102 protein-coding genes and 1 riboswitch (1 of these 103 running past the window's edge) are annotated in these 115343 nt (G+C 50.2%); of the genes, 52 read left to right on the plus strand and 50 right to left on the minus strand.

From position 1 onward, the window contains the following. Positions 1 to 856: 856 nt before the first annotated feature. The gene (locus P9J64_12725) at positions 857 to 1339 is read right to left on the minus strand and encodes a tetratricopeptide repeat protein (protein ID MDG5469184.1); all 483 of its coding nucleotides are present in this window, start codon (positions 1337 to 1339) and stop codon (positions 857 to 859) included. Positions 1340 to 1915: 576 nt separating this feature from the next. Between P9J64_12725 and P9J64_12730 the strand changes: the two genes are divergently transcribed. Further along, on the plus strand, positions 1916 to 2395 hold the full coding sequence (locus P9J64_12730) for a ferritin family protein (GenBank protein ID MDG5469185.1): 480 nt from the start codon (positions 1916 to 1918) through the stop codon (positions 2393 to 2395). A gap of 356 nt (positions 2396 to 2751) precedes the next feature. Then, complete coding sequence (locus P9J64_12735) at positions 2752 to 3156, plus strand: hypothetical protein (GenBank protein ID MDG5469186.1); 405 nt, start codon at positions 2752 to 2754, stop codon at positions 3154 to 3156. A 97-nt stretch (positions 3157 to 3253) separates the two neighbouring features. On the opposite strand, the gene P9J64_12740 is transcribed toward P9J64_12735, so the two are convergent. Next, positions 3254 to 3475, minus strand: coding sequence for a hypothetical protein (locus P9J64_12740; protein MDG5469187.1), 222 nt, complete (start codon positions 3473 to 3475; stop codon positions 3254 to 3256). A 20-nt stretch (positions 3476 to 3495) separates the two neighbouring features. Between P9J64_12740 and P9J64_12745 the strand changes: the two genes are divergently transcribed. Then, positions 3496 to 3870 carry a hypothetical protein gene (locus P9J64_12745; GenBank protein MDG5469188.1) on the plus strand — a complete coding sequence of 125 codons (375 nt, stop codon included), beginning with the start codon at positions 3496 to 3498 and terminating at the stop codon, positions 3868 to 3870. An 804-nt stretch (positions 3871 to 4674) separates the two neighbouring features. On the opposite strand, the gene P9J64_12750 is transcribed toward P9J64_12745, so the two are convergent. Beyond that, on the minus strand, positions 4675 to 5322 hold the full coding sequence (locus tag P9J64_12750) for a putative metal-binding motif-containing protein (GenBank protein MDG5469189.1): 648 nt from the start codon (positions 5320 to 5322) through the stop codon (positions 4675 to 4677). Positions 5323 to 5454: 132 nt separating this feature from the next. Continuing rightward, a riboswitch (cyclic di-GMP riboswitch) is annotated at positions 5455 to 5532 on the minus strand. A gap of 655 nt (positions 5533 to 6187) precedes the next feature. On the opposite strand from P9J64_12750, the gene P9J64_12755 reads away from it, so the two are divergent. The 14 genes from P9J64_12755 to P9J64_12820 all read left to right on the plus strand — a co-directional run bounded on the left by P9J64_12755 (position 6188) and on the right by P9J64_12820 (position 25050). Continuing rightward, a complete protein-coding gene (locus P9J64_12755; GenBank protein MDG5469190.1) occupies positions 6188 to 7603 on the plus strand; it encodes a diguanylate cyclase in 1416 nt (471 codons plus the stop codon). Between the two features lie 529 nt (positions 7604 to 8132). After that, the gene (locus P9J64_12760) at positions 8133 to 9974 is read left to right on the plus strand and encodes an SLC13 family permease (protein MDG5469191.1); all 1842 of its coding nucleotides are present in this window, start codon (positions 8133 to 8135) and stop codon (positions 9972 to 9974) included. A gap of 514 nt (positions 9975 to 10488) precedes the next feature. Next, positions 10489 to 11220, plus strand: a complete 732-nt coding sequence (locus P9J64_12765; GenBank protein MDG5469192.1) for an ABC transporter ATP-binding protein — start codon at positions 10489 to 10491, stop codon at positions 11218 to 11220. Next, on the plus strand, positions 11217 to 11948 hold the full coding sequence (locus P9J64_12770; GenBank protein ID MDG5469193.1) for an ABC transporter permease: 732 nt from the start codon (positions 11217 to 11219) through the stop codon (positions 11946 to 11948). Before P9J64_12765 ends, P9J64_12770 begins: the two co-directional genes overlap by 4 nt. Before the next feature lie 14 nt (positions 11949 to 11962). Next, entirely contained in the window at positions 11963 to 13858 is a 1896-nt protein-coding gene (locus P9J64_12775; protein ID MDG5469194.1) for a Gldg family protein, read from the plus strand. 312 nt (positions 13859 to 14170) lie between these two features. Further along, positions 14171 to 14890: an outer membrane beta-barrel protein gene (locus P9J64_12780; protein ID MDG5469195.1), complete on the plus strand. Its 720-nt coding sequence runs from the start codon at positions 14171 to 14173 to the stop codon at positions 14888 to 14890. A 780-nt stretch (positions 14891 to 15670) separates the two neighbouring features. Further along, positions 15671 to 15904, plus strand: coding sequence for a FeoA family protein (locus P9J64_12785; protein MDG5469196.1), 234 nt, complete (start codon positions 15671 to 15673; stop codon positions 15902 to 15904). Beyond that, a complete protein-coding gene (gene feoB, locus P9J64_12790) occupies positions 15904 to 18240 on the plus strand; it encodes a Fe(2+) transporter permease subunit FeoB (protein MDG5469197.1) in 2337 nt (778 codons plus the stop codon). Before P9J64_12785 ends, feoB begins: the two co-directional genes overlap by 1 nt. Positions 18241 to 18277: 37 nt before the next feature. Next, positions 18278 to 18502 (plus strand): FeoC-like transcriptional regulator, encoded by a 225-nt coding sequence (locus tag P9J64_12795; protein ID MDG5469198.1) that lies wholly within the window; start codon positions 18278 to 18280, stop codon positions 18500 to 18502. A gap of 20 nt (positions 18503 to 18522) precedes the next feature. Continuing rightward, positions 18523 to 19482, plus strand: a complete 960-nt coding sequence (gene dmeF, locus P9J64_12800; protein ID MDG5469199.1) for a CDF family Co(II)/Ni(II) efflux transporter DmeF — start codon at positions 18523 to 18525, stop codon at positions 19480 to 19482. 391 nt (positions 19483 to 19873) lie between these two features. Next, on the plus strand, positions 19874 to 20827 hold the full coding sequence (locus P9J64_12805) for a HAMP domain-containing sensor histidine kinase (protein ID MDG5469200.1): 954 nt from the start codon (positions 19874 to 19876) through the stop codon (positions 20825 to 20827). A 404-nt stretch (positions 20828 to 21231) separates the two neighbouring features. Then, positions 21232 to 22239 carry an extracellular solute-binding protein gene (locus P9J64_12810; GenBank protein ID MDG5469201.1) on the plus strand — a complete coding sequence of 336 codons (1008 nt, stop codon included), beginning with the start codon at positions 21232 to 21234 and terminating at the stop codon, positions 22237 to 22239. A 10-nt stretch (positions 22240 to 22249) separates the two neighbouring features. Then, entirely contained in the window at positions 22250 to 23917 is a 1668-nt protein-coding gene (locus P9J64_12815; GenBank protein ID MDG5469202.1) for an iron ABC transporter permease, read from the plus strand. A gap of 62 nt (positions 23918 to 23979) precedes the next feature. After that, positions 23980 to 25050, plus strand: a complete 1071-nt coding sequence (locus tag P9J64_12820) for an ABC transporter ATP-binding protein (GenBank protein MDG5469203.1) — start codon at positions 23980 to 23982, stop codon at positions 25048 to 25050. A gap of 298 nt (positions 25051 to 25348) precedes the next feature. Here P9J64_12820 and P9J64_12825 read toward each other — a convergent pair whose 3' ends face one another. The 5 genes from P9J64_12825 to P9J64_12845 all read right to left on the minus strand — a co-directional run bounded on the left by P9J64_12825 (position 25349) and on the right by P9J64_12845 (position 33283). Next, on the minus strand, positions 25349 to 28006 hold the full coding sequence (locus tag P9J64_12825) for a cation-transporting P-type ATPase (GenBank protein MDG5469204.1): 2658 nt from the start codon (positions 28004 to 28006) through the stop codon (positions 25349 to 25351). 11 nt (positions 28007 to 28017) lie between these two features. Then, on the minus strand, positions 28018 to 28851 hold the full coding sequence (locus tag P9J64_12830; protein ID MDG5469205.1) for a universal stress protein: 834 nt from the start codon (positions 28849 to 28851) through the stop codon (positions 28018 to 28020). A 415-nt stretch (positions 28852 to 29266) separates the two neighbouring features. Beyond that, on the minus strand, positions 29267 to 31762 hold the full coding sequence (locus P9J64_12835; protein MDG5469206.1) for a mechanosensitive ion channel: 2496 nt from the start codon (positions 31760 to 31762) through the stop codon (positions 29267 to 29269). A gap of 649 nt (positions 31763 to 32411) precedes the next feature. Beyond that, on the minus strand, positions 32412 to 32801 hold the full coding sequence (locus P9J64_12840; protein MDG5469207.1) for an Hsp20/alpha crystallin family protein: 390 nt from the start codon (positions 32799 to 32801) through the stop codon (positions 32412 to 32414). Between the two features lie 38 nt (positions 32802 to 32839). After that, complete coding sequence (locus P9J64_12845) at positions 32840 to 33283, minus strand: Hsp20/alpha crystallin family protein (protein ID MDG5469208.1); 444 nt, start codon at positions 33281 to 33283, stop codon at positions 32840 to 32842. Positions 33284 to 33784: 501 nt separating this feature from the next. Between P9J64_12845 and P9J64_12850 the strand changes: the two genes are divergently transcribed. From P9J64_12850 to P9J64_12875, 6 genes are all read left to right on the plus strand, one after another. Beyond that, the gene (locus P9J64_12850; GenBank protein ID MDG5469209.1) at positions 33785 to 34789 is read left to right on the plus strand and encodes a YhdH/YhfP family quinone oxidoreductase; all 1005 of its coding nucleotides are present in this window, start codon (positions 33785 to 33787) and stop codon (positions 34787 to 34789) included. A gap of 383 nt (positions 34790 to 35172) precedes the next feature. After that, positions 35173 to 35673 (plus strand): GNAT family N-acetyltransferase, encoded by a 501-nt coding sequence (locus P9J64_12855; protein ID MDG5469210.1) that lies wholly within the window; start codon positions 35173 to 35175, stop codon positions 35671 to 35673. Between the two features lie 2 nt (positions 35674 to 35675). Then, the gene (locus tag P9J64_12860) at positions 35676 to 36797 is read left to right on the plus strand and encodes a M20/M25/M40 family metallo-hydrolase (GenBank protein MDG5469211.1); all 1122 of its coding nucleotides are present in this window, start codon (positions 35676 to 35678) and stop codon (positions 36795 to 36797) included. 36 nt (positions 36798 to 36833) lie between these two features. Then, positions 36834 to 38198: a magnesium transporter gene (gene mgtE / locus P9J64_12865; GenBank protein ID MDG5469212.1), complete on the plus strand. Its 1365-nt coding sequence runs from the start codon at positions 36834 to 36836 to the stop codon at positions 38196 to 38198. Between the two features lie 394 nt (positions 38199 to 38592). After that, positions 38593 to 39336, plus strand: a complete 744-nt coding sequence (locus P9J64_12870) for a rhodanese-like domain-containing protein (protein MDG5469213.1) — start codon at positions 38593 to 38595, stop codon at positions 39334 to 39336. Between the two features lie 365 nt (positions 39337 to 39701). Next, positions 39702 to 41174 carry a PAS domain-containing sensor histidine kinase gene (locus P9J64_12875; GenBank protein ID MDG5469214.1) on the plus strand — a complete coding sequence of 491 codons (1473 nt, stop codon included), beginning with the start codon at positions 39702 to 39704 and terminating at the stop codon, positions 41172 to 41174. 51 nt (positions 41175 to 41225) lie between these two features. On the opposite strand, the gene P9J64_12880 is transcribed toward P9J64_12875, so the two are convergent. Both P9J64_12880 and P9J64_12885 read right to left on the minus strand, forming a co-directional pair. Further along, on the minus strand, positions 41226 to 41402 hold the full coding sequence (locus tag P9J64_12880) for a MarR family transcriptional regulator (GenBank protein ID MDG5469215.1): 177 nt from the start codon (positions 41400 to 41402) through the stop codon (positions 41226 to 41228). Positions 41403 to 41488: 86 nt separating this feature from the next. Further along, a complete protein-coding gene (locus P9J64_12885; GenBank protein ID MDG5469216.1) occupies positions 41489 to 41668 on the minus strand; it encodes a hypothetical protein in 180 nt (59 codons plus the stop codon). A gap of 130 nt (positions 41669 to 41798) precedes the next feature. On the opposite strand from P9J64_12885, the gene P9J64_12890 reads away from it, so the two are divergent. Then, a complete protein-coding gene (locus P9J64_12890) occupies positions 41799 to 42623 on the plus strand; it encodes a mechanosensitive ion channel (protein ID MDG5469217.1) in 825 nt (274 codons plus the stop codon). A 78-nt stretch (positions 42624 to 42701) separates the two neighbouring features. Here the strand turns inward: P9J64_12890 and P9J64_12895 are convergent, their stop codons facing one another. Together P9J64_12895 and P9J64_12900 are read right to left on the minus strand one after the other, a co-directional pair. Continuing rightward, entirely contained in the window at positions 42702 to 43037 is a 336-nt protein-coding gene (locus P9J64_12895) for a YegP family protein (GenBank protein ID MDG5469218.1), read from the minus strand. Between the two features lie 90 nt (positions 43038 to 43127). Next, a complete protein-coding gene (locus tag P9J64_12900) occupies positions 43128 to 44579 on the minus strand; it encodes a DUF853 family protein (GenBank protein MDG5469219.1) in 1452 nt (483 codons plus the stop codon). 142 nt (positions 44580 to 44721) lie between these two features. Between P9J64_12900 and P9J64_12905 the strand changes: the two genes are divergently transcribed. The 4 genes from P9J64_12905 to P9J64_12920 all read left to right on the plus strand — a co-directional run bounded on the left by P9J64_12905 (position 44722) and on the right by P9J64_12920 (position 48556). After that, positions 44722 to 45087 carry a hypothetical protein gene (locus tag P9J64_12905; GenBank protein MDG5469220.1) on the plus strand — a complete coding sequence of 122 codons (366 nt, stop codon included), beginning with the start codon at positions 44722 to 44724 and terminating at the stop codon, positions 45085 to 45087. 391 nt (positions 45088 to 45478) lie between these two features. Further along, positions 45479 to 46744, plus strand: coding sequence for an SMP-30/gluconolactonase/LRE family protein (locus tag P9J64_12910; protein MDG5469221.1), 1266 nt, complete (start codon positions 45479 to 45481; stop codon positions 46742 to 46744). 144 nt (positions 46745 to 46888) lie between these two features. Then, the gene (locus P9J64_12915) at positions 46889 to 47428 is read left to right on the plus strand and encodes a cytochrome c3 family protein (GenBank protein MDG5469222.1); all 540 of its coding nucleotides are present in this window, start codon (positions 46889 to 46891) and stop codon (positions 47426 to 47428) included. A gap of 408 nt (positions 47429 to 47836) precedes the next feature. Beyond that, positions 47837 to 48556 carry a hypothetical protein gene (locus tag P9J64_12920; GenBank protein ID MDG5469223.1) on the plus strand — a complete coding sequence of 240 codons (720 nt, stop codon included), beginning with the start codon at positions 47837 to 47839 and terminating at the stop codon, positions 48554 to 48556. A 964-nt stretch (positions 48557 to 49520) separates the two neighbouring features. On the opposite strand, the gene P9J64_12925 is transcribed toward P9J64_12920, so the two are convergent. Continuing rightward, positions 49521 to 49721: a hypothetical protein gene (locus P9J64_12925; GenBank protein MDG5469224.1), complete on the minus strand. Its 201-nt coding sequence runs from the start codon at positions 49719 to 49721 to the stop codon at positions 49521 to 49523. Positions 49722 to 50022: 301 nt separating this feature from the next. Next, a complete protein-coding gene (locus P9J64_12930) occupies positions 50023 to 50436 on the minus strand; it encodes a hemerythrin family protein (GenBank protein ID MDG5469225.1) in 414 nt (137 codons plus the stop codon). Between the two features lie 296 nt (positions 50437 to 50732). On the opposite strand from P9J64_12930, the gene P9J64_12935 reads away from it, so the two are divergent. Then, positions 50733 to 51284 (plus strand): hypothetical protein, encoded by a 552-nt coding sequence (locus tag P9J64_12935; protein ID MDG5469226.1) that lies wholly within the window; start codon positions 50733 to 50735, stop codon positions 51282 to 51284. A 266-nt stretch (positions 51285 to 51550) separates the two neighbouring features. Here the strand turns inward: P9J64_12935 and P9J64_12940 are convergent, their stop codons facing one another. After that, positions 51551 to 52171 carry a heme-binding protein gene (locus tag P9J64_12940; protein ID MDG5469227.1) on the minus strand — a complete coding sequence of 207 codons (621 nt, stop codon included), beginning with the start codon at positions 52169 to 52171 and terminating at the stop codon, positions 51551 to 51553. Positions 52172 to 52448: 277 nt separating this feature from the next. Here P9J64_12940 and P9J64_12945 point away from each other — a divergent pair, with 277 nt between their 5' ends. Together P9J64_12945 and P9J64_12950 are read left to right on the plus strand one after the other, a co-directional pair. Then, complete coding sequence (locus tag P9J64_12945; protein MDG5469228.1) at positions 52449 to 52853, plus strand: bacteriohemerythrin; 405 nt, start codon at positions 52449 to 52451, stop codon at positions 52851 to 52853. Positions 52854 to 53152: 299 nt separating this feature from the next. Then, positions 53153 to 53839, plus strand: coding sequence for a DUF554 domain-containing protein (locus tag P9J64_12950; protein MDG5469229.1), 687 nt, complete (start codon positions 53153 to 53155; stop codon positions 53837 to 53839). Positions 53840 to 53863: 24 nt separating this feature from the next. Here the strand turns inward: P9J64_12950 and P9J64_12955 are convergent, their stop codons facing one another. From P9J64_12955 to P9J64_12980, 6 genes are all read right to left on the minus strand, one after another. Then, entirely contained in the window at positions 53864 to 56158 is a 2295-nt protein-coding gene (locus tag P9J64_12955) for an MASE3 domain-containing protein (GenBank protein MDG5469230.1), read from the minus strand. 35 nt (positions 56159 to 56193) lie between these two features. Beyond that, positions 56194 to 56550, minus strand: coding sequence for an RNA polymerase-binding protein DksA (dksA, locus tag P9J64_12960; GenBank protein ID MDG5469231.1), 357 nt, complete (start codon positions 56548 to 56550; stop codon positions 56194 to 56196). Positions 56551 to 56621: 71 nt separating this feature from the next. Beyond that, a complete protein-coding gene (locus tag P9J64_12965; protein MDG5469232.1) occupies positions 56622 to 57140 on the minus strand; it encodes a hypothetical protein in 519 nt (172 codons plus the stop codon). After that, positions 57137 to 57628, minus strand: coding sequence for a cyclic pyranopterin monophosphate synthase MoaC (gene moaC / locus P9J64_12970; protein MDG5469233.1), 492 nt, complete (start codon positions 57626 to 57628; stop codon positions 57137 to 57139). Before moaC ends, P9J64_12965 begins: the two co-directional genes overlap by 4 nt. 36 nt (positions 57629 to 57664) lie before the next feature. Then, positions 57665 to 59023, minus strand: coding sequence for a DNA repair protein RadA (gene radA, locus P9J64_12975; GenBank protein ID MDG5469234.1), 1359 nt, complete (start codon positions 59021 to 59023; stop codon positions 57665 to 57667). Between the two features lie 290 nt (positions 59024 to 59313). Further along, entirely contained in the window at positions 59314 to 60198 is an 885-nt protein-coding gene (locus P9J64_12980) for an ethylbenzene dehydrogenase-related protein (GenBank protein ID MDG5469235.1), read from the minus strand. Positions 60199 to 60601: 403 nt separating this feature from the next. On the opposite strand from P9J64_12980, the gene P9J64_12985 reads away from it, so the two are divergent. Continuing rightward, positions 60602 to 60829 (plus strand): hypothetical protein, encoded by a 228-nt coding sequence (locus tag P9J64_12985; protein ID MDG5469236.1) that lies wholly within the window; start codon positions 60602 to 60604, stop codon positions 60827 to 60829. A gap of 84 nt (positions 60830 to 60913) precedes the next feature. Here the strand turns inward: P9J64_12985 and recQ are convergent, their stop codons facing one another. From recQ to P9J64_13005, 4 genes are all read right to left on the minus strand, one after another. Further along, positions 60914 to 62719, minus strand: a complete 1806-nt coding sequence (gene recQ / locus P9J64_12990) for a DNA helicase RecQ (GenBank protein ID MDG5469237.1) — start codon at positions 62717 to 62719, stop codon at positions 60914 to 60916. A gap of 421 nt (positions 62720 to 63140) precedes the next feature. After that, entirely contained in the window at positions 63141 to 63428 is a 288-nt protein-coding gene (locus tag P9J64_12995; GenBank protein MDG5469238.1) for a PilZ domain-containing protein, read from the minus strand. 247 nt (positions 63429 to 63675) lie between these two features. Beyond that, entirely contained in the window at positions 63676 to 63885 is a 210-nt protein-coding gene (locus P9J64_13000; GenBank protein ID MDG5469239.1) for a hypothetical protein, read from the minus strand. A 420-nt stretch (positions 63886 to 64305) separates the two neighbouring features. Next, on the minus strand, positions 64306 to 64614 hold the full coding sequence (locus tag P9J64_13005; GenBank protein MDG5469240.1) for a hypothetical protein: 309 nt from the start codon (positions 64612 to 64614) through the stop codon (positions 64306 to 64308). Positions 64615 to 65259: 645 nt separating this feature from the next. Here P9J64_13005 and P9J64_13010 point away from each other — a divergent pair. Next, entirely contained in the window at positions 65260 to 65697 is a 438-nt protein-coding gene (locus tag P9J64_13010) for a BLUF domain-containing protein (protein ID MDG5469241.1), read from the plus strand. A 706-nt stretch (positions 65698 to 66403) separates the two neighbouring features. On the opposite strand, the gene aroC is transcribed toward P9J64_13010, so the two are convergent. Continuing rightward, positions 66404 to 67486: a chorismate synthase gene (gene aroC / locus P9J64_13015; GenBank protein ID MDG5469242.1), complete on the minus strand. Its 1083-nt coding sequence runs from the start codon at positions 67484 to 67486 to the stop codon at positions 66404 to 66406. Between the two features lie 166 nt (positions 67487 to 67652). Here aroC and P9J64_13020 point away from each other — a divergent pair, with 166 nt between their 5' ends. Then, on the plus strand, positions 67653 to 68393 hold the full coding sequence (locus tag P9J64_13020) for a methylenetetrahydrofolate reductase (protein MDG5469243.1): 741 nt from the start codon (positions 67653 to 67655) through the stop codon (positions 68391 to 68393). A 45-nt stretch (positions 68394 to 68438) separates the two neighbouring features. Here the strand turns inward: P9J64_13020 and P9J64_13025 are convergent, their stop codons facing one another. From P9J64_13025 to P9J64_13045, 5 genes are all read right to left on the minus strand, one after another. Next, complete coding sequence (locus tag P9J64_13025; GenBank protein ID MDG5469244.1) at positions 68439 to 68597, minus strand: rubredoxin; 159 nt, start codon at positions 68595 to 68597, stop codon at positions 68439 to 68441. 210 nt (positions 68598 to 68807) lie between these two features. Continuing rightward, positions 68808 to 71258: a dihydropteroate synthase gene (locus tag P9J64_13030; GenBank protein MDG5469245.1), complete on the minus strand. Its 2451-nt coding sequence runs from the start codon at positions 71256 to 71258 to the stop codon at positions 68808 to 68810. Further along, positions 71255 to 72178 carry a homocysteine S-methyltransferase family protein gene (locus P9J64_13035; GenBank protein MDG5469246.1) on the minus strand — a complete coding sequence of 308 codons (924 nt, stop codon included), beginning with the start codon at positions 72176 to 72178 and terminating at the stop codon, positions 71255 to 71257. The genes P9J64_13030 and P9J64_13035 overlap by 4 nt, the downstream gene beginning before the upstream one ends. A 147-nt stretch (positions 72179 to 72325) precedes the next feature. Continuing rightward, the gene (locus P9J64_13040; GenBank protein MDG5469247.1) at positions 72326 to 72529 is read right to left on the minus strand and encodes a hypothetical protein; all 204 of its coding nucleotides are present in this window, start codon (positions 72527 to 72529) and stop codon (positions 72326 to 72328) included. A 193-nt stretch (positions 72530 to 72722) separates the two neighbouring features. Then, positions 72723 to 72926: a hypothetical protein gene (locus P9J64_13045; GenBank protein MDG5469248.1), complete on the minus strand. Its 204-nt coding sequence runs from the start codon at positions 72924 to 72926 to the stop codon at positions 72723 to 72725. Positions 72927 to 73269: 343 nt separating this feature from the next. On the opposite strand from P9J64_13045, the gene P9J64_13050 reads away from it, so the two are divergent. Continuing rightward, positions 73270 to 74454 (plus strand): alanine--glyoxylate aminotransferase family protein, encoded by a 1185-nt coding sequence (locus P9J64_13050; protein MDG5469249.1) that lies wholly within the window; start codon positions 73270 to 73272, stop codon positions 74452 to 74454. A gap of 656 nt (positions 74455 to 75110) precedes the next feature. Here the strand turns inward: P9J64_13050 and P9J64_13055 are convergent. Then, positions 75111 to 76739 (minus strand): ABC-F family ATP-binding cassette domain-containing protein, encoded by a 1629-nt coding sequence (locus P9J64_13055; GenBank protein ID MDG5469250.1) that lies wholly within the window; start codon positions 76737 to 76739, stop codon positions 75111 to 75113. A gap of 490 nt (positions 76740 to 77229) precedes the next feature. Here P9J64_13055 and P9J64_13060 point away from each other — a divergent pair, with 490 nt between their 5' ends. Next, on the plus strand, positions 77230 to 79149 hold the full coding sequence (locus P9J64_13060) for a malate synthase (protein MDG5469251.1): 1920 nt from the start codon (positions 77230 to 77232) through the stop codon (positions 79147 to 79149). Continuing rightward, complete coding sequence (gene aceA / locus P9J64_13065) at positions 79146 to 81401, plus strand: isocitrate lyase ICL2 (GenBank protein ID MDG5469252.1); 2256 nt, start codon at positions 79146 to 79148, stop codon at positions 81399 to 81401. Before P9J64_13060 ends, aceA begins: the two co-directional genes overlap by 4 nt. Positions 81402 to 81524: 123 nt before the next feature. Here the strand turns inward: aceA and P9J64_13070 are convergent, their stop codons facing one another. The 7 genes from P9J64_13070 to P9J64_13100 form a co-directional block, all read right to left on the minus strand. Further along, positions 81525 to 82112: a hypothetical protein gene (locus P9J64_13070; protein MDG5469253.1), complete on the minus strand. Its 588-nt coding sequence runs from the start codon at positions 82110 to 82112 to the stop codon at positions 81525 to 81527. A 328-nt stretch (positions 82113 to 82440) separates the two neighbouring features. Next, entirely contained in the window at positions 82441 to 82632 is a 192-nt protein-coding gene (locus P9J64_13075; GenBank protein MDG5469254.1) for a hypothetical protein, read from the minus strand. Positions 82633 to 82840: 208 nt separating this feature from the next. Then, entirely contained in the window at positions 82841 to 85156 is a 2316-nt protein-coding gene (locus P9J64_13080) for an FAD-dependent oxidoreductase (protein MDG5469255.1), read from the minus strand. Positions 85157 to 85247: 91 nt separating this feature from the next. Then, positions 85248 to 86891, minus strand: coding sequence for a glutamate synthase-related protein (locus tag P9J64_13085; protein ID MDG5469256.1), 1644 nt, complete (start codon positions 86889 to 86891; stop codon positions 85248 to 85250). Then, on the minus strand, positions 86879 to 87985 hold the full coding sequence (locus tag P9J64_13090; GenBank protein ID MDG5469257.1) for a glutamine amidotransferase family protein: 1107 nt from the start codon (positions 87983 to 87985) through the stop codon (positions 86879 to 86881). Before P9J64_13090 ends, P9J64_13085 begins: the two co-directional genes overlap by 13 nt. A gap of 332 nt (positions 87986 to 88317) precedes the next feature. Beyond that, the gene (locus P9J64_13095; protein MDG5469258.1) at positions 88318 to 89385 is read right to left on the minus strand and encodes a branched-chain amino acid aminotransferase; all 1068 of its coding nucleotides are present in this window, start codon (positions 89383 to 89385) and stop codon (positions 88318 to 88320) included. A gap of 127 nt (positions 89386 to 89512) precedes the next feature. Further along, the gene (locus tag P9J64_13100; protein ID MDG5469259.1) at positions 89513 to 89683 is read right to left on the minus strand and encodes a hypothetical protein; all 171 of its coding nucleotides are present in this window, start codon (positions 89681 to 89683) and stop codon (positions 89513 to 89515) included. 208 nt (positions 89684 to 89891) lie between these two features. Here P9J64_13100 and P9J64_13105 point away from each other — a divergent pair, with 208 nt between their 5' ends. Then, positions 89892 to 90200 carry a J domain-containing protein gene (locus P9J64_13105; protein ID MDG5469260.1) on the plus strand — a complete coding sequence of 103 codons (309 nt, stop codon included), beginning with the start codon at positions 89892 to 89894 and terminating at the stop codon, positions 90198 to 90200. 164 nt (positions 90201 to 90364) lie between these two features. Here P9J64_13105 and P9J64_13110 read toward each other — a convergent pair whose 3' ends face one another. Beyond that, positions 90365 to 90994, minus strand: coding sequence for a carbonic anhydrase (locus P9J64_13110; protein MDG5469261.1), 630 nt, complete (start codon positions 90992 to 90994; stop codon positions 90365 to 90367). Between the two features lie 79 nt (positions 90995 to 91073). After that, positions 91074 to 92009 carry a LysR family transcriptional regulator gene (locus P9J64_13115; protein MDG5469262.1) on the minus strand — a complete coding sequence of 312 codons (936 nt, stop codon included), beginning with the start codon at positions 92007 to 92009 and terminating at the stop codon, positions 91074 to 91076. A gap of 234 nt (positions 92010 to 92243) precedes the next feature. On the opposite strand from P9J64_13115, the gene P9J64_13120 reads away from it, so the two are divergent. Both P9J64_13120 and P9J64_13125 read left to right on the plus strand, forming a co-directional pair. After that, positions 92244 to 93263: a GSU2203 family decaheme c-type cytochrome gene (locus P9J64_13120; protein ID MDG5469263.1), complete on the plus strand. Its 1020-nt coding sequence runs from the start codon at positions 92244 to 92246 to the stop codon at positions 93261 to 93263. A gap of 16 nt (positions 93264 to 93279) precedes the next feature. Continuing rightward, positions 93280 to 95559, plus strand: coding sequence for a GSU2204 family CXXCH-containing (seleno)protein (locus P9J64_13125; GenBank protein MDG5469264.1), 2280 nt, complete (start codon positions 93280 to 93282; stop codon positions 95557 to 95559). 293 nt (positions 95560 to 95852) lie between these two features. On the opposite strand, the gene P9J64_13130 is transcribed toward P9J64_13125, so the two are convergent. The 4 genes from P9J64_13130 to P9J64_13145 form a co-directional block, all read right to left on the minus strand. Further along, a complete protein-coding gene (locus tag P9J64_13130) occupies positions 95853 to 97250 on the minus strand; it encodes a DegQ family serine endoprotease (GenBank protein MDG5469265.1) in 1398 nt (465 codons plus the stop codon). Between the two features lie 175 nt (positions 97251 to 97425). Further along, positions 97426 to 98886 (minus strand): heavy metal sensor histidine kinase, encoded by a 1461-nt coding sequence (locus tag P9J64_13135; GenBank protein ID MDG5469266.1) that lies wholly within the window; start codon positions 98884 to 98886, stop codon positions 97426 to 97428. A gap of 2 nt (positions 98887 to 98888) precedes the next feature. Next, complete coding sequence (locus tag P9J64_13140; protein ID MDG5469267.1) at positions 98889 to 99560, minus strand: response regulator transcription factor; 672 nt, start codon at positions 99558 to 99560, stop codon at positions 98889 to 98891. A gap of 108 nt (positions 99561 to 99668) precedes the next feature. Further along, a complete protein-coding gene (locus P9J64_13145) occupies positions 99669 to 100478 on the minus strand; it encodes a kinase/pyrophosphorylase (protein ID MDG5469268.1) in 810 nt (269 codons plus the stop codon). A gap of 248 nt (positions 100479 to 100726) precedes the next feature. Here P9J64_13145 and prmA point away from each other — a divergent pair, with 248 nt between their 5' ends. The 7 genes from prmA to P9J64_13180 all read left to right on the plus strand — a co-directional run bounded on the left by prmA (position 100727) and on the right by P9J64_13180 (position 109078). Further along, positions 100727 to 101644: a 50S ribosomal protein L11 methyltransferase gene (gene prmA, locus P9J64_13150; protein MDG5469269.1), complete on the plus strand. Its 918-nt coding sequence runs from the start codon at positions 100727 to 100729 to the stop codon at positions 101642 to 101644. Beyond that, complete coding sequence (locus P9J64_13155) at positions 101641 to 102423, plus strand: 16S rRNA (uracil(1498)-N(3))-methyltransferase (GenBank protein MDG5469270.1); 783 nt, start codon at positions 101641 to 101643, stop codon at positions 102421 to 102423. The genes prmA and P9J64_13155 overlap by 4 nt, the downstream gene beginning before the upstream one ends. Next, entirely contained in the window at positions 102420 to 102815 is a 396-nt protein-coding gene (locus P9J64_13160; protein ID MDG5469271.1) for a hypothetical protein, read from the plus strand. Before P9J64_13155 ends, P9J64_13160 begins: the two co-directional genes overlap by 4 nt. Positions 102816 to 102964: 149 nt before the next feature. After that, on the plus strand, positions 102965 to 103609 hold the full coding sequence (locus P9J64_13165) for a TetR/AcrR family transcriptional regulator (protein MDG5469272.1): 645 nt from the start codon (positions 102965 to 102967) through the stop codon (positions 103607 to 103609). Continuing rightward, the gene (locus P9J64_13170) at positions 103602 to 104666 is read left to right on the plus strand and encodes an efflux RND transporter periplasmic adaptor subunit (protein MDG5469273.1); all 1065 of its coding nucleotides are present in this window, start codon (positions 103602 to 103604) and stop codon (positions 104664 to 104666) included. The genes P9J64_13165 and P9J64_13170 overlap by 8 nt, the downstream gene beginning before the upstream one ends. 6 nt (positions 104667 to 104672) lie before the next feature. Then, complete coding sequence (locus tag P9J64_13175; GenBank protein ID MDG5469274.1) at positions 104673 to 107807, plus strand: efflux RND transporter permease subunit; 3135 nt, start codon at positions 104673 to 104675, stop codon at positions 107805 to 107807. Further along, complete coding sequence (locus P9J64_13180; protein ID MDG5469275.1) at positions 107804 to 109078, plus strand: TolC family protein; 1275 nt, start codon at positions 107804 to 107806, stop codon at positions 109076 to 109078. Before P9J64_13175 ends, P9J64_13180 begins: the two co-directional genes overlap by 4 nt. Before the next feature lie 140 nt (positions 109079 to 109218). On the opposite strand, the gene P9J64_13185 is transcribed toward P9J64_13180, so the two are convergent. From P9J64_13185 to P9J64_13195, 3 genes are all read right to left on the minus strand, one after another. Then, on the minus strand, positions 109219 to 109842 hold the full coding sequence (locus P9J64_13185; GenBank protein ID MDG5469276.1) for a hydroxyacylglutathione hydrolase family protein: 624 nt from the start codon (positions 109840 to 109842) through the stop codon (positions 109219 to 109221). Further along, positions 109818 to 110054: a hypothetical protein gene (locus P9J64_13190; GenBank protein ID MDG5469277.1), complete on the minus strand. Its 237-nt coding sequence runs from the start codon at positions 110052 to 110054 to the stop codon at positions 109818 to 109820. The genes P9J64_13185 and P9J64_13190 overlap by 25 nt, the downstream gene beginning before the upstream one ends. Before the next feature lie 213 nt (positions 110055 to 110267). Next, entirely contained in the window at positions 110268 to 110663 is a 396-nt protein-coding gene (locus P9J64_13195; GenBank protein ID MDG5469278.1) for a tautomerase, read from the minus strand. 130 nt (positions 110664 to 110793) lie between these two features. On the opposite strand from P9J64_13195, the gene dapF reads away from it, so the two are divergent. From dapF to yjgA, 5 genes are all read left to right on the plus strand, one after another. After that, complete coding sequence (gene dapF, locus P9J64_13200) at positions 110794 to 111633, plus strand: diaminopimelate epimerase (GenBank protein ID MDG5469279.1); 840 nt, start codon at positions 110794 to 110796, stop codon at positions 111631 to 111633. Positions 111634 to 111816: 183 nt separating this feature from the next. Further along, positions 111817 to 112455: a pyrimidine 5'-nucleotidase gene (locus tag P9J64_13205; GenBank protein MDG5469280.1), complete on the plus strand. Its 639-nt coding sequence runs from the start codon at positions 111817 to 111819 to the stop codon at positions 112453 to 112455. Further along, positions 112452 to 113306 carry a deoxyribonuclease IV gene (locus P9J64_13210; GenBank protein MDG5469281.1) on the plus strand — a complete coding sequence of 285 codons (855 nt, stop codon included), beginning with the start codon at positions 112452 to 112454 and terminating at the stop codon, positions 113304 to 113306. The genes P9J64_13205 and P9J64_13210 overlap by 4 nt, the downstream gene beginning before the upstream one ends. After that, positions 113303 to 113752: a D-aminoacyl-tRNA deacylase gene (gene dtd, locus P9J64_13215; protein ID MDG5469282.1), complete on the plus strand. Its 450-nt coding sequence runs from the start codon at positions 113303 to 113305 to the stop codon at positions 113750 to 113752. The genes P9J64_13210 and dtd overlap by 4 nt, the downstream gene beginning before the upstream one ends. Then, positions 113752 to 114270 (plus strand): ribosome biogenesis factor YjgA, encoded by a 519-nt coding sequence (gene yjgA / locus P9J64_13220; protein MDG5469283.1) that lies wholly within the window; start codon positions 113752 to 113754, stop codon positions 114268 to 114270. Before dtd ends, yjgA begins: the two co-directional genes overlap by 1 nt. 255 nt (positions 114271 to 114525) lie before the next feature. On the opposite strand, the gene fsa is transcribed toward yjgA, so the two are convergent. Then, positions 114526 to 115176: a fructose-6-phosphate aldolase gene (fsa, locus tag P9J64_13225; protein ID MDG5469284.1), complete on the minus strand. Its 651-nt coding sequence runs from the start codon at positions 115174 to 115176 to the stop codon at positions 114526 to 114528. Positions 115177 to 115215: 39 nt separating this feature from the next. Further along, positions 115216 to 115343 carry the 3' portion of a hypothetical protein gene (locus P9J64_13230; protein MDG5469285.1) on the minus strand. Its footprint extends 124 nt past the window's final position, so the window shows 128 of its 252 coding nt (coding positions 125-252); its start codon lies off the right edge, out of view; it ends in the stop codon at positions 115216 to 115218.

Consider the following 115343-nt stretch of genomic DNA (forward strand, 5'->3'; position numbering starts at 1 on the left):
AAAACCCATAGAACCCTTTGCCCTACAGATCACCTCCTGACTGTGGGGCTTTTTTTGTGTAGCTTCTCTGGTCACACCAATATGGTCACACCGCCAGCTATATATTTATGAAAGGACTTCCGCTGACGTCCTCTAAGAAACGTCCCTGGATGACGTACTTTCTGGTACGTTGGCGCACAGTGAGTGAAACGAACGCTTCTGCTTCGGGAACAGGTGCGCTATAAGGATGCGCTATGGATTTTTAAGAACGCTCAAAATAGCATCAAGATACTGCAATCATTGAAGTATAGCGATAGCGCAGCTTGGTAGCGCACCTGCCTCATACAGACTTCAATTAATGAGGTCTTTTTTCTCTTGACATACCTGACCAAAAAGGTAAGATATCAACCAGAAGATACTTCTTCATCTTCTACCTCCTAAAAACCCATAGAACCCTTTGCCCTACAGATCACCTCCTGACTGTGGGGCTTTTTTTGTGTAGCTTCTCTGGTCACACCAATATGGTCACACCGCCAGCTATATATTTATGAAAGGACTTCCGCTGACATCCTCTAAGAAACGTCCCTGGATGACGTACTTTCTGGTACGTTGGCGCACAGTGAGTGAAACGAACGCTTCTGCTTCGGGAGCAGGGGGTCGCAAGTTCAAATCTTGTCATCCCGACCAGTATTTACAAGGAGCGACCTCCCCGGGGTCGCTCTTTCTTTTTGTTCTCCGGTCCATGTCCGGTCCGAATCACATCTGTAGATGACAATTTGAGCGTTCAGGGAGTGAGTGTTTGCAAGCTCCGGGGCGGGGTTTCTAATCCGGGGCTCCTCTGGGGCGGAGGGGAAGTCTGAACGAGAGGCGCAGATTTCTAGTTTGACAGGTCTTGCAGGATTTCAAAAACCAATTGCTTCGCCAACTCAATATCTTCTGGTGTTAATTGACCTTTTATCTCCTTTAGCATTTTTTTGGCACCAGTATTCCCTTCAGCACTAGAGACCAACCACCATGCGTATGAATGTACAAAACTTTTCTCAACCCCGAGCCCCGCATAGTATAACTTTCCAAGGCTGTACTGGGAGTTTGCACTCCCCTTTTTAGCGGCCATCTTTAACCATTTAGCAGCTCTAGCATAATCTTGGATATCACTTTTACCGTATGCATATAAGGACCCAAGGATTTCCATAGCACTCACTTCACCATTTTCAGCCTCTTCTGACCAAAATTGAATTGCGGTTTGATAGTCTCCAGCATTAAATGCTTTCTCCGCCTTAACGTATCCATCAGAGTGTTCTGCATAGGCCATTGGAAGCCCACCCATTAGCAGTACCAATAAGAGAGCAATCTTTTTCATATATTAACTTGCCTTCTGAAAGTTATAGTGAAAGTCGAATTTCCTTGCACCGAAGCCTCCAAATTCAAGATATGCATCGACACCCTTTTTGCTGTCCCTATAAATACCAGTTGTAGCATTAGATCTTTATTGGGTAGCATCATGATTGTGTGAATGCTGACCACTCCCTGAAGCAAAAAGCACCCCTGTGTAAAGATAAGGTCCCGCACAGACAAAAAACCGTAAAAAAACAACCTTCTCGATTCCGAGATCCTTAGTTAAGCATGCTAAATACTAACCCAACTTTTTTTGCTTTAATAGTTAGAATTTGATTAGCGAAGACCTCACAAAGCACCCCCCTCCCCACCCCCAAATTTTCACCTCAGGACCGAATTACATCTCTAAGTGACCATTTGAAGTATCAGGAATGAAGCGTTGGTGTGTTCCGGGGCGGGGTTTTGACTCCGGGGCATCTCTGGGGCGGTGGGGGAATGTTTCTCTGGAGCGTATCACTTACTTCAGTACGCTCCTCAAGACATAGACTTATGCTCTTTACATGTAATAATGGCATTGAGAACGATTTATAAGGAGCACAAAATGGACTCTGCCAGAACAAGCATAAAAACTCTTGAGGCCGTAATAGATCTTGCAATAGCAATGGAAAGTCATGGCCGAAAGTATTACGCAAATGAACGTGACAAAGCTACAGATCCTAAATGTAAAGAGTTCTTCGCCTGGCTGGTTGAACAGGAAGATGACCACCACCAAACCTATCTACATTTAATTGAAAACAGCTCCTTTGCTGAAATATCACCAGAGGAACTATCCGGAGGGTATGGCCACTTCATACAACAGTTGGTCAAAGAGGTAACTGAATCACTCAAAGAAAGCGAAAATCTATCTATAGATAAGACCATTGAAAAGTCTATCTTTTTTGAAGAAAGCGTCATTGAGTACTTCGAAAAAGTGATGTCTTTATTCCCAGAAGAGCAAGCTAAGGTTATTCAGATAATCTGTGACGAAGAGCAAGAGCATATAGAAGCACTAAATCAATATAAAACCGATAAGATCATCTAGCTCTCAAGCTACCTAGCCCCAGCCATCCCCGGTTGGGTCTTTTTCATTTCCACAATTCTGCCTCCCCCCCTCATACCCGAATTTTCATCTCAGGACCGAATTACATCTCTAAATGACAATTTGAAGTATCAGGAATGTAGTGTTTGTGTGTTCCGGGGCGGGGTTTCGACTCCGGGGCAATGGGGCAAGCACTCGGAATCCTTGTAGCCATATCACGACAACCTAGCCTTATAACACAACTTTTAGTGATTCCCCCCCTCATAAGCGCTAATAACTGCGGCACATATAATGCATACAAAACATCATATACTGTGTGTTTGTTGACCAAACAACTTGTTTTTATTGTTGGGGGATTAGTGAAGATATACATATTCGAAGAAGACCCAGCTCTACTGGATCTCTTGATGCTATACCTGAGAAACAAAGGGCATCAAGTCCAAGGATTCCTGGAAGACTACAAATGCCCGCTATACCTACTAGATGAATGTGTTTGTCCAGCGTCAAAACCTTGCGCCGAGGCTGTGATAGTCAACACAAACATGCCAAACGAACAAAACATTCAGATACTGCTCGATCAAGAACAAAAGGGTTGCAAACTCCCCCAAAAAAATAAAGCGGTTATGAGCGCCGGTTTCACACCTGAATTCCTGAAACTAATCGAAGAACATGGCTTTAGCGTCATCGAAAAACCTTTCAGGCTTGAAACTCTAACTGAATGGCTTTATGAATGTAAAAACAGGTTACATATAACAAACGATTGAACCCTCTAACCTCTACTTGCATCTTTTTAGCCCCAGCCATCCCCGGTTGGGGCTTTTTCATTTCCTCAACTCTGTCCCTCTACCCACCCCCGAAGTTTCACCTCAGGACCGGACATCCCCACTGACCTCTCGCAACACCATTAAACAGCTGAACCCACCCCAGTTCACAACCCAAAGAATACCCAAATCCGTGCAGCAATATTTTCCCGTTGACATACCTGACCATTTTAGCATGACTTAAGCCAATAGAACGTACTTCTTCGCGTTCTACGCCTAAGGAAAAATCATAAAAACCGTCGCCCTTATAAAGCTTACTCATAGAGGGTTAAAGAATCTCCCATGACAGAAGAACAAGTTCTCAAAACCATACTGTCTGCTGTAGAAAAGAATTTCCCCAAGGATTGCACTAGCTGTAAACATCGTTTTTACACGTACGAAGAATATCTACAAAAAACTTATCCTCTTGGTGCACCAGTTTCAAATGATGCAGTAATCAATGATTGGCATCCCCAAAGGCCCTTGGGATTCCTTGCTTATTGGAAATGTAAGTTCTGTTCTAACACTTTGACAACAAATCTTAACTCACTTGAAAAGGATACTGTTTGGCAATTACTGTCATGGCTTAAAGAGGAAATGAAATCCAGGGGAGTTTCGAACAGTGCCATCTTGAATGACATTAGGCTAAAAATGAGACAACAGGTTTTAGGTGAGTAGCGGAGAACTTACTCAACCTATCTTTGACGCTTTATAGAACTCAGCCCCAGTTCTCCCGGTTGGGGCTTTTTCATTTCTATCAAACTTGCATCCCCTCCCCACCCCCAAATTTTCACCTCAGGACCGAATCACATCTCTAAATGACAATTTGAAGTATCAGGAATGTAGCGCTGGTGTGTTCCGGGGCGGGGTTTTCTCTCCTGGGCAGATCCGGGACTTTTCGGAGGGGCCTCTTTGGAGAGTTCATATAAAACAACAAAGCCGCGTCCTTTTCAGGCAACGGCTTTTAAAAATCTATGGATTTGGGTGGCGATTGGCTCAAGCAGCCAATCTTCGCTCAACACCATCATAAACGCATCTTTTACTGGGATCTCTCAAAGGATCTACACCTACAACAACCCAACCATCAGAACGTCTAAATCGAGAGACACCATCTCGAACAAGAAACATATCCAATGCTTTAGGAGCCATCCGACAGAGCGTACCGTCGCTCAATTCCACCTCGATCAACTTTCCCACTGCTCCCCCCGTACATATCAAGCCTTAATAGATTTTAGAGAACATATTAAACCACAGGACATTAGTAAAGATAAATTAATCCGCACACATAACTCACAATCCTGCGGATTTGACTTATAAAAATCCATTCTCTTTTCCAATGACACTTTGAGGTCTCAACGAATATAGCGTTGGTATGCTCAAACGCGGTCGGTCTCTCCTTGCTATCTCTGGGGAAAGCCTAAAAAGAAGAGGAGAAAGCCGCAGCTTTCCCCTCTTCATCATGAAACTATTTTTCACAGAAAGTTATCCGCAAGCGCGGCTGGAAGCGCAGTCCGAGTCTGCACAGTCGACAGCGCCGTCACCGTCGTTGTCCTGGCCATCAGAGCAGGTTTTACCCTTGCCTTCGGAACCGCCCGTGCTCCCACCGTCGGTGCAAGCCGGATCCTTGCGGCAGTCACGATCGCCGCAATCAACTTTACGATCGCCATCGTTGTCTACGCCGTCATTGCAGACTTCAGGAGAGGTAGAGGGGCATTGCGCATCACACTCATTGTCAGCACAATCACTCTTGCCGTCACAGTCATTATCGATTCCATCATCACAGACTTCGATTGCACCTGGATTGATAGCGGAATTAGAATCAACACAATCAACGCTCGTTCCGCAGTTACTTTCCGCAAAGTAATTATCAGCATCAGCGTCGGTACAGCTACCACCACCGCACACATCAGGACAGAAATAACAAGAGTCATTACCTGAGGTAAAATAACCATCACCACCAGAAGTCAACGGACCGCCACCCTTGGGGTCAACGTGACAAAGACCGCAATTATAGCTTGCGCCGCAAGTATCATTGACACCACTTAGCATACTTCTGCGAGCCTGTGCGATAGTAACCATGAACGTAACGCAGAGAAAAACTGTTAAGGTAATCGTCAGCATCTTCTTCATTCTGTGTCTCCTCCTGATGAATGGTTGTTGGGAGTAAAAATCTGAAATGATTTTCGTTATCTCCCTTTGCTTGCCTCCCCCAATGAAGGCGCTTAAATCCCGTTGGCAAAAACAAAAAGCCAGGCACCCTGAGAGGGTAACCCGGCTGTCTTAAATTGAAGACCCGTGGCTTTCCGTCCCCATCTTTCGATGGGTTTGGTATTTTCCTTGATTGGCAAAAATTAAATAAATTTCCTTCACAGAAAAGCAATTAATGTGCCCAAATCTCATAAAGAAGTTAACTGTCTGTAATTGCGCCCCAAATAGGATTAACAGTACTCAACCAAAATGCTAGGACAATATATACATTGTGTTCCTCGGCATATGACTAGTACTTATCTAGCCTTCTGACCTGTCAAAACTGAGTATAATTTGTGATGTTCGCAACTTACTAGATTTGTTATACATTTACCCTTCCCTGAAGTGAAAACCTCTCAATGACAGCCCTTTATTAGCTCTAAGCTAAAACCAAAGCCTAACACTCAAGCCCCAGCCATCCCCGGTTGGGGCTTTTTCATTTCCACAATTCTGCCGCCCCTCCCCACCCCCGAAGTTACACCTCAGGATCGGCACAGACTTCATAAGGAAAATTTGAGTGTTCAGGAATGTAGCGCTGGTGTATTCCGGGGCGGGGTTTTCTCCTGGGCAGATCCGCTACGGAGCTTCATCTTTGGGCCTTCTCAAGCATTCTTGTTACTCGGGGGCGATAAAAATTTTCATATCATCCGATTTCACATCCACCAGACAATGAAATAGAATCTGTGAGAAATTAGTGAGATGCGTATGCTATAGTTTTCTCTTACTTGATTTATCCTATGGAGGCACTATGAGGTCAGATACAATTTTAATCGCTACGGCGAATGATGTCGTTCGCCAAGGGATTAAAGAGGCATTGGGGGGAAATTACGCTTTGGTCTATGCAAAACATGGCTTCGAAGCGGTAAGGATTACGGATTCCACAAGACCAACACTCATAATAATTGATATTGAGATTCCTGGGCTTAGCGGTATCGACTTTTGTAGAAGGATGAAAGCAACTAAGCATACCAAAGACATCCCGGTTATTCTTCTTTCCTCTCATACTGACAAAGAGGATGTGATCTTTGGCCTGCAAGCTGGTGCTGACGATTACCTTACCAAACCAATCAACCCCGCTGAAGTTTTAGTCAGAGTTGATGCACACCTCAATCACACAAAATTTTTGGACGATCTGGAACCGAGAGACTTAAAACTTCTTCTTGAACTATCTAACTCCATATCTGTTTTGCGTAACCCAATGAAAATCTTGCAGCAAGTCGTTGAAAACGTTGCTGATATCGTAGGTGTAGAACGTTGCTCAATTGTGAGCATTAACAATGCCAATGAGTTTACGGTGAAGGCAAGCAATGATTTGGATGGGCATGAGGAAATCAAACTGCAACTGGATGGTTACCCTGAGATACGCAAAGCATATGAAACGCGTAGTGCCGTCGTCGTGAATGACACCACCATTGACCCACTCATGGACACGGTTCGTTCTCAAATCAAAAAGCGTGGTCTCAACTCAATTTTCGTTGTTCCTATTATAAAAAAAGAGAGTGTGATTGGATCATTGTTTCTGGGAACAGCAACAAAGCTTCAGGATGGCATTTCTGACCGTGTCTACAAACTCTGTCACTTGATTGCCAATATTTCCGCAAATGCTCTGGAGAATGCAGTTCTCTTCGAGTCAATGACTACGGCTAAAGACGTTTTCGAAGAGGTTGTGACTCGTGATGACTTGACCAGACTCTACACGCATAAGCACTTTTATGCTCAACTTGAAAAAGAGTTTTCTCGAACTATGCGCTATAAATTGGCTCTGTCATTAATAGTATTCAATATTGACGCTTTCAGTAGGATCAACAGTAAATATGGACACATGATCGGTGACGAAGTACTTAAGCAGGTTGGGCGACTGATAAGAAGTGTCGTTCGTGACATTGATGTTGCAGCACGCTACAGTGGTGACGAGTTTGCCCTGTTGTTACCCAACACTGACAAGGATGGCGCTGCAATACTAGCGCAGCGCATCAGCGACCTCATCAGTGAATTTGATTATGACGTACTTACAAAAGAAAACGTTACGGTCAGTATTGGTGTTTCAACATGCATAGGCAACAGCGCACAAACCTTCGACCAACTAGTCGAATGGGCCAAGCAGTCTATGGCCAAGGCAAAATCAAACGGAGTCGGGAAAATTGTGGTTCATGACCAAATTTAACCAGAGGCTCTAACCCCAGTCATCCCGACCAGTACTTACAAGGAGCGGCCTTCCCGAGGGCGCTCTTTCTTTTTGTCCTCCGGGCCTATTCCGGTTCGGAATTAATTCCTATTTGACAACATAGGTCTCACGAAATGAACGTTGTTGTGTTCCGTGGCGAGGGATTAGCCATCAGCAGGGTGAGTACCGTATCAACGAGCGACTGATCAGTATACACTTCGTAGAGGACACTGAGCTGGTCGAAAGTTCAAGAGAGATGTTGCGATTGGAGGAACTTCTTGGTCTGAAGATTCTCACTACCTGGCGATCAGGCCGATATTCTGGCAATGGCCACCGGCGGTGACCGCTTTCGCGCCTATATCATCGTCGGCTTACCATTGACCTTGTCACCTTTGTCATTATTATGATTTTGGTTGCATGATTAAACTGTTTATCTAGTGGCTTAACTTGGTTTTCGCCATTTTTGTGGCACATTTATATTCAACCGCCAATTGTGCGGGTTTTTATTGCACAGCTTATGGAGCCCCTGATGTACAACCTTCCTCTTCCTCCTAGCCCGCATGCCACGGCAGTGCTTGCCCTGGCAGTTTTCGCCTTGTTCCTGTTTACCCGGAAAAACCTTCCGCTGGAGACGGCAAGCTTTATCATCCTGATTTCCCTGGCCTTGGGTTTTGAGCTTATCCCGTTTCAGGTCAATGGAGAAACTCTGCATGCTGACATTTTTTTCCACGGCTTCGGTCACGAAGCTCTGGTGGCGGTTTGTGCCCTGATGATTGCCGGTCAGGGCGTTGTTCGAACCGGAGCCCTGGAGCCGGTAGGCCGAGGCCTTGCCAGTTTGTGGAAAATCAGCCCGGCCGCCTCTTTACTGCTCACCCTTCTGGTCGCTGCTTTCATCAGCGCCTTTATCAATAACGTTCCCGTCGTTGTCCTGCTTCTGCCGATTCTGATCAGTGTCTCCATCCGCACCAAGATCAAGTCCTCAACGGTGCTCATGCCTATGGGGTTTGCAACCATGCTGGGCGGAACCTGTACGACCATCGGTACCTCGACCAATCTTCTGGTGGTATCCGTTGCCGCCGACATGGGTCTAAACCGAATGGAAATGTTTGACTTTCTGATCCCGGCGGCTATCTCCGGTGGAATCGGGATCCTCTACCTCTGGCTGATCGTTCCACGGATCATGCCGGAGCGGAAACTGACCCTGGCAGACGCGTCACCACGGATTTTTTCTGCACACCTGGCGATTCGTGAAGAGAGCTCAATCATTGGAAAAACTCTTGCGGAGGCCATAAAGAAGGTCGGCGGAGGAATGAAGGTTAAGGGCATCAGGCGCCGCAACGACAATCTCATCATGCCGCTTCCCAGCGTAATCCTGAAGGTCGGGGATCAACTGATTATTCGCGACACTCCGGAACGGCTAAAAGAGATCGAAGCTGTGCTGGAGGGGGCCCTTTACCAGGATGAAGTCCTTGACAACCCCGTGGATGCTGATCATCCGCTTAAGGCAGAGGATCAACAGATTGCCGAAATTGCGGTCATTCAAGGTTCACATTTGCGGGGAAAAACCTTCAGTGAGATACGATTTGCAGACCGTTACGGGACTATCATTCTTGCTATCCACAGAGCAGGCAAGCGCCTGCAGAAGGGGCTCGACTCGATCAGCGATATCCGCCTGCAGTCAGGCGATATCCTCTTGGTCCAGGGACCACGCGAACAGATTACCAAGCTGAAACAAGAAAAAGACCTCTTGGTCCTTGATGCGACCATGGACCTTCCCTACACGCAGAAAGCGCCTCTGGCGCTGCTGATCATGCTGGCGATTATTTTCACTGCGGCCTTCGGCTGGTTACCGATCGCGACCAGCGCATCGTGCGGCGCCCTGCTCATGATTATCTTCGGTTGTCTGAGCTGGAACGACGCGACCAAAGCCCTGAGCACACAGGTGATCATGATTGTTGTATCGAGTCTGGCGCTTGGCTCAGCGCTACTGAAAACAGGGGGCGCTGATTATCTGGCGCAATTGTTTCTGAGCCTTTCGGGAGATGCATCACCCACTTTCATGCTCAGCGGCTTGATGCTGCTGATGGCCATCCTGACCAACGCCGTCTCCAATAACGCAACGGCCGTCATGGGCACGCCCATTGCCATTTCCATTGCCACCCAGATGGGGCAACCGGCCGAACCTTTTGTACTCGCAGTGCTTTTCGGGGCCAACATGAGTTTTGCCACGCCAATGGCCTACAAGACGAATCTTCTGGTTATGAACGCAGGTGAATATACCTTCAATGATTTTCTTCGTATCGGTATCCCCTTGGTTCTGATTCTCTGGGGAGCCTTGTCCTGGCTTTTGCCAACCCTGTACGGATTTTGACTGCCTGGAACACTTCACCCCAGCCCATCAATCAGCAGGGGGAAATGGGTCAAGCCTCCGTTTGACACAGTTAGAGATAGCAGGTGTGCTACAAGCCTATTTTGATGATTTACCCTGGTGCGCTATCGGTGACGCACCAGCTTCACGTTACTTCAAAGGATTTGGAAGCAGAGGGTCGCAAGTTCAAAGCTTGTCATCCCGACCAGTAGTTACAAAAAGCGCCCTTCCCGGGGTCGCTCTTTCTTTTTGCACTCCGGTCCATAACTGGTCAGAACCACATCTCTAAACGACAATTTGGGGTCTCAGTTATGTAGCGTTTGTGTTTTGCGGGCCGGGGTTTGGCCTCCTGGGCAGGTCCGGTATGGAGCGACATCTCTAGGGGCAAGCGCCTAGAAGTCTCAGTTGTATTTTTTCATTTCACCCACCCTTGACAGTCAAATAATCGATGATTATTCTGTGCTGTAAATCTCATATTTAACCTGTAACAAAACAAAAAACCACATGGAGGACTGCTATGTCGACTCTGATCGAAGCGGTACAGCTATGCAAAGAATTTGCTGGCTTTACTGCAGTTGATGACCTCTCCTTCACCGTTTCAAGGGGAGAGGTCCTGGGTTTTCTCGGGCCAAACGGGGCGGGGAAATCGACAACGATGAAAATGCTAACTGGCTTTTTACCGCCGACTTCCGGTGCCGCTGCCATTTGTGGCATTGACGTTGCCAAAAACCCTGTAGAAGCCAAATCCAGAATTGGCTATCTCCCTGAAGGGGCTCCCCTCTACCCTGAAATGACGCCGGCAACCTTACTCGGCTTTATTGCAGACATTCGTGGGCTGAAGAATCAAGAGAAAAGCAAGCGCCTTGAAGAGCTCGCTGAAGTTGTGCAACTCAAAGACGTTTGGCGTCAGCCGATTGAAACTCTCTCTAAAGGTTTCAAGCGAAGAGTCGGATTAGCACAGGCCATACTGCATGATCCAGAAGTCCTGATCCTGGACGAACCAACTGATGGCCTGGACCCGAATCAAAAAAAAGAAGTTCGTAGTCTCGTCAAGCAGATGTCAGAGGAAAAGGCCATTATTATTTCCACCCATATTCTTGAAGAAGTTGATGCTATCTGTACAAGAGCATTGATTATCAATCGAGGGCACCTAATCATTGATGACAGCCCAGAGAGAATTCGTGGCAATTATCAAAACATGGAACAGGCCTTCCATGCTCTGACCAATCCTCAAGGAGTAGCAGCATGAAACAGGTCAAACATATATTCCTAAGAGAACTTCGAGCATACTTTGCCACACCCTTGGCATACGTTTTTGTAGTCATCTTTCTGGCCCTGATGGGTGCCTTCACCTTTTACCTCGGCGGCTTCTTCGAGCGGGGCCAGGCAGACCTGCAGTCATTCTTCGTATGGCACCCTTGGCTCTACCTCTTCCTGGTGCCGGCACTCGGCATGCGTCTTTGGGCAGAAGAAAACAAAACGGGAACGATAGAGCTGTTACTGACTCAACCCGTTTCTATCGTTGAAGTCATGTCAGGAAAATTTTTCGCCGCCTGGACAATGATCGCTTTGTCTTTGGGGCTAACGTTTCCGATATGGCTCACAGTCAACATCCTTGGATCGCCAGACAACGGCGTGATTTTTTCCGCATATCTTGGAAGTTTACTGATGGCGGCGGCTTTTCTTGCTGTATCCACCGCTTTTTCTGCAATAACTAGCAACCAAGTCATTGCTTTTATTCTTTCCATAGTCTGCTGCTTCGTCTTTCTACTTTCAGGTTATCCGCTCGTCCTCGATTCTTTCCGAGGCTGGCTGCCAGATGTGGCTGTGTCAGCAATTTCCTACCTCAGCTTCTTGAGGCATTTTGATTCCAGCCTCAAAGGAATGCTTGATCTGCGCAGTATTGTCTTCTTCATAACATTCTCGTTCTTATGGCTTTGGATCGGCACGCGCATAGTTGCCTGTAAACGCGCTTAGGAGGCAATAGTTCGATGAGCTACAATAAATTCACAAACAAATACAGTGTCCTAACAATAACCTCACTATTTATCGGCATTAACCTTCTAGCCGCCCTTGCATTGAGCCATGTCCGTATCGACTTGACCGAGAACAAGCTCAACACCCTCTCGAAAGGGACACATAACATCCTTGAAAGTCTGGAAACACCCGTCACTCTGAAATACTACGTTGCCACAGAAGCCATGGAAGCCGCTCCCGGACTTACTGGTTATGCGAAACAAGTAGAGAGTCTTCTGGATGAGTACCAACTGTTAAGCAAAGGACAACTGAAGGTAGAAAAAATCAACCCTCTACCCTTTTCGGAAGAAGAAGACGATGCCGTTTCAGCCGGGCTCCAAGGTGTTTTAGCAGGTCAAGGGGAGACCCTCTATTTTGGCCTGGTTGCTCAAGCAAATGGCCCTCGCCAAGTCATCTCTTTTTTCCAGCCAGAACGCGAACAGTTTCTCGAATATGATTTGAGTCAGCTCATATACAACGTGACTCATCCAGAGAAAAAGATCGTGGGTGTATTATCGTCTTTACCTCTTCAGGGAAGCTTTATTCCAGGCCAGGGAATGGGCAGCCCAGTCATGCTTTTTGAACAGCTACGCAGCCAATTTTCCGTCAAACATCTGCCAACGAGTGATCTGACAATCCCCAAAGACATTGACATCCTGATGGTGGTTAATCCCCATGGTCTAGGTGAGCAAGCTTTGTATGCAGTCGACCAGTATGTCCTACAAGGCGGACAGACTATGGTTTTCGCCGACCCATTGAGCGAGGATGAGTCTCAGTCCTTCGGGCAACCAAACACTGAGACACCAGCGGCTGACGACTTACTTGCACAATGGGGTGTTCGCCTCAGGAAGGACAAGCTCGTCGGTGATCCGAACCTGGCACTTCAAGTCAGCTACAGAGATGCTTTCAACAGGATGCAAACCGTCCGTTACCTACCATGGCTCTCACTCGGCAAGCAGCAATACAATACTGATGAAATCCTGGTGAATCAACTTGGCAACATCAACCTTGCCTCCGCAGGATCAATTGAGCAGGTGGAAGGCATTTCCTCCACTTTTGTTCCTTTGATTACAAGCACTTCTAAGGCGGGCTTGATCGAGAAGGCGCAAGTTGCCTCCAATGTTGACCCAGGAAGGCTTCTAACTCAATTCAAACCAAGTAACAACCCATTGGTTCTGGCGGCTCGGGTGAAAGGGACCTTCAATACTGCTTTTCCTGATGGCCCACCAGAAGAACCTAAAAAAGAGACAGAAACCGCACCCGATGGAGAGACTGACTCAGAGGAACTTAAACCGAAACACATCAGTCAAGGCACTCAACTCGCCAATCTCATCATTATTGCCGATAGTGACCTCTTGCAAGACCGGTTCTGGGTCCAGGTTAACAACTTCTTCGGGCAACAACTGGTAGTACCAAAAGCGGCGAACCTCGACCTGGTAACAAATGCACTCGAAATTCTGGGTGGGAGCCCCGACCTGATTAGCGTACGAAGCCGTGGTACATACAATAGGCCTTTTGAACTTGTCGCAGAAATTCAACAAAATGCAGAGATGCAATATCGTGCAAAAGAACAAGCCTTGAGACAAAAACTTGAGGAAACAGAGCAGAAGCTGAATGAGCTACAACATCAGAGGCAGGATGCTTCCTCTGCCCAGCTGACAGCTGAGCAACAGCAGGAAGTTGATAAGTTTGTACAGGAGAAAGTCAATACTCGGAAGAAGCTCAGAGATGTTCGATATGATCTTCGTGCCGACATAGACGACCTGGAGAAGACGCTGAAAATCGTCAACATTGGCTTGGTTCCCTTCATGATTTTCGTTGGCGCTTTTATTGGCTGGGTCATCAGGCGACAAAGAGAACGTGAATTTTGAGATCTAACAACATACAAGAATTCCAAGCCCCAGCCCTCCCCGGTTGGGGCTTTTTCATTTCCACCATTCTGCGTCCCCTCCCCACCCCCAAATTTTCATCTCAGAACCGGAACAGGACCGGACTCGCCTGCCAGCGTTCCAGAATCCCGGCGAAACAGACCACTCCCGTTCACAACCCCAAGAGCACCTAAATCTGTGCGCCAATGTCTATCAACATTGCTAGATAAATAATGACATTTAGATAAAGTGGCACTATAAACTGAAGAAGCTTTAATCTTGGTTAGTCATCTAATGTCACTAAGGAGGCTCTTAATGTTTTCCACACCTGTTACTTGGAGACAAATAACAATCCCTTTGATCTGCTCTGCCGTTTTTTTGCTTTCAACACAAACGGCTTACTCCGACGAAAGTTTCCAGACCATTTATTTTCAAGCTTATGTCGGTGCCGCTAGCTTTGATGAAAATTCCATGACGTTCATTGAGTCTTCGGACTCTGATCCAGACACAATAGCCACAACAGACCTTTCTTCTATGCCATATCTAGGGTTTGCCGCTCAGTTCCCCCTCACCCCTGAAGAAACACATTTTGGTATAGATGCTTCTCTTCTATTTGGCTGGAGATCTGATGACAGTTCCGTAACAGCAGGGAACGGTCAAGCCAGGGTCGAAATTGACACGAATCTTTGGCTTCTCGATTTATCTATGGGCCTCTATGCCCAAACGGCTTTCGGTGAACGTTGGCGTCTTTACGGTGCAGTTGGCCCCTTGTTGTTGTTCGGGAGTTACTCAGATGACAGCAAAGAGGAGAATCCTGCTGTATCGCCAGTCGATGTAAAAAAAGAAAGCAGTAGCGATTCGGCATTTGGTTTCGGCGGGTATGCCAAGCTTGGGCTGGAGTACGCTTTATCTTCTGACAATTACGTAGGTATAGCGGTGCGCGGGATAACAACCAATCTAGACTTCGATAGCGCTCTTGACGAAGATGGATTAAATGGTCTACAGGGCTTCCTTACCTTCACACACGTATATTGAACAATTCCATTCTTGCATCATCTGCTTTCAAATGACGTCCCTGGATGAAATACTCTATGGGGCGTTTCGAGGCACGTTCGGCGTCAGAACTCTTAAACAGTTGTTTGGGAGAGTCTCCTGTGGCGGGAATGGACGGTTTGGGCAGATATTGCCAGGGATGAGGCGACCAAGAGGTATTGATATAACTTTATCTTAGATGACCCAGGGCTTACGATGTCGCCTAATTTACTTTATTCCATGTGGGTGAAATTATGCAGGCACACAAGACAAGAAATAATATGCTTCATTGTTCGCTGTTGTTGGCTTCACCCTGATCGAAAAAGGCCCCCCCGAAGAGGGCTTATGTTCAAAAGCAGCATAATGAGACAAAGGCGACAACTATCTTGACACCCACCGCAAGTCCCAGATACTCGGGGAGGTAAGAAGTACCCAAATTTGACTGAATATGAACATCTCCAGCATGTGAGAGAATAAACAGTAAATCCAAGTTTTCCTCTACACATACACTCCCCTAGCCATTTAACACTTCTTAAATATCGAGGCAAAAAGTACGTTGAAGAGTTCTTGTTTCATCCCGACTGTCCTTTTGCAAAATACAAAATGAATTTTCATTGCCACACGCGCATTTTTTTCTTGACAGGTGACACCATTCTCATTATTTTGAAAACGAATTTCAATATCGCACAAAACATCCTTATCATTCGATTCTATCCATCAAGACACAAACTGATTCAAACATGGCGGGTTGGCCATTTCTCAGGCCAGCAAGGGAGCATGACTATGCAGTACCATCTTGGGCAATTGTCGGTTGGTGAAAAAGCCATTATTACAGGCTTTGTAGAAGGGCAGAAAGAGTATCGTGCAAAGCTTCTAGCCATGGGCCTGACCAAAGGAATCGAACTGGAACTGACTCGCGTTGCGCCGTTGGGAGATCCTCTGGAAATAAGCATCCGAGGGTTTTCGTTGAGCCTTCGCAAAGCAGAAGCCTCTGTTGTCTTGGTGGAGAAGGACTAATGTCATTACAAAAGAAACGCCTCAGAATAGCAGTCGCTGGCAACCCTAATTGCGGCAAGACCACTCTATTTAATGAACTGACTGGTTCAAGACAAATGGTTGGTAACTGGCCGGGTGTCACTGTTGACCGAAAGACTGGTTTCTATGCCTTTGAAGGCCACGATTTTGAGCTTGTCGACATTCCCGGCATCTATGCACTTTCCGCCCATTCCAGCGATGAAAAAGTTGCCCGAGACTACTTGCTGTCCGAAGATTACGACCTGATCGTGAATATCGTGGACGCAGCCAATATTGAGAGGAACCTTTATCTGACCACTCAGTTGTTGGAAATGCGTGTGCCGATGATTGTTGTCCTTAACAAGATGGATGTTGCCAAGTCACGACAAATCCTCATTAATACTGAAGAGCTGTCCGACCGCCTGGGAATACCAGTCGTTCCGATTGCCGCCTCAAAACGTAGCGGCTTAACACAGCTCAAGAAGGCCGTTCACCAGTGTGCTGAGCATAATCCGATTTCGGAAGCAGATATCATTTACCCGGTTGAAATTCAGGAAGCAGCCATGTCATTGACTGCACAGCTTGGCAAAATTGCCGCGGAGAACAATCTCAAGGCAGATTGGTTGGCAATGAAACTTCTTGAAGATGATCATGAGTATGTTGCCTTGCTTGACAGCAAAACTGCCGAAGACTTAGTGTCGCGACAGCAGAAGCTTGTTAATCAACTAGAAGAAGATGCCGATATTTCCATTGCAGACGCCCGTTATGGTTTTATCAACTGGCTCACGGCAAATGCTGTGACGCACGCCAGCAAGCTGGGCAAGACGTTGACCGACAAGATTGACAAAATTGTTCTCAACCGAGTTCTTGGCCTGCCGATCTTTCTGTTGATGATGTATCTGACTTTTATGTTTACGATCAATGTTGGCGGAGCATTTATCGATTTCTTTGACATTGCTGTAGGAGCTGTTTTTGTTGATGGCATGACCGCACTGCTGAATGGTCTCAATGCTCCGGCCTGGTTGATCGGGGTTTTGGCGACCGGTGTTGGCGGCGGCATTCAAACGGTAGCGACCTTTATCCCGCCGATTGGGTTTATGTTTCTGGCTCTTGCTGTTCTTGAAGGCTCGGGTTACATGGCACGTGCCGCTTTCGTTATGGATCGCTTCATGCGGATGCTTGGTCTTCCGGGCAAGTCTTTTGTGCCGCTGCTGGTCGGTTTTGGCTGTAACGTTCCGGCGATCATGGCGACCAGAACCTTGGAGAACCAACGTGACCGCACCCTGACCATCATGATGAATCCCTTCATGAGTTGCGGTGCGAGGCTTCCGGTCTATGCGCTATTTGCCGCAGCCTTTTTCCCGGTCGGCGGTCAAAATGTGGTTTTCCTGCTCTATCTGGCTGGAATCGGTTTTGCCGTATTAACGGGCCTGATTCTCAAGTACACACTGCTCAAGGGAAGCATTACCCCCTTTGTTATGGAATTACCGCCCTATCATGTACCGACCGTCAAATCCGTTCTTCTACGTACATGGGATCGGCTGAAGTCCTTCCTGCTTAAAGCAACGCGTATCCTGGTTCCGATGGTGGCGCTGCTGGCACTTCTTAATACCATGTCGATGGATGGATCAATCGGTCATGACGACAGTAAAGATTCACTTCTCGCCTCACTCAGCCGTACGGTCACTCCGATCTTTGCACCGATGGGGATTGAACAGGACAATTGGCCAGCAACCGTTGGCATCTTCACAGGGGTGTTCGCCAAAGAGGCAGTTGTCGGAACTCTTGATGCCATCTACTTGCAGAATGAAACACAGGAAAATCTGGCCGCAGGTAAAGAGGAAGAAGCTTTCAGCCTGAGTGCTGCGTTGCGGGAAGCAGTGCAAACGATACCGGATAACCTGTCCGGAGTTGCTGATACCCTGACGGACCCTCTCGGCTTAAGTATCGGCGACACCAGCTCCATTGATGCAGCCGCTGAAGGATTGGCAGTCAGCGCCGGAACCTTTGGCGCTATGGGCAAGCTGTTTGACGGTAAGGTTGGCGCCATTGCCTACATGCTGTTTATTCTCATGTATTTCCCATGTGTTGCCGCGATGGCCGCTGTGTATCGTGAAACCAACCTGCGTTGGACACTCTTTATTGCCGCCTGGACCACCGGTCTGGCTTATGTGTCGGCGACCGGATTTTACCAGGTTGCAACCTTTGCCCGTCATCCGGCTTTTTCTGCGGCATGGCTGGCAGGCTGTTCGTTCATCTTTATTGGCGTTTTCCTGGTGATGCGCTTCCTCGGTAAAGAGTCGGATGGTTCAGGAATCATTGTTCCGGTTAAAGGCTAATTTTTAATTCGCAAAGAGTGGACAAGAAGGAGGAGTCATGACTCCCAGTGAGGTAAAACGTTACCTGGCAGAACGCAAGGTCGCCCCTTTGATTGATATTGCCTTGCACTTTGACATGGAACCAGATGCCGTACGTGGTCTGCTTGGCCATTGGATCAGAAAAGGCAGGGTACGACTTCATCAGGACGAGAGCTGCAACAGTGGCGGATGCTGCGGCGACTGCGGTACGCACGCCAAAGAAATTTACGAGTGGCTGCAATAGGCTGTTGATACAGGACTCTTATGCATATTCATAAACTCAAACAATGGCAACATGGACACAATTTCTTTGTGCATCGTGAGCAGAACGAGAAGAATACTCAAAAGGTAATGGGTTTGACGGCGGTCACTATGGTCGTCGAGATTGTCGCCGGGGTTGCTTTCGGTTCGATGGCGTTGCTAGCTGATGGCTGGCATATGGGCACCCATGTAGCAGCCTTCCTGATCACACTGTTTGCCTATAGCTATTCACGAAAGAACGCCAACAATCCCGATTTTACCTTTGGCCCGGGCAAGATCAACGTGCTCGGTGGTTTTGCCAGTGCGGTTGCTCTTGCTGTGGTTGCCTTGATCATGGCCGTCGAGTCGATTGGACGTTTCTTCTCACCTGTGGAAATCCATTACGGGCAGTCGATATTGGTTGCCGTGGTCGGGCTTGCGGTCAATGTCGTCAGCGCTTTTTTACTTCATGGCAGCCATGGACACGACCATCACCATGGGCATAGTCACGGCCATGAGAATCATCATGAAGACCATAACCTTAAGGCTGCCTACTTTCATGTCCTCGCCGATGCGTTGACGTCAGTTCTTGCGATCGTTGCGTTGCTATTTGGCAGCCTGTTCGGCTGGTGGGCATTGGACCCGGCGATGGGAATTGTTGGTGCCTTAGTGATTACCCGCTGGGCATGGGGCCTACTCAAGGAAAGCAGCGCAATACTCCTTGACGCGGGCGTTAAAAGAGAGGTTCGGGAAGAGATTAAAGATGTTATCGAAGCAGAGGCAGACAACCGGGTTACGGATATCCATGTCTGGAAAGTGGGCCCACATCACCTCGCGGTGCTATTGACGATTGTCACCCACTATCCACGATCTTCAGGTGAGTACAAGCAGTTACTGGCTGGTTTCGATCAACTCAAACATATCACCATTGAAGTGATTAAGTGCGAGGACGAACCATGCATTGCGCTGGAGGAAGCAGTTTGAAGCTGGCAAGCTTTCTCTTTCTCGTAAATCACGACTTATGAAACATAAAGCTGCTTATTATTGATAGAGGCATTCAAGAGGAGCTTTAATCTGAAATTTACGACATTGCCACTTCTTGACTTCTCTGTGGCCACGTATATAAAATTTAATTGAGGCAAGGTAGTGAACTTGCCGTAGCTACAACGTTGCCCCACAGGCTTTCTCCCTCCTGGCCTGTGGGGCTTTTTTATTTGTCAGGATCTGTAAGATACTCATATTTCAATCAATTTTGCATCATTCAGATAATGCAACAGGATAGATAAGAAGCTTCTCCCTTTGACCCATGTTCAAAACTGATGTACTTTGCCAAATATCTTGAATTGCACGGCTTATGATAATCAAGGGAGTTTTAATGGTTGAGAAGAAGCTACCTAATTACCCAATAAATCCACGCGTTCTTTTTTTAAAAATTCTAGGGGCTGTTTTCCTCGCAGAGTTTTTTGTTATGTTTTTTATGTCCTTATTGCCGGAGCTTTCTCTTGCGCTGGAGGCCTTTCTTGATGCATTGACTTTGTCTATCCTTGTTGTCCCTTTTCTCTACTTCTTCCTTCTTCAGCCTATCCAAAAAACTATTATAGACCATGAGAGAACAGAAGCTGAACGCTCTGAGCTTAAAAAAATGGACATAGTCAAAAGCGAGTTCATCTCTATTGCAGCTCATGAATTGCGAACCCCTGTTGCTACCATCATGGGGTATACAGAACTACTTTCTGACCAAAACATGATCGATACTTTAAACGAGAACCAAAAGAAAAACTTCCTCTCCACAATCTATGAAAGCAGTGAACAGCTTGACAAAATTGTCGATGACATACTCGATGTTAGCCGCATTGAATCCGGCCAAAGAATCCCCCTTAACAAAAAGCCCTTATCCATAAAGATTCTTTTAGAGAAGGTTCTCAATCGCTTAAGGTTGAAATCAAAACAAAATTTGATATTGGAGGTCAGCACCGAGGTCCCCGAAATTTTGGAATTCGATGAACATCGTATCGACCAAGTCATAGAGAATCTGCTTAGCAACGCAATTAAATATTCCCCAAAACAGAGCACAATTACTATCGTTGTTAATGCAGATAACCGCGGATGCAGTGTTACGGTTACTGATCAAGGCATCGGCATGACCAAAGAACAGATAGATCGTGTCTATGATAAATTTTACAGAGCAGACTCTTCAGACACAGCGGTACGTGGCCTTGGACTTGGGATGAGCATTGTTAAACAGATTATCGATGACCATGGTGGTACGATTTTGATTGATAGTAAGCTTAGTCAGGGAACCAGCGTTTGTTTTACTTTGCCCTTATAAAAAAAATTCCCATGAACCATCAATATAAATACTGTTCAATGAGTGATTGATTCTCCCAAAATGACGTAATTTAGAGCGTTACTTTTAAAGACCTTAATTTTTTCCTGATTATTGAAATCGGACGGGCAGAGTCACGGCCGAAGTTCCGGTTCTTCTCAAACGAATAAACTCTCGTTGATAATCTCTCCGCAACAATTCAAAAATCACACAATCCGCTACAATTTTTGATAAATGTCAGTAGAGATCATTGGCACTAAGCTTTCCATCTGATTGCTGGGCTTCTGGATTCTACGGCCACCAGGTCATGTTTTGGACAGTTCCTCCAATTCATACTTGACAGGCTAGATAGTTTTCTCTATCTTGAAAACGCTTTTCATAATCATGTTCAACAAGGAGCTTCACAGATGAAACAAATTCACAACATTCTTACCGTGCTTCTTTTAACCCTACTTACAGTTGGAGCCACCCAGGTTTGCGCTGAAGAAATCGTTGTTTATTCAGCCCGCAATGAACAACTGATCAAACCGTTGTTCGATGCCTACACAAAAGAGACCGGCACAAAAATAACTTTCATTACTGACAAGGCCGGCCCTCTCCTGCAACGGCTCAAAGCCGAAGGTAAGAACACTCGTGCGGACCTCCTGATTACCGTCGATGCGGGGAATCTCTGGCATGCAGCCCGTGAAGGTGTTTTACAGCCCGTAGATTCAAACATCCTACAAGAAAACATTCCTGCCCATTTACGCGATCCCGGCAACCAATGGTTTGGTTTATCATTACGTTCAAGAACAATCGTTTACAGCACGGAGCGCGTCAAACCCGAGGAGTTGAGCACCTATGAAGCTCTCGGCGAACCGCAGTGGAAAGATCGTCTTCTGTTGCGGACCTCAAAGAAAGTTTACAACCAGTCTCTGATAGCCATGCTGATTGCCGAGCACGGAGAAATGGAAGCAGAAAAGATCGTTCGTTCCTGGGTTAACAATCTCGCTGCCAAACCCTTCTCAAATGACACCAAGGTGATGGAAGGGATTCTGGCCGGCCAAGGAGATGTGGGTATCGTCAACACATACTACTTCGGTCGCCTGCTGAAGAAAAACCCGGACCTGAAACTAGCCCTTTACTGGCCCAACCAGAACAGCACCGGTGTCCATGTTAATGTCTCCGGCGCGGGCGTCACCAGATATGCCAAAAATGCGCAAGCCGCAATCAAACTTCTGGAGTGGCTCTCTTCGGAAAAGGCCCAAAACTTGTTTGCCGATGCCAACATGGAATACCCGGTTAACAAGAGCGTAAAGACTCATCCTTACGTGGCCGCCTGGGGTGAATTCAAAGCAAGTGAACAGAACCTTGCCAACGCTGGAATGCTCCAAAATCAAGCGATCCAACTCATGGACCGCGCGGACTACCGTTAAGCAACGACCCTTGAAACAGCAAACAGAGCACATAACATCTGAAGCCTCTTTACGGGGCTTCAGTCGTTTCATACCACGTCCAAGCGGGTGGCAGTGCTTCGCGCTGCTCATCGCCTTTCTGGTTCTTGTCCCTTTATCAGTCCTTGCCTTTACGTGGCTTGAACCTGCGTGGGACATCTGGAAGCACCTGCAGGAAACTTTACTGAACCGCCTTTTGCTGAACACCTTGATTCTGGTCATCGGCGTTTCTACGGGAACCCTTCTGCTCGGTGTCAGCCTGGCATGGCTAACCGGTGCCTGTGATTTCCCCGGGAGAAAACATTTTTCCTGGTCGCTGTTGCTGCCACTGGCCATGCCAACCTATGTATTGGCGTTTGTCTCTTTAGGAATTTTCGACTTTTCCGGTCCAGTGCAAACGCAAATGCGCGAATGGTTCGGTCGCGGAGTCTGGCTCCCTGATATGCGCTCTGCAGGGGGTGTGGTGCTGGTCATGTCATTGGCACTCTACCCTTACGTTTATCTTCTGGCACGCAACGCTTTTCGTACTCAGGGTAAACGTGCTCTGGAAGCTGCAGAGAGTCTAGGCTGCACACCAGTTCAAGGCTTCTTCAGAGTGGTCCTGCCCATGGCCAGGCCCTGGATCGCTGGTGGCGCAACGCTGGTCCTGATGGAGGCCTTAGCCGATTTTGGTGCTGTCTCTATATTCAACTACGACACATTTACAACCGCGATCTACAAAACCTGGTTTGGTTTCTTCTCATTGCCAGCGGCAGCACAGCTATCATCATTACTCGTCGCCATAGTCTTTCTCCTGGTCGCCTTAGAACAACGTCTGCGTAAACGCATGCGCTTTGCCCAGAGTCGTCTGGCACCCCAGGCAGAACGAATCGAACTGACGGGTTCACGTCGTTGGCTGGCAACAAGCTATTGTTCTCTGGTCTTGTTAATCGCCTTCTTGTTGCCGGCGCTGCAACTCCTCGTCTGGTCGCTAGAAGTTTTTCACGAAGAATTCGACAGGCGCTATTTAAGTTTACTCGGGCATTCACTCATCCTAGGACTGATCGCTGCAATAGTAATAACAGCAGTTGCACTCCTGCTTGCTTATGCAGGACGACGTCATCAGGACCGATTGACCCATGGCCTGATACGCACTGCGACACTTGGCTATGCTCTACCAGGCACAGTCCTGGCTGTAGGCATATTCATTCCACTGGCATGGCTCGACAACTTCATAATAGATCTTGCTCGAAACTTGTTCGGCTTAGAAATTCCACAACTGCTGCAAGGCACAATTATGATCATGCTGTTGGCTTACACAATCCGATTCATGGCCGCCGGCTTCAAATCGATCGACAGCTCTATGCATCGCGTCACAACCAACATCGATGAAGCTTCCCGGTTGATGGGATTACGCGGCATCAAACTCCTCGCCCGAGTTCATCTGCCGATGTTGCGTGGTGGGATTTTTACAGCACTGACGTTGGCCTTCGTTGATGTCATGAAGGAAATGCCCATCACCCTGATGACCCGTCCTTTCGGCTGGGACACCTTGGCCGTGAAGATTTTTGAACTAACCTCTGAAGGGGAATGGGAACGAGCGGCCTTACCGGCACTGACCCTTCTCTTAAGCGGCCTTATCCCTATCGTTTTATTGATGCGGGAAACTGACAGGGATTAGATCATACAAGTTGATGGCTAGTCGCATACTGGCAATATTTTTGTATAAAATGTGGAGTCAAAATGGTTGACAACAATGTCGTTCTCGAACTGAAACAAGTTACCCAGGCCTACGGCCAGCAACTGGTCGTCAAGGATCTCTCCTTAACTCTCCAGAGTGGAGAGATCGGTTGTCTTTTGGGTGCCAGCGGTTGCGGCAAAACGACGGTTTTGAGAACCATTGCCGGCTTCGAGACCTTACTAGATGGCGAAATTTTTCTTAACGGTGAATGTGTCAGCAGAAGCGGCTACCTGCTTCCGCCTGCCAAGCGCAAGATCGGCATGGTCTTTCAGGACTACGCCCTCTTCCCACACCTGACCATCTTCGACAACGTGGCTTTTGGACTTAAAGGGATGGAGAAGGCCTTACTGATTCGACGGGTCAACGAAGCGCTTGAGCTGGTTGGCCTCCACAGCGAACACGACAAGTATCCCCATGAGATCTCCGGTGGGCAGCAGCAGCGTGTGGCTCTCGCCCGCGCGCTGGCTCCCAAGCCGCATCTACTTCTGATGGATGAGCCATTTTCCAACCTGGATGTCACCTTGAGAGAGCGGCTCTCCATGGAGGTTCGCGACATTCTCAAGGAATATGGTACGACAGCTCTTTTTGTTACCCACAATCAGAACGAAGCCTTTGCGGTCGCAGATCAGATCGGAGTGATGTACAACGGTGAAATCCTACAATGGGACTGTGCCCATAACCTCTACCACCAACCGGTCAGTCCACGCATTGCTGAGTTTGTCGGTGAAGGGAGTTTGATCAAGGGCGTGGTCAACGCTGACAATCGGGTTGAAACAGGACTCGGGCTGTTGGACGGCATCATGGGTTCTCCCACGCCCGCAGAGACAGCAGTGCAGCTTCTTGTGCGCCCGGAAGATATTGTCCACAATGATGATAGTCCCGTGAAAGCCGAGGTCCTGCGCCGTCATTTCAGAGGGGCAAACATCCTTTACACATTACTGTTGGCCAGTGGTGATAAAGTTCAGGCGCTGGTGCCAAGCCACTGTGATCACCAGCCCGGCGAAAAGATCGGGATAATTCCCGATGTCCGTCATCTCGTAATCTTTCCAGTTGGCGTGCAGAGGAGAAAGTGAAATGTAAACAGAATTTATAAACCCAGGGCCTCGACTTTCCCAGACACCCCGACTTCTGAGAAGGAAACGGCTTCTTATTGATAGAGGTTTTCAGTAAGCTCTTTCATCCATAAAATGATGGCCACTGGATTCGATCTTTGGTAGCCTTTTCTATAATACAGTAAGAATTTTGCCTTTCTGTAAGTTTGACTGCACCAAATCAAAATGAGAGGATTCCTGAGAATGAAATAAAAACAATGAGAATATTTTTCATAGAAAATCTTCCAACATAGAGCCCAATACAAGGCACATCTTCATGCTATCGAGAGGATAACTGCTTACGAAAATAATCTACACCGAAAATAAGGGGAACTCCCAACCAGGCCAGCAGATAAAGGGTCCAATGAACCGGACCGGTCCCAAGGACTTTCTGTAGCCACGGGACATAAAGCAACGCCCATGAAAAAACGACTTGAATAACGATTCCCGCTAGCATCAGGCGATTCTTGTAAATCCCCCTATCGAGACCCGAGCGAGAGGTATAACGTCGACCGATCAGGTTGCCGATCTGCATAAGCAGGATGGTCGCCAAGGCAATTCCGGTCGCCGAGCGATAGAGAGGGTCATCGCTCGCCAAATCAGCGCCATAATGCCATCCACCTTGATAAAGCACCAAGAAGAACAGGCCGAGTGACCAGGCCGCCTCCAGCAGCCCAAGGAACAGGTAGCTATGTATCACCAACCCTCGGCTGAGCAATTTAAAATCGTGACTCCGGGGCGGGTGTTGCATGGCCTCGGGATCAGGTGGCTCCTGGCCGAGAGCCATCGAGGGAACGATGTCGGTGCCGAGATCTATCGACAGAATCTGGATCACGGTCAGAGCAAGAGGGACCGGTAGCAAAACATAGAGCAGGTAGGGAAGAATCTCCGGGCCATTGCTGACAAGGACATAATTGGTAAACTTGCGGATGTTGAGAAAAACGGTGCGCCCTTCCTCAATGCCGGCCACAATCGAAGCAAAATTGTCATCCAGAAGAATGATCTGAGCCGAGGCGCGGGCCACATCGGTGCCACTCTTTCCCATGGCAATCCCAATATTTGCAGCCTTGAGCGCTGGCGCATCATTTACGCCATCTCCGGTCATAGCAACCACCCGCTCCATGCTCTTGAGCGCCATAACAATTTTCATCTTCTGGGCCGGGCTAGTCCGTGCAAAGATTCGCACCCCTCGGGAAAGCTTCTCTTCGAGCTCAGACTCACTTAACGTCTCTAGCTCCTGGCCGGTCAAGACCACCTCTCTGGACATGTCATGACCGACAATGCCGCAGCGTTTGGCAACGGACAAGGCCGTATCCGGGTGATCTCCGGTGATGAGAATTACGTCAATGCCCGCCGTTTGGCAGCACTTAAGGGCATCCGGAACCTCAGGACGTAGCGGATCTTCTATGCAAAGGAACCCGTATAGAGTGAGCTCCTGTTCCAACTCATCCTGGGATATTTTTGCCGACGGCTTGTTCGCAAGGGGGCGTCCTGCGACCGCGACAACCCGATAACCGGCTTCAGCCATTCGGGCCATGACAGTCTCAGCGTCATCAAGCAATTTCACCGTTACCGGCACGGGCGTTTGATCGAGAGACCCAATCTTTGTCAACATCGGCCTGATCATCTCCCAGGCGCCTTTGACCGCAAAGACCTGCTGATTTCCAACGGTTCCGATCCCGGCAGCCCTTTTCTTGCTGAAATCAAAGGCAAAATGTCTCCGCTCTTTCTCGAGAACCTCTTCAGGGCCACATTCCTCTGCGACCCTCTGGGCGACCGCTACATCCAGCGGGTCACCGCTGTAATGCTGATCCACCAGATGCACATCAGAAGCACATAGCGCCATCCCGAGAAGTCGCTCACGATCCTCAGCGATCGTCATGTCTTCGATTGAGGTAGGAGGCAACAGCCGGCTGACAGAAAGCTTGTTTTGGGTGAGAGTGCCGGTTTTGTCGGTACAGATAACTTGGGTTGCGCCAAGTGCTTCGACAGCATTCAAACTGGTGACCAGTACATTCTTGCGAGCCATGCGAAGGCTTCCCATCGCCAGTGCCAAAGTAAACGTCGGCAACAGGCCCTCCGGGACATTGGCAACGATGATCCCCATCATAAAGACCAGATTAACCGAAAGTGGTCGCCCACTGAATACCCCGTAAAGAAAGAAAGCCATTCCGAGGCTGATTGCAATGACGGTCAACACCCGTACCATATGCGCAGTCTGCCGCTCCAGCGGCGAGGCCGTGCGCCGAATCGCCTGGGAGAGATGCGCGAGCTTGCCAAACTCCGTGCGCAGTCCGGTGGCAAAAACAACCGCCAGACCACGACCGCGCATCACCAGGCAACCGGCAAAGGCAATGTTATTGCTCTCCACCAACCTGCTCTTGACCGGTTCAGCCGTGAGGGTTATCGGGTTGGCTTCACCGGTCAGGGGGGCATTATTGACCACGAGCTCTTCGGTCTCGACCATACGTGCATCGGCAGGAACCCGAACGCCTTCACTGAGCAGCAGCAAATCACCCGGCACCAAAAGTTCTGCCAATATTGTCCTGGTCTTTCCATCACGGATCACTTCTACTTTTGGCGGCAGGAAGCCACGCAGGGCCTGCATGGCTTTCTCTGCTCGGTATTCCTGGATAAAACTGAACAGGGCATTGAGCAAAGCAACGCCGGCCAGAGCCCAGCCGAGGAGAACCATGCTTTGGCCGGTCTGAAGTGTTTCAGCGACAAAACAAATCGCAGCCGAGACAAACAACAACAACGTGAAAAAGTTGGTAAACTGCCTTAGCAGGCTCCGGGCCAAGCGCCCCGGGTCGCGAACCTCAACACTGTTCCGCCCGACCTCACTCAGACGTTCAGCAGCTTCAGCGCTGTTCAGTCCTTGCCTTTGACTGCCGAGAGTTCTGAAAACCCGCTCAGTCGGAATATTCTGTATTTGCAAAGAATCGTTCATTAGCCCCGATATATACCAATATCACACGGCGTTTCATGGAGGATCTTCTCTATGGCCGCGCTATGCAAGACACGGTAGGCAAGACTGCGCTCACTCAGGCCAAGCAACAGGAGTTGCGCTTTTAAACGATTGGCCTGCATAAGAACTTCGTGTGCCCAATCTGGGGAGATTATGACCTTTTGATCGCATCGGAAAGGAACAGGATCAAGGGTTGCTTCCATTTCAAATCGAAACTTGCTCAGGTACGAGCTGCCTTTTCGCTTCAGGATATGTTCCATGGCTGGGGACAGATGTGGGTGCCGCAAAGAATTGACCTGCATGATGCGACACACGTGTACTGATCGAAGTTGGGTTGCCAACCTCCGCAATATAGGCTCGACCCGTGAAAACCCTTGAAGATGACCAGCGAGAGGTAGCAGAAGATCGTGTGGACTTCCGAGCAGACCTGGCTGCACGACCCTTAGAGCCAAAATCGGACATTCGTGCATACGCAACAGCTTCTCAGCGACAGACCCGGCAAGATAATGATTTTTACGTGATTTTACCCGTGTGCCGCAGATAAACAGGGCATCCGGACTTGGTGGAATCGCTTGTCTTAAACTTCGGTAGACTGATGAGCCAAGAGACAAGTGCTCCGGCAGGAATTCAACATCAAAGGAGTCGCATTCACTTGCTATCATGCTTAAACGGGACTCAACGACTTCAGGGCAGATCTTGCCATCCTGGACATGAAGTAAAAGTAACTTCCGATCCTGTTCTGATGCAGCAATGCGTATAGCGTAACGTGCGACCCAGTCGCTATAGATCGAACCATCATGGGCCAGAATAATCATGGGCCCTCCTAAAGTCAGCCTAGATTGCCCAAGGAAATGCTCTTGGTCTCCTCTTAACCAGAACTATTGGCGAGGTTCGTTTCTCTCATGGATATATTCTAACCGTTTTAAGGGGTTTAACAATCATCGTCAAACATCAGGCAATTGACGGCTTTTAAAAGGCTTACGTCACTCAATTGATGGGGGAGGGGCTATGGCGACGACCGTTATTTAGTCCAACGAATTCGGGGGCAGGGGTCGCAGGCCTCTAGCATTGACATCTTCCGGGGCGGGGGCTTGACTCCGGGGCAGATCCGGTACGGAGGGGCGTCGAGGGGTCTTATTCTGTGTGGAAACCTCCCTGCCCTGGTACCAACTATGATGAGATAAATCTAGCTTTAATACTCTTCCTTTACGTAGCTTTCAATCCTATCGTTCAAACGGGGTCACCCTCAGGAGAAAGTCCTTTGTCAAGATTCTTTGGGCTTTCGATCCCAGAACGACCCACTCCGTACAGGTGCAGATCTCTCTGCGGAAACGGTATCGCGATCCCCTTTTCGCGGAATCTCTTTAAGATCTCATGATAAAGCTGACTCTTCACTGTCAAGAGATCATCAGCATCCGCGAGCCAGACACGCAATTTAAAGTCAAGAGAACTTTCGCCGAGGTTTAAGAACAACACCTCCGGGGCTGGTGACTTCATCACAAAACTATTATCATGTGCACAGGCCAGAAGGGTTCCTCCCACGAGGGGCACATCGGAACCGTAGTCCACACCGACAGGAATGGACAGACGCACCTGGCGATTGCTCAAGGTCCAGTTCGTGACATGGTTGTTGATCATATCCGCATTGGGAATAACCATTTCCGACTTATCAAAGGTCTCGATAATCGTCGCCCGCATGCCGATTTGTTTGACTTGTGCCCATTGCTCGCCCAGTACGATCGTATCGCCTTCCCGAATGGGCCGCTCAAAGAGCAATATCAATCCGCTTAAGAAGTTGTTGACAATTCCTTGTAGGCCGAAGCCGATACCGACACCGAGAGCACTCAGGATGATCGTGACGTTCGTCAGGTTGAAGCCGAGCAGCGCAAACGTCAGCAGCAGCCCGACAAAAATAATCAGATACCGGATTAGATGGCCGATGGACCCTCTCGCTCCGCGATCAACATGTCGCCCCAGAATTTGCTCGTCGAGCAATATTTTCGGTGCAACCTGGGAAACATAAAATGAGCCGTAAAGGCCGGCAATTGCAGCGATGATCAGGCCGAGCGTAATCCTTTGTCCGCCCAAATCAAAACCCGGCGAGAACAGTCCGCTCAATGCTTCCGGATAGCTGTCGAACAGGTTCCAGATGTATAGAATTGCTGGCAAGATCAGAAATAGAGTAATGACCGTTTCTACAATGACCTGAACTTTCCGTTCATTCTTCTGAGCATCGCTGCGTAATAGTTTGATTTGCCACAAAGGAGATGAAAAGAAGACCCAATGGATGCCTCCGCGGAGCAGGTAGATAAACAAGACGAAGAGTGCAGTAAACGCCATGCTTGTTACCGAATTGACGAACATTGAGTAAGCAAACCCGGTATCACCCAGGATCTGCGCAATCAGGATGACGGCAAACCACACGGCGAGCATCCGTGCCCCCCAAAGTGGATAAGGGCCACTCTCCGAAAGACGGCATTCAGCGGCCAATTTGAGGGCGAATACCAGGACCACAACCGAGGTCACCAAGATGAAGAGATTGAAAATCGGAGAAGGCGGGTCCAACATATTCAAGACCGCGGAGGCGGCAAATAGGGACATCACACCACAAGAAACCTTCTTTGCCCAGCGACTTTGCAGCACTTTGAGCAGTAGACGAAGGCAGGACATGCAGCCGATGACCAAGAAGAATGTTCTCACCATGTTTGGTGTAGATGTCCAGAATTGCATCTGGACTATGGCAATCAGGGTCGTCACGAATAAGGCGACCGCAAAAGGTCGACCCGCCACGAAAGCCCAGTTTTCTGATTCTGCGATGGCCTGGCGTTTGCGATAAATTACAGCGAAGACTATTAAAAGGATAAAGACAAGAACTCCCAATTCAAGGGCGTGCAGTTTAAAAAACTCTTCACCCGGTCGAGGTGTGAACTTCAGACTTCCCAATGCTACGGCCCACAAATTTCGATTGAATTGAGCGTAATAATCCAGCGAGTACATCGGTGGAGTCTTGCCAAACAGAGGTTCCCGCTGGATCGTTTCTCCCTGCAGGGCAATCATTTCTACATCCAGGCCGTCGATTTTTGCTTTGAGTCCGGCGCCTACTGTCTGAGTTGCCAACAGGGGTTCCATCTGCCGCGAAATAAATCCGAGGGCGGCGTCTATGGTCGCATCGGTTTTTTCGAAAGTCGTCCGGATTTGACTGTAGGAACGATCCTTGAATAAGGATGAAGACTGCCAATCCTTCCAGCGCTGTTTTTCAGCCTGCCATTCTCTGCCCCACGCATCAAGGCGTTCGATGGCCATCTCAAGGGGTAGGTTGATTTTGTTGAGACGCACCTTTTCATATGCAAAACTCATATTGAGACTGAGGCCTCTGACGTTTTGGCTTGCTCGCATTGCCCTTAAGCTTTCAAGCTTTTTCGAAACAGCATTAATCCGCTCATCGATTTCGGAATAATCTTTTTTGATCGCGGCCAAATCAGGGAGACCCAATTTTATGTTTTCGAGCTTGGCTAAACGCGCTGACAACTCCGCAGAGAGTGGAATAAGCGCGGAAAGTTTCGGTTCTTCAGGAGTGCTTTGTGAAACGGCAGGCGGCGTTTTTACTTCCGGACCGTTCTGCGCTGCGGACAGGTCCTCGGACAGGCCCAACAGGATCAAAGGGGCAATAACGGCCAACTTGACATATGAGAGCCACTCGAATTTGCAAGTTTGTTTTAATCCCATATGTTTAGAATATCCTTTGTCGTTCGCCGCAGAAATTCACTTTTGCAGCAATTTTTGGTTCTCATATTGGACACCGGTCCAGACACGATTTTCAAATTCCGCCTGGCGTGCAAAAAGAAACGGCCTGCCATCCAGAGCCCTATGCTGTCACTGGCAAAGTCATACCAAAAGTGCACACCAAAAGTTTCTGTATTTAACGAAAAGGTTCAAATCAAATGACAGTGTAACGTAATAATTTGTATTTCCAATGCAGTTACCTGCCCTTACATCATGCATGGTTAACTCTATTGGGGATTGTCCTCAACGGTCTTTTCTTATTTATTACGATTTGCCGTTACCTTGGGAATCCGACAGGAGAGTATTCTTATTCATTGTGATGCAGCTCTTTCTCGGCAGGTGTTAAGATAGTTGTCGCCTCTTCGCCCTGCAACTATATCTATGCTATCAAGGCAAACGGACCAGAGCTTATGGCAATGGTCCGTTTGCGCACCCGGAACCAAGTGATGCCACATTGACAGTTCAATCAGGTCACTCATTCAAAAGACTGGTTATAGCCGTTTTTAATTCGCTGTGAGACACCCAATTTATGCCAAAGGAAAGCCCCACGACCCGGAGGGTGGTGGGGCTGAATTCAAGATTCTAAAGCGGCCTAAGTTGTTTTGATTTCGATACGCCGAGGTCTGGCGGCTTCTGACTTGGGCAAGAGCAGGGTCAGAACTCCGTTCTTCATTTCTGCAGCAATGTTTTCCGAATCTATTTCATCTGAAAGTTGGAATTGTCGATAAAAGCTGCCATGTAGAAATTCACGTCTGATCGAATCGCCACTCATAAGTGATTTGCCTTTGGCCTGCACGGTCAAAAGTCCCTGGTCAAGGTCAATCTTCAGTTCGTCCTTATCAACTCCCGGCAAATCGGCCACCAGAGTCAGGCCTTGTTCGGTTTCAAAAATATCAACAGCGGGCCGAATGAAAACTTCATCTGATTGTTGCCTTTTCTCTACCTTATGGTCACCACTCACGGAGATATCTTTCTGTCCCATAACGTCACCTCCTCTATGATCTGTTATTCTTCATCATCCTAATTGGCCTTGACGCTGATTCTCCTCGGCTTGGCTTTTTCCTGAATCGGCAGTGTCACCAGCAGAACTCCATTCTCGAAACTGGCGACAACTCTGTCGGAATCAATCTCGTTGGGCAAGTCAATGGTACGCATAAATTTACCCATCCCGCGCTCACGACGCAGCCAGGTTTTCTCAGTATTCGTAACGTCCTTACGCTCTCCCGAAAGGGTCAAAGTACCTTGCATTACTGTCAACTCCAGATCTTTGGCATCGACACCGGGGACGAGAACTTCCACATAGACGTTGTCCTTGTCCTGTGCCAGGTTGACTTGCGGGAATCTTTGCAGACCAACTCCGGGAAGAAAGGATGGCTCCAAAAACGCTCCCGTTCCAAACCCTTTGAAAGCACCATCAATTTCTCGCCGAAGATTTTCCATCTCTCTCAAAATATCCATTGCCATTTTCAAGACCTCCTTTCGTTTTTTTCCGTGTTGATATTGAGAATTTTCTCTCCTTAAAACGAGTAACTGCCAATCCGCTTGCAACCGCAAAAGAAGCACAAAAACAACCGGTTGGGAAGACACTCGGATGTAAAAGGCTACCGCAGCCCCTCTTAAGGGTGAAGTTAATTATCAATTTTTTATTGTCAAGGGTCAGGAAAGAAATTTGCACTTTTATTGCCAGGAATAACTGTTCATTTTGTTCATCTCTTTCGCTTGCTGTCTTTACTGTCCATAAATAAGCTTCCTAGTTGTAAACTTATTTCAGGACGGGACACATGAGACAAATAGGCCCCTGGAGATCCCAAGGGCCTTTCAATTTTAGCGTTACGACATCAATCCTCTTAGACCTGCCTGGACTCTGAACGACAAATGGCGCTGAACATAATCCATGTTAGGATTGGAATGTCGTGTTAAACGTGGGAATGACTTGGGCTTTCCCCATCTTCTAAGGAGATATCAATGGAAAACATTAGCTTCAAGGCCATGGTCGTAACGGAAGTCAAAGACAAACAATTTGTCCGTGAGATCAAGCAAAAGCATATTGATGATTTACCCGCGGGAGAAGTAATCATCAACGTTCAATACTCATCCCTCAACTATAAAGATGCCCTCTCGGCCTCAGGCAACAAAGGCGTTACGAAAAGTTATCCCCATACACCAGGCATTGATGCCGCCGGTGTTGTCGCAGAAAGTAGCAGCCCTGAATTTAAGCCTGGAGAGCAGGTTCTGGTTACTGGTTACGATTTGGGAATGAACACCTCTGGAGGATACGCCGAATACATCCGCGTACCAGCGGTCTGGGTTGTAAAATTACCGAAGAACCTGACTTTACGTGAAAGTATGATCTATGGGACCGCCGGGTTTACTGCTGCCCTCTCCTGTTTCAAATTAATGAATAGCGGTGTCACCCCGGATAAGGGACCCGTCCTTGTGACAGGAGCTACGGGTGGCGTGGGCAGTATCGCCCTGTCGATCTTGGTGAAAAGCGGATACGATGTCGTTGCTGTTAACGGCATCATTGATGAAGCGGATTATCTTGTTGAGCTTGGCGCCAAAGAAGTCATTAGCATTGAAGAGGCCGATGATCAGAGTGGTCGGCCACTCCTCAGACCGCGCTGGGCCGGGGCCATAGATACAGTTGCCGGGAACATCCTCTCAACGGCGATCAAAACGACCCAGTACGGTGGTTCAGTAACCTGCTGCGGCAATGTCGGATCGGCCGAACTCCACTCCTCGATCTTCCCTTTCATCATAAATGGGATCACTCTACTTGGCGTCGACTCAGTGAACTGCCCGGTCGATATGCGCATGAAGGTCTGGAACAAGGTCGCCTCCGATTGGAAGCTTGACCGTCTTGAGAAGATTACGACTGAACTACCTTCCCTGGAAGCACTCGAAGAACGTATCGGGCTTATCCTGGAAGGGAAAAGTAGAGGCAGAGCAATTGTCAAGGTTTCAGGATAAAAACGACTGCCCCCTTACACGGCTCAGAAGCCTGGACGCAGAGAGAACGAAGCGCGTAGCCGAGCGAACGCTCCTGCTCCGAGAGCAGGGAGCCGCTGGCTCGAGTCTTATCGTCCTAGCCAGTGTTGACATGGAGTGGTCTTCTAAGGGGGCGCTCTTTCTTTTTGTTCTCAGGTATATATCCGAGGCCCTATAGCTTCAGAGTAAAGCCGCCTTACATCCTAAAAAACAACTGTTTGGACAGTTATTTTTTGGCTATGTTTTTTAAAGAATTTGAGTGATGATAAGTTGTTGTCCCCCGCTAATCCAGAGGAATATCCGCGGCCCTGAGTTTTTAAAACAACCATGCACATGCGTGTGCCTTGCCCAGCTGATGGTGACATATGAGTAAAATACTTTCCCCCGAAGAACTTGTTATTCGCATCATGACCATTGACGACCTGGCTGACGTTTTCCATCTCGGAGAACAGCTCTTCACGTCGGAATATTCTTCCAGCATGTACCGGACCTGGGACGAATATGAAATCACCACCCTGTTTAATTCGGACAGTGAACTCTGCATTGTTGCAGAGTTGAATGAGGAGGTTGTGGGCTTTGCCCTCGGCACCACCGTGGAGAAACACAACTCGGCCTGGAAATACGGTTATCTGGTCTGGATCGGAACCCGTCCCGGTTTGCAGAAATGCGGAGCAGGAAAAGCCCTGTTTGAAGAGATCAAGGATCGGATGATTGAGCAAGGGGTGCGCATGATCATCATCGACACAGACGCCGACAACGAGGCCGGCATCCATTTCTTTAAAAAACAGGGTTTTGACAACATCCAGCAACACGTTTACATGACCCTGAATCTTTCCAAGAAGCGGAAAAGACGGACAAAGGCTTGATAATGAACAACTTACTAGAGCAGGTCTGGAAAGAGATCGACCCGCAGCGCCTGCGAAAGACGCTGATGGACATGATCGATATCTACTCCCCTTCAGGGAAAGAAGAGGACATCCAGCTTTACCTCGAAGATCGATTGACCATAGATGGAATTCAATTACGCCGCCAGGAGGTTGAGGAGGAGCGTTACAACCTGGTGGCCACTATGGGGCCCGGTGAGCCCTCTCTTTACCTGGTCGGACATGTCGATACGGTCGCTGCCTGGGATATCGACGAGTACGCTGCCGTCGAAGAATGGGGTGTTGTGCGCGGCCTGGGCAGTGCCGACATGAAAGGCGGCTGCGCGGCGATGGTGGAGGCCTGGCTGGCGCTGGCGACCTTGCCTGAGGCCCAGCGCCCTTCGCTCGGATTACTGCTGGCGGTCGGCGAAGAGGAAAACGGTGATGGCAGCATGCGGTTTCTGCAGGAGCATTGTCCCGAGCGGGTGATTATCGGCGAACCGACGTCGATGTTGCCGGCCTTCAGCCATTTTGGTTATATGGAAATATCCCTGGTCACCCAGGGTCGCCGTATCCACTCTTCGTTGCCAGAGCTCGGCCACAACGCAATCGAGTCGATGCTGCGGGTCTTATTGCTACTGGAGCGCTCGCCGTTGCTGGACCAGACCCCATCGAAACTGGTTTATTCGATCCGCGAGATGAGCTCATCGCGAGCGGGCTTCGTGGTGCCCGACCGCTGCGAGGCGATGATCGACCTGCACCTTTCTCCCGATACTGACCCGGCTGCTGTACGCCGTGACCTAGAAGCGCTTCTTGCCAAATCTCGACGAGCGATCAAGGGGCTGGAACTTGAGTTCGATTGCGCGTTCGAATCCGGGGGCTATCAACTGGGGCCTGATAAACAATTGTCAACGATTCTCGAAGAGGTTTATCCACTACTCAACCTGCCTCTGGAATTTGTGCCGTTCCGCTCCCACTCCGATGGCAACCTCTTCTACCAGGCTGGCAGCAAACCGTTCATTCTTGGGCCGGGGTCACTGGAAACAGCACATACCGCCGATGAGCAGACCAGCCTGGCCGAGGTTGAAGCCGCTGCCCGTGTCTATGCGGCTCTGGCTCTCGGTTGAAAGTCAAATCAACCCCTCACTCATATTGGATGTGTTATGCAGACTCCGGAGCTTAAAAAGCCATGGGAAGAGTTATCGGAACTGGTCGGGAGAGACGACCCGGAGCAGATTAACGATTTTCTGAACAGTATCAATCCCGCCGATACGGCGCTCGCGGTCTCTCGCCTGACGGCAACTGAGCAGAGTCGATTGTTGACCCTGCTTGAACCTGAAGACGCGGCCGAAGTCATTGAAGACATTTCCGATACCCAGGCTGCCGATCTCATTGAAGACCTCCCGCCGGAACAGGCGGCTGCCATCCTGGAAGAGCTGGACAGCGACCATATTGCCGACCTGCTCGGCGAACTTGATGAAGAGGATGCTCAAGCGATCATCGACCAGATGGATCCTGAGGAGGCCGAAGAAGCGCGGCAGTTTCTGACTTATTCTCCTGATACTGCAGGCGGTCTGATGCTCTCCGAATACCTCGACTTCCGTGCTGACCAGCGCGTCCAGGATGTCCTCGATGACCTGCAGGCCAACCGTGAGGAATACTCCGATTACAACGTCCAGTATCTCTATGTGACTGATGAAGACAACCGGCTGCAGGGTGTGTTGCGCATGCGCGATCTGCTCTTTCCCAGCCGCGATGCCAGGCTCAGCAGCCTGATGATCGGCAACCCCTACAAGGTGAGTGTCGACGCCTCGCTGGATGATTTACGCAATTTTTTTGAAGAACACAACCTGTTTGGTGTTCCGGTCATTGATGCCGAGGCAAAACTGCTCGGCATCGTTCTGCCCGAGGCGGTAGAAGAAGCGCATCAGAAGCAGAGCACAAAGCAGTTCCTCGGTCTGTCCGGTATCGTAGGTGGCGAGGAGTTCCGTTCCATGCCCCTCTTGTCCCGGTCGGGACGCAGACTCTCCTGGCTGTCCCTGAATATCCTGCTGAACATCATCGCCGCCAGTGTCATCGCTCTCTATCAGGACACCCTCACGGCTGTCATAGCCTTGGCTGTTTTTCTGCCGATGGTCAGTGACATGAGCGGCTGCTCGGGAAACCAGGCGGTGGCTGTCAGTATGCGCGAGTTGTCTCTGGGGCTGGTGCGCCCTACGGAAATCATGCGGGTTCTTGGCAAGGAAATCAGTCTTGGCATCCTCAACGGCCTGGCTCTCGGGATTCTGCTCGGTGGCATTGCCTATCTCTGGAAAGGCAATCCATTTCTGGGTCTGGTGGTCGGCGGCGCTTTGGCCGTTAATACCGTCGTTGCCGTTTGCCTCGGCGGCTTGATCCCCCTGTTGCTGAAACGGATCAAGCTCGATCCGGCACTGGTTTCAAGCCCGCTGTTAACAACAGTTACCGATATGTGCGGTTTCTTCTTTGTCCTCAGTTTTGCTTCACTGCTACTTAACAGACTCCAGTAACCGCTCGGCAAGAGAATAGACCGACCCGGGCATGGTCTCTATCAAACAATGGTCTCAAGCGCTTCAGTGTTCCTTACCCAGCCGGCTAACTTCGACGGCTCTTTCACTGCAACAACCTTGAATTCGTGAACCGGTCGCAAGTTCAAATCTTGTCACCCCGACCGGTATGTACATGGAGCGACCTTTTCGGGGTCGCTCTTAATTTTTGTCTCCGGGGCTTCTCTGGGGCATTTACGACAATCGTACGAACAATGACATCGTAACAGCCTGCACACCCACCAAAACATTTGACTGAACACACTAAAATGTATTAATTTATTCAGGGTCCGAGTTTGTCCTTAGATGTACGCCTAAAGATTTGTGGCGATTAGATTATTCAATCCAGGGGGTGAAAATGAAAAATATTTTGCTGTTTCTTTCGGCAAGTATTTTATTTGTCTTGGTGACTTCAGGCCTTTCCGTTGCGAAAAACGGCTATCACGATATCGATGCAACCGGCGTGAAAGCAATGATGGACAAAGACGAGGCGCTTGTTATCTTTCCGTTGAGTCCAATGGAATATGAGCACAAACATATCAAGGGCTCTATCAACATCATTCCGGCAATGATGGAATATGAGCTGCCTGTCGACAAAAGAAAACCGCTTATATTCTATTGTCTTGGCGTTAAATGCGTTGCTTCCTGGCGAGCGGCTGAGAAAGCTGTGGAGCTTGGATATGAAAATGTTTACGCCTTCCGAGAGGGTCTCCCCAGTTGGGAGAAAGCTGGCTATCCTTTGGAAAGCACGAATACTTTACCCGAGGTCGAAGTAAAGAAGATCTCAACTGAAGAGCTATCAAAGCTACTGGATACAGAGGATGTACTCCTGCTTGACATCAACCTCGAAGAAGACGCAAACAAGTTTCATATCAATCATGCGAAGCGAAAGCATATTCCTCTCGACAATCTTAATGTCAATCTATCGCAACTCCCTAAAAACAAAAAAATTGCGATTATGTGTTTAAAAGGAAAACGCTCAGAAACCGCAGCAAGATATTTGGTTGGTAAAGGGTATATGCATGTTGTGGTGGTAGAGGGTGGTCTCCAGCAATGGATTCTTGAAGGACGACCTGTCCAACAGGAGGTTGCGTCCAACTGAGAAGCAACTCGCTTAACGATAAGGGCTTGCTTTAAACATTCCCATTGATTGAATTACAGCAACAATCACATAACTTCAATCCTGCCCCAGCCCTCCCGGCAAGCCGGTTGCTTAACCTGTTGACGTTTTTCTAATTAAACTCAGGCGGCAATATCGCAAACTAAAGCCCTCAGGATTTTTCTGGGGGCTTTTTCAATTCCACAATTCTGTCTCCCCTCCCGCTCCCAAGTTTTCCGCCAGTTGCTAGTATGAAAATGGCTGTACATAAATACAGCACTAAACTATATTGGCAAGCATTAATTGTTTTTTACTAACATTAATCTCTAGAAGCTAAGATCAGGCCGGTTTCCAACGAGAGGCTTTCCATGGGTTTCAGTAAAGATCAACTCTTAGCAGCTCTGTCTAAAAAACAGATCATGGGAACAATCCCTAGTGGGTTCTTTATTGTCGATGACAAACGCAATGTTGTCTATTGGAACAAGGAAGCAGAAAGGATAACCGGATACCCTTCAGCAGAGATCGTCGGTCAGCGCTGTTCTATCCTTGAAGGGATTGAATGTGGACGTGGCTGCGGTCTTTATGACGCCGACACCCCGGAGAAACCGATTATTGGCGCTGAATGTCATATCCGTACCAGGGAAGGAAATAAGATTGTCATCAGCAAAAACATTGATTTCCTACACCTGGATGGTGAGATGGTTGGCGGCATCGAAACCTTTATTGATATTACGTCTCAAAAAGTAATGGAGAGCCAGCTTCGTGTTCATAGTGAGCAACTCGAAGAGGCGGTTGAACGTCGTACTTCGGCACTGCAGGAGGAAAGAGCTGCATTACTCTCAATCCTCGATGGCATGACTGATTTGGCTTACATCGTCACTGCCGACTTGCGTATTGATTTCTTTAACAAGGCCATGGAAAAAGTCTTTGGCTCAAAAAAAGGGGCAAGATGTTATGACGTTATTCATGGTCGTGAAAAACCTTGTGAGGATTGCCCCTGGGAAAAGATTATTTCCGGCAACGTTGTAGAAGAACGTGATTTCAATCAGGACAGCCATACCTATGAAGTCATCCATTCGCCCGTTTATGGGTATCGGGGTGAAATCCAGAAACTCGCAGTCTGTCGGGATGTTACCGGGCGCAAAGAGGCCGCAGAAAAGTTGATGAATGTGAATAAGCAGCTTGAATCTTTTGCCCACACCGTGTCGCACGATCTGCGGTCACCTCTTACTGGAGTCACATGTTATACCGAGCTCATCAAGGATAAATATGGAGACGTGCTCAAAGGTGACGGGCTTTTCATGTTGAAAGAGGTCGAAACTCAAGCTGCTCGCATGTTGAGCATCATCGAGGACATGTTGTGTTTTTCGACAGCTGAACACATCGAGCCAACAAACACGCCTGTCAACACGAACGAAATAGTAAAGCAAGTACTGCTCGACAATAGGTTCGAGATTGATGCAAAGAAAGTGCTTGTCTCTGCTGGTGAACTGCCTAAGTTGAAAATCCCTGAAACCCTGCTGTATGAGTTGATCAGCAATGTACTATTGAATGCGGTACGTTATGGCTGTAAAGAGGGTGGTCTGATAGAAATTTTGGGCGAAACGAACAGTAGACACCAGGCTCTCATTGTCCTTGATCACGGACCGGGTATTCCGGAACAGGAACGAAAGTCTGTCTTTGAGGTCTTTGTTCGCGGGTCGACTTCTCGCGACACTGTAGGCACAGGCATTGGGTTGGCCACGGTTAACAAGATCACAGACAGGTTCAAGGGAGAGGTCCGGTTAGAAGAAACTCCAGGGGGCGGATGTACGGTAAAACTTCTGTTCCCTGCTGATTGAAACTGTAGAGAAAGAGAAGAGTTTTCGAGCTTTATCAGAAATGAGCTCTCTCTATGCCGGTGTCCAGTAACAGCGCTTTGGCGAAACAATCTTTTCTTCTTTTTTCAGCTTAGTCATTGCTTTGTCGACATCCTCACGGTCAAGGCCTCCAAGTTCAGCTATTTTCCCGGCATTGAGAGGTTCACCTTCTGAACGCATGACTTCTGGAACTTTTTCTGTAACATCCATGACAGATTTCCTATATTTAAGTCTAAACTACCTGCAAGCCACAAGGCATACCCCCCTTTACGGCCCATTACTACTTCAAAGAATTGTCAAACCAATGCAAACCAGAACTGAGCTAAGAAATTTCCCAAAGGATTCGGCAGCAGGGTGTCGTTGGTTCGAATCCAGTCATTCCGACCAGCATTTACGAGGAGACCGACCCGGGGGCGCTCTTTCTTTTTGCTCTCAGGCATTTTCATGGACAGAACGTTACCGGGAAGAACCTTCAAGAGAAGCACTCCCACTCCCCTGATTATCTTTGGTTAAATTGATTTTTCTAACCCCGGTAGTATCCTTCACGAGTAGTCAAAAGATAACGTTTGATGGCGAAAACACTCAATAAAACTTTTAGGAGGTCAAATGGAAAACAAATTACAGGACAGCGGGCAGTATGTTGATACGTTGATCAACATGTTTGTGGTCTGGGGACCTAAGTTGGTTGGCGCGATTCTGGCGCTGCTCATCGGACTCTGGCTGGCAAATATGATTGCAGGCGGATTGAGCCGGAGGATGGAAAAGAGCGCAGTTGACCCATCTCTCAGGCCATTCCTCACGAGCCTTGTGTCTACACTGCTCAAAATATTGGTTGTAGTGAGTGTCTTGGGGATGGTTGGCATTCAGATGACCTCATTCATTGCTATCCTTGGTGCAGCCGGCCTGGCTGTCGGAATGGCACTCTCGGGGACTCTGCAGAATTTCGCTGGCGGCGTCATGATTCTTATATTCAAGCCATTCAAGGTCGGCGACGTCATTGAGGCTCAAGGTTATACCGGTGCTGTTAATGCCATCCAGATATTCAACACAATTCTCAAAACTCCTGACAACAAAACCGTTATAATTCCTAACGGAGGGCTTTCAACATCCTCTATGGTAAATTATTCCACGGAGCCGACCAGAAGGGTGGACTGGACCTTCGGCATTGCTTACGGCGATGACATCGACAAAGCAAAACAGGTCTTAAGCGAGCTGCTCACCTCCAACGAGAAGGTGTTACAGGATCCGGCACCATTTATTGAATTGGGAGAACTGGCCGACAGTTCAGTGAATTTTACTGTCAGAGCCTGGGTTAACGCAGCCGATTACTGGGCTGTACATTTTTACATGTTGGAGAAAGTCTATCGGGGATTCGGTGAAGCAGGTTTGAACATTCCTTTTCCACAAATGGATGTTCACCTGGACAAATAGAATTGAATCACGAGGAAGAGTATATTCAAGGCCGGGTTATAACCCGGCCCTTTTGTTTTGCTCTGAAGCTATCTCTACCTAGGCGGTTGTGTCATCCACCTTGGCATCAGGTGCATTAGTTTTGACAGAAGCAATTCCGTTCTCCATAGCAGAGTTACCGGAATAATATTCGCTCCGGCCAATTTCCTGCCCGTTGGTTGCTTTCAGGATGAAATATGGTTCTCCCTTGGAGTTCGCCTTAACTTCAAAAGCCCCCTCGCGGCTGGCATTTTTGCGCACCGATTCAATGCCGTTTTCGGCACTCGACTTCTGTTTGTAGAGCTCACTGGTTAGAATAACCTGGCCATTTGCCGCCTTCAGGTTGAACATGAATTGACCGTCTTTTGCTTTTTTTAACTCAAATTTAGCTGCCATCAGACTGTCTCCTTTCTTGTTCTGCCTTCGTTAACCCCTTTGGTCACAAATGTGAATTTCAAATAGCACCAATTTGCCTCTCGCCTGCTTTTATCGTCGACCACCAAACAAAGAACCCAGCACACCTCTAATGAGCTGGCGCCCAAGCTGCGTGCCGATGGACCTTGCAGCACTTTTCGCCGCAGCACCAAAGATATCTTCAACAGAATTGCTCTTTTTTGATCTGCGGCTACTCGTCTTCGGCAACTCAACGTCCTTTTTCTCTGCCCTGGCCGTTAATTGCTCATATGCCGATTCACGGTCAATTTCTTTGTCATAGCAATCACCAACAATTGACCCCGCCCGGACCTTATCCCGCTCTTTAAAGTCCAGTGGCCGCAAGCGACTGGACGGAGGACAAATCAATGCACGCTCCACGGGCGAGGGAATTCCCTTGCGGTCGAGAAACGAAACCAAGGCTTCTCCAACACCGACCTCGGTGATCACCTGTTCAACATCCAAGGCTGGATTAGGTCTGAAGGTCTGGGCAGCCGCCCGCACCGCTTTCTGATCACGAGGTGTAAATGCGCGTAGAGCATGCTGTATCCTGTTGCCGAGTTGACCAAGGATTGCATCGGGCACATCGAGCGGATTCTGGGAGACAAAATAGATACCAACGCCTTTAGAACGAATCAGTCTTACCACCTGCTCAATTTTATCAAGCAGAGCTTCTGGTGGATCATCGAAAAGCAGGTGGGCTTCGTCAAAGAAGAAGACAATGCGAGGTTTGTCCGGGTCCCCAACCTCAGGTAACTGTTCAAAGAGTTCCGAAATCAGCCAGAGCAGGAAAGTGGCATACACTTTGGGTGTCTGAATCAGCTTGTCTGCAGCAAGGATATTGATGACACCAAAGCCTTCCGGATCGGTTCGCATAAAATCATCCAGATTCAGAGCCGGCTCGCCAAAAAAAACCTCTGCACCTTGATGTTCAAGGGTAAGCAACGAGCGTTGAATGGTACCGATACTCGCTGAGGAGATGTTTCCATATGTCGTACGGAACTCCTTTGCGTTATCGCCCACAAAGCAAATCATGGCCTGAAGATCCTTTAGATCGAGCAAGAGCATGCCCTGATCATCGGCAACCTTAAAAACCAGGGTGAGAATACCGGTCTGGGTGGCATTGAGATCAAGCAGGCGCGCGAGCAACAATGGACCCATCTCAGAAACAGTCGTTCGGATCGGATGACCCTGCTCTCCAAAAAGATCCCAGAAAACAACCGGGAAACTGTGCGGTTTAAAATCAGAAAGCTCTAGAGTCTCTACACGCTCCATAACCTTAGGGTGGTCACCACCGGCGTTCGCCAACCCGGACAAATCACCTTTCACATCAGCCATAAAAACGGGGACGCCAATGCGACTGAAATGCTCTGCGAGCACTCTCAAGGTTACTGTCTTGCCGGTTCCAGTAGCGCCAGCAATGAGGCCATGCCGATTGGCCATTCGAGGAAGGATGCCGAGGAATTCATTCGTTTTGGCAATGTGTAGAGGGGGTAATTGGGTCATATTTACCTCTCATTTTGATAGCGGGGAATTAAACATTACCAGCTAAGTTGTTATTGAAAAGTCTAATGGCCATTTTTAGGAGTGGTATACTACTTTGCCCACTTTAAAGCAGAAACGTTAGTTCTAGAGAGCTAGAGGTATTATGAATTACAAATTATTTCTCGGCATTTCCTTTTTCCTGATTATTATGTTCGGATGCGAATCTAAAGCCCTGGAGCCTCAGGGTGTATATCAATCTACAAGCTACAACACTGGCAAAAAAGTCATATTAGATTTCAGAGGCAATGACGATGTTTACGTCCAGGTTTCGCATGTGAATGTTTCAAATAAGCTGGTTGATGACTCATTTTTCCCATTTTTTGCAGATGGGAACAGTAAGTACCGCTGGAAAATGGTGGAGAATGGTCGCTTAGTCATCATTCACAATGAAAGTGGCTTCGAAATTGTCCGATTAGAATTCACAGGTAAATACTTATCATGGGACAAAACAAAGTTTACCAAGAGATAGTTGACCGAGATTCATCTGCTGCACGGCCCACGAAGACGACATACGGGGTGCACCACATTTCAGCTAATCAGGCTACATCAAAACAAAATAAAGGATTAGGACAAATAGAAGGGTCGGCAGGGCCAACCACATAGATGCCTTGACAGTTCATGTCTTAATGATAATTTTTAACATAGTAATGAACTACCACAGGCTCTCGCAGGTGGTAGTACGGGGCAAATATAAAAATTTTGAAAGGGTCAAACCTTCTGTGAAGATGGGACAGAAAACTACGGGTCCTTAACTTGCTTATATCTCAAAAAAAGATAACCGGCCTCGCAGTGTTTAGAATTATCTGTGGATAAAATCGTTAAGGCGATTCTAGCTTCTCCTTATAGATCGAGGTCTTCTAATGAATTCGTCAATTCATATTGTTTTTATTATAATTATAACCCAATTATTTTTAACAATCTCTTACGCCGCAGATCACGACCAAGTCAGAAGACTGTGGCCAACGCCCCCCAATCAGCCACGACTTGAGTTTGTCGGCGTATTTACTTCCGAAGACGATTTAGCAAATCCGAAAGAAAAAGAATTGCTTGTAACTTTACTAGGTGAAGGCTTTAGGCAACCCCTAAGCAGACCTACAAGTGTAGCGACTCTGGATACCAACACTGTGTTGGTGTCTGAAAGTGGAAGTGGGGATCTTAAGGTTTTTGATTTTGCAAAGGGAGAAACCAGAGACCTTTTTCAAAAGCCATTTCCTCTTTTCGAGGAGCCTGTTGATGTCACAATCGATGCGGAAAAAAACATCTTTGTCATAGATCAAAAAAAAGGCTTCATAGCAGTTTTTGATAATGCTTTAAATCCAACACATCGAATAGGTCTAAATGTTGAATTCGGAAAACTTGAGAAGCTCGCCATAGACTCTTCTAAACAGACGCTCTATGTCTCAGACTCTACTCTCAACAAAGTTTTCGCCTTTGACCCGGCCGGCCAGTTGCTTTTTGAAGTCGGTGATAATGAAGACCCTGATAGTCAATTGAAGGCACCCCATGGTTTAGCTGTAGACAGTGAAGGCCGCTTATATGTGGCCGACACAGGTTCCTCGAGAATCAAGATTTTTGACAGTGCCGGAAACTTTATCAAGGTATTTAAGTTTAAGAACAACTCTGGCTCCTCGGTTTTGGAACAGCCTTGGGATTTGGCCTTCGACAGCCAGGGACTTCTTCATATCATTGACCAGAAAATGGCGGCGCTAATTACATGCACACAGAATGGGGAAGTACTTTACGCCACTATGGCAAGCAGTCGAACCAATCATTCAATGGGCTTTAATCGCCCGGCTGACATTCATATTGATAGTAAAGATCGAATAATTATAACGGATGATATGAACAATCGGTTTAGCATATGGCAAGTACTAACAAAGCCTTACTTGGCCGAGCACCCTATTACAGATAACGATATTGAAACGCTTAAAAGATACATCGCAAAATTAAAATCTGAGCAGGCCAAAACAGACAAATTGACTAAAACCATCGGCACGCAAAGGGGGGCAGAAAAGAAAAATCTTGAAGAAGGCTGGAACGAACCAAAAAGAAAAAGGCAAAGAGTCGTCTGCCCGAAATGCCAGGCTCAATATGATCTGGTTTTTATTGGAATCAATAGTAAATGATTAAACTGGTCAATTAAGTTCTAGAAAAAACTAAATCTACCGAGAAGCTGATACAGAAGATTGCTGGCATTCAATGAAACATTTGTCGCTTTGTTTTGTTTGCAACTTTAGTGTTTGTTTGATGATTCAATACAGGGGGTTAACGTGACAAAAAGAGTTTACCTGATAGCTGTATCAATTGTCAGCCTCCTTTTCTTAATAAAGGGAGGGATAGTCCTGTCGCAGGAAGTCACAGCGCCACAAAGTATCCATCAAAAAGCATCAATATGCTGGGATAACTTCGAGGCCACGTTTTCAGATGAGCCCTTAATCTGTCAGGATGTTTGTGATCGTTGCCATACCTACGCAACAGTAATTCCAGATCAGTCTGGAAACCCTGAGGCGGTCACAACTGACAAAGAATACCCAGAAGAACTTGGCGATGGTGTCAACTGGGAGACCATAGGTTTGCTTCAACAATCTTGCAAGAGTTGTCACAACGAAGAAATAAAACCAGAGACAAACCACCCAATATTTGTAGAACATGATGCCAATTATTTGGATGATTTCAAGGAAACAGAGTTGAAACTGTTTGATGGGCACATACTATGTACGACGTGTCATTCCCCGCACCGTGAAAATGCTGCCCTTTTAAGGGTTCCTAACCTGGGTTCAGGACTCTGTATTGACTGTCATATCAAATAATTGTTTTAATTCTAGTCTCGAAGGCTTGCTGTGACAGGAGGGTCTGAGAGGACCTTCACATCAACCTCCTAAAATTAGAAGAGTTTGCCCCACAGTCTCTACCTCTTGAGTTGTGGGGCTTTTTCTTAAGTCAGGATAAATTTAAACCTTGATTCATCTTTCGCCGAATCTATCCAAACATCATGTATCAACATAATAAAAAGGTAATAATGAACATTTTGAGACAAAATAGAATTGTACTATTGAGCTCTCACTTCTCCATGAAACATCTCTAACAAAGCAACAGAAAACCGTATGTTACGTAATTCTAATACTTGAAGAATGATTTTTTTCGTGCATAGTTAAACTATACTGACGTTAATTATGTCTAGGGGTTGCTTTTAAAGTAGCAGAACATCAGGTGGCACGATGAAGTTTTCAAACGTTTTATTGAAAACATCCTTTCTCGACCGTTGGCTACTCATTAAACATTCAAAGAATTTTGTTCAGCCTGACTCCTTGGCTCAATTTTTAAAACTTTATACTGCACGATTTGTAGCGACCCTTTTAACGGCAACTATTTGGGTCGCTTTTACTTTGACAACTGGCATTTTTACAGTAGGTATTGTGATCCTATTAGGGGTGGCTATCGGAGTTGCACATTTCCCGCTACGGCAAAAGCCACATCGATTTCATCTTCTGGGGGCACTGCTTTTAACGATTGCTGGCGGGATGCTTTGTAACGTTTTGGCTGGGTTAGCGTTTTTTAGTTCTAAAATGGGCGTCAGCTATTGGCAAGTTTTAGTTACCAATCTCTCTATGGAAAATATGCAAATGCTTGGTGGGATTTTTGTCCAATCTGTTCGGCCTGAAGACCTTCTCTATTATATGGCTGCGACAACAGCAGTCCTCTTCTTCGCACAATATAGCTACTTCTACGGGTTGAAGCCATCACAAAGCATTGAGGTGCAGTTAAGAAATGGCAAAGAGTATCACGTGTGCTTATCCGCCCTTGATGCTCTTCTTTCTCTGGGTAGAGTTGCTCGTTTCAAACGTTCTGATGGTTGGGCTGTTGTTGGTCGAGATCCACTAAGAACGGGAGGCAACACTACATCAAAGAATGGCATCGATCGAAGACTTTCCATTTGATAAGAAGTGGTTTGGCTAAGATTGTTAAGGGATAGCAACTATTTACAAGAAATTAAAACTGAAATGAATCTTATCTCTTTGCAACGAAAGCACTCAAACTAAACCGTTGGCTTTCCTTGTATGTCACAACATTTAGGGAAGGAATCCGCGCTCGACAACAGCTTCATACAAAGCCTCTCGCAACTCATTTTCGTATGACCTAAGGATATCCTGGTCACTCACGACCAAGCTCCAGCCACCTCGGTTGGGGCTTCTTCATTTCCACAAACCGGCCCCCCCCACCCCAAATTTTCACCCCAGGACCAGAACAGGACCGGACCAGAGAGTCAGCTTTCCAAAATCCCAGCAAATCAGAGCATTCACGTTCGGAACCCAAAAAACACCAAAAGCGGTGCAGCAATAATTTTTCTTCTTGACATACATGACCAAAAAGGTAATATATCAACCAACAGAACATCAGTTCTTCATTTTTACCTCCTAAAAACCCATAGAACCCGTTGCCCCACTCTCCCCCTCCTGGAAAGTGGGGCTTTTTTTGGGCATATGTTAGATCCGCCCGGAAGAAACATGCCATCAGAAAGTAAGTTATACGCAACATCCGCTGAGGGCTTTCAGAAACAACTCAGGATGTTCCGCAGCCTGGACGCACAGTGATCAAAGTGAACGCTTGTGCTTCGGGAGCAGGGGGTCGCAAGCTCAAAGCGTGTAATCCCGAGGAGTATTTACAAGGAGCGCCCTTCTAACTATGTCGCTCTTGCTTTTGTCCTCCGGTGCGAATCACATCACTTAAGTGACAATTTGATGTCTCAGAAATGTAGACGTGGTGTTCCGGGGCGGGATTTAGTTCCGGGACTTCTCTGGGGCGTTCTTGTGGGGTTTTTTTGAGGTGTATCAAAAATCAAAAAAGCCGCAACCTTTCCAGGCAACGACTATAAAACACTCTAGATTTAGATGGGAGATCAACTCAGGCGGCCACCCTACGCTCAGCACCATCAAAAGCAAGTCTCTTCTTGGGGTCTCTCAACGGGTCTACTCCGACCACAACCCAACCATCAGAACGTCTGAATCGAGAGACTTCATCTCGAGCAAGAAACATATCCAAAGCTTTTGGTGCCATTCGACACAAGACGCCATCATTCATTTCAACCTTAATCAACCTAGTCAAAATGCCCCCCTCTATTGGTTACTTTACCCAAGACTTGTGGAATTATACATACCCTACAGGATTAATCAAGACAAATTAATCACAGCAAACAATGCTTAACTGTTTCACTAATATTAATGACTTAGGAGCCATAGGAATGTAGCTTTCGTGTAGTCCGGGGCGGGTGTTCTTTCAGAGGTGTTCATGGGCCTCCCTGGGAGGCTAAAGGCCTCGAGAACTTGCGTGCCAGGCCATTAAATGATGATTTAAGCAGGTGCGCCACTGTGCCGTAACTCAGGCTTGTTCCCTCGCAAGCCAAAAACTATTCTCCACCGCCAGTTTCCCGTAGATACTCACCAAACTTCTGATCAACATCTTGAACGTGGTTTACCAACCAATTAACCAGAAGTTTATTCATCTGAACCAACTCGATCAAAGTTACGCCCTGTCTGGAGATTGTAGTGCCTAGTTCCGAAACTTGTCTCTGGAATTTTTGATGCTCGCGCTTCTGTTTTTCAAGCCCGGGATAGCCCGAATTTGCCATCAGAGCCTCTTCATCACGGAAATGTTTCTCTACGTACTCTTTAAGACTTTGATACAACTCAACGACAGAGACCTTGCCCCGGCCCTTCGCACAACCCTCCACGAATTCATCAAAAAGGCTAAATAGTTCTACGTGTTGACTGTCAATTACGTCATGACCAATCTTGAGAGCAGGGGTCCATTTTATTTCCATAAGTGTTCTCCTCGGGAGCTACAATTAGACCATATCTTTAAGGGTAAACAGCGAAGCTACAGATAAATATCAAAACAATCGACATCAACCTGGCAAATGGCCTCAGTTTGATTATGACATATCGGCACAAACAACACACCACTGCTCTTGGAGATTGATGGTGGAATCGGGGGACATAATGCCGGTATTAATGACGAGAATACGTATTATGTTCCCCCTCCCTCGTTGAATTCATCATTCCTGTTATACTTTTGAAACGTCCCCAAACCCTTTTTTCAACTTACAGGAGTCAAGTCATGCCGTTGCAAAAACGAACGTCCTTGATCATCGTTGCCATCCTCTTCTGTCTCCCCCAGTTTGTTGTAGCTGCCAGTCATGAGCATCATGAACAGCACGCGAAACCGGATACCGAACAAGCCCACCCGATGAAAGCCCAGACCTCTCGAACTGTTCAACTTTCCCCCGGACTGCTTGCCCTGCTCAACCAGGAAATGGGCTTGATCCAACAGGGGATGATGGAGATGGTTCCGGCAATTTCGGCCGGAGAATGGGACAAGGTTTCGTCCGTCGGCCAGAAGATCAAGGCGAGCTTTATTCTCAAGCAGAAACTGACCGATGCGCAGAAAGAGGAATTGCACCGGGTGCTGCCGCAGCAGTTCATCGAGATGGACATGGACTTTCACAAATCAGCGGGGATGCTGGCCCATGCCGCAGAGATGAAGAATGCGGATGTGGTCAATTTCTACTTTTTCAAAATGAACACCGCCTGTGTTTCCTGCCATGGCAAGTATGCGACAGAGCGCTTCCCCGGCTTGGTCAAGGGAGGAGACGAAGAGCACCACCACTAGTCTTTTCAGGCTCTCAAAGCTTCGGTGGTTGCACATCTGGACGTTGGTGAATTCCAGTCATCTTTTGACAAAAAAACACTCTTTCCACTTCGGCATCATATCAGCCTCCTGTTGTTTCAAAGGATTCGGGTGCAGGGGCTCTGGTTCGAACCCAGTCATGCCGACCATTAGCTCTATGAGAGCGCCCTTCCTGGGGCGGGTTTTCTTTACTGGGCCTCTCCGGTGCGAAACTGTGAGTTCTTACCCTGCAATTTGACAAACACCTCTTATTTAGAGACCGGAACAAGAATTTCATTCCTACGCATAAACCAAGGGACAAACGGTGCATTGTATCGTGCCCAGATAGGCTCTCCACGAATCATCAGGCCTTCTTTTTGAATCCAGAGATCCAACTTTAACTTGTTCTTCTGATAGTTCTTTTCACTCCAGAAACCAGAGTATTGAATTGTTGCCATGCGTCTTGTAGGAACTTGCCGCAGCGTCACCAGAGGATTGTCAGGAACAGGGAGGGTTCCCATGTCGTAGGATGCGGGCATCATAAAACTGACCACCCATTGATCTCCAGACTTCTGTTGCCCAACCGGAGCAGTCATATCAATCTTCTCACCTGACTGCTGAGAAACCGGCGCAGTCATGGAGATTTTTGTTTGCGACTGATTGTCCCCGGAAATGTAACGAAACAGTCGCTTGAAAGCGCGACTCCCAGCGTCTTCAAAGTCTCCTTCAACAAAAGTCTCGGCGAGGAGATGGGGAGCATAATCGCGAACTTCAAAATCGCCTTCGACTTTAACGACTTCGTATGGGGCCTCTTCGATAGCCATGGCGCTATATGCTCCTGAGAATATGATGACCAACGTGAGAATGATCAGTGGGCTTCGTTGCCTCATTGTCTGCCTCCCATAACCTTTGATGTTAAATACAGAAAATACAAGAGGGTTATGTTTATAAGCTTAGCAGTTTTTTAAATGTCAGCACGTTTGTGTGTGATCAGGTTGTTTCGCTGAACACCTTCAAGAAGAATTCTTAAACACTGACCCTCTTCACTACAAACGCTTCGGGAGCGGGGGCCCTTTGCTTTGACATAGGATAAAAGCCACTATAGGATGTTCATATATAACTATTTCGGTTATTTGCCGTTTTCGGACATTAATGAGAGGGTCTTTTATGCCGCTATTTCTCTGGAAGAAAAGTTATGAGATTGGTCTTACTGAGATTGATACTCAACACCGCAACCTGGTGGGTATCATTAATGAGCTGTCAGATGCGATGATGAACCAAAAAGGCTACACAGTCGTACCGCACATCCTTGAAAAGCTGGTGGATTACATCCAATTTCATTTTACAACTGAAGAAGAAATCATGCGAGATACAAAGTATCCGGCCCTTGATGAACATTGTCAGGAGCATCTTGCGATGACCACGAAAGTGATTGAGTTCAAAAGGGCCTATGCAAAGAATCACGAAATCAATGTCGTTGAAGTGCTTAACTTTCTGTGCGACTGGCTGAAAGAACACATTGTCGTGAGTGACAAGAAATTGAAAGCACACATTCAAACGATGGACGCCTAACACCTTAAAGTAACAGCATAATATAATCCACACATCATCAAACCCCAGCCACCCCGGTTGGGGCTTTTTCATTTCCACTCAAAACAGCCGATCATCCATCCCCTTAAAAGACTTGCCGGTTCTCACTTTCCTCAGCCATCCGCCAGTTTCACATCAGGACCGAACCTGGAACGGACTTCCGGTAGCATTTTTCACAAAGTCACACAAACACAGCGGCCCAAAGGATCAACCTTGAGTATTGACAATTATCCATGTTAAATTTCGACGCCTGTTCAACATCCGAGTTTTAAGGAATCCACATGCTTTTGCAGGGGACTTTTGTCAACATAGGCGCAGTGATTGCCGGCTGCCTGATCGGCCGGCTGGCTGGTCGCTACCTCTCAACCAGGATGCGTCAAACCCTGATGATCGGGCTGGGTCTGGCGGTGCTGCTGATCGGCCTGCAACTAGCCCTGCAAAGCAAGCAACTCATGATCGTTATCGGCGGGCTGATCTTTGGTGGTCTGATCGGCGAGATGATAGGCATAGAAAAACGGCTGGAAGAATTCGGTGAGCGCCTGCAGAAACGTTTCTCAGGAATGGGCAAGATCGCAGAAGGCTTTGTGACCGCGAGCCTGCTTTATTGCGTCGGAGCCATGGCAATCATGGGTGCACTGCAGGACGGTTTGGGTGGGCCACCGACAATCCTCTATGCGAAAGCAGCTCTCGACGGTGTAGCCTCCATCGCCCTGACTTCCACTCTCGGCATCGGGGTCATCTTTTCCGTAATCCCACTCTTGCTCTATCAGGGCGGCATTACCCTGGTCGCAGAGCTTGCTGAAACCATTCTGACCGAACCGGTTATTACCGAAATGAATGCTGTCGGTGGTTTACTGATTGTCGCCATCGCTATCGACCTGATGGGCATCAAGCGTTTGCCTGTGGGAAATCTGCTGCCTGCGGTGTTTGTGGTGGTGGCCCTTGTTTGGGGCTTCGGGATGGCTTAATTGACGATTGCAAAATATCCGAGTTCAGCCCGCTTTTTCTTTCTCGGCAGAACCAGGCGAAGCCCCGGCCGGCGGCACCACCGGCAATGAAACAATAAAACGCGCACCTTTTTCGCTGTTGACGACCTCAATCTGACCGTGATGATGCTCAATAATCCGGTGAGAGATTGAAAGCCCCAGCCCGGTTCCCTTGGCAAATGTCGAAAAAAACGGATTGAAGATATTGCGCATCACTTCAGGCTTGATTCCTCCCCCGGTATCCCTGACTTCGACCACCACAGCCTTTTCACCACGTAAAGAACCGGTCCTCGCACTAACAGTTAGAACACCACCCTCGTTCATCACCTGACGGGCGTTGATTGTCAAGTTCAGAAAGACCTGCCGTAATTGACGATAGTCACCAAGGATCACGGGAAGTTTATGGGCCAGGGCAAAATCGAACTTGATTCCTTGACGATGACAATGGTCATATTCGAGATCAAAGATCTCTTGTAGAACATTCTTCAGGTTGCACTCTTCAAAACAAACCAGCTGCTTTTTACTGAAAGAGAGAATGTTGCCGAGCATCTCCTCCATACGCTTGACCTCGCGCGCTATGATCGCTGCGTATTCGTTAGCTTTCGGCTCTTGCAGCTCTTGTTTGGTGAGGCGCTGAGCAAAACCGCCGATGGAAACCAGTGGGTTTCGCAGTTCATGAGCGACTTGTGCGGCCATTTCGCCAAGAACGGCCATTTTTTCACCATGGATCAGCTGTTCCTGGATATCCTGCAGATTAGCGTGAGCCATCTCCAGCCGCTTTACCAGGCTGGCATTACCCAGAGCCGACCCCGCCTGGCTGGCAAAAAGTTCCAGAAAACGCTTCCGCGTCGGCGGGATTTCCTGCAGGCTAAAAGGGTTATCAACAAGCAGGACGCCGATGATCTGGTCACGTCCGGCTAACGGGGCACAGGCGTAGGGACCCAGCTCAAGGGCTTCTGATAGCTGGCGACCGCCAGCTGGTTCTCCGTCAGGGTCGGCCACCAGAACGACTTCTTCAGAAAGAAAAGCCTTGGCCAGGGCATTATCTTCAGCCTCAAGATGAAGACGTTGTTTGACCACTTTTTGGTTAAATTTATCTCTTCGTTGCGCTTCACGAGACTCCTCGTCCAGATGCAGCTGATCCCACGCCAGGTGATCCTCTCCTGCCGGCAGGACCAAAGAAGCCATATCTAGTGAAACCCCCAGCATCCCTTGCAGCATGCCGGTGCGCTTGTTGACCGTAAAAAGCGTTGCCCTTTCAAAACCACCGGCTTCGACGCCCGTTGCCGCTGAAAGTGTAAGATGGGCCAATTCGTCCAGGTTGAGTGTACTGTGCATGGCCCTGGACATGCGGTAGAGCAACGACGCTTCCTGATGAGCGACTTCCTGCTTCTTTTCAGCAATCACACGTCGCTGCAGTTCCTGATTCAACTCTTCATAAGACTGCTCGACATCTTTGAAAAGACTCGCAAAAGGAGAGCGGAGTGTTCCTTCAACCATGACGTAATAAACAAGTACAGCACTGCCCAGTTTGCAATAGTGACCGAGTAAATGTAAGCGGCCATAGACACCCGCATCAAGAATGACTATCAACTCCGACAGGGTCGTCATGAAGATCGCGAGTGAGAACAAAACAGTAAGATGTTGAGTCAGGTATCGACTACGGAACACAAGCAAAAAAGCCGAAAGACAGAATAAGCCGATGATGGCATATTCAAAATTCTCCTTGAAGCGAGAGAAGCCTTGCCCTTCTACAATACAGCTCGGGAAGATTTCAATCGGCCACACCAGCGCCAGGCAACCAATGCCGCCTAGCAGGAAGCCAAACAGCCATTCCTTGTCGGTAAAATAATCTCTACGCCCCAGGCTGAAGATCGCGCAGAGGAAAGCAAAAGCACCCAGAGTTCTGCTGATCAACCACAATTGAGTAGCCATATCGGGGCTGAGAGCAGAGGCAATCGGCACGCTTAGTGAGGCTAACAGCAGCAGGAGATCAACCAACCCTGTAACAAACAATCCGACCCCTAAGATCAGAAAGAACTGCCTGCGCACCAGTTGCCGGGTATTCCACCCGATCAGGAAGACTGCTACCAACAATATAATACTGGAGATTTCTACCAGGGCATGAACCAGCGGGAGACTAAAACGACTGAGCAAAACAAGAAAAAGGCCGACAGACATAAAAGATGTCAGCCCGGCCTTGAGAGATAAGCGAGGGAGAATTGAAGAAAAGTCTATAACAGAGGGGTACTGTTGCGAGGCCTCTGTGTCGTTGAGTGGTCCCGATTGATCGACCGGCATGACCACCTCCTGTCTGCCGGTGAAGACTGGTTGGATCAGCCGATTTTTTCCTGGCGCTCCTGCTCAGTCTTGCACTCGATGCACAAGGTAGTGACCGGTCGTGCCTTCAGGCGCGCTTCACCGATCTGGTCGCCGCAATCTTCACATTCGCCAAAGTCTCCGGCCTCAATACGATCGAGCGCCTCGCGGATTTTGCCTATCAAGCGGCGCTCGCGATCACGGATTCGCAGCTCGAAATTGCGATCAGACTCCAACGATGCACGATCAGTAGGATCAGGGAAGTTGGTCTTTTCGTCAGTCATCTCTGAAACCGTCTTACCGGCATCGTGTAACAACTGATCCATCTGTTCCTGAAGGAGCTCTTGGAACTCCTCCAACTTCTTTTTATTCATAAAAAACTCCTTGACTGAACGGGCACAAATTAAATGAATTTGATCAACAAGTCAACTTAAATGCCCACCCATCATCTGAACTGAGCAATCAGAACATAGACCAGAGCAACAACGGCAAACCAAACCGTAAAAACATCAGCATGCCTGAGAGGCGGTTGCTTCGCCAACTGTCGAGTTGCTTCGGTCACGCAGCCTTCGGGAACAGCAGCAATCAGACCCTCTAGCAAAGCGGAAAAGTCCTGGTAGGAGTTGGAAATAATCAAAAAAACGTCAGGGCCTGCCATCAGCGTCATGAACACCCGACTGCGAACCCGAACCGTATCCAGTTCAGTCACGTCGGAAAACAACACCCGTCGCTGCCGAAAAGGCCGAAAGGCGGTCACACCCTCCTGATCAACGACCACACGACGGAACGCAGTTTCTACAAAAATCACCACCAGGGGCATGATCAGGCCAGCCAGAATAACCACCTTGGCAATCGCCTGACCCTGAACGAGGCAGATGACCAGCAAAACGGCTGTTAAAACAATCACCAACGCCATCGGAAAAACAAAGGTTCGGCGAATTATAAAGGTCCGGGTCGGATTCACTTGGCCGACTCCCCGGAATTAACAAAGTGACCGCTGCGACCACCTTTTTTTTCCGCCAAACGCACATGATCAATCGTCATAGCTTTATCAACGGCCTTGCACATATCATAAATCGTCAAGGCTGCGGCCGAAACAGCCGTCAAGGCTTCCATCTCCACACCTGTCTGACCATTCACCTTGACCGTTGCTTCGATGCCGACACTTGCATTGTCCCGATCTGGAGTAAACTCAACAGTCACGCTGTTAATCAGCAGAGGATGACAAAGAGGAATCAACTCAGAAGTTTTCTTGGCCGCCATAATACCCGCCAGGCGGGCCACAGCCAAGACGTCACCCTTCTCTACCTTGTTCTCAAGAATACGCGCCAGGGTTTCCGGCTGCATCCTTACTTCACCACGGGCAACAGCGACCCTGCGGGTGTTCTCTTTTTCACCCACGTCCACCATGATGGCCTTGCCTTCGCTATCGAAATGAGTCAACTCACTCATCGCTCGTTCCTCGCTTTTGTAGCGCTAAGCGCTACGTTAGTTAAACAGATATTCCATTGCCTCAGCGGCACTGCGTACCCCGATCAATTTGATTCCTTTTGGCTTCTCGAGGTTTTTCAGGTTGCCTGCCGGCAGCAGACAACAGTTGAAACCGAGCCGGGCCGCTTCATTCACCCGCATCTCCGGACGGGAGACGGCACGCACCTCCCCGGTCAAGCCAACTTCGCCAAACAACACGGTGCGCTCATCAATCGGCCGATTAAGATGGCTCGAAGCCAGGGCAGCAACCACACCAAGATCGACAGCAGGCTCGGCAAGTCGCACCCCTCCGGCAACATTAACAAAAATATCCTGAGCCAACAGAGAGTAACCAACCTTCTTTTCCAGCACCGCCACCAACAGCGACACCCGGTTGGAATCTATGCCCATCGTCGTACGCCGTGGATTACCTTGGGCAGTACCAGAGACCAGCGCCTGCAACTCCACCAGGATCGGCCGTGTCCCTTCAATGGCAGAAACAACGACACTTCCGGCGGCATCTTCCGGGCGTTCCGCCAGGAACAGCTCCGAAGGATTCGGCACCTCGCTCAAGCCGGCGTCCTTCATTTCAAAAACACCGATCTCGTTGGTTGAGCCAAAGCGGTTTTTCACCGCACGCAGGATCCGGTAAGGGTGTCCGGCATCACCTTCGAAATAAAGCACCGTATCGACCATATGTTCGAGCATACGCGGTCCTGCAATCGAACCGTCTTTGGTCACATGTCCAACAATGAAGGTCGGGATATCTTCCCCTTTGGCCAGATGCATCAGCCGAGCAGCGCACTCGCGGACCTGACTGACGCTGCCCGGAGCCGATTCCAGGGCCGCCGTAAAAACCGTCTGGATCGAATCGACCACCAGAAAAGCCGGTTTAAGCTCTCTGACCCGTTCAAGCACGCCTTCCAGTGAAGTCTCTGCAAGCAGGTAGAGGTCTTCCGCCACCACGCCAAGACGCCCCGCACGTAGCTTGACCTGGCGGGTCGACTCTTCTGCGGTCACGTAAAGAACAGGGCCTGCCTTGGTCCAGCGTCCGGCCGCCTGCAGCAGCAAGGTTGACTTGCCGATACCGGGGTCGCCACCGATCAGGGTGAATGAGCCGGGCACAACACCGCCACCGAGGACGCGGTCAAATTCAGCAATGCCGCAATGCAAACGATCTTCGTCAGTCGAAGAGACCTCGGCAAGACGTACCGGGTTGCTTTCTGAGCGCAGAGGAACGATCTTGCCGCCCTTTTTGGCGACGGTCACAGTCTCTTCAACCAGGGAGTTCCATTGGCCGCAATCGGGGCATTTACCGAGCCACTTGGGGCTTTGTAACCCGCACTGCTGACAGCTGTAGATGGTCTTCTGTTTCAAGGAGAACCTCATTGTTTGCAAAAGATCTCATTTTAGGCGTCCCGGTTATGAGTGTCAACGAAAGTTGCCATTGCTTTAGAAGTGTTCCATCAATATAAACTCTACTTTCGGGTGGCTTTTTGTTTGCTGTTTCGTGCGGACAAAAGCTAAAGCACCATCCGGGAGCGCAACACTTGAATTAAGGGCAGACCGGGACTAGGAGGGGAAGCTTTGCTATAAAGTGTGGGGGCCCAACAAAAAAGGGGCCGAAGCATTACTGCCCCGGCCCTTTCCCAATGCAACAATTCCTGTTACTGAAACTTCAAACGCAAAGGCTCTGAAATTCTGCCACGGCCATAGAAGTTAGGGCTGTTCTCAACATGAGGCCTGCCGTAGAGACTGAAAATCGAAACACCGAACAGGTAATCTTTGCCCGAGGCTGGCTCAAACTGCAAGTCATCGTCATGACCAGTATTCAAAGCACGGGCATATTCAACCGTACGAAAACCACCCTTCCAGGTACCCTTGGCATGCACATCAGCCCGGCTTCCTTCAGGCGTGGAGGCTGGATAACGATCCACCAGGTCACCTTGGTACTCGGTGAGCGTTTTAAGTTCTTTGTAGGCAGCCTTGCCGGCATCGCTGTAACGACCCAGATGGCGTGCTTTGCCACTCGTGCTGGTTAATTCAGTCGATTTCTTGATGGGCTGTGATGCTAGAACCTGGGACTTATCGTCAGCATAACCGGCAGGATTGGTTCGATTCGCTTTCCAATACCAGATATCTGCTCGATAATCGTCATCAGAAAAATTGGACAAATTTACATCATGATCCATCATATTCCACTTGAATACGAAGGTATCCTCACGATGTAAACCTGATTCATATTTTTTCTCGACAGCGTTCCAAACCCAGGGCTTGTGCAAAAAATTCTCTGCTGAATCGGGGAATTGCACCAGAAAAAAAACCTGGTCTTCAGTATAAACAGAACGAATCAAAATATTTGTTCCCGAGGCGGAATCTTTAACTGTTACCGGCTTCACCATTGCCCATACAGCATCCTGGCCAGCGCCATCAACCTCAGGAGCTGTTTGAACCTTCACTGATGGAATTTCAAGTTCGGCAGCAGCCACTCCCAACAGAGGGAAGAGGCAAACCATAACAGAACAAACCAGAAGCTTTCCGAAACACCACATTTTCAAACCTCCCCTTATTTAAGATTGGTGACTTTGCAACGCCTTAATTTTTTACACAAGTCTTTACAAATCAACTCCTACTAAACTGAAATTCAATAAACCAAGAGTTACTTCAATGCATAGACCTAAAGCAAGTTTTTCATGCAAAAACTAGCGAATACACTGAAGACAGTGTCTCAAAAACCAACAAAGGGGATTTTTTTACATTTTTTTTAGAAAAAACCTCACACCCAAAACCCTTTACCTTTCTGGACTTCCGAGGCTCTTTCTCTTTTAAAAACAGTATTTTACAAAAAACACCCTATTGACGAGAACAACAAGTGGTCTTACCATTACATCACAACCTACCCACAGTCTTCGTGAACCTTCGAATTCTGTGAACTTTAAAGAATGAGGCAAAACCATGACTATCCTACCACTAATGATGACCAAAGCTGCAAAAGCCCTTTTCCAGAGTCTCCGCGAAACCACCTATGATGACATGGCTCATCAGGCTTCTGACTGGATTCCAGAAGAAGCCCGGACAGAATCGACTGCTCGCGAAAGGCAGCCCATCAAGCTTGATTTTGCAGTGCCTAAGAAGAATCGTCTGGCCTGGATTCGCCGGTCCATCCAGCACCTGCCTCACTAAGTAAAGATGATTTTCGTACAAAAAAGGCGATGCCGTGCGGCATCGCCTTTTTTAATCAAGCCTGCTTATCAAAACGCCTGAAAATTAACGGCACATATAACCGATAATCTCGTCAATGAATTCATTACCGAAGCGTTTCAACTTATGCTTGCCGACTCCATTGATCTCCAGCAAGGCAGCTTCATCGGTCGGCATTTTAGTCGCCATCTCGGCAAGGGTCGCGTCACCAAAGATCACATAGGGCGGCACGCCAGCTTCATCGGCCAGACGTTTGCGACGAATTCGCAAGACGTCGAAGAGCTCATCATCGTAATCAAAGTCACCGACCTGCGCTCGCCCTTTCTTCTGCAGAGTCTTGACCCGAATGCGCGGTTTGGCCAGGACTAACTGTTCTTCGCCGCGCAGTAACGGTCGTGCCGCTTCGGTTAATTTCAACACAGAGTAACTGGCTACATCCTGCACCAGGTAACCGCGGTGAATCAGTTGACGAATCAGGCTGCTCCAGGCATCAGCGACTTTCTCCGCACCTATACCGTAGGTAGAGAGTTTCTCGTGCCCCAGATCAAGAACCCTCTGGGTCTGGGCTCCTCGCAACACATCGACCACGTGACCGACACCGAACCTCTGGCCGACCCGGAAGACACAGGAGAGCGCTTTCTGTGCATCGACCGTGGCGTCGTAGGTTTCCGGTGGGTTAAGGCAAACATCACAGTTTCCGCAATCCTCTGCAAGCCGCTCACCAAAATAACCGAGTAGCACCTTGCGCCGGCAGGTCTGGGCTTCACCGAAGCCGACCATCGCCTGCAACTTATGCAGTTCGATACGTTTCTGCTCCGTGTTGTTGCTCTTCTCAATCAAGCCGCGACTAATGGCGATATCGCCATAACCAAACAGTAGCAAGGCCTCTGCGGGCAGGCTGTCACGCCCGGAGCGGCCGGTTTCCTGGTAATAGCTTTCGATATTTTTCGGCAGGTCATAATGCACGACAAAGCGCACATTCGGCTTGTCGATTCCCATGCCGAAAGCGACCGTCGCCACGACAATCTGGATATCATCACGCAAGAACATCTCCTGGACTTTCTTGCGCTCCTTGTCACCCAGACCGGCATGATAGGCACGCGCCTGGAGACCGGTCGCCGCCAGACGCTCGGCCACCTCTTCAACCCGTTTGCGCGAGAGAGCATAGATAATGCCGGCTTCCTGCTGATGGTCTGCAAGAAACTCTAACAGCTGATCAAAAGGTTTCTTCTTTTCGACCACCGTGTAACGGATATTCGGCCGATCAAAACCGCTGATAAAACACTGCGCATGCACTAGGCCCAGTCGCTGCAAGACATCCTTGCGGGTTTGCGGATCAGCCGTCGCGGTCAGACCGATCATCGGCACTTCGGGGAAGTGTTTGCGCAATTGACCCAGCTGAACATATTCAGGCCGGAAATCGTGCCCCCACTGGGAGACACAGTGGGCTTCATCAATGGCAAAGAGAGCGACTGTCATACTTCTGAGCCGATCGAGGAAACCGTCACTGAGAAGGCGCTCCGGTGCCACGTAAAGCAGATCAAGCTCTCCGGCGTGCAGCTGAGCCAGCACCTGGCGCGACTCTTCCGCCTTGAGTGAAGAGTTGTAAAAGGCGGCACGCACACCGTTGGCAACCAGGGCGTCAACCTGGTCTTTCATCAAAGAAATCAGGGGAGAGACGACAATGGCGACGCCATCGCGATGCAGGGCAGGAATCTGGTAGCAGAGTGACTTGCCGCCACCGGTCGGCATCAGGACAAAAGCATCCTGACCGGCGATCAGAGCTTCGACAATCTCGCCCTGCTGGGGCCGGAATTCACTGTAGCCGAAGACCTCGTGCAGGGTCTGGCCAGAACTTACTTGAGATGACATGGGAAGTAGAGCCTCGCGAAATGATGCGGTGTCTGCACACCGATAACATAACAATAAATATAATGAATCGTTACAATACCGCCATGTTCATTGTGGATCAAGGGACTTCTCTTGTCATGGTCCAAAGACATCTCCGCCTGGAAGAACCCACCGAACCAGCCAAAGACAAAATAGATGTGTTTTTTTTGCTTCGTTGAGGAGACAGCCAGGGACTGCGAACAGAAGGACAGAAACGGGAGTAAAGTAACAGCACTGTAGACCAGAAAAGGGTATTGAAGATATTTTTAAAGCTTGCGCCCCAACGCCAGCGGGCCAAGTTCATAATGTCATTGCCCATATCAAGAAGTTCAACAAGAAGAGCAAGGAAGAGGACTACAAGCCATGGTGCAAGAGACCCAAGGGACTTATGATGATGCTCTTACTAATTGATAAACTTAAGGTCCTTTATCTTTGCAGCAATCCCGTATTTCCTGTTATGCGGTTCAACACGCACAACCTCCCCCAGACAACTCAACCGGATTGGCGCTCCCGGTAAGGTGTAATCGAAAGACAGTGAAAATTGCAGTATCTTCCCCTTAGCAAAGAGACCCTCAGACAAGAAATAAATACCTGCCCGGCTGACATCGCGAGTGACCAACTCCTCCTGACCGATGTGAAGTGGAATTTCAACATGGACGCGCTCTGCAACCCTTTTTTCATCAGGACCCATAGTCTTCACCTCATGGTGAGTTATGACAGATAAAAATGCAGACCTTGAAACTTGTCTATTTAATAAGTGTAAGGACCAGACGACTTACATATGGATTTGCTTCATTCCTATTGAAAAACCCAATTGGCCGCTTTAAACAAGACGACTATTTACGACGCGACAACAAGACTCTCTTTATCTCTACAATATGCAGAGAGGGGTCTCTCCACAAGTCAAAGATGTTACCTGACCAACAGGCTCTAATCCTTCAACTCCAACGCCTTTCTTTTCCGCGGAGTTGACCGTGGTCCATGCCACGGATAGAATCACTGCCGACGACGACCCAACCCTCTTTACGTTTAAACTCAATGGTTTTATGGGTCTCAATCAGGGTATTGAGCAACGGTGAAGGGATCTTGTCAACGTGGCCGTCAGCATACCGAACCGGAATCAACTTTCTGAGCCTGAAAACTCCCATATATTGCCTCCCGTTAACTTGCTCACGCCAGTTTACATGGAAACATATGCGATGAATTTTACAATCGACAGCTCAAGAAATCATTCTTTTGCCCCCAATATTGTCAAGCTTTAGTTTGCTTGAGCCTACCCCTTCAGGAGCAAAAAACCTGCTTCAAAAAAATACGGATGGGTTTCATTAATTCGTGTGAGGACAAAGCTCTCTTGTGTTAGTTCCAGACGGTTCAAAGAGAGAGAAAGTCTATCGGCTTGCTTTTGGAGGGGCAGTCTAAAAAGCCTTAGGTCATCTGAATACGAGTTGCGAAGGGATTAAGACTAAATGACTGCAGTAGCGATAAGGCTTTTCTGTCAGTCGTGACTTATGAGAAACAAGAAGGGCCCGACCATACCTGGGGAGCCCTGTTTTTTTTCAAGGTTAAACCTACATTTCTCTGTTTCTTGATCTGGTCACTGAATGAAAAACTACAATTTGTGAGAGAACTAAAGCACTAGCAAGTGCGGTTATAAAAATCGTGACATGATCTTCAAAAAAGTGACTGTATAATATCACAAAACCAAAGCAAAACATTGCAAGACACAGAGGATAAGATCCTCTCAGTATTTGGCTATCTATTTTATATTTTCTTTTGTAATAAAACTTTTCACCACTAAAAAGGCCAAGGAGTGTTCCGTAAATAAAACTTACTGAAACTGTCACAAAGCATACAATTTTTCCCAAAACTTCAATCATTTTATCCAACCCTTACAAAAGCATTACACAGAGCCATGAGTTTCAGCTTACCTGAAAAATAGAAAATGGCTACTCGAAGTAGAGCCAGATGGTCATCATTTTGTCGCCTTAAATGTCTCTCAAAAACACGCCCGCTTTCGGCTCAGAAGTCGTGAAATTTGTGAATAACGTAAAGTAGTCGCTGATTTTGATTCTCCTCACTTCGAAAATAGTTACAAGGAGCGCCCTTCCCAGGGGCGCTCTTCATTTTTGCCCGTTGGTTCCATTCCGGGCCGGAGTTTCCTTCAAAGTGACAATTTGAGTGTTCAGGAATGTGCCGTTGGTAAGTTTCGTTGAGGGGTGTTGATTCCGAGGCAGGGCCTTTAAGGAGCGTCAGCTTCTGAGCTGTTAATGGAGGGGACAGCTTCACCTGAATTTAAACCCTTGCCCTTGCTTTTCCAATTGGGGGTGTTTAAATAACCTCAAGAGTGTCTATGAGGTTTTTACTCTACAATATTCTTTATGCCATTGCACCATGGCTGCACAAACAGAAAGTTATTCTCGTAAGAATCTCAAATGTATCAGGCACTTACTTCGCAACACGGAACCGGATCGAGTCGGTCTGGCTGAGGTTGATTCGTTAATACCTACCCTAAGGAGAAACAAATGCTTAAGCGGATTAATTATATAAGCAGTTTTGTACAGGATATGTCTGACGACGAAATTGAGGAACTGGCAAGGCAGGCAGCAAAGAAAAATGCGGAAAATGACATAACCGGGGTCTTGATGGCAAAAGGAGGGGTGTTTTTTCAGATCATAGAAGGCCCGGAAGAGAATATTGACAGGCTTTTTACAACTATTCTGAAGGACCCCCGTCATGAAAAGATAATCACTCTTGGAATCCAAATCGGAGACTTACAAAGGTTATTTCTGGGCTGGAACATGAAGGCAATTAATCTGGATACGACCTTATCAGAGAGACTTCAGCCGGTGAGAGCGATTATAGATGCAGTTCACGCACAGTCGGCAATTATTGAGACCCTGACCGAGGCTCTGGCAGCATCAGCCTGGGCGGAACTTCTGGATCTCACGACTAAGGAGTAGAGTGCAGGGTGTCGCTGGGTTGAACCCAGGCCTCCCGACCAGTGCTCACAAGGAGCGGCCTTCCCGACACCGCTCCTTGTCTTGTAGATCCTCTTGTCTTGAATCAACGGGTTAAATTGCCACGAAGTGATTTTTTTGCGAACCCTGACATATAGAAAAACGCCCCAGAGTTTCCTGGGGCGTTTTATGTTTACTTTCTTTCTGCAAGAGTTCCCGTCGAGGGAACCTTTGATGGATCACGAGACCTCAGCAATCCAAATATTTCTGTTTTTCAGTTTGATGTGGTTTTCCCTAAGCGGTCAGGCGGATCAGAGACTGGCATAAAATCTTCCTCCTTTTCCTTTGAGACCTCTTTTCCTATTGAGGTACATCCACTATAGCACAAAAGCACATCTGAGGTTCAACAGGAAAGGCCACCAAGGATCAAACCCTGGTGGCCATTGTTTTGTGTATTAAAGAGCTTGAGCCAGGCTGGGAAAAGTGGCCACCAATCTGAGAGGCTCAAGGAGTTGCCCATTGGGAGGGATTTTAAAACGCCACTCAAGGGGCTAAGATAAATTTGGGCCGTGACTAAAAAGTGACTACAATTTAGATTGGAAACCTTTTTGAAATCTCACATTATTTGGCTCAGCCCGGCAAACTGCCTAAAAAAACAACCTTTTTTCACAAACAACAAAAACAATTTTGGTTTGAGTGAACGCCAGTGCTACGCGGTTCTCATTTTTTGCCTCATACCTAGGTCCAGAAGAACCAGGGCCGCCATCGATTCGACAATCGGCACGGCACGTGGCACAACGCAGGGGTCATGTCGACCCTTGGCTTCCAATGTTACCGGATTGCCATCAAAATCAACTGTTTGCTGGGACACTCCGATCGTTGCGACCGGTTTGAAAGCCACCCGAAAAAGCACTGGCTCACCGCTGGAGATTCCGCCCAACATACCACCGGCGTTATTGGTTACGGTGCCTAAGCGATTTCCCTTCTTTACAAAAGGATCGTTGTGCTGCGAGCCGCGCAGGCAAGTGCCGGCAAAACCGGAACCGACCTCAAAACCTTTGGTGGCAGGAAGCGACAGCATGGCGTGAGCGAGCATAGCATCCAGTTTGTCAAAGACCGGCTCTCCCCAGCCAGCGGGAACGTTGCGACAGACACAGCTGACCACGCCGCCGATCGAATCCTTGGCATCACGAATCTCCCGCACCTTGTTTTCCATTCGTTCGGCGGCAGGGGTATCGGGACAACGGATTAGGTTGCGATCGACCTGCTCGCGGTTAATCGTTAAAGGATCGACCTCACCGGCTTGCTCCTCTCCCACGGCGCTAACCCAGGCGACGATCTCTATGCCATATTCTTCACGTAAGATCTTTTCGGCAATCGCTCCGGAGGCGACACGGCCAATCGTCTCGCGGGCACTTGAACGGCCACCCCCGCTACTGGCGCGGGTGCCATACTTGGCCTGGTAGGTAAAGTCTGCATGGGAAGGGCGAGGCACAGCATCCATTTCACCATAATCGCCAGGACGCTGATCCTTATTACGCACCAGCAAACCGATCGAGGTTCCGAGTGTTTGGCCATTTTCCACCCCGGAAAGAATGGTCACCTGGTCAGCTTCTTCCCTGGGTGTGGTGAGATCACTCTGCCCGGGACGCCGACGATCAAGTTGCGGCTGAATATCAGCTTCACACAGCTCAAGACTAGCAGGGCAGCCATCAACGATCGCGCCGACGCCGACGCCGTGAGACTCACCAAAAGTACTAACACGAAACAAAGTACCGAAAGAACTGGACATCATTGATCTCCCAAAAGAATTTTCGTAATATTTTTACTGTGGAAACTATTATAAACAATTCGACGCTTCAGGGAAGCCTGTAAGCTTTTATTGTGTAATTTAACAAAGCATGTTTACAATAATACTCGTATTTCATATCTAACTAATATTTAAAGAGGACAGCCCTTTGCAAAAAATATCCATAGAACTGGTACCGCGTGATCACGAAACGTTAAAGCAGGAAATGCAGTTGGTGCAGAATAATTTCCCGAACATCGATATCATCAACATTCCTGATCTGCTGAAATTCCCCTTAAGAAGCTGGGATGCCTGCATCCAGGCCAAAGAGTTTTTTGCGCACACCATCCCTCACCTGCGTGCCATCGATTTCGACTTAAGCAAACCGTTTCCCCTGGTGGAGAAATTCAGGGCAAATGGCATCGACAGTGTTCTCGTAATTGCCGGAGACCAACCGCAGGACATGTCGCGCCGGGTCTTTCGAACCACGTCCGTCGAATTGATCCGTGCGCTCAAAGCACAGATGCCCGAGCTGAAAGTCTATGCTGGCATCGACCCCTACCGGTCAGGAATCAAGACCGAACTTGATTATGTAAAACGCAAGCTCGACGCCGGAGCCGAGGGCTTTTTCACTCAACCCTTCTTCGACTTGCGCTTGATGGAAATCTACCACGACCTGCTATCTGGAGTAGAAACCTATTGGGGAATCAGCCCGGTCATGAGCGTGCGCAGCAAGGATTACTGGGACAACCTCAACAACGCCATCTTCCCACCTGACTTTGAGCCGACGCAGGAGTGGAACCGCAACTTTGCTAAGCGAGCATTGGCCTTCTGCAAGAGCACCGACTCAAGCATCTACTTCATGCCGATCCGGGTTGATCTGGTTAAGTATCTGGAAGGGCTTATTTAAAGCTTTATCTGCCTTCTATTATGCTTTTGACTTTAACCTTTTCAATCAATCAAGCGGATCAAAGCTATCCATCGTCGCATAACACAAAGGACAGACCCAGTTCTCCGGCAGGTCGGCAAAAGCCGTTCCCGGCGGGATGTCGTTCATCGGATCGCCCTGGTCGGGATCGTAGGTGTAACCACAGTTTGCGCAGATGTAACGCATGTCATCCTCCTTTAACAAAACCCATATCAAGTTATAATTCGAAACAACCCTCTAAAGAGTTAAGCTTCTAAGTTTTAAAAGCTTTTACCACAGAGGCCCAGAGGACTCAGGGCAAACCCAACCCCCCTGAAGGTTTTCTCCGTGTACTCGGTGTCTCGAGTGAGCAAAGCGAGCGGTGGTAAAAAGCTTTCAGCTCAAAAGATCCAAGCCCTAAACCGCAAAATACTTCGCCTGCGGATGGTGAGCAATAATCGCCGAGGTACTGACCTCGGGGACCATCTCCATCGTCTCGGTCAAGGTAACACCGATCTTCTCCGGTTCGAGAATCTTGAACAACATCTCGTGTGCGTCAAGATCTGGGCAGGCTGGATAACCGAAGCCGTAGCGCGAGCCCTGGTAGCCTTGAGTCACGTAGCCGGTCATATCGTCTGGCTTTGCCTTGTTGATGCCGAGTTCGCGGCGCATCTCTTCATGCCAGTATTCCGCCAGGGCGTCGGTCACCTCGACGCTAAAGCCATGCAACATGAGGTAATCGTGATAGGCATCAGCCTCAAACAAACGCTTGGTCTCTTCCGCGATCCGATCACCGATGGTGACCACGAAGAATGCGGCCACATCACCTCCCTCTTCGCGGGTGCGGTAATAATCAGCAATACAGAGATGCGGCGGCGACTGCTGGCGCGGGAACTCGAACGCCATGACATCCTCACCGGTTTCCACGAGAACCTTATCACCTTCACTGTAGCAACGGAAGTAGCCATAAGCAGCCTTCGGGTGCAACAAGCCTTCTTCCAGGCAGCGCGCTTTGAGACTTTCGTAGAGTGGAACGACTTTACTTCGCGTCAACTCAGCGTACTCTTCGGCACTGGAACTGGAGGTGCGCCGGTACCCCCAGCGACCCCGGAAGAGAGCCTGTTCGTTGACATAAGGAAAGAGCTTGGCCGGGTCGATGTCGACGACGTGACGTAAGCCATAAAAAGGTGGTTCCGGCACCGGCTGACTTCGATCTATATTGACGTCTTTCACACCCGGTTTCATGCGCGGCTTGCCATTCTTCGGCGCAGCGACGGTAGCCGTTAACTGACCGGCCTCGAAATCCTTCAAAGCTTTAAGACCAGCAAAAGCATCGGAGCAGTAAACCACCGGTGCATCGTAACTCGGCACACAGGAGGTGGCCACAAAATCACTGGTCAGTGCTGCGCCACCGAGCAGGATCGGCACGTCAAGGCCTGCCTCTCGATATTGCGGCAAACTCTCCTGCATGACGATCGCCGACTTCACCAGCAAGCCGCTCAGACCGATCATATCAACGTTCAGTTCACGGGCTTTGGCGATAATCGTTTCCGCCGGGACCTTGATGCCAATATTGAAAACCTTGTAACCGTTATTGGAGAGAAGGATATCAACCAGGTTCTTGCCGATATCGTGGACATCACCCTGCACCGTAGCCAATAGGATCTTGATCCCCTCTTCCTGGTCAAGCTTCTCCATGTGCGGTTCCAGCCAGGCGACGCTCTTCTTCATCGCCTCGGCCGACTGCAGCACGAAGGGCAGTAGCAGCTCGCCCTTGCCGAACAGCTCGCCGACGTAGCGCATGGCCGGAACCAGGATCAGGTTGACGATTTCAAGTGGCGGATAACGATCGAGCAGGACGGAGAGGATGTCCTCGATACCGTCCTTGTCTCCCCGCACGATCTTCTGGTGCAAGGCCTCTTCAGGGCGTTGATCATCTGAATCCTCCTCATCGTCACCCTCAACCCGCTCCGAGAAATGCTCGATGAAGCGCATCAGCGGCGACACCTCTTCACCCTGACCACGGTTGTAAATCAAGTCACGACAGAAGACGCGATCTTCTTCGCTGACCTGCGCCAAGGGCAGGATTTTTCCGGCATCGATGATCGCGGCATCGAGTCCCTGTTCTATCGCCTCGTGCATGAAAACCGAATTGAGGATTTTGCGTGCTGCCGGCGGTAGGCCGAAAGAGATGTTGCTCAAACCGAGTAGCGTATAGACCCCCGGCAGCTCTTGTTTGATCTGCCGGATGCCGTTCAGAGTCTGGATCGCTGCGTCTAGCAGGTTCTCGTCGCCGGCCCCGATGGTAAAGGTGAGCGGATCAAAGAGAATATCTTGAGGCCTTAAACCGTGCTTGCCAACAGCCCGTTCGTAAATCTGCCTGGCTGTCGAGACCTTTTCATCGGCCGTCATCGCCATGCCCTGCTCGTTGATGGTCAAAGCAACAACTGCAGCGCCGTACTTCTTCGCCAGTCGGCAAACCTTATCAAGAGTCTTGCCGCCATCTTCGAGGTTGATCGAATTGACAATACAGCGCCCCGGATAGATTTTCAGGCAGGCTTCAATGCAATCGGAGTTGGTCGAATCGATCATGATCGGGATCTTCAAGGACTCTGCGTGCAGCTTGACTAGGTGGGTCAGATCGGCAAGTTCATCGCGGCCGACATAAGCAGCGCAGACATCAAGAACCTGAGCGCCCTTGGCTTCCTGGTCCAGACCGATGCGCAGGCAGCCATCGAAATCATCGGCCAGCAGGCATTCGCGGAACTTCTTTGAGCCGTTCGGGTTGGAGCGTTCACCGATCAGTAGCGGCGGGATCTCCTGGGCTATTTCAATGGCCTGGTAGAGGCTCGAGATTGAAGGTTTCATACCGTCACCTCCCGCTTCGCCGGTGACAATCCGGAACAGGCTGCAGCAAGCTGGCGGATATGATCAGGAGTGGTACCGCAACAACCACCGACAATACTGACCCCATCTTTCTCAATGAACTGTCTCATGTGATGGACAAAATCTTCAGGCTGCATCGGGTAGTGGGTTTTGCCATCGACGACTTCCGGCAACCCCTGGTTAGGCATACAGGAGATCCTCTGCGGCCAGTTATGGCTTAAGTAACGGATGTGCGAGGCCATGTCACTCGGTCCGGTGGCACAATTAAGGCCGAGGGAGAAGATCGGGAAAGGCTCCAAGGTCGCACAGATCGCCGCAATATCACTGCCAACCAGCATGGTCCCCTGCCGTTCCATCGTCACCGAAACCAGCACCGGAAGCTCGCGACCAAGCTCTTCAAGCACTTCAAAGCAAGCCACCAGGGCGACCTTAACCTGCAGCAGATCCTGACAGGTTTCAATGGCCAACGCATCAACCCCGGCTTCCACCAGGGCTCTGATCTGTTCGCCGAGTGTTGCCCCTAAGTCCTCGACAGAGATATGGCTCAGAGACGGCAACTTGGTGGTCGGCCCAACAGAACCAACGACGTAGCAGCCAGTTCGCTCACCGATCGCTATGCGGGCATTGGCAACCGCAGCACGGTTGATCTCGACGGTTCTGTCTGCCAGGTCATACTCAGCCAGAACAATGGAGCTTGCGCCGAATGTGTTGGTTTCAATCACCCTCGCCCCGACATCCAGAAACGATTCATGCAATGCAACGATCGTTTCCGGTGAGGTAATGTTCAACAGTTCGTTACAACCTTCACATCCCTGCCATGCGGTATCCGGTATCGTCATTTCCTGAAGGTTGGTGCCGCAGGCACCGTCGAACAAGAGGATTTTTTCGTCAACAAAACTCATAAGATCAATTCCTTTTGCTTAAGCACTCAGAAATATTAGCCTTTTCCATGAGATTTACAACTTCTGAAAAAGTCAAAAACAAGGCAAAAGCTTAAATAAACAAAGGCGAACCTTACGGCTCGCCTTTGTTTTTTGTTTGGAGCAAGCTTAGTGCCGCTCTTTACGAGCGTTATCGGCCGCGCAGGAAATACAGACCCCGGCCGTTTCATAAAGGCCATTCTTTGGGTTAAGGAGAGACGCCGGGCGCAAATGCAGGGAGCAGGTCACCCGATAGCAGAGGTCACAGGACTTGCTCTCGCTCTCGTCAGACTTATAATCACAGATGTGACAAATCCAGGGGGATCTTTCCATATCGTCGCTGAAGCCTAAGCTTTCCCTCGAGTTAAGTTTTTAATATTGAAGCTGTCTAGCATTATGCATTTGCCTGAAGACAAAGGCAAGAGACTGAGACGCAAAAAAGGCTTAGTCATTAATGACTAAGCCTTTGATTATTGTTCCACATTGAGGGTCTCAATTGTTATCTGAAAAGCTGCCTCAGCAGTTGTCACTCAGCCAAGCCAACGGCAACGTTGCTTGATGTTTTCGATGCATCTATCATTTTTCCCGCTTGCAGGGAAACCCAACCGAGCAGCACCAACATAACAGTGACAGGCAAGATGTTCCACAAAAGGTGATGAAGGATTTTATCTATGGCCTGAGCATAGCGATCGGGACTTATGGGATGAAACTTATATCTGTTGAGGTTCATGACCTTGTCTCCCGTCAGTAAATTGGGTTTAAATTACCATGATCCTGAACAGTTAGGCTGCATAAGAAGTGCCAATGAAATGATTTTTCGGCAGAGAAATCCGTAAACCATTGAAAACAAAACAGAAAATGTCATAATTAACTTACAGGCTCCTCATTAAAACATCCCCTTCAAACCATACAAACTGTTGAAATTTAACAACAATTAGTGAAAAAGTGGGGATTTTAACAACAGTGTGCGAAACATGACTCATCTCTTGACCCACAGGGGAGAACAGGTATGATTCTTCATAGCTTTGCCCGTTTCCAAAAACTCACATTCTCTTTTTGCAAAGGATCGTTCAATGTTAATTCATTCTTTCAACCCACCTGTTCGGACTCTAATGGGCCCGGGCCCTTCCGATGTTCCTCCGCGGGTTCTTGAGGCCCTTTCCCGACCGACGATCGGTCATCTTGATCCGGCCTTTGTCACCATGATGGATGAAGTTAAAGAGCTTCTTCAGTACGCCTTTCAAACAGACAACGCCCTGACCATGCCTGTCTCGGCGCCCGGGTCTGCGGGCATGGAGACCTGTTTTGCCAACCTGGTGGAGCCGGGCGACAAGGTCGTTGTCTGTCAGAACGGGGTCTTTGGCGGTCGCATGAAGGAGAATGTCGAGCGCTGTGGTGGCGTAGCAGTGATGGTAGAAGACCCCTGGGGAGAAGCGATCAATGCGGACAAGCTGGAAGAAACTTTAAAAGTCCATAAAGATGCCAGGATCGTTGCCATGGTCCACGCCGAGACGTCAACCGGCGCACAGTCCGATGTAGAAAAACTGGTCAAGCTGGCCCACGCCCACGATTGCCTGACCATCGTGGACGCCGTCACCTCCCTCGGCGGTACGCCTGTTAAGGTGGACGAATGGAAGATCGATGCGATCTATTCCGGGTCACAGAAATGCCTCTCCTGTACCCCCGGCCTGTCTCCGGTCAGCTTCAATGAGCGCGCTCTTGAAAAAGTACGCAATCGCAAGAGTAAGGTGCAGAGCTGGTTTCTCGATCTGAACCTGGTGATGGGCTATTGGGGAGAAGGTGCCAAACGAGCCTATCACCACACAGCGCCGATCAACGCTCTGTATTCTTTACACGAAGCACTCTTGATTTTAAGAGAGGAAGGACTCGACGGGGCCTGGGATCGCCATTACAAGAACCACCTCGCACTCAGAGCAGGGCTGGAGGCAATGGGGCTGTTGTTCGTCGTCAACAAAGCGGACCGCCTGCCGCAATTGAATGCAGTCAGCATCCCAGACGGGGTTGACGACGCCAAGGTACGTAGCAGACTGCTCAAGGAGTACAACCTAGAGATAGGAGCTGGCCTGGGTGCACTGGCCGGCAAGGTGTGGCGAATCGGCCTGATGGGTCATTCCAGCCGGGCCGAAAATATCCTGCTCTGCATTGGCGCACTGGAATCAGTGCTCGGAGACATGGGCGCCAATATCATTCGTGGGGTGGCTTTACCTGCGATGCAAAAGGCGTTGGGAAAAAGATAACTTTATTTTTGGCTGAGTTCGTTGTTTTTTGTGTTTTGTAGCAGCGATGTATAACTTTTTGAGCTTTCTATTTCTTGAGAGCAACAGATTATTGATCTGTTGCTCTTTTTTGTCGAACGTTGACATTTAAAAGACAAAAACAAAACCGTCGGGGTTGCCCGACAGCAACGTCATTTTTTTTAGCGAAAAAGAAAACGAAGCAAAAGAAATTTTGGCGCTGCGCTGTGCATTTTTTACTCGATTCATTCTGGTGGTAAATATTATCGGAATAAATCTTTGGCAGTCTACACATCCCCCGTTAGCCCCGAGGCCCTTTAGAACCTCTATGGCTCTGGTTCATGTTACTCAAAGGTGTGTTTTTGTCTTTTGCTGCAAAAGAACACGATCTGGAAGGCCCTCGACTAGGGCCGGATTCTTTATTTGTGCCGCATCTTAAAGGCGATGAAATCAGGCAAAGGAGTTGCCCTCCGCAAGGAGCAAGGCCTTTTTTGCATCCTTTTTGTGGCCGCCTAGACAAAAAGGATGGCGTCTGGCGGCACGCGAGCCGCCGGTTATGCTTTGATCTTAAAAGTAAAGAGCAACAGATTAACAATCTGTTGCTCTTCGAATGCCATATCGTTCTATAGCTACAACATACTGACAATACCTGAACTTTATCAGTAATTTTCATGCCCGCTTTTTTGCAGGTAATACTCATAATTCCCTTCGTAAGGAATCATCTCGCCGTGATCAATTTCAAAGACCCGATTCACCAGTGAACGCAGGAAATGGCGGTCGTGGCTGACCAGGATGACCGTGCCGGCAAAGTTCTTCAAAGCTTCTAGAAGAACCTCGCGTGATTGGATATCCAAGTGGTTGGTCGGCTCATCGAGGACCAGGAAGTTGATCGGCCTGGCCAGCAACATTGCCAGGACCAGTCGACTTTTCTCGCCACCTGAGAGGCGGTCAATACGCTTATCGACATCATCACCCTGGAACAGGAAGGCCGCACAGAGATTGCGGATCACACCGATGGAAGCCATCGGCATCGCATTCTGCACGGTCTCGAACACACTTTTCTTAGGATCAAGCAGCTCCATCGAGTGCTGGCTGAAATAACCGAGGTTGACGTTAGCACCTATTGTCATCGTGCCGGAGGTTGGTTCGGTTTGACCCGCCAGGCATTTGAGAAAAGTCGACTTACCAGCACCATTGACCCCAACCACGGCAACCTTCTCACCACGTCGTATCAAGCCGGACACGCCACCAAAGACCGATTTATCTGCACCGTCTTCCACTGGCCAGATTTTCGCCAATTGCACGACCTTGGCCACATCATCACCAGAGCGCGGCGGCTCGGGGAATTCGAACTTAATCACTTTCTGTTCGGCCGGGATTTCAATCCGCTCAATCTTTTCGAGCTTCTTGACCCGCGACTGTACCTGGGCGGCGTGTGATGCCCGGGCAGCAAAGCGCGCGATAAAATCTTCCTCTTTGGCGAGCATCTCCTGCTGACGACGGTGACTGGCCAGAAGCTGCTCACGGCGCACCTCACGCTCTCGGAGGTAAAAGTCATAATTGCCGCCGTAGGTGGTGATAGTGCCGTTACCGACCTCGACGATGCGAGTCACCAGGCGATTCATGAACTCGCGATCATGGCTGGTCATGACCACGGCACCGGTGAACTCGGTCGACAACCAGCTTTCCAGCCAGACGATCGATTCGACATCGAGATGGTTGGTCGGCTCATCCAGAAGCAGTACGTCGGGATTGATGGTCAGAATCTTCGCCAGGGCAATGCGCATCTTCCAACCGCCACTAAAACTCTCCACCGGCCGCTGATAATCTTCCGGACCGATACCGAGACCTGATAAGACCGCCTGTGCGCGATTCTCCAGATCGTAGCCGCCGCGATGTTCAAATTCTTCCTGGGCGTCTCCGTACTTTTCCAGCAGCGTCGCGAGCGCGTCATCCTCCATCGGCTCACACATGGCCGCTTCCATCGCCTTAATCTCGTCACCAAGTTGCATGGTCCGTGCAGACGCCGCCATCACCTCTGCCAACGCCGAGCGTCCTGACATCTCACCAACCTCCTGGGAGAAGTAACCGATGACTGTCTTCTTGTTACAGCTGATCTCCCCTCCATCCAGGTTTTCCTCACCAGTGATCAGGCGAAAGATCGTCGACTTGCCCGCTCCGTTCGGCCCCACCAGTCCGCTTCGACTTCCTGCGGTAATTTGAAAACTGGCATCTTTAAAGAGGATATGGGTGCCGTGCTGGCGGGTAATATTGGTCAGATGAATCATGTCTTCCTCACAAAGCCGGGGAGCGACCACTTGGCTGCTCCCCGGGAAATCATTTTTAATAGACTGTGCCGACAATTTCTACAACACACCATAATCTTTGTCACGCCCAAAGTGCTCTGTTTTAACAGATGGTGGTCAAAGACTGGCTGGTGGTTGGGGCTCGGGAGGGCCCTGCCGCTTTATGCCTTTCCGCTCATGAGGCTCCAGCCCCCTGCTTAAGCGTTTCGCATTTAATTGATTTTTTGTAGAACAACCTTCTCCATCACTTTCATCTTCAAAAAATTACGCTATCCTGAAAGGCAGTAATTCAAGACATATCAGTCAAGAAAATCTCGACTTTGACGACACACATCAGAAAAAAGTTTCATATTCAAAAAAAATCTATTGACCTGAAAGGTAAAAATCTATTAACTGACCAAAATGGTCATATATTAACTCTAACCGCTAATTATTCGGTGAAACCTTTTTCACCGCGCTGGAGGGAACACAGATGAGCACGACAGTAACGACTCGAGAAGGCGTGAATCTGCAAATCCGGGACGACCTCGCCGAGCAGTATTCAGCCGTTTACACACCCGAAGCACTCCCAGCAATCTCCTTTATGTCTCAGCACAATGCAGAACGCAACCGGCTGATGTCTGAGCGCACGCAAAGACGCGCCGCACGCATCAAGGCCAAAGAACCGATCACCTTCCTCGACCCTGAGGTAGAAATAAAAGGCACCGGCATAAAAGTACAGGACGCCCGCGACGGCAAGTTTGTCGGCGCCGTCATCCCTCACGACCTGCAACGCCAGTGGCTGCAAGGAACCGGTCCGGCAGCCAAGCCCAATTCTCCAATCAAAGCAAATCTGCGTAACGTGGCTTACGCACTGCTTTCCGGAGCAGACGGCTGGATGTTCGACGGCGAAGACGCCCTCGGTCAGATCACCACAATGTCCCTGGACAACCAGGTCAGCCTCAAGCTCGCCATCGCCCGTGACCCGCTCTTTCTTGAAGTTGCCCAAGAGGTCTCCAAGGAGATGAATGCCTGGGCACAGGATTTCTTCGGTCGCGACATTATCAGCGACTGGCAAGCCCAGCTTGACTTCACCACCAAGATTTTCCGTGCCCGCGGTCTGCACCTTGATGATCGCCATATTCGGGTCAACGGCGAATCGCTTTCTGCTTCGATCGTCGACATGACTCTCTATGTCGTCAATAATCATAAAGCACTGCTCGATGCGGGTTCCTCTATTGTTCTCTACCTGCCAAAGATCCAGACCGCAGAAGAAGCCGGCTTCTGGAACAAGCTGCTGAGCGCTCTCGAAGGGCATTTGGCCCTCGAGGAAGGCACCATAAAAGTCTACGTACTGGTAGAACAGCTTGAGCAAACCTTCCAGTTGATGGAAATCCGTGCTGCTCTTGACCGTCATTTTGTCGGCTTCAACACCGGCCGCTGGGACTACATCAACAGCGTCTCCGATGCCAACTGCTGGGATCCGGAATTCATCAATCCCAACATTGAGTCGATCGTCATGACCTACGGCTACATGCGCAATTACGAAGATCGCGTGCGCCGCGCTGTCAACACCCCGGACGCCAATGGCAACTACGCCCTCTGGCAGGGCGGTATGGAGCCGAACATCCCGGTGGGATCAAAAGAAGGTGTCGCCAACAGCATGAAAAAAGCACGCGCCGGTGCCGTTCGTGAACAACAGGAAGGGGCCAGCGGCAAGTGGATCGCCCACTGGAAGATGGCCCACATCATCCGCCCGGTCTGGGAAGAGGTCGGTGAAGCTAATCAGAGCGGTCGCGAGTTCCCTCGTTTGACCTACACCGCCGAGGACGCCGCGGGGCTGACCCTGCTTGAGCCCGCACCACGCACAGTGCGCGGTGCCCGCAACCTGCTGAGCGTAGCCCTGCAGTACGGCAACGCCTTCGGCCAGGGCCTTCAGGCCGCGGCCTTGAAACCGGCCGACTACTTCGGCAACGATGACATTCTCTATCTGATGGAAGACATGGCCACCGGAGAGATCCGCTTGAGCATACTCTGGGAATGGATTCACAAGGGTGCCGCCCTTACCGAGGACGATGCAGAGACCGGTTTGAAAACTGGCGACGTCTTCACTCTTGAGATTTTTGAGCGCCTGCTCGAAGAGGAATACGCCAAGCTGCTTGCAGCAGACAATCGTGACGTCTACGACAATTCCAAGACGACTACTTTGCCGATTGCACGAGCAATCGTCGAGGCTTACGTCAACGACGCGATCAAGGCGCCCTGGTACATCGACCTGCTCAATATCAACCTCAACAACCATGATCTGGCTATCGCCAAAGAACGCATCAATAAATACCTACAAGCCTTCAAAAACGAAGGCGTGCGTATCACCGAAAATCTGGACACTTTACCCGCCGGGAGGGCAGCATGAGTACATTCACCGAAGAGGTTAAAATTACCCGTGACTGGTTCGCCAGCCCACGCTTTGAAGGCGTTTTAAGACTTTACACCGCCGACCAGGTTGTCGAGCAGCGTGGCACCATTCCGGTTGACTACACCATCGCCAGAGATGCCGCAGAGGCATTTCACAGTCGTTTGCGCGAGCTGTTCTCTGAAGGCAAGTCGATCACGACTTTTGGCCCCTACTCTCCAAGCCAGGCCGTCGCCATCAAGCGCGTTGGTATCGAGGGGATCTATCTGGGTGGCTGGGCCACCTCATCCAAAGGTTCAAGCAACGAAGACCCCGGTCCAGACCTGGCCAGCTATCCTTTAAGCCAGGTCCCGGACGAAGCCGCACCTCTGGTGAGGGCGTTATTGGCCGCTGACCGCAACCAGTACTTCCTGCGTCTGCGCATGAGTGAAGAAGAACGTTCCCAAATTCCAGAAATCGACTACCGGCCATTCATCATCGCCGATGCTGACACAGGCCATGGTGGCGATGCCCACGTGCGGAACCTGGTCCGTCGCTTTGTTGAAGTGGGTGTGGCCGGCTATCATATTGAAGACCAGAAACCTGGTGTCAAGAAATGCGGACATCAGGCTGGCAAGGTCCTGGTACCGGTGGATGAGCAGGTCAAGCGTCTTAACGCTGCTCGTCTGCAACTCGACATCATGAAGGTGCCGGGCATCATCGTGGCTCGTACCGATGCAGAAGCCGCCACCTTCCTCGACGGCCGCGGCGATGAACGTGACCACCAATTTATTCTCGGGGCCACCAACACCAATATCCCCAACTACAAAACCTCCTTCTTGGCAATCATGCGCCAGTTCAGCAGTAAAGGGATCGCCGAGATCAACGGCCATCTGATGTACCGCATCTCGGAAGCCGCCTATGCCGTGGCCGACAAGTGGCTCGACAAAACCGGCTTGTCCGCTGAAATCGACGAGGCAATCAAGAATCTGCCCAGCCACAATACTGCCGACATTAACGCAGCACTTGACCACGCCGCCACGCGTCTTCTTGAGTTCTGGCAGATGGAAGCCAGCCTGAAAACCTACGGTGAAGCCGTTGCCGATGTCATGGCCTTTCACCTCGACGAGGGCTCGGAATTACCGATGAGCGTAGAGGAGTGGCATGCTTACGTAGAGAATTCTTCCTTCGTCGAAGCACGGGAGAAAGCACGCTCTATGGGTTTCAATATCATCTGGAACTGCGATATTGCACGCACTCCCGAGGGCTATTATCAAGTCAGGGGCGGTATCCCTTATGCCATCGCCAAATCCCTCGCTGTGTCACCCTTTGCAGACATCATCTGGATGGAGACCAAAACAGCAGACCTGCACGACGCGAAGATTTTCGCAGACGCCATTCATGCGGTCTATCCCGACAAAATGCTCGCTTACAACCTGTCCCCGTCTTTTAATTGGGACACGACCGGCATGAGCGAAGAGGAAATGCGCCGGTTCCCGGCTGAACTGGGCAAGCTGGGTTTTGTCTTTAACTTCATCACTTACGGCGGCCATCAAGTGGACGGACTGGCCGGCGAAGAATTCGCCACTGCCCTCAAGGAAGACGGCATGCTCGCCCTGGCCCGCCTGCAGCGCAAGCTGAGACTGATCGATTCGCCTTTCAAGACCCCGCAGAGCTACGTCGGCGGCCCGCGATCCGATGCTGGCCTGATGGCCGCTTCCGGCGGTACCGCCACCACCAAGGCGATGGGGAAAGGGTCCACCCAATTCCAGCACCTGGTAGAAACCGAAGTTCCACCAAAGCGCCTCGCCGACTGGCTCAAGCTCTGGACCGACCACTACAATCTGGATGTGAAGTTGAGGGTTGTCCTCAAGCCTCATGTCTCGGGTTCGGAACTTTTGGAACTCACTCTCATCGATGAGAAAAACACCAAGATGGCCAACATCATCTTTGCCACCTTGCAGGATCGTCGTGACCGCAACATGCTGTCGATCCGCGACCAGAACACCTTCAGCGAGGACTTCCGCCAGAAACGCCTGATGACCTTGATCTCGCTTTTCCTGATTCACCGTTACAAGGTCGACACGGTTCACTACGTCACACCGACCGAAGACAATCAGCGGCAGGCAAAAGGGATGCTCGGACTAGGTCTTTACGAGGACATCCAGACCGAAGTTGGTCAGATCATCGTGGCACGGGTCAATGCCGAGCGTGTTAAGACACTAGTAACACCCGATAGTGAGGAGTTACGGAAGTTGATCGCAAAGAGCTAAGCCTCTTTCATTTCAAACATAAAGAAAACGCCGCCGGACAGATTATCGTCCGGCGGCGTTTTTGACTCTTAACTTTGAGAATCCTACTTCCAAGGGCAATCAATCTCTGGATTCAAAGCTAAGTCAGAACTTGAACTTTAAACCCAGGGCAAGGGCATTAGAACTACCATCCTCAGCGACGACACCAAAAGCGTTTGAGCGATGGTGTATGCGAGTAATAAAAGCAACATTGGGATGAGAGGGCAAGACGAACTCCAGCTCCACCAGCAGATAAACCTGCAAGCGTTCGGAATCACCGCTTCTTTCCACTTCTATTTCGGGAACATTGGTTGCGTAAGAGGGACCTGCTCCAAAAGCAAAGCTGGTATCCAGGGACCTGTCCCACCAAAAAGCCTCCCAACGCGCAGTCAGCAACGCATTAAATTCCCAGTGATCCTGCTGCTCAAAATGCTTGACGACTTGCCCTTCGACCTCGAAACTGGCCAGCTCGTCATAGGTGCCAATGCGTCTCGCCAGAGCAAGGGTGACCAGATAGGAGTCTTCAAAATCAAGGCCCCAGAAACTGTCGGAAAAATCATCAATACTGTTATCGGTCATCTGACCGCCGTAGATACTCAAGGCATATAACGGCTTATTTTCAAGAGTCTGGATTTCAGCCGCACATGGAAGGGCATACAGAAGCAGCAAAAAGATGACAAGGATACTTTTCATCACGTAATAGCCTCCCCAAAAGGGCTATATCGTTCTTATACTGTAACCATAGCAAACGAGAGCAAGGCGACAAGGGGAACAAGGAACAAAACAAACGAATTCTCATGGTTGGAGACTTTCGAAAAATTAAGCAAGATGCGGTCATTTATACAAGGGTGGCCGGCCAGATCAAAGAAGAGGAGTGTGGATATTAAAGACAAGTGAGATGTGAGAAGTGAGGTATCGAAATCAATAGTGCAATAAAGTCTGTTTGGTCTCAAACATAAAGAAAACGGCTCCCAAGTATTAAAGGAGCCGTCAATAAAATGAACCATATCCAGACAGTGACTCAGGCAGCAAGCCTACGTTCATCTCCAGAGTAATCTTTTCTCTGTGTCCTGCGTACAGGGTCAACGCCAAGCACAACAGGCCCGCTGGTTCTGTAAAAGCTGATAATCTCTTCTGTTTCTATTAAACGGTCCAGCATTTGCGGTTTGACGTAATCGTAATTACCCTTATTCCTTAATATTCTTACCAGCATTGGTCTTCTCCCTTGATTTAGGATCAGCAACCAGTGCACCAAAAGTCTACCAAGACATCGGGCACATTCACATACATTTTAACGAAGATTGCTTTCATCAGCAATAGAACCAAATGTGCAAGGAACTATATCTAAAGATAGACGAGCGAAGGCCACCCAAGTGGGGTGGCCTTCGCTTGTGGTTCTTTTTGAAGGAGGAGGAATCTCCCTAAACCGTGATCTCCATCGCCCAGACACCGCAGGGGCAGATGCCCGAGCAGACACTGCAGCCGATACAGACGTCATCGTCGGAGACGTACTCGAAGGTCCCATCCTCATTCTCGACACGGCTGATCGCGCCTTCCGGGCAAGCTTCGAGACACATGGTGCAATCGCGGCAAGTACCGCAGGAGAGGCAACGCAACGTCTCGTCCTTGGCGTCTGTGACGCAGAATTTACCTCGGTTGCGCGGCTTGAACAGTTCCTTGGAGAGGCAGCTCTGATTGATCATTTCAGGTTTGACAATGGGCTCGATCTCTTTGCCAGCCAGGTAATCATCAATCAGGAGAGCCGCTTCCTGGCCACCGCCGATAGCATGAGTGAGCAGACCAGGCTGAACCGTATCGCCGATGGAGAAAACGCCTTTGGCTTTAACCACCTGGTTGCAGGCATCAACATCCATCATGCCGCGATCGGTCAGCCACTCGCGTGGCACGTAAGAAAGGTCAGGACGCTCACCGATTGCGATGATCACCTCGTCAGCCTCAATCATTTCGCCATCTTTGGTCAACAGTCCTTCTGCAGTGACTTTCTCAGTGAAGACCGGCCAGCGGATTTCACCACCGAGAGCCTTAACGCTGTCGATCTCGTGCTTGTAAGCTGCAGGGCGCTGGATATCTATGCACAGAACTTTTTCTGCACCCATGGCGTAAGCACCAAGACAAACGTCCATACCCGCGTTACCGGCACCGATGACAATGACACGTTTACCAACCTTGGGCTTTTTGCCAGCATTGACTGCCTTGAGAAAATCAAGACCCTTTGTCATCAGTTCGTGTCCCGGGAAAGGGATCACGACGGGATTATGGGCACCTGAGGCGATCACGACAGCATCGCTTTCTTTCTCGATGTTGGCGAAAAGAGCCGCATCGACCTTGGTCTTATTCTTGACCGTAATCCCAACATCCTTGATGCGCTGAATCTCTGATTCGAGTGAATCTGCCGGCAGACGATCCGTCGGAATAACTTGACGCAGCTTGCCGCCGACCTCTTCATCAGCTTCATAAACGGTCACACCATGACCGAGCAGGCGCAGTTGCCATGCCGCCGCTAAACCGCCAGGGCCACCGCCAATAACTGCAACCTGTTTTCCTGTTTCAGCCTTCAGCTCGGGAGCTGCGACATTGCGCGACAAACGACCAAGCTCTTTCATGGCGACAGGTTTATCGATGTAACGACGACTACAAGCATCCATACAGAGGTTCGGGCAAACTTCACCACAAACACTGGCCGGGAACGGCGAGTATTTTAGCACCAGCTCGAGGGCTTCCTCGAACTTCCCCTGGCGCAACAGGTTAATGCGGTCCTGGGTCGGGATATTCGACGGACAGGCCACCTGGCAAGGCGCACCGAAACGTTTATCCTGCCAATGCGGAATCTTGATGCGGTCGGCACCGGCATTAACCAAACCGGCGACGTGAGCGTAATCATCCTTGACGACATCTGCGAAGATACCGCCATCGCCGACCCATTTCTGGGTGCGGAATTCGCGCAAGGTTGTCCGCGAGCGGATATTACGTTCTTCGTAAGTCTTGGCAACAATCTTCTGCCACTCGGAAAAGTCGGTCAGCTCTTTTTCCAGCTGAGGACGACCAATCTTGCCCAAGAAGACAGGCATGTTTTCTTTCAGGAAAGCCTGATCGCCGTCATCCAGGGAGAGCACCCAGACATCATCCGAGAGACCATCAACCGGTCCACGAACATAAATGGTACCACCGACCATACCCATGCAGGAGCGATCGCCGAGAATCGAGGGGAGCTCTTCACGACCATAACCGCAGACCACACCAATACCACCGCCCATGAACTCGAAAGAAAAGGAGCCGGTATTCTTGAGGATCCAGAACTCCGGAACGTCATAGGCCGGATCGTGCTTCATCAGCGAACCGGAACGAGTACCGACGCGACCTGCAACATAGATCTTGCCACTCGCTGCGCAGTGGGCCGTGGTGTCACCGCCATCACCAAGGATAGTCAATTCGGCGCCGGCGTTCAGCCAACCGGCGTCGGCAGGGGCCGAACCTTCGACCACGATTTCCGTTCCTTCGAGGCCGAAAGAGCCAACCCGCTGACCCGGGTTTTTGACCCGGAACTTGAGCGGCCGACCATCTTCCGTCCACAGAGGACCACCAATATTGTGATGTCCTGAAGAGGTTACCTCAAATTCCGTCTCACCCTGCTCCAGCGAGCGATAGATCTGCTGCAGAAGCGCTTGGGTGGAGATGCGGCGTTGTTTCGCGTCATAGCCTGAAATTTTTGCTGCCATATTTAAAACCTCTAAGAAGGTTCGGGACTGGGGTTTGGGGCTAGGGCCTAGATTTAACCAGCCCCCAGACCCCATCCTCTAGCCTCGGACTTTAACATACGTACTGAATATCCAACCTGTCAGCGACGGCCTTGTCCGTGGAGATCAAAGCATCGGAACGACCTACCGGCAACGATGAGTTGCCAATCGGGGCCATCAACTTCTTGAACTCGGTATCCATGGCCAGGAAGTAATTGACAATATTCTCGGCGACCCGGTCGACATCGAGGCGATGCACTAACTGCTCTTCCTGAGTGGTGATACCGACCGGACAGAGGCCCGTGTTGCAAGCGTTGCAGCGGCCCATGTCATTGCCGACGCAACCGGCCATCTGCAGAATCAACTTACCGGTGAAAACTCCGTTGGCACCGAGGCACATCATTTTGAATGCGTCCGCAGCCAAGTCACCGGTTTTGCCGAGACCGCCAGCTGCCCAGAGTGGAATCTGGCCCTGACGACCCTGGGCCGTCGCGGCCTGGTAGCAGTCACGCAGTTTGGATACGATTGGATGACCCGTGTGGTCTAGAGAGACCTCATGGGCCGCACCGGTACCGCCATCAATGCCGTCGAGGAAGAAACCACCGACGATATTGTAAGGATCGCGCACCAGGTTGTTGAAAACGCTGACCGAAGTCGACGACGCCGCAACCTTGATCGCCACAGGCACGCGAAACTTGAATGCCGAGTTGAAAGAGAGGAACATCTTCTGCACGCTCTCTTCAATAGAATATAGGCCCTGATGGTTCGGTGGTGAGAGCAGGTCAGCCTTGGGCACACCACGAATTGCCTGGATATGCTCGGCGACCTTGCCGGCTTGCAGAAGTCCGCCATCGCCGGGCTTGGCGCCCTGGCCAATCTTGATCAGGATACCGGCGGGATCTTCGACCATATGCGGCATCGCCTTGGCGATCCGGTTCCAGCCGAAATGGCCCGAGGCGATCTGCAGGATCATGTATTTGAGGTACCTGCTCTTGAGCAAACGTACCGGAACACCACCCTCACCCGAGCACATGCGTACCGGCATGCCGCACTCTTCGTTGAGGTAAGCGACGGCGATGGCGACGGCTTCCCACATCCGCCAGGAGAGGGCTCCGATCGACATGTCACCGATAATCACCGGGTAGATCCAGCGCACCGGCGGCATGGAGGCTTCCACCTGCAGGTTGTTCTGGTCATCGATGCTGAACGGCAGACTCTGAGCGGGCATGATGCGGCCAAAGGGGGCGAGCAGATCGAAGGTATGCCGCTGCGCATCGAGACTCGGGTCGGTCATCTGCGAAATACGACCGATGCGCATTTTGTCGAGGGTACGCACAGACGACTCGAGATTCTTCCGGCCACCGCGCTTGATCGAATCGCCACCGAGACAGCGGGTAATAACCGGATGCCGGGTGTCCTGGTTTCTCTCAGGAGCGATAGCATCGTTGGGACAGACTTTCTCGCAGATACCACAGCCACGACAGTAGTGCTGCACATCTTTGACCTGGCGAATAACCGGTACCGCGGAGAAGCGTTGTTGTGGGTCGGGCAGTTCCCCTTCGGAGAAAACCATGCGCCGACGCTCTACCTTGCATTCGATGGCACGGAAGGAACATGCTGAAACACAGGAACCACAGAGAGTGCAGCGACTGGCGTCATACTTGATTTTCCAGGGCATGTCATTCGGTGTGACATGCTGAACTCTCATTGTCTCCATCGCTGCACCTCCAGGCTGTTATCGATGGCTACGATTTCACGCTCATGAGGGTAGATGTCCGTTTCCCAGTCGCGGTCAGGCAGGATGTCGTTGATACCACAGACTTCGGAGGAGATAACCACTGTGTCATGGGTACGGCCAACCACCACGGGACGCAGCTTCTTGGCATCGCAGCAGGTAAACATGGTGAAATCAGGCAACACCCCGATGATGGTGTTGGGGCCATTGATCTCCAGATGAGCCAACGACTGGCGCATTGCCAGAAGCTGCTCTTTATCTTCGCGTTGCTCCAGGTCACCAAAGGGTAAAGGCGTGACCACGTGCTTGTAATATCGCAGCGGCCAACGCAATTCACGATGCACGTAATGGAGCGTGTAAAGGAAACACTGGGAGTCAGACTCGAAACCGATATAGCCGCGATGCAGCTTGCGCTGGGCTTCAACGTTCTTCAGATAGAAAGTATTTTCACCGTTGGCCAGCGCCGTGTAACCCTGCATGAAAAAAGGGTGGGCGGCGTAACGCACGATATCGTAGTTGGTATTCTGACGACATTGGGCGGTGATCACCCTTGCGGTGAACTTCTCGTCCGGAGTCCAAAGTTTGAAGTAGGTACCGATATCACGAGGGTCACCGATCTCCTTGAGGGTTACGACATCAGGCCAGAATGAGTAGACAAAGCCCTGCTCATCCTTCTCAAGAGCTTTACGCAACTTAAGGCGCATATCGAGGAGCAACTCCTCTTTGTCCTTCTGTTCGCCATTACGGAAATAACGTGGATAATCAAAAGTCTCGAAAACATAGTTCGGCATGGCGTGAATATCCAGACCGGGTTGTGGGTCAGTTTCCGGAACCCACTGCATGACACGCTGGAAACCTGCCTCGTGCAGCATATCTTCGGCAAGCTTCAAACCCTCATCCGTGCACGCCATGGAGAGCGTCGGCAGATGTTTGTAATTTTCGAAGAGACCACCGAGATCGTGCATGACCATGGCAAAGCCGGAGTTGTCATGCCCTTTCTGTTGGGACTCCATCAACTTCAGCGCGAGACTGGGATGGACATAGTTTGAGCTTTTAATTGCACCAATTCGGCACATCTAGAGCACCTCCTGAAAACATTCATTAAGTCCCTGGTTCATGGCAAAGTGCTTAGAATAAGGGCCATTACGTAAAAACAGAACAGCGGGGCGCTTCTAAATAGCAATCGCCATGCCACATAGTCCGGGGATGGATCAAACGAACCCAAAAGCGCTGTAAAGACTTGAAGTTATTATTCAAGATGTTTCCAGGAAGGGACGCTTTAATCCTCGCCACAGGGAGGACAAAGCAGATAATGAGTAATTATGTGCTCGAAGTGAGTAATATATAAACACAAACGCCCCCTGCTTAAGCGCAGGGGGCGTGTTTCAAACAATGCTTTTACAACAGGTCAAAGCAGATCAACCCAGCCATGCGGATCAGGCATGCGACCATACTGAATATCGGTCAAGGTATCGTAAAGCTCCTGCGTCACTCGCCCTGTTGTCTTACCATCCCCTATTACAACCGTACGGCCCTTATAGGTAAACTGGCCAACGGGCGAGATCACAACCGCGGTTCCTGTTCCAAAGGCTTCTGTGATACGACCACTCTCAACACCGGCAAAGATATCGCCAACCGACAAGGCACGCTCTTCGACTTCGATCCCGTTATAGCGGGCCAACTCCAGCACCGAGCGCCGGGTGATTCCATCAAGGATCGTTCCCTTCAACGGCGAGGTTACCAGCTTACCGTCACAGATAAAGCAGAGGTTCATACTACCGACCTCTTCGACATATTTTTTCTCTTTGGCGTCGAGCCAAAGAACCTGATCGTAACCCTTCTCCGCAGCTTCTCGTGCAGCATACAGGCTCGCAGCGTAGTTGCCGCCGGTCTTGACTTCCCCGGTGCCACCATCGGCAGCACGCACATAGTGATCAGAGATCCAGATCTTGACCGGCGCCAGACCACCCTTGTAATAGGCACCAACCGGACAGACGATAATATAGCAAAGGTATTCTTCGGCGGGCCGCACACCCAGCATCGGCTCCGAGGCAATCATGGTTGGCCGGATATAGAGGCTGGTCCCTTCATTGCGCGGCACCCAGTCTGACTCAAGCCGGATCAACTCTTTCAGGGAATGCAGCATGAAGGCTTCATCAACCTCGGGCATACACATACGACGGGCGCTATGGTTAAAACGACGGAAGTTATCCATCGGCCTGAAAAGCGCGATCCGCCCGTCCGGCCGACGAAACGCCTTCAGCCCTTCAAATATCTCCTGTGCATAATGAAAAACCATGGCGGCCGGATCGAGGGAGAAGTTCTGATAGGGCTGGATACGGGCATCATGCCAACCCTGACCCGCTTTATAATCCATGACAAACATGCGGTCGGAGAACTGCTTGCCGAAGGTTAGTTCGCTTTCGTCATCAAGGCGGGGTTTGAGATTTTCCAGGGGAAGGATTTGCAGGTCCATACGCTTGTCACCCTCTCTAAAAGTGCTGTTTTTATAAAGACTTCAAGCATATTTTTTAGCACAGGGCAAAACATTCACGCAAGATATTAAGCCGGCAGAGAGGCACAATGTGACAAAAAGGCCTTCTCTAATCAACCTCTCTGGCAAGATCCAGGCGCGCATCGCCATACAACAAGTTACGCTTGTTGTCGTCGGCTTCCTCCTCTTTAAAACGGTCGAGGAAACGATGGTACTCAGCCAAGTCGGCCAGATCCTTCATATCAACCGAAGAGCTTTTAACACGCCACAAGTCTTCCATAAGAGCCTCCCTAAAAACTGCAACAAGGTTAACGACAAACAAAGGATAACTCTTCCCATATATTTTTCAAGGTATTTTTTACCACATATAACAGAACGTAGTCTCACAAAAATCATCCTTTCGAAGCACAACCCCCCTTAAGGCTTGAAATGACAACCAATCTGCTGTTCTACTATTAAAAATCCGGAAATTTTGCAGGAGAAAATAAATGACCTACCAGGACTTCAAAAAAGCAGTCTCAATATTTGGACTAGGAGAGAGGGCCAATCTAGCCCAGATCAAGGACAAGCAGCGGGAACTCGTCAAAGCGCACCACCCCGACAGGGCCAAGAGCTCTGATCCGGAAGCGATTCGCGAAATCAACAGTGCCTACGAAATCCTTATGGAATACTGCAACGGCTATCAATTTTGCTTTAGCGAGGAAGAATTTCTGGAACAGACCCCAACCGAGAGGCTAAAGCGCCAGTTCGGCTGGGATCCGGTTTGGGGAGGGCAAAAGGAAGCTCAAGACGATTGACTAGCAGCCTGTCGGACAATCAGGACTGAAGCGAAAATTTGAATATTTGAGGCCAGATCTTGACTCATTTGAGAGGAATAGCCGTCGCTATTGGTCGAAAAGGAGCCGAGATATGGACCAAATAGACGAATTTGCAGCGAGTTTATTGATTGTCCGACAGGCTGCTAGGGAGCTGCCACCAGCTCGAAAGTTTCAGTCTGGTCGTTAAAGTTGAAGATCTCACCCGTCTCAATAATGTAGTACCAACCATAAATCTTCAAACGACCCTCCCGATAACGCTCCTTCACATAGGGGTAGGTCAGCAAGTTGCGCATCTGTACCAGGATATTGATCTGCTCCGTCATCCACTCACGTTTTTGCGCAGACCCGGAACCGATTTGACGGTCAACTCGCGCGCGCACTTCCTGGGAAATCGCAAGCCAACGCCTGACATGTGGGAGGTGAGCCAATTCTTCCTCAGACTGGTTCATAGCGGCACAGCCACCGCAGTTGGAATGGCCACAGACAACAATATTTTCCACTTCCAACGCCTGCACAGCGTACTCTATCGATGATGTCGTACCAGCATATTCCTCTGTGTTTCGATAGGGCGGGACGATGTTCGCGACATTCCTGACAGTAAACAGCTCACCGGGCATGGTGCGGGTAATCAGGTCCGGTACAACGCGCGAATCTGCACAGCCGATAAAGAGTGTGTGCGGCTTCTGATTTCGACCCAGGGACTCGAAGAGCTCCTTGTGTGCTTCAAAATCTTCTTCGCGAAACTTTACAACGCCCTTAAAAAGCTTATCCATAGACCCTCTTCAAAAATGACCAAGGCCTCCCCATTATGGGGGAACCCACAGGTTGAATAGTAAGCAACAGCAAACCACATCAAGCAGAGCTACTGACCAACTTTGGCCTCCAGAAAGGCGAAACCACCTCAAAGATGCTTTCCAGAAGCGCTTTCAACAAGACCTCTTCACTACGCTGCGGAAGGACTGCAACGCTTCTGCCGCGAGTGTGATCGAAACCTTGCACACGCAAGCCGACAAGTTCTCCGGAGGCCAGGTAATTACTGACCAAGGCCTGTGACACGTAGGCAATCCCGTCTCCTGCGAGAACAGACTGAAGAGTGAAGCGTAAATCATCAGAAACGATAACGCCCTCAAAGTCATCAAAGCTATAACCGCAACTCAACAGATTCTTGCGCATCAACTCCTTGGAGCTACAGCCATCACGGCGCGCAAAGAGTCTCATGCCCTTCAGGTCTTCCAGCTTGACAGTGCCATCCACGTTAGGCAGCGCCATCGATGAGGCGGCAACAACCAACATCTCGTCATCAGGCATGGAATAGCGATCAAATCCGCTAAAATCAAGATCCAAGCGATGCTCAATCACCGCCAGGTCAAACTCCTCGTGACGTAACCCGGCCAAGGCCTCTTCCGGCTGCATGAAGATAAACTTGAGATCATTCATATCGGAATGCACACGCAGGAAGTCGTTCAGAACCTGTGGGAGATAAGCCATGCCAAAAGTTGGTGTGCAACAAATGGAGAGACGTTTTCTGGCATTGGACGTCTGCAGACAGGACAGCAACTCCCTCTCCTTATCGAGGATGTCTTTAGCCTTGGAAAAAACAACTTTACCCGCAGAGGTTAAAGCAAGCCTCTGACCGGAACGGTCAAGTAACTGCTGACCGAAATGATCCTCCAGAAACTTAATCCTCTGCGACACTGCAGACTGGGTAATATGCAGAATTTCCGCGGCCTTGGAAAAGGTTCCCGACTCAACCGAAGCAACCAGAGTGTTCAGATATCGCGTTTCCATCTATAAACCCACATACAACATTAGAGACTATAAACATTACTTATGGAAGCCATTAGAATGTTTCGTTTTACCCTACCACCAAAGGGCCATATCATACAATAGATTCCAGTTGTCAAATAAGCGGTTTCACTCCGTTCCGGTCGAAGGGTTTAGAAAGGAGGATTTAAAAAAAATTATCGGCCGGAAATCGTTACATTCATTTAATTGAGGTAGTCAGTATGAAAAGGAGAAATCATGCATAGGAAGGTATCACTATCCAGGACGTCCTGGCTGGTCAAACTCCTTCCCCTGTTACTGTTCCTGGGGGCATGCGCCACCGGAGCAATCAGGGAGAAGCAGTTAACACTGCCAGTTATTGACGGCGCAACTTCCGTAGGCCAAGAGGCCTGCGCGGAGTGTCATGAAGGTATGAGCGCAGGTGTTCACTCGCGCTTGGCCGGATTCGAGTATATGGGCGGCACCGAAGGGTGCGAAGCTTGCCATGGCGGCGGCAGCCTGCATGTCGACTCGGACGGCGATCAGATTCTCAAGTTTGGCGAACTGCTGCCGGAAGAATCTGCAGCGATTTGCGCCAAGTGTCACGCTGACGGCAAACTGATGGACTGGACACACAGCGAGCACGCCCTTACCGATGTGGGCTGCACCGACTGCCACTCTGTTCATGCCGGCGGCAAAACAGCTCTCAAGCAGCAGGATCCAGAGCTCTGCTATTCCTGTCATCAGGAGCAACAGGCAAAAGCCAACTTCCCCTCCCATCATCCGATCAAGGAAGGCAAAATGAATTGCGGCGATTGTCACAATCCTCACGGCGAGTTGAATACCGTCGAGCGCACCAACGACCTCTGCCTTGACTGTCACAGCCGTTACCAGGGGCCATTCGTTTTTGGCCATGCTCCCGTAGAAGATGACTGCACCATCTGTCACGACCCACATGGTTCGGTGGCCAACAACATGCTGGTTCAGAATGAGCCCTTCCTCTGCCTGCAGTGCCATGAAGGTCATTTTCACATCCTGCGCAAGGGCTTCGACCCGGCGAGCGGCAACTACACAACCCCGGGCGCGAACCCAACCCCCAACATGCCTGGTGGCGTCCCGGCCGGAGCAACCGTCCCGGCTAAAGTTGACGCAGCCAACCCGCATGGTGTTGAAGGATGGCAGATGTCATTCGGCACAAAGTGCACCACATGTCACGCTGTTGTACATGGCAGCGATTTACCATCACAACCACTTACCGGTGGCGGTCTGACCCGCTAACTTAGGAGGCAATAAAATGAAGCACTTAGTAAAGCTGCTTGCGCTATTGTCCATCCTGGTCTTGGCGGCGACCTCCACGCTGGCAATTGCGGAAGAAGAATCCGCACATCTCAGCGGCAAAATGGAAGTCGGCGTTTCAGGAGTGGATACCAAGGACAATCCTGCACGCGTCAATGAGTACGCAAAATATCGTTCAAAAGATGGAGTCAACCTGGCTCCAAGCCTTGACCTGGAGTATTCAAGCAAGAAACTCGAACTCGGGTTCGAGGGCTCCTCAATGGGTCCTCGCGACCAGAAGTATGACCTCGGACTTGATTACAGTCGTATTTTCAAGCTCGATGTCGAATACCAGGTGTTCGAGCACTGGAAAGACCATGACAATCTCGGTCACATCGGTGCGACCATGAGGGGAGATATCGCCGGAGAACAACCTCGTGTAACGTCCGACGCTACTGTCGGACAGATTGGCGTTGACACCATCCCTGAAGCTAATGAGCGCTACTACCAGGAACTCGACAACAATTACATTATCACCCATCGCGAGATGGAAAACGATGCTGAACTGACACTGCCCACACTGCCGAACGTAACCTTCCATGCTGGCTACCGCATAGAAGAGCGTGAAGGCCTGGAGCAGGCCAGAACCTCAAGTAAGTGCAATCAGTGTCACATCCAGGCCAACGGTAAAGACATCGACGAGAAAACGGAAGACCTGACCTTTGGCGCCACTGGTAAATTCGGATTAGTCACGATCGACTATGAGTATCTCACACGTGACTTTAACGCAGATGGCAAATCACCTTCTTACAACTACGTAGGCTCCGGGGCTACTCACGGTGGAGTACTGGACACCGCCACTCTCCTCTATTATGGAGAAGAGCTAACTTACGGCCAGACCCCTGACTCCGAGAAGGACAGTCACTCCGTAAAGGCACGTCTCGACATAGCTCGTGGTTCCTCTGTAACTGCATCGTATGTCAAGGCCGACATTGAGTCGAACAAGGATACGGACCCCTCCTATACACTCAGCAAGAGTACTTTGAAGAGTGAATTTGAGTCCTTCTTCCTGAAAGGTTCAACGCGTATCGGTGGGCTGCGGCTCTCCCTGCGTGGCGGCACCTACGAGATTGATGGGCCGACATATACGGCCAACTTCCCCGACTTGGTTGGAGCGAACATTGATCCTGCCGTACGCGACACCGCCACAGGCAATGTCGAGTACGAATCTGCGGAATCCCGCGAGGTGACGGAGTTGGGCATCGACGGTGTCTACCGTCTGGCCATCGCCACAACCTTGCGTCTTGGTTACGAGTACGAAGAGATCGACCGGGACGAAGACGAGTTAGGCGACACGGAGACCAACACCTTTAAGGTCGCTGTGAACACCCGTCTGAACAAGCAACTGTCCGGACGCATCAGCTACAAGTACCAGGATATCGACGAACCTCTCGCAGGCCCTAAAACCGGAATCCTACAAACAGCTGCATACCAGGACCCGAATTTTCCGGGAATGGCCTACGACAACACAGCCAACTACCTCGGCGACCCCGGCAACGGCCCCGCTGTGTACTACTGGAATACGGCCTACCCGAATCGGATGCTCGACACCTCCATGTCACCGGATGAGGTTAATGAAGTCAAACTTTCTACGACCTGGGCCCCGGCGGCCAACGTGGCAGCAACATTTTTTGCCCGGGTTCGTAAGGAGGAGAACGACTCTGTCAATTATGAGCAGAAAACCTACATCCCTGGTGCTTCAATCTACTACGCACCAAACGACAAGTTGAACCTGACCATGGCGTACACGTTCAACAAGATGGAAACGGAGAATCAGATGTGCGTCGGCTGGTACCATGGCTGAGCGAACTCCATCTCATCGACCCAGTTTGGGTCGTACTGCGACACAGCCGAATATGATTCTGACGTTCACACTTTAGCCCTGAATGCTGACTATCAGGCCACCGAAAAACTGAGCCTCAATGCTGGCTTTATCTACAACAACGCCGAAGACAGCTGGAAATGGGAGTTTGGCGATCGCCCGCAACTAGTGTTTGGAGGATCAGCAAAGCCCAGCTACGACAACACCGATGGCTACAACAACCTGATCGACAGCTACTCTGATCTTTCTTATGAGCAGTATTCGACAACGGTTGGCGGAACCTACCAATTCACGGATGCTCTGTATACGACGGCATCTTTCACTTACGACGTCTTCGAATCTGATGAAGAGTATGTCTATGGTGATGAGGATGGTAAGGCTTACTACAGCTACGTTGGTGTTGGTTACCGTTTCTAAACCGCAAAGCAAAAACAGTTTTGCCTCTTGTGATGCCCGGCTGGTTCTCCAGCCGGGCCTTTTTATTGCTGGCCACAACCCAACAAAAGGCAAGGTGTTTTACAGAGCTTCAGGACAACACCTTTGCGTCTTTCCTGGCTTTTCTTAGCGTCTTTGCGTTGCTCTTTTGATTTCAGCCTTAGCTGTTTTGCTGAGAAAAGACGTACTCCCTTTGCTTGGATTATCGCCCCGGGAAAAAACGCCCTCGCTAACAGATGCAGCGAGGGCGTTGTCTATCAAACAGCCGAAAAGGCTTATTTGAGCTTTACCGTCGTATAGAGCAGAGTCGATTTACGCTGAATCAACAGGCGCAAGACTTTCCCTTCCCGGAGACCGTCAATAACGGTCTTGAAAGACTTGACCGAGTCAACTTCTTGTCCATCGGCCTCCAGGATCAGGTCACCCACACGCAGGTTGGCCTCAGCGGCAGGGCCGTCGGGATCAATCCGGGTCACGAGAACGCCCTCTTTACCCTCGAGGCTGTAGCGTGCCGCCAACTCCGGAGTCACATCAGCAGCAGTGATGCCGAGCGCACCTTCCTCCTGCTTTTCTTCAGCGACAAACCCGCCGTTGCCTTCATCGAGTTTGCCAATCTTGACTTTCACTTCTCGTTTCTTGTCATCTCGGAAGATTTCAACTTTTACCGTTTTATCCACAGCCGTGGCTGCCACCAGCTGTGGCAAGTCATTTAACTCCTTGATCATCTGGCCATCAAAGGTCAGGATCACATCGCCACGCTTCAACCCTGCGTCGGCGGCAGGAGAATCTTTGACAACCTCATTGACCAGGGCACCGTGGGTATCCTCCAGGCCAAAAGAATCTGCCAGCTCTTTACTCATAGCCTGCACAGTCACTCCCAACCAGCCTCGAGTCACATGGCCATCATCACGCAGCTGTGGGATAATCTGCTTCGCCATGTTCACCGGTATGGCAAAGCCGATGCCCTGCCCTCCGGCGATGATCGCGGTATTGATACCAATGACCTCGCCCTTCATATTGAACAACGGGCCACCGGAGTTGCCCGGATTGATCGACGCGTCGGTCTGGATAAAATCATCGTAAGGGCCTGCACCGATGGTACGCCCCTTAGCCGAGATGATCCCCACCGTAACAGTCTGTTCCAGGCCAAAGGGATTGCCAATAGCCATCACCCACTCGCCGACCCTGATACCGTCACTCTCGCCAAGGCTGGCAACCGGCAGATCTTCACCGGCTTCGATCTTGATCAGCGCCAGGTCAAGCTTGGGATCGAGGCCGCGCACTTCGCCGCCGAACTCACGTCCGTCAGAGAGCTTGACCGTAATCTTGTCTGCACCATCGACCACGTGGTCATTGGTGAGGATATAGCCGTCTTCAGAGATAATAAAGCCGGAGCCTAACGAGCTTGCCTTACGCTGCGACTTTGGCATCTCGTTAAAAAAGCGGCCAAAGAATTCTTCGAAAAGTTCATTGCCACCACCGGGAGTCCTCGGCCCAGGAAAGGATGGTGACCGTGATACCACGGTTTTTGCGGTACTGATATTAACCACAGCCGGCTTTAGCCGCTCGGCCAGGGAGACAAAATCCGTCGGCTGGGCGCTGGCAGGAACAATCCAGCAGAAGATCAAAACCAAAGCTAAAAACAAAACTTCGACAGGACGCAACTTACTCATAACTTCCTCCATTGAAACGATGAATGTAGTGCCCACATGTAAGAGGAGCAGACACAACTACCGTTAAATGTAATAACGCTCTATCAAACTGTCAATTGCCGCGCTCGATAAAAACGCATTTCGGCCAAGCACAGTCGTGATTGGCCGAATTAAGAGAAAAATTGCCTGTAAAAAGCTATACCAGGATCGTCGACTTGGGGTGCTTCCCCTCTTCCGGGCCCTCTAGCGGCAAGCGCACAGAAAAAGAACTGCCCTTGTGAACTTCGGAGGAGACCTGGATACTGCCACCGTGGGCCTCAACAATCCATTTGACGATTGAAAGGCCGAGTCCGGTGCCGCCATCCATGCGATTACGGGCTTTATCGACCCGGTAAAAACGGTCGAAGATATGCGCAAGATGCTCTTCCGGGATACCAATACCTGAGTCATTAATAGAGATAACGGCAGAGTCCTCAAGCATTTTCAGGCCAATCTCGAGGCGACCGCCCTCGGGGGTATACTTGATGGCGTTGGAAATCAGGTTGAGGAACATTTGACGCAGGCGCAGCTCATCACCGCGAATACGGATCTCTTCTTCAACCTCGAGCAGCAGTTCGACTTCAATCTGCTTTGTCTCGCACAGAAGGCGACTCTGCAGGTACAGGTCCTGCACCAGGTCACTCAGGCTGAGTTCTTTCATCTCAAGTGACAGTTCACCAACCTCGCTTTTCGCCAGGGTCAGCAGGCTTTCGATAATCCGCTCCATGCGATCAATCTCTTCCATGTTGGACGTCAACATGTCGCGGAACTCTTCCGGGGTCTTGGCCCAGCGCAGTGTAACTTCTGTTTCGCCACGGAGAATCGTCAGCGGCGTTCGCAGCTCATGAGACGCATCACCAGAGAACTGGCGGACACGCCGGAACGACTTTTCGAGGCGATCCAGCATCTGATTGAGGCAGCCAACCATCTGCGAAAGCTCATCCTGATAATTCCCCAAGGGGAGACGGCGCGAAAGGTTGTCCGCAGTAATCCCCTGTGCAGCCTCAGTGACTTCTATAATCGGCGCAATGAGCCTCTCAGCCAACAGCCAGCAGCCAAGGCAGAGCCAGAAGATCGCGAAAGGACCGACGACCAGGTAGATCAGGCGTAGCTCTTCTATCGTTTCCTGTAAGGGTCCAAGCTCTTGAGCAACCTGGACGACACCCAACAAACGGGAATCTTCCACCAGGGGAGCGGAAAGCAGGCGTACAAGCTCTCCATTGGCCAGCTCAACAGTTTCCATGTGCTCATTAAGCCAGCGCACCTGCTGACGGGCAACGGGACCAAAAGGAAGCGCGCGATCAACCAGGTTATCCGAAGAACAGATCTCCTGCAGGCTCGCATCGCGCAGCAACAGGTAGGCAATCCAGTTATTGCTGTGGGTCAGGCTTTCCATCCCGTCACAACTCTGTTCGCCGTCACTGGCTGCGATAATTTCAGAATGATGCTGATCAAGGGTGCGCGCGATTTCCCGAACCTGGCGGTCAACCTGCTCACGCAGGTTATGGGAAAAGTAGTGGTACGAAAAAAGAGCACTGACTGCCAGGATGACAGCCAGTGTCATTGCGTACCAGAATGTAAGACGAACCCGGATCGACCATATGAGCGAAGAGCCCAAGTCTAATCCTCCTTGAGGACGTAGCCGATACCGCGAACGGTGTGAATCAACTTATTGGTGTAGTCGCGATCAACCTTCTTGCGCAGGTAATTGACATACACATCGATGATATTGGTGAAGGAATCAAACGTGTAATCCCAGACATGCTCGGCGATCATGGTTCGCGTCAGAGTCGTCTCCGGGTTGCGCATGAAGAACTCCAGAAGAGCATATTCTTTGGCGGTCAGATCAATCTCAGAATCACTACGCCAGACCTTGTGAGCCACCGGGTCAAGGCGCAGATCCGCATAAGTGATTTCCGCGCCACGCTCCTGGGTACCACGACGGACCAGGGCACGCACGCGAGCCAGAAGCTCAGCAAAGGCAAACGGTTTGGTCAGATAATCGTCACTGCCTGAATCGAGACCGGCGACGATGTCTTCAACCGTATCTTTGGCAGTCAGGCAGAGCACCGGGCTTTCAACACCTTTTTCGCGCAAGGCCTTGATTGCCTGTAGCCCATCCATCTTCGGCAGCATAACATCCATGAGAATCAGGTCGAAAGAGCTCTGACTACCCATTTCAACACCGGATTCGCCATCGTAAGCCACTTCAACCGAGAAGCCCTCACCTTCCAGACCGCGCTGGATAAAGCTGGCAACTTTCTTTTCGTCTTCTACTACGAGAATGCGCATAATCATTTCTCCTCTATTAAGTTCTATTCTTTAATTCCTGCGTGGCAACGGGCGTCCTTTAACGAGTGCCCTGCAAATCTAATGGATCTCTTTACTTTTCCTTACAACTTACTTTAGCCCCAAACGAACCAGGACCTCATTTGCCGTCTCTTCAATCGCCTTACTCGAGACGTCGATAACCGCCCAGGGGTGGCCACGGAAAAACTTTTTGGCAAACTTCAATTCTTCTTCGATCTCTTCATAATCAGCGTAAGCCGCCCTGGGATCCTGACCCAGGTTACGCAAACGTGCGGCACGCACCTCAACCAGACGCTGGGGATCTATGATCAGGGCTGCGATTCGCTTCGGGTCGATCTCGTAGAGTTCCGGGGGAGGATCGATCCCTTTCACCAGGGGTACGTTGGCAACCTTCCAGCCGCGATGAGCCAGATAGATGGAAAGCGGCGTCTTGCTGGTTCGGGAAATCCCGACCAGGACGATATCAGCCAGGTAGAGGTTACGAGGTTCCTGACCATCATCCTGCTTGACTGTAAACTCGATCGCTTCAATGCGTCTAAAATAGGCTTCATCGATACCATGCAAGAGGCCCGGCGTCTCTTTCGGAGACCGTCCAACAAAGTGAGCAACTTTCATCAGAAGCGGTGTCAGCAGATCAATACTGATTAAACCTAAACTGTCACACTCATCATGAGTTAACTGGGCGAGTTCCCTGTTAACAATCGTGTAAACAACAAGAGCACTGTTGGCAAGAGCCTCGTCAAGAGACTCGTACACTTGATTCTTGGTACGAACATTGTTGACGCGAATCAAGCGTACCGGCTTATCACGAAACTGGGTTAACGCCGCCAAAACCATTTTTTCAGCGGTTTCACCGGTTGCATCAGAAAGCAGATAAATTGCCTGACCAGTTAACATCAAGAATCCTCATGAGAACACTACCGAAGTCTAACAGAATCTAATGAAAAAACAAATATCAAATATTACACCTTCACCACCATTACAATGGCAAATCAGCAACTTCCAAGAGTCAAACAGAAACCACACAGCGCATTTATTACCACTAAATACCTTTCTCTCATTAGTTAAGTGCTATTATTTCAGAGCTCTCACTCGCAGGTCAAGAAATTCTATTGCAATACCCCATAAACTCCGTTAAACAACATCTCATGACAAACAAATGGCTGGAAATATCCCTCACCGTACCGGACCAGTCGGTCGATATGGTCTCTCAAATCTTGCTGGATCTTGGCTGTACCGGAATCACGGCTGCGGAAAAATTACTCGACACGTTTGTCGTGCCCTCACCAGAGACGCTCGCCAACGACCCGGTCCTCAAGGCTTACTTCAACTACCCTGAAAACGTCGAACTCCTCTGCGAAACCATACAGCGGGAGCTAAGCTCATTGGCCGGCATCTATCCCGATCTCGCAGAACTCCAAATGGAGCACCGGGAACTTGCAGACCACGACTGGGCAAGCGACTGGCAGCAGCACTTTCCACCCTTTAAAGTCGGTGATCGCCTCGTCATTCATCCCTCCTGGGTTGACTGGCCCAAAACGGGCAACGAGGTCGTCCTCACACTCGACCCCGGGCAAGCTTTTGGCACCGGCACACATGCCACTACCGGACTCTGCCTGGAAGCCCTCGCCGAGCACTTTGCAAGTAGACAGCCGCCACTAAAAATACTCGACGTTGGTACAGGTTCAGGAATCCTGGCCATGGCGGGTGCCGCACTCGGTGCCAAAGACGTGCTTGCCTGCGACATAGACAGCGATGCCTGCCGGGTTGCCGCAGAGAATGTGCAACAGAATCAACTCGACTCTTTTGTAACCATTACCGAGCAAAGACTGGATCAGATTTCCGGTCAATACGAGCTGGTCCTGGCAAACATTCTGGCCGGAGAAAATATACGACTGGCAAACCAGCTTGTTCAGCGACTGGCCCCACAGGGCCGTCTGGTGCTCTCCGGAATTCTGATTGAACAGGAGCAGCAGGTGATCGACGGCTTTAGCCCCTTTAACTTAAAACAGCTCTCAATAAGCCATCGTGACGAGTGGACCTGTATCGTCTATCAACGATTATGAGTGACCCTGTCCGATTTTTCGTCCCCGCAGAAAGCCTGCAAAGCGCCCAGATCGTTATCAGCGGGGAAGCCTATCATCACTTGCGCAAGGTCTTGCGTCTTAGAGCGGGCGCGATCGTCTTGCTGCTAGACGGCTGCGGTCACTGCTGCGAAGTCCAGATCGAACAGTTGCAAGCCGAACATGCAACCACCAGACTCATTCGTCAATGGCGTGAAACTCAGGAGAGCCTGAGAATCACTCTTCTGCAGGCGCTGCCAAAGGGTGACAAATTTGACCTGGTCCTGCAAAAAGGGACAGAACTTGGTGTACACACCTTCCAGGCCGTAGAGACAGAGCATGCCGTCCCGAACCTGACCGCTGCCCGGTTGAAGAAACGAGAACAGCGCTGGCAACGCATCGCCAGTGAAGCGGCGCGCCAGAGCCGCAGAACTTTTTTACCGGAAGTAAAACCCTTACAGAATTTATCAGAAGTTCTGGAAGCATCGAGCAGTGATCTCAAGCTGGTGCTCTGGGAAGCCGGGGCGATGCCACTGGCAGAAGCGCTCCCCTTAACGCCACCTGCAGGTGTCAGCCTGCTGATAGGTCCGGAAGGTGGTTTTTCCAGCGCAGAGATCAACAAGATAACGGCTGCAGGCTACCAACCGGTCCATCTGGGACCAAGAATTTTGCGGGCCGAAACTGCAGGCTTGGCAGCAACCCCTATTTTGCAGTATCTTTATGGCGACTGGCAGAAAGCTCCTGCCGGAAGCAACTTAAATCAGCACAAGGAGAACCCATGAAGTGTCCAAAATGCGGATACCATAGCTTTGACCATCTGGACAGTTGCAAAAAGTGTAATAACGACCTGGTCGAGCACAAGGCCAAATTCAACTTACGCGGCTTCTTTTCTCCCGGGCAAGCGGCAGTGACAGCCCCTGAGCCAATCATTGACGAGGCCGATGAAGAGCTAGAGGAAGCCTCTGATGATGCAGTCGACTTCGGCTTCGACTTTCTCGAAGAAGAAGACCAGGCAGGTGGAGCAACAGAAGACATTCCCCTCGGTGAAGATGATCAGGACATCAATATCGATCAACCTTTCGGTGCCGACAGTGAGACCCTTCCGGCAGACACCCTTGATTTTGATGACGATGATGACGACAAGCCAGGCAAAGGCCCTGAGTTCGCATTTTAATCAAAGCAGCAGGTCGCTTTAATAGACACAGAAACGCCTCGACTATGCCTTTGCATAGTCGAGGCGTTTCTGTTCCAGGCGCCAGCGCAAAGAGACCTTTTAATTCTCTGCTTGACAGATATTTAAACAACGTTTAAAACATCGATTAAATGAGAGATTGCAATAGACAAAACAAAGACACCAGGGCCCTGCTGCTCAGGCACGCGGAAGAACTCTTTCTCGCTCACGGCTTCGAAGGCGTCAGTATTCGTCAGATCACCGAGGCTTCGGGCGCCAATGTCGCTGCGGTTAACTATCATTTTAGCGGCAAGACCAATCTCTACCGCGAGGTTCTGGCGCAGCGCCTGGAGGGTATCACGCTCGAAAAGCTAGCTCTTTTAAAAGACCTTTACGAGCAACAACCAGCAGCAACCATTGAACAAATCCTGCACAGCTACATCAATAGTTATTTCGACGCACACTTCTCATCACCGGACAGCGACCGCCTTTTGCAGATTATCTACCGGGAGATGGCTCCCGACGCAATTGCAGGCGACCTGGTTGCAGAACGACTGGTGATTCCGATCAACCGAGCCTTCCAGAAGATTATCAAAAAAACCTGCTCCGAACTCAGTGATGATCACATTTCCTACTGCATCAGCAGTATCACCGGGCAGGTCCTGCACTTTATCCGGGCACGCGAAGTTTTAAAAGGCATCAGAACTCCGGAGCAGAACCAGACCTTTATCGAAGACACCGTTCAACACATCACACAATTTTCCCTGCGCGGAATCGGGAGTCAAGACCATGCGTAAAACCATCTGCATTATTCTGACAGGCTTGAGCCTGACGTTAACGGGCAGTCTCACGGCTGCCGAGGAGCAGAAGAAGCCTGCTGGCCCACCACCCATGCTGGTAACCACAACAGCAATCGTCAGTGGCACGTCGAAACCGACTGCACCTTTTGTCGGCACTCTCTATTTCGCACGCACGGCCGAGGTGGCTTCTGAAGTCGACGGCATCGTCCGCCAAGTTTATGTCGATGATGGCCAATCGGTTAAAATCGGTGCTCGCCTGGTTCACCTCGATGACGACCTGCTGGCGACAGAGATTGCGGGGACCAAGGCTGTTTACGAGCAGAACCAGATTGAATTGGCACAAGCACAAAGAGATTACGAAAGAATTTCCGTTCTGCATCAACAGGAGTCCATCGCCACCTCTGAGTATGAAGCCTATGGGACCAAGGCCAATCGGCTGCAGAAACAATCAGCAGTCCTTAAAACGCGCTTGGACCGGGGCCTTCTAGAGCAAAAGAAGAAAACCGTGCGCGCCCCCTTCGACGGCATCATCATCGAAAAGCTGGTAGAGGCCGGCGAATGGGTCGAAGCCGGGGGGGTCGTCGCCACCCTTGCCGACAATCACAACCTTGAAGTGCGCGTTGACGTCCCGGCCGACATCATCCCCAACCTGATTTCCGATCAGGATGTCATGATCAACATCGCTGAGAAGACGTTGCCCGGCCACTTCACAAGTATCATCCCGCGCGGCGACATCTCCACGCGGACCTTTACTGCAAAATTCAAGCTCAAGGGTAACGCTACTCTTGTTGAAGGCATGCAAGCGCGGATCGACCTCCCCGTTGCGGTCGCCAGTGAAAGTCTGCTGGTGCCAAGGGATGCGGTCATCAAAAATCGCGGCGAAGATGTCGTTTTCATCTTCAACAACGGTGAAGCTCAAATGGTGGCGGTTGAAATCGCCGGTCACTCAGGAGCCCTGGTTGGCATCATCAGCGACGAGATACAAGAGAACCAGAGCGTCATCGTCAAAGGCAACGAACGTATTCGCGACGGCCAGTCCGTACGCACGGAGTAGCTCTATATGGACCTGATCAAAGTCTCCATCCAGCGGCCGGTTACGATTCTGTCCATCATCATCATGTTGGTCATGTTCGGCTTGATCAGCCTGCAACGCATCCCCTACCAGCTCAGCCCCTCAGTGGTTGAACCGGAGATCACTGTCACCACGACCTGGCGAGGCGCGACACCCTACGAAATCGAACGTGAGATCATCGAGGAGCAGGAGAACACCCTCAAGGGCTTACCTAACCTGGTAGAGATGGAGAGTACCTCCCGCAACAACCAGGGCTCGATCACGCTGAAATTCAAGGTCGGCACCAACGCCGATGACGTCTTGCTGCGGGTCTCCAACAAGCTCAATGAAGTCCCCTCCTACCCCTCTGCGGTCGACAAACCGGTCGTGACTGCATCAGGAGCCTCCGCCTCACCAGTGGTCTGGGTCATCTTCAAAACCCGCGGAGACAATCCGCGCCCGATCGAAACCTATCTGACTTACTTCGAAAATGACATTCGCCAGCACCTGGAACGAGTCCGCGGCGTCTCCGACCTTTTTGTCGGTGGCGGCACCGAGGCAGAAATGCACGTGGAAGTCAGTGCGGAACGCCTTGCTGCCTACCAGCTGACCACCTCGAGCCTGATTGCGGCCTTGCAAACCGAGAACATCAACGTTTCTGCGGGCACTATGAGTGTCGGCCGCCGCAACTTTCGCATACGCACCACGGCCGAATTCAAAACAGCCGAAGACATCAGCAAGGTCGTCCTGAAATCAACCGGGCAGCAACGCATCACCGTGGGAGATGTCGCCAAGGTTCGCAAGGGCTTTGCCAAGCAGGAAGCCATCGTTCTGCAAAATGGCGACAACGGCATAGCTCTCGGTGCGCGCCCCGAAGCCGGCGTCAACATCCTGGAGATGACAGACCAGCTTGAAGAAACGGTCAACTGGCTCAATGAGGAGAAGTTGCATGGCAAGGACCTGCACCTGGAGTGGGTCTACGATCAGCGCTTTTATATCCGCAGCGCCATCTCCCTGATCAAGCAGAACATCATGTTCGGTGGCCTGCTGGCCGCAGCGGTGCTGCTGACCTTTCTGCGTTCAGTGAGGGCCACCCTGGTGGTCGGTCTGTCGATTCCGATCAGTATTATCGGCACATTTATCCTGCTCGACATGATGGGGCGAAACCTAAACGTGGTCAGTATGGCCGGCATCGCATTCGCTGTCGGCATGCTGGTAGATAATGCGATTGTGGTTATTGAGAACATCGACCGCCATCGCAAGATGGGCAAAGATGCTTTTTCCGCATCGCTAGATGGCACCAAAGAGGTTTGGGGGGCGGTGTTCGCCTCAACCTTAACAACCCTGGCGGTGTTTCTTCCGGTCGTCTTCATTCAGGAAGAAGCGGGGCAACTTTTCCGTGACATCGCCATCGCTGTTGTTGCCGCTGTCTCCTTAAGTCTTCTGGTCTCGGTTTCAGTCATCCCGATGTTTGCCAACAAACTGCTGTCCTCGGCCGCGAAAAAGCCACCCAAAGCGACCAAAAGCCTTGAGAATGTTGGCCATCGCCTGTCCGACGGCATGATGGCCCTGGTCCACCTGGCGACCCGCGACTGGGTCACCCGTGTGACAACCGTAGTCCTCTTGATCAGCCTGGCCGTTGGCTCGGTCGTATTGCTGATGCCGAAGAAAGAATACCTGCCCCAGGGTAATCGCAATTTTGTCTTAAGTATTCTGGTACCGCCTCCCGGTCTGTCCATCGAGGAACGTACAGAAATCGGCAGGACCTTTTTCGAACTTGCCGGCCCGCACATCGAACAACAGAAGGATGGATTACCGGCCATCAAGAACATGTTCTATGTCGGCCGTGAAGGCTTCATGATCGTTGGTGCCATCGCTGAAGAATGGGATCGGGCGCGTGAACTGCTGCCGCTTTTCAACCGTATGATCTATTCGATCCCCGGCATGTATGGCGTCAGCCTGCAACCCGGCGTTTTCCAGAGCAATATCGGTCGGGGTCGCAGTGTTGAAGTGGATGTCAGCGGCGACGACCTAGACCAGATAGTCGCGGCCGCCGGAGCTATTTTCGGCAAACTTCGCCAAAACATCCCGGGCGCCCAGGTGCGACCGGTTCCCTCGATCGAGTTGACATACCCGGAGGTTCGTTTTGTTCCGGATCGCGACCGTCTCAAAGCCAACGGCCTGTCCGCAAGAGACTTCGGTCAGGCTCTTGACGTCTTGATGGACGGCGCCGAGATTGGGGACTTTAAAGCCGAAGGGGAAAAGAAGATCGACCTGGTGGTCAAAACTGCCGAAAGCGACATTGTCACTCCGGAACAACTCTACAGGGCACCGCTTGCCACACCCCAGGGCAAGATCGTCCAGGTCTCCAGCCTGGCGCAAATGGAACAGGTCACCGGCATGGACCAGATCCGCCACCTTGAGCGCAAGCGCACCGTTACGCTGCAGGTCACGCCGCCGGCTGAGATGCCTTTGCAGGAAGCTATGGAGTTGATCCAAAATGACATCCTGCCGCCCCTGAGCAGTGCCGGATTGATTGATGGGCTCGACGTCCGTCTCGGCGGCGCCGCCGATAAACTTCTGGAAACCGCCAAGGTGCTGCAATGGAACTTTATCCTCGCTGCCATGATCGCCTACCTGCTTATGGCTTCGATGTTCGGTAACTTCATCTACCCTCTGATCATCATGCTCACCGTACCGCTCGCCAGTGCCGGTGGTTTTATCGGCCTGAGTCTGTTGAATGTCTACCTGTCCATCTCCGGGCTGCCGGGGCAGTCGATGGATATCCTCACCATGCTCGGTTTCGTCATCCTGGTCGGCGTCGTCGTCAACAACGCCATCCTGATCGTTCACCAGGCACTGAACAACTTTCATCACAACGACATGGACTATCGCGAGGCGGTGCTCGAATCGACTCGCAGCCGCCTCCGCCCGATCTACATGAGCGCTACCACCAGTATCTGTGGCATGCTGCCATTGGTTCTGGTTCCCGGAGCCGGCGCAGAAATGTACCAGGGCCTCGGCAGCGTCCTGCTTGGCGGCCTGGCCGTTTCAACCATCTTCACTGTTTTTGTGATCCCGGCCATCTTGATCTTTGTGATCCGCATGGAGAAACGCAAGCCTGGCAAGGAGAGCGCATCATGAGAATCCTGCTTATCATCGGGCTGGCAGTGCTGAGCTTAAACCCGAATTCGGTACAAGCACTCACCATTGACCAGGCTGTCAACGATGCCCTGCAGCATAATCCGCAAATACAACAATTTTTCGAACTCGAGAATGCAGCAGCCTCTCGCTCCGACCAGGCCGAAGCGCCCTTCTGGCCTAGGATTGACGCAAACTACAGCTACTGGAGGGGAGATCGTGATCCGTCCTTAGACAGCCAGGAGCTTAGCCAGGCCGAAACCAGCGCCAGCTACAATCTGTTTAATGGCGGCAGCGACTGGTTCAGTTTACAGGAGGCCAAACACCTGGCCTCGGCAGCAAACTACAAATACCAGAGCATCGTTGCGGACGTCATTCTGGAGGTCAAAAAGGCCTATATCGGGGTTCTTCGCACCGAGCGTACGGTAGACACAGAAAGCAAGAGCGTTGAGTTGCTCGCAAAACAGCGCAAAGAAACCCAGTTACGACTGGATCAGGGCTTGCTTGCACGCAATGATCTGTTACGCGTCGATGTGGAGATGGCCACGGCACAACAAACCCTGGAGATAGCCAAGGGCCGCTTCGAAATTGCCCGCAAAACCCTGGCGAGGACTCTGGGCCGCCCCCTCGACGACAAGGAGACCCTTTCAGACCTCACCATGGAGCCGGCAGAACCGGAGCCTGAAGAAGAACTGAGCCATGAGATGTTCGCCAGGCGCAGCGAGTTGAAATTCCTGTATAGCCTACTGGATGCTCAGAAGGCCGGCAAGAAAGCAGCACGAGGGGACCTTCTTCCAGAAGTCGACCTGGTCTTAAGCTACGACAGGTTCGGCGATCATGGCCTGCCACAAACCAGCGACGCTGATTACGACAGCGAATCAAAGGCTATCCTGCAAGCATCCTGGACACTTTTCAGCGGCTTTGACACCCGCCACGAACTGGTCGGACGTGAACACGAGATCCGCGCCCGGCAAAAAGAGGTCAAAGCAACTGAAGATGAGTTGACCCTTCAACTGCAGACGGCCCTCGAAGCCTTCCGCGTCTCCGAAAGAAACCTGGCCACAGCTGAAACAGCAGAGCTTCAGGCCGAAGAGAACTACCGTGTCAACGACAACCGCTATAAGGCAAATATCGCAACCACTGTCGACCTGCTGGATGCCCAGGAGTTTCTGACTCGAGCCCGCAACGAACGGGTCAAAGCGCTTTACGACCTGCATCTCTCGGCGGTCGTCATCGAGCGTGTTCTTGAGCGTGGGCCAACGCTTTCAGAATAACGGGACGAGGAATGTGGAACGAGATGCACGAAAGTCAAAAACTTCGACTCAACAAATAAAGCGAGGGCAGACTGAATGTCTGCCCTCGCTTTGCTTCTAAGCTTTCCGCGATCCCCGTACCAGGTTCCGCGTCCCTGCTTTCAGCCCATCCTGAGTTTAATAAAACTCTCCAGGTCCGGGCATTTCATATACTCGTTGTGCTCGCGCTCAAAGCCAATCGTCGATTGCGGCTTTGGCCCGTAGTCATGCCCGGGAAAAACCTTCGTTTCAGGAGGGTAGGCGGCCAAACGCAACAAACTGCGGTACATGGCCTCCGGATCGCTTCCAGGGAAATCGGCTCGTCCGCAGCGTGTCACAAAAAGAGTATCTCCAGTAATCAGTGCCCCGGCCGGATTAAAAACCAACCCGCCGGGCGTATGTCCGGGAGTATGGAGGACATCAATCATGAGAGTACCTATCTGGATCTGGCTGCCTTCGCCTAAGGCAATCTCCGCTGCCGGCACATCAATCGGGTTAGCCGCCAGCTTCGCACCCGTGACCTTAAGGACCTCGCCATTACCGGCGATGTGGTCACCATGACCGTGAGTATTAGCCAATACTTCCAACACCAAACCACGCTCCCGAACAACACTGAGCAGGCTCTGCGGCGAGATTCCAGGGTCAACACCGAGCGCCTTGCCACTTTGCGGACAGACGACCAGGTAAGAAAAGTTATCGGCACCGGCGACCGGTATCTGGATTATTTCAGACTGTCCTTCAGCCATTCTTCCCCCAGGTACGGCTTGTTGCCAAGCCTGCAGATTTCACCATCAATAATTTTAAAAAGGTCACCGGTTTTTTTGACGTGCCACTCATCGCCCTCTTCCGGAGGGAGTGGAAATTCGCGCGTGCCAAGATAAACATCTTCATTATCAAGCATGGCCCACCAGTCGAGTGCTCCGGTTTGCCAGATGCGGGTTTTCAGGTTGAACGCCATTGATGGATCTCCTTAATTGAGCTGTTTGAGTTAATGAGCAGTCCATTTGATCGGACAGCTTGTATCCATTATGACGTTGTGTCGATTTTGTGGCAAGGGCTGTATGTCAGAGAGTCTCCAACAGCTCTTCACGTGTATCTTTGTGCCCCCATAGTTATCCAGGCTTCGGGCGGCCTTCTTCTGCCGGGCGCAACCGGCAGACAGGAATAAGTCCTAATCATTCAGCGGATCCTCCCCCGTCTGCCACGAAGGCAACACTCGATCACTCAGCTGAAAATCAGGCCCATCATGTTCGGTATAAACAATATAGATATGCTCTTTCGGCACCCCCCAGCGCACGCCTATTTCATCCATAATTGCCAGGGCCAGGCGACGCTTCTGGTCGGCCGTCCGGCCCATGCGTATATCCGCATTGAGAAAAGCGATCTGACCCTCATCACCGGCACGTCCGAAGACCAGATCATCAGGTGCATAACAGCGAAAGGTGATACCAATATGATCGGTACCGGTACTCATGATCGAGGCAAAATGATCGCGTACGGCATCGGCGAAAGAGGCTTTTTCTTCTCTCTCAGGGGTAAAGTTGAGTTCAAATTGTAAATGCGGCATGGTTTCCTCCTCAAAAGTCATGTTTCAGGTAATCTTAGCAGAGAAGCAACGAACAGCAATGGATAGTTGTGGATGGAAACCTTTCCCCCTATAATGGTTTCGATACTTCACTCACAAGATGAGGACGACTATGAAATTCGTCAAAATGCACGGTGCCGGCAACGACTACGTCTACGTTGACTGCTTCAGGCAAACCATCGAAGACCCCGAAAACCTGGCGCGCGAAATCAGCGATCGAAATTTCGGCGTGGGCGGCGATGGTCTGATTCTGATTGAGCCCTCGAAAAAAGCCGACGTAAAAATGCGCATGTTCAATGCCGATGGCAGCGAAGCAGAAATGTGCGGCAATGGCATCCGTTGCGTCGCAAAGTACGCCTTTGACCACGGCCTGGTAGATCGTACCGAGATCAAGGTGGAAACCGGTGCCGGCGTCCTGCCGCTGACCATGTATCCGAATAAACACGAACACATCGACAAAGTCCGGGTCAACATGGGCCCACCACGCCTGACACGCGCTGATCTGCCGATGGTTGGAGTGGCTAACGAACAGGTCATCAACATGGAACTGGAAATCCTTGATCGCACGTTCGAAATCACCTGTGTCTCCATGGGCAATCCGCACTGCGTCATCTATGTCGATGATGTCGAGAACTTTCCCGTTAAACGTTACGGCTACGCGATTGAAAACCACGAACTCTTCCCTCAACGTATCAATGTCGAATTTGTCGAAGTCATCTCACCAAAAGAAGTTCGCCAACGCACATGGGAACGCGGCGCCGGTGAAACCCTGGCCTGCGGCACCGGCTCTTCAGCCGTCACAGTGGCCGGCGTTCTAACCGGCCGCACCAAGGGTAAGCTTCTCAATCACTTGACCGGCGGTGATCTGGAAATGGAATGGGACGGCAAAAACGAGGTCTTTATGACCGGACCTGCCGTAGAAGTTTTTAGCGGAGAATATATCCCCAGATAAGAAAGGTAACTTACCACGAAGAACACGAAGTTCACGAAGAGACCAAAGCCCGCTCTTTAAAGCTTTTAGACAAAATCATAAAGCAGTCAGCTTATAACTGGAAACACATTACAAAACTAATACTTCCAGAACTTTTATAATTCTCTTCGTGCCCTTCATGTTCTTCGTGGTTAAAAATCAACTATGGATATTCTGATATTCGATCTCGACAACACCCTCTACCCTGCCGAGAAACAACTGTTTAATCTCATCGACGTGCGCATTAACCGCTACATGACAGAGATCGTCGGCATTCCTGCGCCGGAGGTCGACGCCCTGCGTCGCGAATACTGGCGACTCTACGGCGTAACCTTGCAGGGCTTGATCCGCCACCATGCGGTTGACCCCGAGGACTACCTGCATTACGTCCACGACATCGACGTCACCTCCCGGCTCTCGCCCGACCTGGTTCTTCGAGACGTTTTGGAAAACCTGCCGCAACGCAAAGCGGTGTTCACCAACGGCTCAATCTGCCACGCCGATCGCGTGCTTTCGGCGCTGGGTATTGAAGATATGTTCGAAAAGGTCTATGACATCCGCGTTGCTGCCTACCAGCCAAAACCATTTCCTGAGCCCTACCACGCAGTCCTCGCCGAACTGGGAACAACCCCGCAGGATTGCATCATGATCGAAGACTCGCGCGACAACCTGCAAACCGCGAAAAGGATTGGTATGGGAACGATTCTGGTTGGCGAAGGAGAAACACCTGATTTCGTCGACGTTCATCTTGACAATGCCTGTCAGATTCGTACCGGCCTGAACTTCTGGGGAACAACATCATGACACGCTTGCTCGGCGCACATGTTTCCGTTGCCGGGGGCCTCGACAATGCTTTTGCACGCGGCCTGGAGAGTCACTGCACGGCCTTACAGATCTTCACCAAGAACGCCAACCGCTGGCAGGGCAAGCCGATCTCCAACGACGACGCGATCGCCTTTCAACAGGCCTGGCAGAAAAGTGGTATCGGCCCGGTCATCGCCCACGATGCGTACCTGATCAACCTGGCCTCGCCCAAACAAGATGTCTGGGAAAAATCAAAGTCGGCATTACGCGACGAACTCTTGCGGTGCGCGCAGCTTGGCATCACAGGGCTGGTCATGCATCCCGGCGCCCACCTGGGGACAGGTGTGGAAACCGGGGTGGAGAGGATTCGTGAGGCCTTTCGTGAAATCCTGCCGGAGACGCCGCCAGACGTGCGGCTGCTGTTGGAGAACACCGCCGGGCAAGGCACTTACCTCGGCGGCGACTTCGCCCACCTGGCTGCTCTGCTGGAGGGTTTTGACGAGGATCGTTTTGGCGTCTGCTTCGACACCTGCCACGCCCACACCGCCGGCTACGACCTTTCCACCAGCGAAAGCTACACCGAGGTTATGGCCGAGTTTGACCGGCTGGTTGGCCTCGAGCAGATCAAGGCTTTTCATCTGAACGACTGCCTGAAACCCTGTGGCAGTAAGGTTGACCGTCATACTCACATCGGCCAGGGCACTATCGGCCGAACAGGCTTTGCCTGCTTGATGCAGGACCAGCGCCTCGCTGCAATTCCCATGTTGCTGGAAACCCCGAAAGGTGATGACGGTGAAATGGATCGTGTTAATCTGGCACTGCTGCGAGAGCTGGCGGGAGAAAGCCTGTGAGAGTCGTCATTCAAAGGGTCAGCGAAGCATCGGTCACCGTCGACCAGAAAACGGTTGGCGCCATCGGTCAGGGGCTGATGGTGCTACTCGGTGTGGCGCAGGGAGATACGTCGAAGGAGGCCAAATCCCTCGCCGATAAAACGGCAGGACTGCGCATTTTCGAAGATGACGCCGGCAAGATGAATCGCTCCGTCGAAGAAATAGGCGGAAGCCTCCTGGTGGTCTCTCAATTCACTCTGCTCGGTGACTGCCGCAAGGGTCGTCGACCCGGCTTTACCGACGCCGCACCGCCAGAACTCGCAGACCAGCTTTACGAAGAATATGTTGCCGCCCTGCGCAGTCGGGGTGTAAATGTTGCCACTGGAGTTTTCAGGGCCGATATGCAGGTGGCTCTGGTCAATGATGGCCCAGTTACCATGCTGCTCGACAGCCGAAAGCAATTCTGATGCATAGATATGAAGAAGAGGAAGTCCGCTCCCTGGGCCGTGGCCGTAGCGCGAAAAAACGTGAGGCCAAGGCGATTGAGGAGCTCGCCCAGCGCCTGACAGAGATTACCGCCTCGGAGCTCGGCAAGCTGCCGAAGAGCCCGGAGCTGAGCACAGAGATCGAACTGGCTCGAAGCACCAAGGGGAACAGCTCTCGCAAGCGCCAGATCAAGCACCTGGCAGGGATGTTGCGCGACCACGAAGAACAACGCCTGGCGATCGAAGCCGCTCTCGATGGCCAGTCTGTCAGTCAACGTCAAGAGACTCTCGCCTTCCATCACCTGGAAGAGCTTCGAGATCGAATCTGCGCCACAGAAACTTGCGAAGCGGCTCTGACGGAAGTGCGCACCACTTACCCTCACCTTGACGCTGGCAAGTTGGCCAGGTTGGCCCGTTCGGTTCACGAGCACAGTGACAAAAAAGCAGCCCGAGAGATTTTTCGGCGGTTGCGGAAAGCGGAAGAGAGCAATGAGGTGTAAGGGCCCTCTGTTCTTATCAACGTCAGGAGAGGAACAATCTCACCGCAATTTATGGGTCCAGCCCCAACAGCTTGACTCCTTGCCCAACAAATCCTCACAAGGGGCTCTTAAGATACCCCGAAGACCGTTATGGCAAGAGGTTTGTGGGTTTTCTCAGAAAGCAGAAGGGCCGCGAATAATTCGCGGCCCTTCTGCTTTTTATGCTTTAAGGAGAGGCTGGTCTATCAACCTGTTCATGGTCAGTCCAACAGGTTTCTAGCCTTCCACATGCTTTTTCCAGTCATCCAGAAATTTATCCAGGCCGATATCCGTCAGGGGATGTTTAGCCAGCTGTTGCATGACACTGAAAGGAATGGTGCAAATGTCGGCACCCATCAGACCGGCATCCAGGACGTGCTGCGGGCTGCGAATCGAAGCAACGATGATCTCGGTGCTGTAGCCGTAGTTGTCAAAAATAGTACGGATTTGATCGACACTTTCCATGCCTACGTGGCCGATATCGTCCAGGCGGCCGACGAAAGGAGAAACGTAGGTGGCTCCGGCTTTGGCCGCGAGCAAGGCCTGCAACGGCGAGAAGATCAGGGTCAGGTTGGTTTTGTAGCCCTTTTTACTCAAGGCCTTGGTCGCTTTGAGACCTTCCTCGGTGATCGGCAGCTTGATGACGATCTTGTCCTTGTCGAGCTTGGCCAGTTCCTCTGCTTCGCTGATCATGCCGGCGGCGTCAGTGGCAACAACTTCAGCAGAAATCGGTCCATCGACCAGGGCGATTATCTCTTTGAGTACTTCGTGAAAGTCGCGACCACTTTTGGCGATCAGGGATGGATTGGTGGTGACTCCGTCGACCAGTCCCAGCTCATTGGCGGTGGCGATTTCTTTAACATCCGCTGTATCGATAAAAAATTTCATCTCTCTTGCTCCTTGGAGGGTAGTGAATCTTAAGCAGCTTCAGCTGCGATTCCGGTATTTGTCTCGGCACTCAGCCGAACAGAAATAGTGCGTTGAGCCTTTGACCTGGGCCTTGATGGCGTCGTTGCGCGGTATGTAGGTGCCGCACTCAGGGTCAAGAAGCATCT

Source organism: Deltaproteobacteria bacterium IMCC39524, from assembly GCA_029667085.1.
Classification (GTDB): Bacteria; Desulfobacterota; Desulfuromonadia; order Desulfuromonadales; family BM103; genus M0040.

Bases quoted from the DNA above. Each gene is read 5' to 3' on its own strand.
- P9J64_13085 (MDG5469256.1), bottom strand. From the start codon at position 86,891: ATGGAGACAATGAGAGTTCAGCATGTCACACCGAATGACATGCCCTGG.
- P9J64_12750 (MDG5469189.1), bottom strand. From the start codon at position 5,322: ATGAAGAAGATGCTGACGATTACCTTAACAGTTTTTCTCTGCGTTACG.
- P9J64_12770 (MDG5469193.1), top strand. From the start codon at position 11,217: ATGAAACAGGTCAAACATATATTCCTAAGAGAACTTCGAGCATACTTT.
- dapF (MDG5469279.1), top strand. From the start codon at position 110,794: ATGAAATTCGTCAAAATGCACGGTGCCGGCAACGACTACGTCTACGTT.
- mgtE (MDG5469212.1), top strand. From the start codon at position 36,834: ATGCAGACTCCGGAGCTTAAAAAGCCATGGGAAGAGTTATCGGAACTG.
- P9J64_13115 (MDG5469262.1), bottom strand. From the start codon at position 92,009: ATGGAAACGCGATATCTGAACACTCTGGTTGCTTCGGTTGAGTCGGGA.
- P9J64_13205 (MDG5469280.1), top strand. From the start codon at position 111,817: ATGGATATTCTGATATTCGATCTCGACAACACCCTCTACCCTGCCGAG.
- P9J64_12755 (MDG5469190.1), top strand. From the start codon at position 6,188: ATGAGGTCAGATACAATTTTAATCGCTACGGCGAATGATGTCGTTCGC.
- P9J64_13055 (MDG5469250.1), bottom strand. From the start codon at position 76,739: ATGATTCATCTGACCAATATTACCCGCCAGCACGGCACCCATATCCTC.
- P9J64_12900 (MDG5469219.1), bottom strand. From the start codon at position 44,579: ATGACCCAATTACCCCCTCTACACATTGCCAAAACGAATGAATTCCTC.
- P9J64_13195 (MDG5469278.1), bottom strand. From the start codon at position 110,663: ATGCCGCATTTACAATTTGAACTCAACTTTACCCCTGAGAGAGAAGAA.
- P9J64_12795 (MDG5469198.1), top strand. From the start codon at position 18,278: ATGACTCCCAGTGAGGTAAAACGTTACCTGGCAGAACGCAAGGTCGCC.
- P9J64_12830 (MDG5469205.1), bottom strand. From the start codon at position 28,851: ATGATTATTCTGGCCCATGATGGTTCGATCTATAGCGACTGGGTCGCA.
- yjgA (MDG5469283.1), top strand. From the start codon at position 113,752: ATGCATAGATATGAAGAAGAGGAAGTCCGCTCCCTGGGCCGTGGCCGT.
- P9J64_13160 (MDG5469271.1), top strand. From the start codon at position 102,420: ATGAAGTGTCCAAAATGCGGATACCATAGCTTTGACCATCTGGACAGT.
- P9J64_13045 (MDG5469248.1), bottom strand. From the start codon at position 72,926: ATGAACCTCAACAGATATAAGTTTCATCCCATAAGTCCCGATCGCTAT.
- P9J64_12730 (MDG5469185.1), top strand. From the start codon at position 1,916: ATGGACTCTGCCAGAACAAGCATAAAAACTCTTGAGGCCGTAATAGAT.
- dksA (MDG5469231.1), bottom strand. From the start codon at position 56,550: ATGAATAAAAAGAAGTTGGAGGAGTTCCAAGAGCTCCTTCAGGAACAG.
- P9J64_12955 (MDG5469230.1), bottom strand. From the start codon at position 56,158: ATGCCGGTCGATCAATCGGGACCACTCAACGACACAGAGGCCTCGCAA.
- P9J64_13140 (MDG5469267.1), bottom strand. From the start codon at position 99,560: ATGCGCATTCTCGTAGTAGAAGACGAAAAGAAAGTTGCCAGCTTTATC.
- P9J64_13000 (MDG5469239.1), bottom strand. From the start codon at position 63,885: ATGGGAGTTTTCAGGCTCAGAAAGTTGATTCCGGTTCGGTATGCTGAC.
- aceA (MDG5469252.1), top strand. From the start codon at position 79,146: ATGAGTACATTCACCGAAGAGGTTAAAATTACCCGTGACTGGTTCGCC.
- P9J64_12950 (MDG5469229.1), top strand. From the start codon at position 53,153: ATGCTTTTGCAGGGGACTTTTGTCAACATAGGCGCAGTGATTGCCGGC.
- P9J64_13095 (MDG5469258.1), bottom strand. From the start codon at position 89,385: ATGGACCTGCAAATCCTTCCCCTGGAAAATCTCAAACCCCGCCTTGAT.
- P9J64_12780 (MDG5469195.1), top strand. From the start codon at position 14,171: ATGTTTTCCACACCTGTTACTTGGAGACAAATAACAATCCCTTTGATC.
- prmA (MDG5469269.1), top strand. From the start codon at position 100,727: ATGACAAACAAATGGCTGGAAATATCCCTCACCGTACCGGACCAGTCG.
- P9J64_13175 (MDG5469274.1), top strand. From the start codon at position 104,673: ATGGACCTGATCAAAGTCTCCATCCAGCGGCCGGTTACGATTCTGTCC.
- feoB (MDG5469197.1), top strand. From the start codon at position 15,904: ATGTCATTACAAAAGAAACGCCTCAGAATAGCAGTCGCTGGCAACCCT.
- P9J64_13030 (MDG5469245.1), bottom strand. From the start codon at position 71,258: ATGAAACCTTCAATCTCGAGCCTCTACCAGGCCATTGAAATAGCCCAG.
- P9J64_12765 (MDG5469192.1), top strand. From the start codon at position 10,489: ATGTCGACTCTGATCGAAGCGGTACAGCTATGCAAAGAATTTGCTGGC.
- P9J64_13040 (MDG5469247.1), bottom strand. From the start codon at position 72,529: ATGGAAAGATCCCCCTGGATTTGTCACATCTGTGATTATAAGTCTGAC.
- P9J64_12935 (MDG5469226.1), top strand. From the start codon at position 50,733: ATGCCGTTGCAAAAACGAACGTCCTTGATCATCGTTGCCATCCTCTTC.
- P9J64_13185 (MDG5469276.1), bottom strand. From the start codon at position 109,842: ATGGCTGAAGGACAGTCTGAAATAATCCAGATACCGGTCGCCGGTGCC.
- P9J64_13050 (MDG5469249.1), top strand. From the start codon at position 73,270: ATGTTAATTCATTCTTTCAACCCACCTGTTCGGACTCTAATGGGCCCG.
- P9J64_13155 (MDG5469270.1), top strand. From the start codon at position 101,641: ATGAGTGACCCTGTCCGATTTTTCGTCCCCGCAGAAAGCCTGCAAAGC.
- P9J64_13025 (MDG5469244.1), bottom strand. From the start codon at position 68,597: ATGCGTTACATCTGCGCAAACTGTGGTTACACCTACGATCCCGACCAG.
- fsa (MDG5469284.1), bottom strand. From the start codon at position 115,176: ATGAAATTTTTTATCGATACAGCGGATGTTAAAGAAATCGCCACCGCC.
- P9J64_12910 (MDG5469221.1), top strand. From the start codon at position 45,479: ATGAATTCGTCAATTCATATTGTTTTTATTATAATTATAACCCAATTA.
- P9J64_13080 (MDG5469255.1), bottom strand. From the start codon at position 85,156: ATGGCAGCAAAAATTTCAGGCTATGACGCGAAACAACGCCGCATCTCC.
- P9J64_12740 (MDG5469187.1), bottom strand. From the start codon at position 3,475: ATGAGTAAGCTTTATAAGGGCGACGGTTTTTATGATTTTTCCTTAGGC.
- P9J64_13005 (MDG5469240.1), bottom strand. From the start codon at position 64,614: ATGATTGAAGTTTTGGGAAAAATTGTATGCTTTGTGACAGTTTCAGTA.
- P9J64_13075 (MDG5469254.1), bottom strand. From the start codon at position 82,632: ATGCTGGTAAGAATATTAAGGAATAAGGGTAATTACGATTACGTCAAA.
- P9J64_13130 (MDG5469265.1), bottom strand. From the start codon at position 97,250: ATGAGTAAGTTGCGTCCTGTCGAAGTTTTGTTTTTAGCTTTGGTTTTG.
- P9J64_13120 (MDG5469263.1), top strand. From the start codon at position 92,244: ATGCATAGGAAGGTATCACTATCCAGGACGTCCTGGCTGGTCAAACTC.
- P9J64_12930 (MDG5469225.1), bottom strand. From the start codon at position 50,436: ATGGAAATAAAATGGACCCCTGCTCTCAAGATTGGTCATGACGTAATT.
- P9J64_12805 (MDG5469200.1), top strand. From the start codon at position 19,874: ATGGTTGAGAAGAAGCTACCTAATTACCCAATAAATCCACGCGTTCTT.
- P9J64_12820 (MDG5469203.1), top strand. From the start codon at position 23,980: ATGGTTGACAACAATGTCGTTCTCGAACTGAAACAAGTTACCCAGGCC.
- P9J64_13110 (MDG5469261.1), bottom strand. From the start codon at position 90,994: ATGGATAAGCTTTTTAAGGGCGTTGTAAAGTTTCGCGAAGAAGATTTT.
- P9J64_13105 (MDG5469260.1), top strand. From the start codon at position 89,892: ATGACCTACCAGGACTTCAAAAAAGCAGTCTCAATATTTGGACTAGGA.
- P9J64_12760 (MDG5469191.1), top strand. From the start codon at position 8,133: ATGTACAACCTTCCTCTTCCTCCTAGCCCGCATGCCACGGCAGTGCTT.
- P9J64_13010 (MDG5469241.1), top strand. From the start codon at position 65,260: ATGCTTAAGCGGATTAATTATATAAGCAGTTTTGTACAGGATATGTCT.
- P9J64_12835 (MDG5469206.1), bottom strand. From the start codon at position 31,762: ATGGGATTAAAACAAACTTGCAAATTCGAGTGGCTCTCATATGTCAAG.
- P9J64_12785 (MDG5469196.1), top strand. From the start codon at position 15,671: ATGCAGTACCATCTTGGGCAATTGTCGGTTGGTGAAAAAGCCATTATT.
- P9J64_12945 (MDG5469228.1), top strand. From the start codon at position 52,449: ATGCCGCTATTTCTCTGGAAGAAAAGTTATGAGATTGGTCTTACTGAG.
- P9J64_12905 (MDG5469220.1), top strand. From the start codon at position 44,722: ATGAATTACAAATTATTTCTCGGCATTTCCTTTTTCCTGATTATTATG.
- P9J64_12850 (MDG5469209.1), top strand. From the start codon at position 33,785: ATGGAAAACATTAGCTTCAAGGCCATGGTCGTAACGGAAGTCAAAGAC.
- P9J64_12940 (MDG5469227.1), bottom strand. From the start codon at position 52,171: ATGAGGCAACGAAGCCCACTGATCATTCTCACGTTGGTCATCATATTC.
- P9J64_12890 (MDG5469217.1), top strand. From the start codon at position 41,799: ATGGAAAACAAATTACAGGACAGCGGGCAGTATGTTGATACGTTGATC.
- P9J64_12845 (MDG5469208.1), bottom strand. From the start codon at position 33,283: ATGGCAATGGATATTTTGAGAGAGATGGAAAATCTTCGGCGAGAAATT.
- P9J64_12725 (MDG5469184.1), bottom strand. From the start codon at position 1,339: ATGAAAAAGATTGCTCTCTTATTGGTACTGCTAATGGGTGGGCTTCCA.
- P9J64_12985 (MDG5469236.1), top strand. From the start codon at position 60,602: ATGACTATCCTACCACTAATGATGACCAAAGCTGCAAAAGCCCTTTTC.
- recQ (MDG5469237.1), bottom strand. From the start codon at position 62,719: ATGTCATCTCAAGTAAGTTCTGGCCAGACCCTGCACGAGGTCTTCGGC.
- P9J64_12880 (MDG5469215.1), bottom strand. From the start codon at position 41,402: ATGGATGTTACAGAAAAAGTTCCAGAAGTCATGCGTTCAGAAGGTGAA.
- P9J64_13100 (MDG5469259.1), bottom strand. From the start codon at position 89,683: ATGGAAGACTTGTGGCGTGTTAAAAGCTCTTCGGTTGATATGAAGGAT.
- P9J64_13170 (MDG5469273.1), top strand. From the start codon at position 103,602: ATGCGTAAAACCATCTGCATTATTCTGACAGGCTTGAGCCTGACGTTA.
- P9J64_12860 (MDG5469211.1), top strand. From the start codon at position 35,676: ATGAACAACTTACTAGAGCAGGTCTGGAAAGAGATCGACCCGCAGCGC.
- P9J64_12870 (MDG5469213.1), top strand. From the start codon at position 38,593: ATGAAAAATATTTTGCTGTTTCTTTCGGCAAGTATTTTATTTGTCTTG.
- P9J64_12875 (MDG5469214.1), top strand. From the start codon at position 39,702: ATGGGTTTCAGTAAAGATCAACTCTTAGCAGCTCTGTCTAAAAAACAG.
- P9J64_12980 (MDG5469235.1), bottom strand. From the start codon at position 60,198: ATGTGGTGTTTCGGAAAGCTTCTGGTTTGTTCTGTTATGGTTTGCCTC.
- P9J64_12775 (MDG5469194.1), top strand. From the start codon at position 11,963: ATGAGCTACAATAAATTCACAAACAAATACAGTGTCCTAACAATAACC.
- P9J64_13035 (MDG5469246.1), bottom strand. From the start codon at position 72,178: ATGAGTTTTGTTGACGAAAAAATCCTCTTGTTCGACGGTGCCTGCGGC.
- P9J64_13180 (MDG5469275.1), top strand. From the start codon at position 107,804: ATGAGAATCCTGCTTATCATCGGGCTGGCAGTGCTGAGCTTAAACCCG.
- P9J64_13190 (MDG5469277.1), bottom strand. From the start codon at position 110,054: ATGGCGTTCAACCTGAAAACCCGCATCTGGCAAACCGGAGCACTCGAC.
- P9J64_12920 (MDG5469223.1), top strand. From the start codon at position 47,837: ATGAAGTTTTCAAACGTTTTATTGAAAACATCCTTTCTCGACCGTTGG.
- P9J64_12995 (MDG5469238.1), bottom strand. From the start codon at position 63,428: ATGGGTCCTGATGAAAAAAGGGTTGCAGAGCGCGTCCATGTTGAAATT.
- P9J64_13060 (MDG5469251.1), top strand. From the start codon at position 77,230: ATGAGCACGACAGTAACGACTCGAGAAGGCGTGAATCTGCAAATCCGG.
- P9J64_12855 (MDG5469210.1), top strand. From the start codon at position 35,173: ATGAGTAAAATACTTTCCCCCGAAGAACTTGTTATTCGCATCATGACC.
- P9J64_13165 (MDG5469272.1), top strand. From the start codon at position 102,965: ATGAGAGATTGCAATAGACAAAACAAAGACACCAGGGCCCTGCTGCTC.
- P9J64_13090 (MDG5469257.1), bottom strand. From the start codon at position 87,985: ATGTGCCGAATTGGTGCAATTAAAAGCTCAAACTATGTCCATCCCAGT.
- P9J64_13210 (MDG5469281.1), top strand. From the start codon at position 112,452: ATGACACGCTTGCTCGGCGCACATGTTTCCGTTGCCGGGGGCCTCGAC.
- P9J64_13070 (MDG5469253.1), bottom strand. From the start codon at position 82,112: ATGAAAAGTATCCTTGTCATCTTTTTGCTGCTTCTGTATGCCCTTCCA.
- P9J64_12745 (MDG5469188.1), top strand. From the start codon at position 3,496: ATGACAGAAGAACAAGTTCTCAAAACCATACTGTCTGCTGTAGAAAAG.
- P9J64_12810 (MDG5469201.1), top strand. From the start codon at position 21,232: ATGAAACAAATTCACAACATTCTTACCGTGCTTCTTTTAACCCTACTT.
- P9J64_12895 (MDG5469218.1), bottom strand. From the start codon at position 43,037: ATGGCAGCTAAATTTGAGTTAAAAAAAGCAAAAGACGGTCAATTCATG.
- aroC (MDG5469242.1), bottom strand. From the start codon at position 67,486: ATGTCCAGTTCTTTCGGTACTTTGTTTCGTGTTAGTACTTTTGGTGAG.
- dmeF (MDG5469199.1), top strand. From the start codon at position 18,523: ATGCATATTCATAAACTCAAACAATGGCAACATGGACACAATTTCTTT.
- moaC (MDG5469233.1), bottom strand. From the start codon at position 57,628: ATGAGTGAGTTGACTCATTTCGATAGCGAAGGCAAGGCCATCATGGTG.
- P9J64_12840 (MDG5469207.1), bottom strand. From the start codon at position 32,801: ATGGGACAGAAAGATATCTCCGTGAGTGGTGACCATAAGGTAGAGAAA.